Here is a 115,343-nt window from a genome sequence, read left to right on the forward strand (position 1 = left end):
CATCAGTTCATTTTGTGCATTAGAAATGGTTTTTAAACGCGGTGTTCGGTGATAAAGCGCGAGGCAAATCGCATCTAATAAGGTCGTTTTTCCTGCACCGGTGGCACCCGTAATGGCAAACAGGCCATTGCTAGCAAATGGCTCTTCAGTGAAATCAATTTTCCATTCACCTCTAAGAGAGTTAATATTTTTTAAACGTAAACTTAAAATTTTCATATTAACTTTCCTTGCTCAGTTGCAATGCGTCATAAGATTGTTGAAATAGCTGGAATAGACGCTGTTCACGCTCAGGATCTTCTAAAGACTCTTGAGCAAGGCGGCGTAAAAAAACGTCTTCTACGGTGAGTTCACTCAATGTTTCATTGGCCAAGGTTTGGCTTTGTCCCTGTATTTGCTTGCGTGCACGGCGTAGTATTACGACTTCGACTGGGAGGTCTTGTGTCAAAGCTTCAATACGTTGTTGGATATCAGCGAGGTAATCTTGTGAAGCAACTTCAATATCAAGCCAAACCGGTTTATCACCTTGGTAATCTTTCCATATCTCTAATTGCTGTTCTATTTGGTTTAAGGAGCCTTTAATACTTTGTAATGGCTGAATAGTCGGGATTTCCAGTGGTGTGATTTGAGTCAATTCACTTCCGCTGAATTCAACAAGGCAGACACTTTTTTGTTGTGTTGTTTCGTCAAAGCTCAATGCAATAGGTGAACCGCAGTAGCGAATATTTTCTTGTCCTCCAATCACTTGGGACCGGTGAATATGGCCAAGGGCGATATAGTCAGCAGGCGGAAAAGCCCCTGAAGGAAACGCATCTAACGTACCAATATAAATATCTCGTACAGAGTCAGTTAAGGCTGCGCCGACAACAGTTAAATGGCCTGTTGCAATAATTGGAATATCCAGCCCCAAAGCGGTTCGCTGTTCTAGCGCGAGTTGGTAGCTGGCTTGGTAATGATCATGAATAGCTGTTTGCAGCGAGCGTTGTTTCTCTTCAATATTTTGTCCTGCAATACTTAGTTGAATATCTCGAGGGCGTAAAAAAGGAATGGCACAGACTAAACCAATAGGTTGAGCCTGTTTATTGACTAAGGTAACAACATGGGGCTCACTTCCCGACGTAATGACTTGTGTATTTAAGTAACGAAGTAGAGCACTTGATTCATTGAGTACAGAAACTGAGTCGTGATTACCGCTTAAAATGACTAATTGGCAGCCTGTTTTTTGTAAATCAACAATAAATTTGTTGTACAGTTCACGTGCATAGCTAGGCGGAGAGCCTGTATCGAAGATATCACCAGCAACGATGACTGCATCAACGTGATGTAATTCCACTTGTTCAACGAGCCAATTCAAGAAATGTTGGTGCTCAGGCGCACGGCTTTTGGTAAAAAAATACTGACCAAGGTGCCAGTCTGAAGTATGAATAATGCGCATGAGCTATCAATTCCTATCAACAATAATGTGCACGAGCGTTCGATAACTAAGTATACCTGATCCAGATAACTCGTTGAGGGATGTTTGCGGCTTTATTACCATGTTGCGGAAATATTTCACTTAAATGACATTTAACCGCTAAAATAAAGATTAATATGAGTTTTGCTCATTGATATTCATAATTCTGTCATAAAAGTGACGCATAATACTTTCACATTTTAAATGTCTTCTTAATTTTACAGGAACAATCATGGCAAGACGCATTCTAGTTGTTGAAGATGAAGCGCCCATCCGAGAAATGGTTTGTTTTGTATTAGAACAGAATGGTTTTCAGCCTATTGAAGCTGATGATTATGACAGTGCGATTGCACAACTCGTTGACCCTCTACCCGATCTCGTACTACTGGATTGGATGATCCCAGGGGGCTCCGGTATCCAAGTAATTAAGCATATGAAGCGTGATAGCGCAACACGTGACGTTCCTGTCATGATGTTAACCGCACGAGGAGAAGAAGAAGACCGCGTAAAAGGTTTGGAAGTTGGCGCGGATGACTATCTGATTAAGCCGTTTTCACCAAAGGAATTAATCGCTCGGGTAAAGGCAATTTTACGTCGTATTTCACCAATGGCGACGGAAGATATTATTGAAATGAATGGGTTAACGTTAGACCCTACTTCTCATCGTGTGACCAGCAATGAAATCCCTATCGATATGGGGCCAACTGAATATAAATTACTGCATTTCTTCATGACTCACCCTGAACGCGTATATAGTAGAGAACAGCTACTAAATTATGTATGGGGAGCCAATGTGTATGTGGAAGATAGAACCGTTGATGTCCATATTAGGCGGTTAAGAAAGGCACTAGAGACGGAAGGTCATGATAAAATGGTACAAACTGTACGCGGTACAGGTTATCGTTTTTCTATCCGTTACTAAAAACCACAAAGGGAGAGGCATGCGTGCTTGAACGTTTATCGATTAAGCAGCTGATTTGGGGGCTGTTTTTATTTATCTTACCCGCCCTTATCTTATCGGTTTTTATTGGCCACCTAGCGTGGCTATTAGTGATATCGCTACTTGCTGCACTGACATGGCATGGGTATAACCTACTTAAACTTTCTTACTGGTTGTGGCTCGATAAAAGCATGTTACCACCCGAGGGGAAAGGAGGGTGGGAACCGATATTTTATGGCATCTACCAGATGCAACAACGTAATCGTAAACGCCGTCGTGAGCTAGGCCAGTTAATTAAACGGTTTCGTAGTGGTGCAGAATCACTACCTGATGCGGTGGTTATGATGACAACAGAAGGGAATATCTTCTGGTGTAATCGTCATGCGCAGGCTTTACTCGGTTTCCGTTGGCCTGAAGATAATGGCCAACATATTTTTAATTTATTACGTTACCCAGATTTTAGCCGATACTTCACCATTAAGCGTTATGACCAAGCGCTGACTATCGAGCTCAATAGTGGTGAAATTGTTGAATTTCGTATCTTGCCGTATACCGAAGGGCAGTTATTGATGGTAGCTCGAGATGTGACAGAAAAACGCCGTTTGGAAAAGGCCCGTAGGGACTTCTTTGCGAATGTAAGCCATGAATTACGAACTCCTCTTACTGTCATTCAAGGCTACCTTGAGGTCATGGATGACCAAGAAAATGTCACTGCGGCCAATAAAAAAGCACTGCATGTCATGCAAGAGCAAACTCATCGTATGGATAACTTGGTTAAACAGCTTTTGCAGTTATCACGTATAGAAATTGCTCCTCAAATTAACCTTGATGAGCAAGTGAATATCCCTGTCATTCTCAAAATGATTGAGCAAGAAGCGTTAAGTTTAAGCCAAGGGCGCCACCAGTTTGAATTTCATGTTGATGAAAAATTGCGTGTCCATGGTAATGAAGAACAATTACGAAGTGCAGTGGCGAATTTAGTCTATAACGCAATCAGCCATACGCCAGAAGGCACCAAAATTTGGGTTGAATGGCAAAGAAATGGTCAGGGTGCTCGTTTTAGTGTGAGAGATAACGGGCAAGGGATACCTACAGAGCATATTCCTCGTTTGACAGAACGGTTTTATCGGGTAGATAAAGCACGCTCCCGCCAAGGCGGTGGAGGTACCGGCCTTGGGTTGGCTATTGTTAAACATGCATTACAGCACCATAGCAGCCAATTGGTGGTAACAAGTCAATTAGGTAAAGGGAGTGAGTTTTCATTTACTTTACCGCCAGTATTTATTGTTGATGACAAAAAACTTAAAAATGGGTAAATAATTCCACTTTGTTAATATAATCAAAATATTAATAAAGTGGATTATTTCTATTTATCAATCCATACCTGTATTAAATTCAAAACATATATATTTAATGCTGATTATTGCTATCACATTAATTATATATTCTGTTAAATAATCAATTTTAATCACCAGAAAAAGACGAGTTGTTCATTTTTCGAGCAAAGCATATAACGAGTATTGGGATTTTACTGAAAGTAATCACTAGTTCTGAAAATTAGTTTAGTTATTTATTCTTGTTTTTCGGTTTGCTATTGCCTTTTTGCCCTATAAAAGTTCTACTTGTTGTCAGTTATTGGCGAATTTTTCTGTTTTTTGACTTTTCATTTCGTATGATACAAACAAACATGCTTTTTTATATTGTTAACAGTATGTTTATCAGAATTCTATCTCGCTATATATATTTCAAAGGGTTGCTAAGTGTAAACCCATAATTTTCTATTTTGTCACTTAAAAATAACATAATATGGCTCATCGTTTATCATCAAGAGATATCATCGCATTAGGCTTTATGACTTTTGCGTTATTCGTAGGGGCAGGAAACATTATCTTTCCTCCCATGGTTGGCTTGCAGGCAGGGGAACAAGTTTGGACTGCGGCACTAGGGTTTTTGGTTACAGGCGTGGGTTTACCTGTTTTAACCGTTATTGCGCTAGCTAAAGTGGGTGGGGGCATTGAAGCGCTCAGTACACCCGTTGGCAAAACGGCAGGGTTACTATTGGCGGTTGTTGCTTATTTGTCTGTAGGGCCTCTATTTGCAACGCCAAGAACGGCGACTGTATCCTATAAAGTCGGTATCGCACCTTTATTCGGTGGTGAGTCCGATATGCTGTTACTTATCTACAGCGTAGTTTACTTCGTTCTAGTTATCGGTATTTCACTATATCCCGGAAAACTGCTTGATAGCGTTGGGCACATTTTAGCACCTGTAAAAATGTTAGCCTTGGCTATTTTGGGTATTGCGGCTGTCATGTGGCCTGCGGGGGATCCGATCCCTTCTACAATAGAATACCGTGAGATGGCTTTCTCGAATGGCTTTATCAATGGTTATCTAACTATGGATACCCTTGGTGCTATGGTATTTGGTATCGTTATTGTTAATGCGGCGCGTTCAAGGGGTATCGAAAACTCTTCACTATTAACCCGTTACACTATGTGGGCAGGGTTAATTGCAGGGGTATTATTAACTCTGGTCTATTTGTCCTTGTTTAAGCTTGGTGAGAATAGCGGTTCGTTAATTCCAAACCCTGCTGATGGCGCTGATATTTTACATACCTATGTTCAATATACTTTTGGTAATTACGGTAGCTTCTTCCTTGCGGTATTAATCTTTGTTGCCTGTATGGTAACTGCCGTGGGTTTAACTTGTGCCTGTGCCGAGTTCTTTAGCCGCTATGTACCGATTTCTTACCGTAAACTGGTATTGATCTTGGGTGTGTTCTCCATGGTGATCTCAAACTTAGGTTTGAGTAAGTTAATCGCCTTCTCATTACCCGTGCTAGTTTCAATTTATCCACCTTGTATTGTCTTAATTTTATTAAGCTTTACTTTGAAGTGGTGGAAAAACCCAACGATAGTGATTGCGCCGACAATGTTAGTTAGCTTTGTCGTCGGTTTAATCGGTGCCGTAAAAGCGTCAGACCATCTTAAAGGTTATATTCCTGAATGGATGACAGCAATGCCACTGTATAAACAAGACTTAGTCTGGGTATTACCAACTGTTGTTGTGATGGTCGTGGCTATTTTATGCGATAAGTTTGTGTCACCTGCTGCACAGCATAAGCAAGTGTAATTAATTGAAATTACAAAAAAGGAGCTAAATAGCTCCTTTTTCTATTTTATTAGGCCATTAATCAACACCGACAGCACTCCCTGCTGGGCGACGTACATCGTTAGAGCCATAAATGAAACCTTCGCGAACTTTCCCTGAAACAGCGGAATCATTACCCGAAGATTTGGCACTAACACCAGCTCCTTCAGGGATCGCGACCATAATCAGCTCGGCGGCACCCCACGGTGTTTGTTCAACCATCTGGTAACCCATTTTATCGAGTAGTGCTAAGGTGTCTTTAGAAACGCCTCTTTGCTCATAATAAACCTCATCAGGGAGCCACTGGTGGTGAATACGCGGTGCATTAACGGCTTCTTGTGGTGGCATACCATGGTCGATAATATTTAAAGCGGTTTGCAGCGTAATCGAAATAATTCGTGAGCCTCCGGGTGAACCGAGAACTAGAAATACTTTGCCATCTTTCGTTACGATAGTTGGGCTCATGGATGACAGTGGGCGCTTACCTGGTGCAATAGAATTGCGTTCACCTTGTACTAAACCATACAGGTTTTTTTCACCTACTTTGGTGGTGAAGTCATCCATTTCATCGTTTAAGAAAAAGCCAGTTCCGGGCGGGATCACCACAGAGCCAAAGCGACCATTAATCGTGTAAGTAGTTGAAACCGCATTTCCTTTTTCATCGACGACAGAGTAATGCGTGGTCTCCGGTTTTTCGTGAGGCCCTATTCCTGGTTGAACTTGCGTGGATGGCGTTGCTTGGTTGGGTTTGATTTCTTTGCGTAACTCTTCTGCATAGGCTTTGCTGAGTAGCTTTTCCGTTGGGTTATCGACAAACTCAGGATCACCGAGGAAGGTATTTCTGTCCATATAAGCATGGCGCATCGCTTCCGTTAGAGTATGAATATAGTCCGCGGAGTTAAAGCCCATTTCTTTGAGGTCATACCCTTCTAAGATATTAAGCGTTTGGCAGATAGTCACTCCACCTGAACTTGGTGGTGGTGCAGAAATAAATTGATAGCCTCTATAGGTACAGCTAACAGGCGCTGTATCTGTGATAGTAAAATCTGCAAAATCTTTTGCGGTTAAGATGCCGCCATTTTTCTTAGAGGCTTCTTCCACAATTTTGGGGATTTCTCCTTCGTAAAAAGCAGAAGGGCCATTTTGGGCAATTTTTTCTAAGGTGTTAGCTAAATCGGTCTGAACTAACAAGTCACCGGGTTGGAAAGAACGACCATCCGGTTTTAAGAAGATACGTGCGACTTCTGGGTCTTGTTTAAAACGTTCTGTCGTGGTGTCGAGGACATCAGTATCCGCTCTAGTCAGCACAAAGCCTTCTCTTGCTAATTTAATAGCCGGCGCCATTACTTGCTGGCGGCTCATCGTACCGTATTTTTCTAAGGCATAGTCTAGGCCTTTAACGGTACCTGGTACACCTGACGCGAGGTAGCCATATAGGCTCGCATCTTTGATTAACTTACCGTCTTTGTCTAAATACATATCTGCACTAGCGGCACCGGGCGCGGTTTCTCTGAAATTAATAAATAAATCTTTGCCATCGGCTAGATGAATAGTCATAAAGCCACCACCGCCGATATTGCCACAGCAAGGGTTAACTACGGCTTGTGCATATCCTACCGCAACAGCGGCATCAATAGCATTGCCGCCTGATTTTAGAATATCAGCCCCAATTTGTGATGCTAAATGTTGGGAGGAAACAACCATACCTTTTTTTGCTTCAACGGCAGGTTCAGAAGCGGCATACAGCTGATTAGAAACAAGTAAGGAAAGAAATAGAACCGCAGGGCGTAATGATGTTTTTATCATTCGTATCTCCCAGTTAGGGTTAATTGAGTTGTTCTATCGCACAAATATTCAATATGAATAGTTTGTTAATTATTTGTGTTTTTAATGTATAGCACACAATAATACAAAACATTGAGTATTTGAGTTAAGAATTGTTAACTGAGTGGAATAATTGCGAGTAGGAAGAGAAAAGATAGACTTGGTTCACAAAAGTAAAAAGCGGGCTTGATGCCCGCTTTTCTAAAACTCGCGTAACGAATTACAGTTTTGCAGAGTTTTTAGTCAGGTAGTCAGCAACGCCTTTTGGAGATGCATTCATACCTTCTTGGCCTTTTTCCCACTGAGCTGGGCAAACATCACCGTGCTCTTCGTGGAATTGCAGCGCGTCAACCATACGCAGCATTTCGTCGATATTACGGCCTAATGGTAGGTCATTAACCACTTGGTGGCGAACAACACCTTTTTTGTCAACGAGGAAAGAGCCACGCAGTGCAACGCCTGCATCTGGGTGCACGATGCCGTATGCTGCCATGATTTCACGTTTGATATCAGCAACCATTGGGTATTTAACTTCACCAATACCGCCTTTATCTACGGATGTTTGACGCCATGCGTTATGAACAAACTCAGAGTCAAAAGAAACACCGATGATTTCTACACCACGTTTTTGGAATTCTTCATAGCGGCGGTCAAATGCGATCAGCTCTGAAGGGCAAACGAAAGTAAAATCCATTGGCCAGAAGAAGATGACAGCAGGTTTACCAGCAATGTGTTTTTTTAAGTTGAAGTTTTCAACGATTTCACCGTTACCTAAAACAGCTGCTGCAGTAAAGTCAGGGGCTTGACGTGTTACCAGAACCATAATTTACTCCTATGAGTTTGAATTAAAGTTTTTTGTCCTGTCTATTTAATCACTGATAAATAGTGTGGATTTAGACTTCTGAAAGAATAGAAAAAGATCTTTTGACAATAAAGTCATTTAAACCGATTATTGTGATAGGTTTTAACTATCAATAATACTGGTTTATCAAATTAATATCAATAAGATAGTTTTATTCCACTAAAGTGCAAGCTTTAATTTATTCCTTTGTGTTAATTGTGACATTCTGTACAAAAAAATGTTGCAGCGCATTAGCCATCATTTGCGGATAAAATTGAAAGAAAATAGTTTCTAACGCATCATACTGCAATAAAAAATCATCAAATGAACCACTTAGCGCACTGAGCTTGGGGCGTCTTCTTGCCATCCCACTCAGTGATTTTCCAATATAATTTTTATCTGCATAGCGTATTAGCCACTGTTGAGGCCAGAGATATTCATTTAACTCCTGGAATTTTTCAGGGGTATGACAAAGCTGCGGCTCAATTATTTTTCGGCAGTCACGTACAAAGTCTACTAGCGGTATTGATGGCTCAATAGTTGACCAATGCAGCGATAAAAAATGGTCCCAAACTAAATCCAATGTTATGGGGGCAACACGGCGATATTCATCACGAAATAACAATTTAGCTTCTTTGACTAAAGGGTGAGTATCTGTAATGCGGTCGACAGTTCGATGCATAAAGATACCAGAGACAATTTCGGGGGAGTAAAGGCCCACAGGGTTACCGCGGACGTAGTCAGCCATGATGTTGCCGAGTAAGGAGCTGCCAGCGAGATGGGCCAGGTGGAGGTGAGCTAGGTAATTCATCCTCCTATGATATATCCGATGCCTTTCAAATTATAGCTGTGTTAGCTGCACAAATCGACCCTAGTCACATACTGATGTATGCTCCTAGGGATCAATTTGCTTGCTGCCTTGCTCTAATTCGAAATTCATGGGGTATGAACATTGAGAAACAAAAGAAAAAATATTCTTGATAGTTCGAATCTATGTAAGTTGCCTACCTGTGATTCGAAATCCATAGGACATGCAACGCAGCTTAGCTAACTTTTTGATTGCTCAAACTATAGCAGTAATTATGTTGAATTCGAAACTCACAGGACATTACTTGGCAGAGGAATAAAGAATTCCTCTAATTTGAAATTCATGGGTATACCTATCGAGTAGAAAAAAGTCGAAATCAATTTGTTATAAAAGTTTATTGAAATTGAAATAATTCATTCTTTGAATGGATAAATAGTATGCAGAATTTTTTGCTAACAAATTATTTGTTAAAAAATGGTGGTTTTTTGTCCGATCTTGCGCTTATTTCTTGCGCCAAAGTCAGTGCGGCACTAGACTAGTCGCCTGTTTTTTTAGATTGATGTCAATACAATGCGTGTTTCTGATTTTACTTTTGAATTACCTGAAGAACTGATTGCCCATTATCCGCAGGCTGAGCGTAGTGCTTGCCGTTTATTAAGCCTAGATGGCGGCTCAGGGCAGCTCACGCATGGTGTTTTTACCGATATTCTAGAAAAATTGGAGCATGGTGACTTGCTGGTGTTCAATAACACTCGCGTGATCCCCGCACGGTTATTTGGGCGCAAAGTTAGCGGTGGTAAAATTGAAGTTCTGATTGAGCGTATGTTGGATGAACACCGCGTGCTCGCTCATGTTAGGGCATCAAAAGCACCAAAAGAAGGGGCTGAATTACTGCTAGGCGAAGATGAAAGCGTGAATGCGACGATGGTCGCGCGTCATGGTGCATTGTTTGAACTGCGTTTTGACGATGAACGTGATGTATTAAGCATTCTAAACCAAATTGGTCATATGCCTCTCCCGCCTTATATTGATCGTCCTGATGAAGAATCAGATAAAGAACTTTATCAAACCGTATATAGTGAAAAACCAGGGGCTGTTGCAGCACCAACGGCGGGCTTACACTTTGATGAACCGTTACTTGAAGCATTGCGCCAAAAAGGCGTAGAAATGGCGTTTGTAACATTGCATGTGGGAGCCGGTACCTTTCAACCTGTACGAGTTGATACTATCGAAGATCACATTATGCATTCTGAATATGCAGAAGTGCCACAAGAGGTCGTAGACGCTGTTTTAGCCTGTAAAGCACGAGGTAACCGCGTTATCGCTGTTGGAACAACGTCCGTTCGGTCGCTCGAAAGTGCCGCAAAAGCGAGCCAAGATGCTTTAATTGCTCCATTTTTTGATGATACCCAAATCTTTATTTATCCAGGGTATGAATATCAGGTGATAGATGCACTGATCACCAACTTCCACTTACCGGAATCGACATTAATTATGTTGGTTTCTGCGTTTGCTGGATACAAAAACACCATGAATGCATATAAAGAAGCCGTTGAACAAAAATACCGCTTTTTTAGTTATGGTGATGCTATGTTCATTACCCCCAATACAAATGCTCGATTCGAGAAAATTGGTGAGTAATCAGTTTGAAGCGGTGGCATCGGCTGCTTGCTTAGCAAATTAATATTATCAATAGCAACAGACTGTTTTTCTGCTGCTAGGAGGCAAACGTGAAATATGAATTACAAACGACCGATGGCAATGCACGCCGTGGTCGCTTAGTTTTTGAGCGCGGTGTGGTGGAAACCCCTGCATTTATGCCAGTAGGAACCTACGGTACTGTTAAGGGCATGACACCGGAAGAAGTTAAAGAGACTGGTGCTCAAATCTTATTAGGGAACACTTTCCACTTGTGGTTGCGCCCTGGGCAAGAAATTATGAAGTTGCATGGTGACCTCCATGACTTTATGCAATGGCAAGGCCCAATTTTAACCGATTCAGGTGGCTTTCAGGTCTTTAGTCTTGGTGCGATGCGCAAAATTAAAGAAGAAGGTGTGCATTTTCGTAACCCAATCAACGGTGAAAAAGTTTTCCTAAGTCCTGAAAAGTCGATGGAAATTCAGTATGACCTCGGTTCAGATATTGTCATGATTTTTGACGAGTGTACGCCATATCCAGCAGATTGGGACTATGCAAAGACATCAATGGAAATGTCGCTGCGTTGGGCTGCACGTAGCCGCCAACGTTTTGACGAACTTAACAATAAAAATGCCTTATTCGGTATTATTCAAGGTAGTGTTTACGAAGATTTACGTGATATTTCAGTTAAGGGGCTGGTGGAAATCGGCTTTGATGGGTACGCTGTAGGCGGCTTAGCCGTTGGCGAACCGAAAGAAGATATGCACCGAATCTTAGAACATGTCTGCCCGCAAATTCCAGCGGAAAAACCTCGTTATTTAATGGGGGTTGGTAAGCCTGAAGATTTAGTGGAAGGGGTTCGTCGCGGAATCGATATGTTCGATTGTGTGATGCCAACACGAAATGCGCGAAATGGGCATTTATTTGTGACAAATGGCGTGGTAAAAATTCGTAATGCTAAGTATAAATCAGACACATCAACACTGGATGCTGAGTGTGATTGCTATACTTGTCGTCATTATAGCCGCGCTTATCTGCATCATCTTGATAGATGTAATGAAATTCTTGGTGCAAGGCTCAATACCATCCATAATTTACGTTATTACCAGCGCTTGATGGCCGGTATTCGCCAAGCCATTGAAAATGGGAATTTTGAAGAGTTTGCTAAAGATTTTTACCAAAAGATTGGTAAACCTGAACCTTCATTAAATATCGAATGAATTTAAGTGCGAAATGCCATTAATCTGTGTAGCATATCAAACTTAGCTTTTTTGTATGTAAAATTGCTTTCAATAAAACAATGAGGAAAGTTGAATGAGTTTTTTTATTTCTGAAGCAGCGGCGTCAGCAGGTGCACCAGCGCAAGGTAGCCCGTACACTATGGTTATCATGCTTGTTGTTTTCGCGCTGATCTTCTATTTCATGATTTTGCGTCCACAGCAAAAACGTGCGAAAGAACACCGTAAATTGATGGAATCTATCACTAAAGGTGATGAAGTTTTAACAACTGGCGGTTTAATCGGACGTGTAACTAAAGTGTCTGAAACCGGTTATGTGGTTCTTGAGCTGAGTGAGAACACAGAAGTAACCATCAAACGTGATTTCGTTGCTGCTGTTTTACCTAAAGGCACAATGAAAGCAATTTAATTCTGATTCTCCCGAAGGGAACTGCCGTGCTAAACCGTTATCCTTTGTGGAAGTATCTGATGTTGATCTTCGCGATCCTCATCGGTTTGCTTTATGCACTTCCAAACCTATATGGTGAGGATCCGGCTGTTCAGATCACTGGCGTGCGGGGAACCGCCGCCAATGAACAAACGCTGATCCAAGTCCAGAAATCGTTAAAAGACGATAAAATTGAGAGTAAATCTATCTCTCTAGAAAATGGGGCCATTTTAGCCCGATTCAACAACTCTGATGTTCAGTTACGTGCGCGTGAAGTGATCATGAATGCACTGGGTGACCAGTATGTTGTTGCATTAAACCTTGCACCTGCAACGCCTAAGTGGCTCGAAGCTATCGGTGGTGAACCGATGAAGCTTGGTCTTGATCTGCGTGGTGGGGTTCACTTCCTGATGGAAGTTGATATGGACACTGCATTAGGTAAATTGCAGGAACAAAACATGGATGGTTTGCGTAATGACCTGCGTCAAGAAGGCATTGCGTACTCTTCTATTCGTAAAGGCAATGATTATAGCGTGGAAGTTCGTTTCCGTAACGCGGATGATCGTAGCCAAGCTGAAAAAGCATTGTCTCGTAAATACCCAGACTTAGTCTTTAGTGATGGCAGCGATAACACCATGATCGCAGTGATGACCGACGAGCGTTTACGTGAAGCACGTAACTACGCGGTTTCTCAGAACATTACTATTATTCGCAACCGTGTAAACCAATTAGGTGTTGCGGAGCCACTCGTTCAACGCCAAGGCGCTGACCGAATTGTGGTTGAATTACCGGGTATTCAAGATACCGCGCGCGCAAAAGAAATTTTAGGTGCGACTGCGACATTAGAATTCCGTCTAGTGAATACCGCTGTGGATTCTTCTGCAGCGGAAAGTGGCCGTGTACCAGGTGATTCAGAAGTTAAATATGACCGTGAAGGCATGCCTTATGTCTTATATAAGCGTGTGATCTTAACGGGTGACCATATTACCGACTCAACATCTGATGCGGATGAAAACGGTCAACCACAAGTGAGTATCAGTCTTGATAGTTCTGGTGGTTCTATCATGTCTGACTTTACACGTGATAACCAAGACAAGCTGATGGCAACGCTGTTTGTTGAATACAAAGACAGTGGCAAGAAAGATGCAACGGGCCGTTCAATTTTGGTGAAAGATGAAAAAGTCATCAATGCGGCACGTATTTCTGCACGTTTTGGTAGCAAATTCCGTATTACTGGTATTACTAACGGCACTGAAGCTCGCCAGCTTTCATTACTGTTACGTGCAGGTGCGTTGATTGCGCCAATCCAAATTGTTGAAGAACGTACCATTGGTCCAACACTAGGTATGCAAAATATCGAGCAAGGGCTGAAAGCCTGTATCGCAGGTCTGTTAGCTTCTATCCTATTTATGATTATTTACTATCGTAAATTTGGTCTGATTGCGAGTAGCGCGCTGTTGGCAAACTTGGTGTTAATTGTTGGGGTGATGTCCTTATTACCGGGCGCAACACTGACTATGCCTGGTATTGCCGGTATCGTATTAACCCTTGCGGTTGCCGTCGATGCGAACGTTCTAATTAACGAACGGATTAAAGAAGAGCTCAAGAACGGTCGATCTGTTCAGCAAGCAATTCATGAAGGGTATAAAGGCGCCTTCTCAAGTATTACAGACGCAAACTTAACGACACTGATCACTGCGATTATTCTCTATGCAGTGGGTACTGGGTCTATTAAAGGCTTTGCGATTACGACAGCGATTGGTGTCGCAACCTCTATGTTTACAGCTATCGTTGGTACACGTGCTATCGTGAACCTGCTTTACGGCGGTAAACGTATTAACAAGCTGTCAATTTAAGGAGCACGTTGTGGCACAGGATTATACTGTTGAACAATTGAACTATGGCCGTAAAGTTTATGACTTTATGCGCTGGGACAACGTTGCCTTTAGCATTTCTATCGTATTACTGATAGCTTCTTTTGTGATTATTGGCGTCAAAGGTTTTAACTGGGGCTTAGATTTTACCGGTGGTACGGTAATTGAAATCAACTTAAGTCAGCCAGCTGATTTGGATAAAATTCGTGATAGTTTGTCTAACTCGAATCATAAAGATCCATTAATCCAAAACTTTGGTAGCAGCCGCGATATCATGATCCGTATTCCGCCAATTGAAGGCACTGCTGGTCAAGAAGTCGGTAAAGAAATTATCACGATTATCAACCAAAATGTGGATGATAAAGCAACCGTAAAACGCATTGAATTCGTGGGGCCAAGTGTTGGGGCTGAATTAGCGCAAACAGGGGCTTTGGCTCTGTTAACTGCGTTGATTTGTATCCTAGTCTACGTTGGTTTCCGTTTTGAATGGCGTTTGGCCGCGGGTGCCGTGTTATCTCTTGCGCATGATGTGGTGATCACTTTAGGTATTCTGTCTTTGTTCCATATAGAGATAGATATGACTATTGTGGCATCATTGATGTCAGTTATTGGTTACTCACTGAACGACAGTATCGTTGTATCAGACCGTATCCGTGAAAACTTCCGTAAAATACGCCGTGGTACACCGTACGAAATCATGAACGTCTCTTTGACGCAAACATTGAGCCGTACCATCATGACATCAGCCACCACATTATTAGTGGTTCTGATGCTATACCTGTTCGGTGGCGCAATGTTAGAAGGCTTCTCATTGGTTATGTTAATCGGTGTAACTATCGGTACTATCTCATCTATTTATGTGGCTTCTGCATTAGCACTGAAGATGGGTATGAAGCGTGAACACTTGATGCAAGCGAAAGTCGAAAAAGAAGGCGCAGACCAAGAGTCATTACTGCCTTAGTTTTAAAAATGATGAGTAACTAAGCTAATTAGCACTCAAAATAGTTCGTGTTGTAGGTAGGCGGCAAGTGTAATTAATCCCTAGGAGCATACAAAAGTATGTGACTAGGGTTCATAAGCGATGCCAATACCCCTACAACGGGAATAATAAAGAGTTAAGCCAATTAGTGCTCAAAATAGTTCGTGTTGTAGGTAGGCGGCAAGTGTAATTAATCCCTAGGAGCATACAAAAGTATGTGACTAGGGTTAATAAACGATGCCAACACCCCTACAACGCGAAATATGAAGAGCAACGAGAACACCCTAGGAGGCATCTTCTAGGGTGTTTTTTCTCGCACAGTAGGGTAAACTATCTCCCCCTAAATAGATTCAGGAAACGCTATGCACTGCCCATTCTGCTCAGCTGTAGATACGAAAGTTATTGACTCGCGTCTGGTCGGTGAAGGGTCCCAAGTCCGTAGACGCCGCCAGTGCTTACTTTGTCATGAACGCTTCACCACTTTTGAAGTCGCTGAGCTTGTCATGCCTAGAGTCATTAAAAGCGACGATATTCGTGAACCTTTTGATGAAGAAAAGCTTAATCGAGGTATGCAAAAGGCATTAGAAAAACGGCCTGTAAGTTCTGATGACATTGAGCAAGCTATTATTTCTATTAAATCTCAGCTTCGGGCTACGGGGGAACGTGAAGTTCCGTCTAAATTGATTGGTAGTTTGGTTATGGATGAACTGAAAAAGCTCGATAAAGTTGCCTATATCCGTTTTGCTTCTGTTTACCGCAGCTTTGAAGATGTGCGCGAATTTGGCGAAGAAATCGCTAAATTACAGGATTAACGCCAATGATTGAACAAGACAACATGTATATGGCTCGTGCTTTTGAATTGGCACGAAAAGGGCGTTTTACTACATCACCTAATCCAAATGTCGGGTGTGTGATTGTGCGTGATGGTGCCATTGTCGGTGAAGGGTATCATCAGAAAGCAGGGGAACCCCACGCTGAGGTTCACGCATTGCGTATGGCAGGAGAAAAAGCGCAAGGGGCAACGGCCTATGTCACCCTTGAGCCTTGTAGTCATCACGGCCGCACTCCGCCTTGTGCAGAAGCACTGATTAATGCAGGTGTAAGCCGAGTTGTAGCGGCGATGCAAGACCCAAATCCTCAGGTTGCAGGCCGTGGTCTGTATATGTTGTCGCAAGCAGGAATTGAAACACGTAGTAATGTTTTATTAGACGATGCTGAAGCGGCGAACCGTGGCTTTTTAAAACGTATGCGTACCGGGTTTCCCTATATCCAGTTGAAACTTGCTGCTTCGCTTGATGGCAAGACCGCCCTTGAATCTGGGGAAAGCAAATGGATTACCAGCCCGGCAGCTCGCAAAGATGTACAAGCTCTTCGAGCCGAGGCAAGTGCTATTTTAAGTACGAGCAGCACGGTTGTTGCTGATGACCCTTCTTTAACGGTACGTTGGAATGAGCTCCCATCAGATATCCAACAAGTGTATCCAGAAAGCCAAGTACGCCAACCCATTCGTATTGTGCTAGATAATCACAATCGAGTGACTCCTGACCATAAAGTTACTCAATTAGATGGTGAATGTTGGTTAGTGCGCTCAACCGCAGATGAAAATGCGGTATGGCAAGGAAAAATTGAGCAAATCGCTATTCCAGCAGATGAAAACGGCACCGATCTGGTTATTTTGATGATGCAGCTGGCTAAACGTAATGTGAATAGCATTTGGGTTGAGGCGGGAGCAAAACTCGCAGGCTCATTACTTAAGCTAGGTTTAGTTGACGAACTGATTGTCTATATTGCACCTAAATTATTAGGTGACAGCGCTCGAGGTTTGGTGGACTTTCCGCCGCTTAACGCCCTTGTTGATGCGCCAAAATTTGAATTTACAGAAGTGAAGCAAGTCGGGCCAGACCTTCGTGTCAGGCTTCGTCCCGTATGGTAAGTGGTTTTTTTGAAAATCATACGTACGATACACGAAAGAATGTGATAAAATCCGCGCCCCGCGGGTTATAATTAATATTAGAGGAAGGCTATGAACGTAATTAAAGGTGTTGTTGCTGCTCCACAAGCGCGTGTTGCTATCGCTATCGCTCGTTTTAACAACTTTATTAATGATAGTCTGCTGGAAGGTGCTGTTGATGCGTTAGAACGCATTGGTCAGGTTTCAAATGACAATATTACAATTGTGTGGGTTCCAGGCGCTTATGAGCTGCCATTGACCACAAAAGCATTGGTTGAAACGAATAAATATGATGCAGTGATTGCATTAGGTACTGTGATTCGTGGTGGTACTGCTCACTTTGAATACGTTGCAGGTGAATGTAGCTCCGGTTTATCTCATGTTGCGATGAACAGTGAAGTTCCAGTGACTTTTGGTGTGTTAACCACTGAAAATATTGAACAAGCTATTGAACGTGCGGGTACTAAAGCAGGTAATAAAGGTGCTGAAGCTGCACTGACAGCACTTGAAATGATTAATGTAATTAAGGCCATCAAAGGCAAATAATACACAATTTGCTCTATGTTGCTGTTTTTTCGCCACTGCGGTGTAGATTACGCAATGCAACAAGTGTTTATTGTGTACAGTTTTTAAATTTAAGGGGAATCTTGTGAAACCTGCTGCTCGTCGCCGCGCTCGTGAGTGTGCTGTACAAGCCATTTATTCATGGCAATTATCTGGCAATCCAATTGCTGAAGTCGAATATGAGTTTATTGCTGAACAGGACATGTCAGACGTCGACGTAAACTATTTTCGTGAACTGTTATCAGGTGTTGCGACTAACGCAACAAAACTAGATCAACAGATGGCGCCTTATTTATCTCGTCAGCTCGAAGAGTTAGGGCAGGTAGAAAAAGCGATTTTACGCGTCTCCATGTTTGAATTAAGTTTCCGTGAAGATGTACCTTATAAAGTCGCAATCAACGAAGGTATTGAATTAGCGAAAGTTTTTGGCGCAGAAGATAGCCATAAATTCGTTAACGGTGTATTAGACAAAGCTGCACCTGCGGTACGCCGTAAAAAATAATAATATCAGGGTTCCCTCCTGTAGCACTACGGTAATAAATAGGTAGCCTGGGTTCCAGTCTACCTTTGTGTTTATATGCTCGCGATATTTCAATGGCCGGTGAGCGAAGAATAATTGCAGCCAATTAGATAGACTCTTCAGGTTAGCAATTCAGTGCTATTTACCTATTATTGAATTATTAGGGTGTAAATTATTTGCTTCGTCTTAAACGAAAATAGATATAGCGAAAACGGAAAATCTACCATGTCATATGGCGAATTTGACCTCATCGCGCGTTATTTTAACCGTCAAACCACTAACCGACGTGATGTTAATATCGGTATTGGGGATGACTGTGCGTTGATGACCATTCCAGAAAAACAGCAACTTGCTGTAAGCACTGACACTCTCGTTTCTGGTATTCATTTCCTACCAACCATTTCACCAGCTGATCTTGCTTATAAATCATTAGCATCTAATTTAAGTGACCTCGCAGCGATGGGCGCAGACCCTGCATGGGTTTCTTTGGCAATTACATTGCCTTGTGTTGATTGTGATTGGTTACAATCTTTTAGTGATAGTTTGTTTGAACAGCTTAACTATTATGGCATGCAATTAATTGGTGGTGATACAACCCGAGGCCCTATGAGCTTGACCTACACGGTTCATGGCTTAGTGCCAAACGGCAAAGCGATGTCCCGTGCGGGGGCGCGTAATGGCGATTGGATTTATGTAACGGGGACTCTCGGTGATAGCGCTGCTGGCCTTGCTATTTTACAAGATAAACTGAATGTTAAAAATGTAGAACATCAAGAATGGCTAATTGCGCGCCATTTACGTCCACAGCCACGGATTTTACAAGGCCAAGCATTGAGAAACCTGGCTTCTTCTGCGATTGATATTTCTGACGGTTTAGTTTCTGATCTCAACCACATCTTGAAAGCGAGCAGTTGTGGTGCGCGCATTAATTTAGATGCATTGCCTCAATCAGAAGCGTTGAAACAAAGTTGTAGTATCGAACAAGGGCGTTTATGGTCTTTGAGTGGTGGTGAAGACTACGAACTTTGCTTTACCGTTCCTGAAATTAACCGTGGAGCGCTAGAGATGGCACTTGCACACACAGGCTCAGGCTTTACGTGTATTGGGCAAATTAAGCCGCAGTCTGAAGGAATTAGCTACTTTTGCAATAACCAAGAAGTTGATGTAAACCTAAAAGGTTTCGATCATTTTGTTTCGGAAGGTGCATAGAATGGCTAGTCGCCAAGAAAAAGCAGAAGCAAAAAAACGGCTGAATATGCGTAATCCTTGGCACTTATTGGCTACAGGATTTGGTAGCGGCCTTTCACCTATTGTGCCAGGCACAATGGGCTCTCTTGCTGCGATACCTTTCTGGTTATTAATGGCCAACATGCCAATTTGGAGCCTGTGGGTGCTTATTATCGCGGGTTTTTGGATTGGTTGCTTAATTTGTCAGCGCACTTCCGATGATATGAAAATTCATGACCACGGCAGCATTGTTTGGGATGAATTTATCGGGATGTGGATTACTCTCATGGCGATCCCAGTTGTTGATTATGAATGGGTCATCACCGCCTTCTTTATTTTCCGCATATATGACATGTGGAAGCCATGGCCGATACGGATTTTTGACCGAAAAGTCAGTGGCGGTTTTGGCATCATGATTGACGATATTATTGCGGCGATTTTTGCTTATGTGACTATTTGGTTGTTGGTATGGTATGACATCATGCCATTCTCTACCAACTAAATACGCGTCATATTTTGCGCTGTGGCGTTGTTGGCCGCACTTGGTTACCCGAATCACATACTTGTGTATGCTCATCGGGATAACCTCGATTGCCGCCTAGCCACAACACAAACTATTTAGCGTATAAATACGTGTCATATTTCAAATTGTAGGGGTGTTGGCTTCGCTTATTCGCCCTAGTCATATACTTGTGTATGCTCCTAGGGATTAGTTTCTCTTGCTGCCTTGGTGCAGCACGAATTATTTAGTGTATTTGATGTGATTGTTTATCGTAGTAACTTCTTTTACTTCTCTTATGTCTTTTTGCGCCGAATACCCATCACTGAGGTTTGTGCTAGGGTTAAGCCTTTGGTTTCTGGTGCAAATAGGATCGAAACGATCAGTCCGAGTAAAGAAACGCCTGCCCCCATTAATACCACCGAACTGACACCGTATTTAGTGATAAATAGCGGTAATGCCCATGTTGAAAAAATAGTGCCAATACGGCTGATAGACATAATGATCCCAACGGCGGATGCGCGAATATCGGTTGGAAACAGTTCGTTAGGGTAAAGCCATTGTAAAATACCGGGTCCCCCTGAGAAAAAAGCGTAAATCCCAAACATGATAATCACAAGGCAAATACCAAGGTTTGAAAATAGCCCAAGTATGGCAAGTGCGAGGGTCATAATGGCAAAGCTACCAATCAATAATGGTCGCCGTCCCATTTTATTCAGCCAATACATCGCAGGTAAGCAACCTAGCATAAAGAATAAGCTGATAACTACGTTACCGAGTGCAGCGTTTTTTCCTTGATCCCACCCCAACTGCCCAACGATTTGTGGTCCAAAGGTGTAAATTGCAAACATCGGGATTACTTGGCAGGTCCAAATAATGGCGGTAAATAGGACGAAAGAAAAATGCCTCTTAGTGAATAATTGAAGAAAGTGTGTTTTTTGTTGTTCTTCGGCTTCAAATATTACGGGTTGGCCAAATAACTTTTCCATCATTTTTTCACATTCTTTAACGCGCCCTTTGCGAATCAGCCAAAGAGGTGATTCAGGTAAATCAAAACGACCAATCAAAATAATAATACAGGGGATCACTGAGCTACCAAGCATCCAGCGCCAGCCATCTTCCACGTCATATAGCATATAGCCGACGAGATTGGCACAGGTGGCACCGACATACCACATTGCTGCAATAAACCCGACAGCAAATGCACGTTGTTTGGTATTGGAAAATTCGGTGATCATTGACGTTGCAATTGGGTAGTCTGCACCTATTACAATCCCGATTAAGAACCGCATGATAAGCAGCTCCATCGGTGTTGAGACAAACATGGTCGCGACTGAAATGGCACCAATGGCAACAATATCAATTAAAAACATTTTACGACGACCGACTTGGTCACAAATATAGCCAAATAGAGAAGTACCAATGAATAGGCCTGCCAATGTTGCAGCACCCAATAAGCCAATCCATTCACTACTTAAACTTAATACGGGGGTGAGTTGTTCTAATGCAACGCCGATCAGGACTAATACATAACCATCCAGAAAAGGCCCACCGCTACCCCACAGCATGATCCGTCGGTGAACGGAGGAAAATTGAATATCATCAAAACTTTTTGGTTTCATTATGGGTGTGTCCCTGATCAGCGCAAATAAACGCTTGAAAACTCTCGAAGTTATTAGCTTCGAGAGCGATGCTAAATAAATCAGCCGTAACGAAATTCAATACCGAAAGTGCCGCGTGGGTATTCCCACTTTTCTAATGCACTATCTAAGCCAAGAATGCGGCAGGTTCCACATTCGAGACAGCCGGCATAATCGAAACGTACTGAGCCATCTTCTTGTTTTTTATATAATCCCGCAGGGCAAGCTTTAGTTAATGTGTCGAGCACATTCATATCTGGATGCTCTTTTATCACAATATGCGGGTTTTCTTCATCGACATTAAATTTATTAATACCGAGTTTGACATCAACGTTGACTGGATTACTCATATTGCTCTGACTCCTTTAATTCCATCCTTGAGCAAGTTCATAAAGCCCACTTTTTTCGCGTGTTGTAACATGGTCTTACGTAAAGGCACAGGAGCTTCATCTGAAATCGTGAAGAGTTTTTTTGCAATACCAACCGCCATTTCTGGGTAAGCAGAAAACATGCGCGGGTTATCCAAAAACTCAGGCATTTTTTGGTACATTTTCATGTCCCGCAGTGGGCCTTCGTTGAGCAGTGTGAGGTATTGATTTAAATTTTGTTTGCTGAAATCGTCAGTTTTCATTGCGCTAAGTACCGCTTTTGCTGCCGCTTCACCTGAAGCAACGGCTAAGTCCATACCTCGAATAGTAAAACCTAAATTCATACACATACCCGCGGCATCACCAGCAATTAATACACCATCACGAACCAATTCGGATTGCATTTTTAAACCCGCTTCAGGGACGACGTGCGCGGCATATTCGACCATTTTTCCACCTTCAATCAAAGGTGCAACAGCCGGATGTTGTTTAAAGTCTTCAAGCATTTGCGGAACAGATTTTTTAGCATCTTTAATATGGTGTAGGCCGCAAACTAAGCCGAGTGAAACGGTATCTTCATTGGTATAGAGGAACCCACCGCCCATCAAGCCATCGGTTGGTGAGCCAGCAAATAGCCAAGCAACACCTTCTTTGTCTTTAAGGTTAAAACGGTTAGCTAGAACATCTCTTGGTAGTTCAATGAGCTCTTTTACACCAACAGCGACATGTTCTGCATTGACGCGTTTAGTCATGCCAAGTTGTTCAGCCAGCAGTGAGTTGACGCCATCCGCTAAAATGACCACTTTAGCTTCAAGTACATCACCATCAGCCTCAACACCAACTACCTTGCCATCACGTTCAACTAACTTATCAACTCGAATACCCGTAATACACTGTGCACCAGCATTTTCGGCTTGTTCAACTAGCCATGGATCTAATTTACCGCGTAGTACAGACCAAGACGTTTCATCAGGGCTTTGTTCTGAGCCATTTTGGAAATCAACTGTAACAGCGCCAGTTTCGGTCATAAATGACAGTTTTTCGCGTGTGATCATGCGCTCAATAGGCGCTTCTTGGGTAAAGCCTGGAATAATGCGTTCTAAGCTATGGGCATACATTCGCCCACCTGTTACGTTTTTGCCGCCCGCGTAGTTTCCTCTTTCGATTAGGAGAACTTGCGCACCTTCACGGGCAAGCACCAATGCAGCTACAGAGCCAGCTAGACCTGCGCCTACAATGATTGCATCAAAAATATCATCGGACATAGTTTCTCCAAAGGTCACGAAAACAGTGAGGAAAATGCCTCACTGTTATTGAGTTTATTTCGCCAGTTGTTGCGTTAACGCAGGTAAGATTTTGAACAGATCGCCAACGATCCCGTAGTCTGCAAATTGGAAAATAGGGGCGTTTTTATCTTTGTTGATTGCGACGATCGTTTGTGCGCCATTCGCACCGACCATATGTTGAATCTGCCCTGAAATGCCGACGGCAAGATAAAGTTCAGGTTTGAGCATTAAGTTAGAAATACCCACATAGCGCTCATGTTCCATCCATTTTTCATTTTCTGCGACTGGGCGAGAACAAGCGATTTCAGCACCGATGGTATCGGCAAGCGTTTTGGCAATCGCAATGTTTTCTTGGCTACCAATACCTCGCCCGACACTGACAACTAAGCGTGCCTTGTCTAATTCCACTGAGTTACCTGCTTTTTTCTGAATCGAGGTACGTACAATAGATTGTTTTGGTTCGACCCATTGTGTAGCTTGAGCTGTGCCGCTACGTGATGCATCACTCGGTGCCGCTTCAAATGTACCAGAGGTAAGGGTTGCAATTGAAAATGCGCTATCTAGGGTCTCTTGGCCGAAGGCTAAGCCACCATAAACCATATGTTTAATCAGCGGTTTTTCAGATTCAATTGTGATTGCGGCGGCATCATTGGAAACCGCGGCTTGTAGTTTCGCGCCTAAGCGTGCTGCAAGTAATTTTCCTCTGCGGGTATTTGGTAACAACAGTAAACCGTTATCGCTTTGTTGTTTGATGGTGGAAACCATCGTGTCCGCATAGTCTTCAATAATGCGGTCATCGGGTTTACCTGTTAATAGAAAGACTTGCGAAGCGCCAAGTTGGAAAGCTTGTGCGCTTTGTGCTTCATCAAGGGCAAAAACATTCACTTGCTCGCCAAGCGAGAGGGCACCACCGATAAGTTCAGGTAAGCGAGAAGTCATATCACTAAATACCCAAACGGTTGATAATTTGCTCATAACTCCTCCAATTAAATAATTTTTCTTAAATGTTCAGCAAATTGCGCAATTTGGTCATCGCCATCACCTTCAATGATGACCCGCTGGCGGACTTTTTGTTTCGGCGCGGCGATAGATTGAGACGATAATGCGGCAACGTTATCTAAGCCAATATCTGCCATCGTCCAGGCTTGGACGGGTTTTTTAGCGGCACCTAAAATGGCTTTCATTGAAGGAATAACAGGAACGTTAATGTCGGAGGTTACAGCGATAATGGCCGGTAATGGCATGGATAGCGTTTCAATTTCATCTTCTAGCTCACGTTCTACAATGACCGTATCAGCTGTGATGGAAACAATTTTTTTCACACCATTGATGGCAGGAATTTGCAGCGTTTCACCTAATAAAATGCTCACTTGTTGTGCATTGAGATCTGCGGAGCCATCACCACAAATAATTAAATCGAAGCCCACTTTCTGTGCCGCTGCACCAAGGGTAATGGCAGTTTGATGGGGAAGTGCATGCTCAAGTTGGTCATCAATCACAACAACGAGCTCATCTGGGCCACGCGATAGCACATCTTTACGTGCTTTCATATTCGTGAGTGCTTTACCACCAATACTTAACGCAATCACTTTGCTGTCAGCTTGCTGTGCTTTTATTTGATTAGCGGTTTCAATTGCATTTAAATCATATTGACTGATTTTTGTATCGGCACGTGAAAAATCTAAAGAACCATCTGCGCTATTTACAATAATATCTTGTTCATCAGGAACAGATTTATAGCATGTAATAATATTCATTACATCTCCTAAAATAATATTAATAAATATGATCCGTTTCGGTTTCGGATTATATAATTATCATGAACTGGATATTTAAAAATAAAACCTAAGTCACCAATATTGAAAACCTTAAATTAAAGTGGGTTTAAATATTCATACTGATACCCTACTCACCAATACTGTAAAAATCATCTAGTTATCAATGAAATGTTCAATATTGCTACTGGAATCACCAATACTGAAGGTATTTAATAACATTAACGTTACACAATATTTTATCTCTATGTATTTATTGGTGTTTTAATTATTAAAGTTAATAACAATTATTTATCACGAATAATATTGTGACCTTAATAACAGAATTGTTTATGGGGACTAGACATGATTTGGATAGAATTTGAATTAATACTTAATTAGGTTTGTTGGGATTTAATAATAAATATAAGTTTTAAATGCATATAGATATTAGGTAATGAGAATAATATCTATTTTAAAACTTATATATTAAATAATAAATTGGGACCGAACTATGAGCAAAGAAAATAAAAAAGGTGGGATCGAACCGAAGGTTTTTTTTCCACCGTTGATCATTGTTGGACTACTGTGTTGGTTAACTGTTCGTGATTTAGATGCGTCAAATGAAGTTATCAACCAAGTTTTCAGCTATGTCACCAATGTGTGGGGCTGGGCATTTGAGTGGTATATGGTTGTCATGTTTGGTGGCTGGTTTTGGTTGATTTTAGGGCCTTATGCGAAGAAGCGCTTAGGGGAAGAAAAACCTGAGTTTAGCCGAGCAAGCTGGATTTTCATGATGTTCGCATCTTGTACTTCAGCCGCCGTACTTTTCTGGGGTTCGATTGAAATATTCTACTATGTATCTGCGCCTCCATTTGGTTTTGAGCCTTATTCAAATGAAGCGAAAAATATCGGGTTAGCCTATAGCTTATTCCACTGGGGACCGCTCCCATGGGCGACTTATAGCTTCTTATCGGTCGCATTTGGTTACTTTTTCTTCGTTCGTAAAATGGATGTTATTCGCCCAAGTAGTACGCTGGTTCCATTAGTGGGTGAGAAACACGTAAATGGCTGGTTTGGAACCATTATTGATAACTTTTACTTGGTCGCATTGATTTTAGCAATGGGGACGAGTTTAGGGCTAGCGACACCGCTGGTTACCGAATGTATTCAATACTTGTTTGGAATTCCTCATACTCTTGAGCTCGATGCCATCATTATCTTCTGCTGGATCATCCTGAATGCAATTTGTGTGGCTTTTGGTTTGCAAAAAGGGGTGAGAATCGCCAGTGACGTCCGTAGCTACTTGAGTTTCTTGATGCTGGGATGGGTATTTATTGTTGGCGGCGCTAGCTTCATTGTGAACTATTTTACCGATTCTATCGGGGTTCTAATGATGTATATGCCACGCATGTTGTTCTATACAGATGCAGTCGGCAAAGGCGGTTTCCCACAAGGTTGGACCGTGTTCTATTGGGCGTGGTGGGTAATTTATGCCATCCAAATGTGTATTTTCCTCGCACGTATCTCTAAAGGCCGTACCGTCCGTGAGCTGTGTATCGGTATGGTAGCAGGCTTGACGGCAGGAACTACGCTAATTTGGACAATATTAGGTAGTAATACCCTACAACTGGTAGACCAAAACATTATTAACATTCCAAAGCTGATCGAAGAGTTCGGCGTCGCACGCGCCATCATTGAAACATGGGCTGCTTTACCTTTGAGCACTGTAACAATTTGGGGCTTCTTCATCCTCTGCTTTATCGCCACGGTGACACTGATCAACGCGTGTTCTTACACACTTGCGATGTCAACTTGTCGCGCAGTTAAAGATGGCGATGAGCCACCGTTATTAGTGCGCATTGGTTGGTCTGTCTTAGTTGGCGTTATCGGCATTGTCTTGCTGGCTTTAGGCGGATTAAAACCAATTCAAACCGCGATAATTGCCGGAGGATGCCCACTTTTTTTCGTCAACATCATGGTAACGCTCTCCTTTATTAAAGATGCCAAAGTGCATTGGAAAAATGACTAATTTATTCAAAAACAACATGTAAGAGGTTATTGATATGGATTTTAGATTGAATGATGAGCAGGAACTGTTTGTCGCAGGGATCCGTGAACTGATGGCCAGTGAAAACTGGGAAAGCTATTTCGCCGAATGTGACCGAGACAGTAAATATCCTGAACGCTTTGTCAAAGCCTTAGCGGATATGGAAATCGATAACCTGCTGATCCCAGAAGAACATGGCGGCTTAGATGCAGGGTTTATCACCGTTGCTGCGGTATGGATGGAGCTTGGTCGCCTAGGTGCACCAACCTATGTGTTGTATCAATTACCGGGCGGTTTTAATACGGTGCTTAGAGAAGGAACTCAAGAGCAAATTGACAAAATCATGGCGTTCCGTGGTACGGGTAAACAAATGTGGAACTCGGCGATCACTGAACCGGGTGCAGGATCTGATGTTGGTAGCCTACAAACCACCTACCAACGCCGTAATGGCAAAGTGTATTTGAACGGTAGTAAATGTTTTATCACCAGTAGTGCTTACACACCATACATTGTGGTGATGAGTCGCGATGCGGATTCACCAGACAAACCTGTTTTCACCGAATGGTTCTTAGATATGAGCAAACCAGGTATCAAGGTGAATAAACTTGAAAAGCTGGGTTTACGCATGGATAGCTGTTGTGAAATTACTTTTGATAACGTCGAACTGGATGAAAAAGACATGTTTGGCCGCGAAGGTAACGGTTTTAACCGTGTAAAAGAAGAGTTCGACCATGAGCGTTTCTTAGTGGCATTAACTAACTATGGTACCGCGATGTGTGCGTTCGAAGATGCGGCGCGTTACGCTAACCAGCGTGTTCAATTCGGTGAAGCCATTGGTCGTTTTCAGTTAATTCAAGAAAAATTTGCACATATGGCGATCAAGCTCAATTCAATGCGCAACATGTTATATGAAACTGCATGGAAGAGTGACAACGGATTGATCACCTCTGGTGATGCAGCAATGTGTAAATACTTCTGTGCAAATGCGGCATTTGAAGTCGTGGACTCTGCGATGCAAGTACTCGGTGGTGTAGGAATTGCAGGTGAGCACCGAATTGCCCGTTTCTGGCGTGACCTTCGTGTGGATCGCGTATCAGGTGGTTCAGATGAAATGCAAATACTGACATTAGGCCGTAGCGTACTGAAACAATACCGCTAATAACTGAACGTAATGGGATGGTTTTCAAGAGAAGGCCAACCCTGCTTCACAGGAGATAAGAACATGGCAGAGCATCTACCTATGCCAGAATTTGGCCCTCTAGCTGGGGTTAGAGTGGTATTTTCAGGAATTGAAATTGCTGGCCCATTTGCAGGGCAAATGTTTGCAGAATGGGGCGCTGAAGTGATCTGGATAGAAAATGTCGCCTGGGCAGACACTATTCGCGTTCAACCCAACTACCCACAGCTATCACGGCGTAATTTACGTGCGTTATCATTGAATATTTTCAAAGATGAGGGGCGTGACGCGTTTCTAAAACTGATGGAAACAACCGATATCTTCATTGAAGCGAGTAAAGGCCCCGCATTTGCTCGTCGTGGTATCACGGACGAAGTACTTTGGGAACATAACCCTAAACTGGTCATTGCACACTTATCCGGTTTTGGGCAGTACGGTGACCCACAATATACCAACCTCGCAGCGTATAACACCATTGCTCAAGCCTTCAGCGGCTATCTGATTCAAAACGGTGATAAAGACCAGCCAATGCCGGCTTTTCCTTATACCGCAGACTATTTTTCTGGCATGACGGCGACAACTGCCGCACTGGCTGCATTGTATAAAGCACGTGAGACTGGAAAAGGTGAAAGCATTGACGTTGCTATGTATGAAGTGATGTTGCGTATGGGGCAATACTTCATGATGGACTACTTCAATGGTGGAGAGATCTGCCCACGTATGACAAAAGGGAAAGACCCCTATTACGCAGGTTGTGGCCTATATAGTTGTAATGATGGCTATATCGTGATGGAAATTGTTGGTATCACGCAAATTCAGGAAATTTTTAAAGATATTGGGTTGGCGCATCTGTTAGGTACACCAGAAATACCGGAAGGCACACAGTTAATTCACCGTGTGGAATGCCCTTATGGGCCTTTAGTTGAAGAAAAACTCGATGAATGGCTAGGTTCACGTTCGATTGATGAAGTGTTAGCAAGACTCGCGGAATTGAATATTGCTAGCGCCAAAGTCCTTACTATTCCTGAGTTAGAAACCAATCCTCAATACATTGCACGCGAATCTATTACCAGTTGGCAAACAATGGAAGGAAAAACCTGTCGTGGTCCTAACGTCATGCCTAAATTCAAAAATAACCCCGGACAAATTTGGCGAGGCATGCCATCACACGGTATGGACACGACAGATATCTTAAAAAATATTGGATACAGCGAAACTGATATTCGGGGGTTAGTCGATAAAGGGCTAGCCAAAATAGTTGATTAATTGAATGGGTACTCAGGTCAATGATGACTATTGAGCTGAGTATTCATCAGGGAAATGATGGGTAACAATTAATGGATGTAATCGGTAAACAAAATTTGCGTCAAATGTGGGATGATTTAGCGTTAACCCATGGAAACAGCCAGGCGCTTATCTTTGAATCCTGCGATGGAAAAACTAGCAAGTTCAGCTATTTAGAAATGAACCAGCACATTAATCGCACCGCCAATCTCTTTTTAGCCTATGGCATTCAAAAAGGCGATAAAGTGGCTTTACATTTAGATAATTGCCCGGAATTTTTCTTTTGCTGGTTTGGCTTGGCTAAAATTGGGGCGATTATGGTCCCAATTAATGCGCGTTATAAATACAATGAAAGTGCTTGGATCATGCAGAACTGCCAACCCAAAATGGTAGTCACTCGTTCCTCTTTCTTAGATATTTATCAACAAGTATTCGCTGACGTAGCGACAAGTCTAAAACATATTTTTTTGATTACAGACACACAAATTGAACCCGTAGAGCATATTTCTGACTTTTGGTTTGAACAGTCACAACAACATACGCAATTGACTCAGGTTGTTGAATTGAGTGTCGATGATACGGCCGAGATTTTATTTACCTCTGGAACCACCTCGAAGCCTAAAGGGGTAATTATTACCCACTATAACCTCCGCTTTGCCGGTTATTACTCTTCTTGGCAAAACAGCTTACGCTCTGATGATATTTATTTAACAGTCATGCCTGCTTTTCATATTGACTGCCAATGTACAGCTTCTATGGCTGCATTTTCTGTCGGTGCAACGTTTGTGTTATTAGAGAAATACAGCGCACGCCGTTTTTGGCAACAAGTGGTGAAATACAAAGCGACTGTCATCGAACTTATCCCCATGATGATCCGCACATTATTAAGCCAGCCGCTGGCGGATAACGAAAAAGATCATTGTTTACGAGAAGCCATGTTTTACCTCAATTTAAGTGAAGAAGAACGCGACCAGTTTATGGCCCGTTTTGGGGTGAAGCGGTTTTTAACTTCGTATGGAATGACGGAGACTATTGTTGGTTTGATTGGTGACCGGCCTGGCGATATGCGTCGCTGGCCGTCCATTGGTCGCCCGGGTTTTTGTTATCAGGCTCAAATTCGGGACAGAAATAACCAGCGTGTTGGTGCCGGGGTTATTGGTGAGCTCTGTGTGAAAGGTGAGCGTGGTAAAACCCTTTTTAAAGAGTATTACAACAACCCTGAAGCGACCGCAAAAACCTTTGATGAAGCGGGATGGATGCACACGGGGGACTTTGCCTACCAAGACGAAGATGGCTTTTTCTATTTTGTCGATAGAAGCAGCAATATGATCAAACGCGGTGGAGAAAATGTCTCTTGCAGTGAAATTGAAAATATTATTGCCTCACACCCTGCCATTGTGGATGTAGCAGTGATCGGCGTTGCGGATGACATCCGAGATGAAGCGATTAAAGCTTTTATTGTGCTTGAAGAAGGGGAAACCTTAACTCAGGAAGAGTTCTTTGCTTTTTGTGAAAAACAAATGGCGAAATTTAAGGTGCCAACGTGTGTTGAGGTACGTAAAGATTTACCGCGTAACTGCTCTGGAAAAGTATTGAAAAAACATCTGCAATAATCGACAAACGTGATTAATTTTGCATACATTTCGGGCTGCATACCTGCAACCTGAAGCGTCACTGCACGACGAAGAAAGGATTATATTATGAGCGAATCATTAAAAATTACCCGAAATGGCGCTATTTTAGAAATCATACTCGATAGACCTAAAGCTAATGCAATAGATGCAAAAACCAGTTTCAAAATGGGGGAGGTTTTCCTTAATTTTCGCGATGATCCTTCGTTGCGTGTTGCAATTATCACAGGGGCAGGAGAGCGATTTTTCTCTGCAGGCTGGGACTTAAAATCGGCGGCAGAAGGTGAGGCCCCTGATGCTGACTTTGGCCCAGGTGGCTTTGCCGGTTTGACTGAAATTTTTAATTTAAACAAACCTGTTATTGCGGCGGTGAATGGATATGCATTTGGTGGCGGTTTTGAACTGGCTTTAGCGGCAGATATGATAATTTGTTCTGAAAATGCCAGTTTTGCATTACCTGAGGCTCAGCTCGGTATTGTTCCAGATAGCGGGGGGGTTTTACGTTTACCTAAAATTTTACCTGCGCCAATCGTGAATGAAATGGTGATGACTGGCAGAAGAATGGATGCACAAGAAGCTTTACGTTGGGGAATAGCTAACGATGTAGTGCCTATTGAGAGTCTGATGGATAAAGCCCGTGAACTTGCAGAACAAGTTACGCAAAGTGCGCCATTAGCAGTTGCTGCTCTAAAAGAAATTTTCCGCGCGACAGGAGAGCTTACTGTCGAAGAGGGCTATAAATTAATGCGCAGTGGTGTACTGACTCATTATCCTGCGGTTCTTCATTCCGAAGATGCCACAGAGGGGCCATTGGCTTTCTCTGAGAAACGTTCTCCAAACTGGAAAGGTCGCTAATTAATCTAGCAGTGAGGTGAATTTTGAGTTTTTACGCTTTTGAAGGTGTTATCCCGGTTGTTCATCCTACTGCATATGTTCACCCATCAGCGGTAGTGATTGGTGATGTGATTATTGGTGAAGGGGTTTTCGTTGGGCCGAATGCCTCTTTACGTGGGGATTATGGCCGCTTGATCATAGAAAAAGGGGCAAATATTCAGGACTGCTGCATTATGCATGGCTATAGTGATGTCGAAACCATTGTCCATGAATGTGGGCATATAGGCCACGGAGCTATTTTACATGGATGCATTATTGGCCGTGATGCTTTGGTCGGAATGAACAGTGTCGTTATGGATGGCGCAGTGATTGGTGAGGAAAGTATTGTTGCTGCGATGAGTTTTGTTAAGGCCGGTTTTCAAGGCGAAAATCGTCAGATGTTGGTCGGAAGTCCTGCGCGCTTTTTACGCTCAGTGACTGATGAAGAACTGCATTGGAAACGGTTAAATACGAAAGAATATCAAGACTTAGCAGGCCGATATCATCAACAATTACAGGAAACCCAACCGCTGACAGAGCTTGAAGTTAATCGACCCAAATTATTTGGTACAACAGATGTAAAACCTAAGGGCCAGTGATTCACTAAAAGGCCGTAAAATAAAAAACGCAGATGGTGAAGTCTGCGTTTTTTATTGGTATAAAACTGAAAAATAAGTTTAACGACGTTGTGCTTTTGATAGCATCCATTGCCATTTTTGCTCTCGATTTAATTCACTTGGTGGCATAGAGGCCGCTTTCATTGGGGAATCGATAGTGACTTTTTCAGTTTGATGGCTTCTTAAACGAGCATAAAGCTGGTTATCAATTTTCTTAACTTTAATAAGCCGCTGACATTGGCAGCCTCGTCCCGATAATTTATTTGGGATCATTTTTACTTCACACTGAATTTCAGCAACATCAGATAAAATATAAGAAACAATATTGACAGCATTAGGATGCGGAATATCAAAGTGATTAGATATTTCTCTAGCTGTAGTCCAATGGCCTTGTTTCATTACCCAGTTTGCGATAGATAAATACAAGGGTTCATTAATATATTGTCCACACATAAGCGCTCCCAAATCTATTTATTAAAATTGGCTAAATAAAAAGAAACTATATGCAAATTGTAGTTGGAATAGCGTTTATTTGTTTCCTGGTTTGCTAATTAAGAAAACAAAATAATTAATTATTAACTTCTGGTTAAAATTGTTAAAATAATATATTCGTTTTTAATATTAATTATCATTATTTTAATATAAAACTTATATTTCATAATGATAGGTGTCGAATATAATTCAGAGCCTAAATTACGCCGTCATACAGTGACAAACTTCATATTAATGGATTTCAAAATGATTTGCATGCCTTTATTGTGAAAATTTACATTCAAGACAAAAGTTTTGTTTATATTCAGATTCTAGGTAAATAACTGAATATCGTTGTAGATAAACTGATTATATTTGGTTTTATATTTGATTATAATGATCTTGAAATATAATAAAAATGTGACATGGGTGATTTTTTTAATTGAATATTAGCGAGTAAGCAATTACAAAGAGTTAAATAATTTTCTAATATATTAAGAAAGAGAATAAGAGTGATTGGCTTTGTGATTGAATAGGGCATTGCGTGTTGATGCAATGCCCTCCTAGAGATAAAAATTATTTGGCTAAGTAGTTATTAATAGAATTAACAATACCTGTGGAATCTAAGCCCAGTTCAGCAATAAGTTCTTCTTGGGTACCTTGAGAAATAAAATAGTCAGGTAAGCCAAGGTTTAAGGTTGGAATGATTTTTTTCTCATGCATTAAGAATTCATTCACACCGCTACCTGCTCCACCCATGATGGCATTCTCTTCGAGAGTGACAAGTACATCATGAGTATTGGCCATTTCAAGGATAAGCGCTTCGTCTAAAGGCTTCACAAAGCGCATATCAACAACAGTTGCATTAAGTTGCTCAGCAGCGACCAATGCGTGGCTTAATAAGGTACCAAAGCATAAGATAGCGACTTTTTCACCTTTGCGGCGAACAATACTCTTACCAATAGGCAGCGGTGATAGCGGCTGTAACTCAGCGCCTGTTCCTGTGCCTCGAGGGTAACGCACCGCACATGGACCATCTTGATAATGGTAGCCAGTATGTAGCATTTGGCGGCACTCATTTTCATCACTTGGAGCCATAATAACCATGGTTGGTATACAGCGCAGGAATGAAATATCAAAAGAACCTTGGTGAGTTTGCCCATCAGCCCCCACAATACCGGCTCGGTCGATCGCAAACATGACAGGCACCTTTTGGATAGCCACATCATGAATGACTTGGTCGTAACCACGTTGCAAGAAAGTCGAATAGATAGCAACGATAGGCTTATAGCCACCAATAGCAAGGCCAGCGGCAAAGGTGACTGCATGTTGCTCGGCAATCGCGACATCGAAGTATTGATCAGGGAATTCTTTAGAAAACCGAACCATACCAGAGCCTTCACGCATCGCTGGCGTGATAGCCATCAACTTGCCATCATCTTTAGCCTCTTCACACAGCCAATCACCAAAAATTTTAGAGAATGTCGGCCCGGTCTCTTTGCTTTTGGGCAAAGTGAATGTACTTGGGTCAAATTTAGGAACTGCATGCCAGCTAATTGGGTCTTTTTCTGCCGGCTCATAACCGCGACCTTTCTTGGTCATGATATGTAAAAACTGCGGTCCTTTTAAGTCACGCATATTTTTTAACGTTTGAACTAAGGCAACAACATCATGACCGTCAACGGGGCCAATATAGTTAAAACCTAATTCTTCAAACATGGTCCCCGGTACGACCATGCCTTTAATGTGTTCTTCTGTCTTTTTCAATAATTCTTTGATAGGTGGCATGTTAGAAAAAACTTTTTTCCCACCTTCACGTAATGTTGTATAGAGCTTTCCAGAAAGTAAGTGAGCTAAGTGATTGTTTAGTGCGCCAACATTTTCTGAAATAGACATTTCGTTATCGTTTAAGATAACCAACATGTCAGGTGCGGCATCCCCTGCATGATTCATTGCTTCAAATGCCATTCCAGCGGTGATGGCGCCATCACCAATCACACAAACTGTTTTACGGTTTTGTTGCTCTTTTTCTGCAGCAATGGCCATACCTAAACCGGCACTAATGGATGTTGAGGAATGGCCAACGCTTAAAATGTCATATTCACTTTCTTCGCGCCATGGAAAGGGATGTAGACCATTTTTTTGACGGATGGTATCAATACGGTCACGGCGACCCGTTAATATCTTATGTGGGTAGGCTTGGTGGCCGACATCCCAAACAAGATTATCAAATGGAGTTTTATAGACATAATGTAATGCGACGGTGAGTTCAACAGCACCGAGGCCAGAAGCAAAGTGACCGCTAGAGCGACCCACGCTACTCAGCAAGAATTGTCTGAGTTCATCACAAAGCTTAGGCAAACTTTCTTTAGGCAACAGACGAAGCTCATCTGGTGTCTCTGCCAAGGCTAGCGTGGGATATTTAGCGATATCAATACTCATTAGTTGCTCACTTATAATTAATAAAAAACCCAACTTACTTAGCCACAGTAAAATGACTATTCTCAGTATTTAGCAGCATAAAGCTTCTATCTGCTGTTGGGTTGCCTTCGTTTATCGTCTGCCTATAACTCGAGTGATTAAGAAGTAATCCATCTATTTTTTTGGTTATAGGAATGATTCGAAGATGCATTAGGGTAATAAATTGCCGTAATTATCGATCTTCTTGTAGCCAAAAGGCAAAGCATATTGTCAGCTTTTACGTTCAATAATGAAATTAGCTAAAGCGCTTAACATTTCTATATTATATCCATGGGACTGGAGAGTCTCTAAAGCGTCTACCGCATCATGATATAGCTCACGTGCTTTTTTCTGAGCAACTTCAAGCCCTAATAGCGATGGATAGGTACTTTTTTCATGTTCGGCATCCGTTCCTTGGCGTTTACCTGTGACTTCGCTATCACCGATAACATCAAGGATATCGTCCTGTACTTGAAAGGCAAGACCGATGGATTGTGCATATTTGTCTAAAACAGGCAGTAATTTTTGACCTTTTTCACCAGCAGCAAAAGCACCAAGACGGATTGCTGCACGAATTAATGCCCCTGTTTTATGTTGATGAATGCGCTCAAGAGATTCAAGGTCAACTTGCTTTCCTTCTGCATCTAAATCAAGAGCTTGCCCGCCGCACATTCCCGCTAAGCCACTTGCGTATGATAACTCTGCAATCATCGCTATGCGGTCTTTGTCTGTCACATCCGGCATTGGTGCAGATGACAGTAATTGGAATGCCAATGTTTGTAATGCATCTCCAGCAAGCACTGCATTGCCTTCACCATACTTAATGTGGCAAGTCGGTTGGCCACGGCGCAAATCATCATCATCCATTGCAGGTAAATCATCATGGATTAATGAATAAGCATGAATACATTCGACTGCAGCAGCTGGAGCGTCAAGGTTTTCTTGGCTAACACCAAACATAGAACCGACGGCATAAGTTAAAAATGGGCGTAAGCGCTTTCCACCCAATAATGTGCCATAGCGCATCGCTTGAGCAAGTGGGAGGTCTGCAAACGGCAGCGCATTTAAGGCATCTAATAGATATTGATTGACTCTGTCGTAGGCTTGCTTTTGTTGCTGCGTAAAGCTATCTAAATGTTGTTCAGACATAATTTATTCTGTATCAGGTGAAAAATCGGCTAGAGGTTTATTTTCGTCATCGCTTAGCAAAATTTGTACACGTTGCTCTGCTTGCTGTAATACTTTTTGACCTTGTTTAGCAATTTGAACACCACGTTCAAACTCATTAAGGGCATCTTCTAAGGGAAGTTCACCAGATTCTAGGCGAGCGACGATCTGCTCTAGCTCTTGAAGCGAGTTTTCAAAACTAACAGTCGGAACTTGCTGAGTTTTTTCTTTAGCCATAGTCTTTAGCCACTAATGTGAAATCAGTTAATTCGAGGGATTTTAAATATTCAGCAGACTAACGCAGTCTTGCTACGGTTACAATTTATTATTGGGGTTTTTAGATTCAACCCGCAAGATAGTGTTATAATACGCCTCTTTATTGACAATTGGTAACGTGTCATGTGTCTCTGTTAAGGCACATTCGTTTGCCCCCAACCACCATGAACATGCAGCTATTATGAAGTTTATCATTAAGTTATTCCCAGAAATTACCATTAAAAGCCAAACTGTTAGGCTACGTTTTATTAAAATTTTGACCAGTAATATCCGTAACGTGCTTAAACCGCTTGGCGAAGAGATTTCGGTTGTCCGTAATTGGGATAACATTGAAGTGCGTGTGAAGGGAGAAACAAAACACGACGAAATTTGTGACATGCTAGGGCGCATTCCAGGTATTCACCATATTCTCGAAGTGGAAGAAAAACCATTTACCAGTCTACATCATATTTACGAAATGACACACGAAGCCTATGGTGAATCATTAGAAAATAAAACATTCTGTGTGCGGGTAAAACGTCGTGGTAAACATGAATTTTCATCTATCGACGCTGAACGGTATATCGGTGGTGGGTTAAATCAACACATTGCCTCTGCAAAAGTTAAGCTTAAAGACCCTGATACCACGATTCACTTAGAAATCGAAGATGATAAACTTATTTTAGTTAAAGCACGTATTGAAGGTATCGGTGGTTTCCCTATTGGGACTCAAGAAGATGTGTTATCACTCATTTCTGGTGGTTTTGATTCAGGTGTGTCTAGCTATATGTTGATGCGCCGTGGTTGTCGTGTTCACTACTGTTTCTTTAATTTAGGCGGCGCAGCTCATGAAATTGGTGTGAAGCAAATCGCACATTATCTGTGGAACCGTTTTGGTAGCTCCCATAAAGTCCGTTTTATTGCTGTAAATTTTGAGCCTGTTGTCGCTGAAATTTTAGAAAAAGTTGATGATGGCCAAATGGGGGTTGTGCTCAAACGTATGATGGTAAGAGCTGCATCTAAAGTTGCAGAGCGTTATGGCGTGCAGGCGATTGTCACGGGTGAAGCACTTGGTCAAGTTTCCAGCCAAACCCTAACAAACTTACGTTTGATTGATAATGCGTCTGATACCTTAATATTAAGGCCATTAATTTCCCATGATAAAGAACACATTATCAAACTAGCTCGCCAAATTGGCACTGAAGATTTCGCAAAAACCATGCCCGAATATTGCGGTGTGATTTCAAAAAGCCCAACCGTTAAAGCGGTGAAAGCGCGTATTGAAGCAGAAGAAGCCAATTTTGATTTTGGTATTTTAGAGTCTGTTGTTGAGCAAGCGCAAAATATTGATATTCGACAAATTGCACAAGAAAGCCTTGAAAAAGTTCCTGAAATTGAAATGGTGAGTGAGCTTTCAATTGAAAATGAAGTGATTTTAGATATTCGTTCAATTGATGAATTTGAAGACAAGCCACTGAATGTCGATGGAATGGAGGTTAAGCATATTCCATTCTATAAGTTGAGCACGCAATTTGGTGACTTACCAAAAGATAAAACCTATTTATTATATTGTGACCGTGGGGTAATGAGCCGCTTGCAAGCGCTATACTTAAAAGAGCAAGGTTATGAAAATATAAAGGTTTATCGCCCATAGCTTAAAACAGGGTGCTTGTATCACCAATTCACAATCAGAGAGAAATGTGGGGGAATTTCCCCCACAAGACTAGTTATCGCAAGATAACGTAGCTTGAACCAGCGTGCTTCCGCTACTGATACTGAAAGAGCACAGCCTTTCTTGCATCAATAACGAAAAACACAACACCGTAAGACACACGGTAACTAGCCCTAGAAGGGCAATTTTGGCCATTCCTCTTGACTCCTTTTCTAAAAGGAGACAGAATCCAGTTGTGTGAGTTGGAGACTGCCTCGGATTAAGATTAACATCTAAATTCGGGGCTTTCGTCTTTTTGGCTCTGGCAAATGCTTGAACCAAACTGATCCAAGCACCCGCGACAATCATAGCAAAAAATGGCGATAAACAAATCTAATTACAGCTAAATCTCGATAATAAATTGTTTAAATTCATGTAATTAAGATATTTTGATAATCATTGGTATTAATATGATTGTTGATTTAGCTGAGATAGCAATGAAAAAGCGTGTAGAAGAATAACAGGGTGCTTGTACCACCAAATCATCACTAAAGAGAAATGTGGGGGAAAGTTTCCCCCACAAGACTAGTTATCGCAAGATAACGTAGCTTGAACCAGTGTGTTTCCGCTACTGATACTGAAAGAGCACAGCCTTTCTTGCATCAATAACGAAAAACACAACACCGTAAGGCACACGGTAACTAGCCCCAGAAGGGCAATTTTGGCCATTCCTCTTGACTCCTTTTCTAAAAGGAGACAGAATCAAATTGTTGAGATTTGGAAACTGCCTCGGATTAAGATTAACATCTAAATTCGGGGCTTTCGTCTTTTTGGCTCTCACAAATGCTTGAACTAAAATGATCCAAGCACCCGCGACAATCATAGCAAAAAATGGTGATAAACAAAGGTTTTTTGTTGAGGGTTTTTATTTTAATCCTTTATTATTCAAACGATTAAATGATTTTAATCATTCGTTGTTAATAGCGGATTTTTCCGTTAATCCTCTAAATAATCATTAATACCATTAGGTAAAACTAATTGGGCTGCAACTTGGCCTGCAATTTCGCGCCCGACCAATAACTCAATCAATTTTAAGGCAAAATCAAAGGACGTTGCGGGCCCTTGACTTGTTAATAAATTAACGCGTTCATCAAAGTAGACTCGGCGATCGACCCATTTATGGGCTGGAATTTTATCTTTCATTGATGGAAAACCAGTCATATTACCTAGCGGAAACAATTGGTGATATTCAAGTACAAGCGCTGGCGCCGCACAAATAGCCGCCACAATTTTACCATCAAGATGCATTCGGCGAACTTTTTCCACAACCAGTGGGCTATCACGAAATGTTTCCGCTCCAGTCATACCACCAGGCAGTACAATGGCATCAAAAGGTTCATCAGCAACTTTAATCAATGGGGTATCGGCACTAATTTTTAGCCCTCGTGAAGCGGTAATGGTTAAAGAACCATCTTCCGTCACGCTCGCTAAAGTCACATCAATACCTGCTCTAACTAATAAATCAGCAGTAATGGTAAATTCAATTTCTTCACTACCATGAGCGATGCAGATTAGAACGGATGTCGTCATATTGTTGTTCTCTATTTTTGACTAAATGGTAAAGGCGATCGTTTTCAGGTGTACTGATCCCATGAGCTCGTGCTTGTTTGATTAAAAAGCCAGTGATGTAATCAATCTCTGTACGGCGATTGTTTCGTATATCTTGTAACATAGAAGAATAGTTATCAGCGGTATTATTAATAATGCCGTAAATATACTCTGTTAGCTCTGCTTTATCCGTATGCAGCCCTTCTGCCGCCATAACATGACATATTTCATCAATGATCCGAGATATTTGTGCAGAATGTTGGATTAATTCACCATTTTTACAGTCATGTTCTACTGTTAGTGGGTTAATGACACAGTTTACAATCAATTTACGCCAGCAAGTGGTTAAAATATTATTATGCCAAGCCACATCAGGTAAGGCTTCATGCAAGATATCTGCTATTGGGTAGTATGCTTGTGCTTGGGAATTGATAGCGCCAATATGTGTGATCCCATTTGCGACATGAAATACTTGGTTATTTTCTTGCCAAGCCGCATGGGTTGTGACGCCCGCTAAGATAGGATGGCGTAAAGGCGTCAGCTCTTCAACCGTTCCCATGCCATTATGCAGTAATAAAATAGGCGTATTTTCTGGGATAGTATTAATCAAAGGTAATAAAGCATCAGAAACTTGCCATGCTTTTAAACAGACAATGATTAATTCACTGGTTTGTAAGTGGTTAATATTATTAGAAGGAATCAGTTCTCGGAAAGTACGTCCATCAGGTTCATTAACATCGACGAATAAATCAGACTGTGCAACACGTAGCCAACCTTGTATGTCATGCCCTTGTATTGCAAGTGAAGCAAGCCACAGTTTACCTATCGCACCACAACCAATTAGAGTTATTTTCATTGTTTCCCCTTTGAATATGGGACTTTAACGTCTTATAAGGTAAGGCGGAAGTGATTTATCACCAGTATAACCTTTTACCATACGAAGTTGTAGTTAACGAAATATCATAGGCTCCGATAACTTGAAGTAATGTGAGTAAAAACGTTATCATGCGCACAATCTAAAAATTATCAGTGAGGTTCTAGCTATGCCATCATTTGACATTGTATCTGAAGTGGAAATGAATGAAGTACGTAATGCGGTGGAGAATGCGCAGCGTGAGTTAACCAGCCGTTGGGATTTTAAAAATGTTGAAGCCAGTTTTGAGCTCAATGACAAAAATGAATCAGTTAAAATCACTAGTGAATCGGATTTCCAGGTACTTCAGTTAGTTGATATTTTAAGAGAAAAAATGGCAAAACGTGGTATTGATGGTGCGGTATTGAATGTGCCTGAAGATATCATTCATAGTGGAAAAACCTATAGCGTTGAAGTTACGTTCAAACAAGGTATTGATGCTGCAATTGCCAAAAAAATCGTTAAATTGATTAAAGACAGTAAATTGAAAGTCCAAGCACAAGTTCAAGGTGACCAAGTGCGTGTGACAGGCAAAGCCCGTGATGATTTACAATCGGTTATGGCATTAGTACGTGGCGGGAACTTAGGCCAACCTTTTCAGTTTAATAACTTCCGCGACTAGTTATTTTTCAAGTATTCGTTTAAAGCCCGCGCTAGCGGGCTAATTTTTACTGATTTATTAATGCTTCAAGTTGTTCTCGATTGATGATTTTTCTATCAACTTTAACATAAGCACTATATTCTTCGTCAACGACGAGTGCTTCCATCACCCCTTTCTGGGCTTGTAATTTCTTCTCAAGAGCCCTTGTATCTCCAATATGATTGGGTAATTCAATACGAATACTGCTGACATACGGAGGTTGCTGCATAGTTAAGCTAATGATAAACCAGATAATGGTTAATATTAGTCCGCCAATAAAAACCGTATTAGCACCTTCAAAGCTGTACAACCACCCACCGACAATACCGCCAATGGCAACACCTAAAAACTGGCTGGTGGAGTATACGCCCATGGCAGTTCCTTTATAGCCAGCAGGTGCCTCTTTGCTTATGAGTGACGGTAAAATGGCTTCCATAATATTGAAAGCAATAAAAAATAGTTGGATACCTAAGAAAATCACCCATAAGTGATTACCAGAAAACCATAAGGTAATTTCAGCCAATGCCAAAACGACAATACAAAATAAGAAGACCTGCTTCATTTTGCGGTATTTTTCCGCATAAATTATGAAAGGAAGTACGGTAACAAAGGCGATTAACATCGTGACTAAATAGGCTTTCCAATGGTCTTTCGCTAAAAAACCAGAATCAGTCATAATAAGAGGTAGAGCCACAAAACTGGACATCAGTAGGGTATGTAAGCTGAGGATACCTATATTTAATTTGAGTAGCTGAGGGTGCATTAAAACCGTTTTTAAATTACTTTGCACAAATGCAGACTCACGGTTTAGAACATGAGTATTGGTACTAGGAACAATAAAAACAGTCACTGCAATAGCACCAGCTGCAAGTAGTGCAATTCCCCAAAATAGGCCACTTAACCCCACCACGTTGGTGAGTATTGGGCCAAGAACTAGGGCAATGGCAAAAGTTAAACCGAAACTAATACCCAAAAATGCCATGGCTTTAGTCCGATTTTGCTCTCGAGTTAGGTCAGAGAGTAGCGCCATAACAGCAGCAGAAATTGCTCCGGCGCCTTGTAAAGCACGCCCAATAATAATTCCCCAAATAGAATCGCTTAATGCTGCAACGATACTTCCGATAATAAAAATGACTAACCCAATAATAATTAAAGGCTTTCTTCCGATTTTGTCTGACATCAAACCAAAAGGGATTTGGAAAATAGCTTGGCTAAGACCGTAGATACCAATAGCGACACCTACTAAGAACTCGTTAGCTCCCTGTAAATGCATCCCATAGCTGGTCAAAATAGGTAATACCATAAACATTCCAAGCATTCGCAAGGAGAAAACAGAGCCTAATCCCCAAGTGGATCTAAGCTCTGCGGATGTCATTTTGTTATCATTCATTTTTATTCTTCATATTTCGTGCTGTAGCGGTGTTGGCTTCTCTCTGCTACTTAGGTCACATATTAGTAAATACAACAACTTGAACAAATATGCAGTACGTTGTGGTGTTATATTTTTAGTATCAATCTATTAGAATTTTAATAGTGCATTTAATATCTAGCTTATCAATGGCAAGCGGCTATTTAACCATAAAATAGATTCATAAGGATAGGCAGAATAAGTAAAAGTGAGTTGTAAAAGCAGTTAGAGACAAATAAAAACGGCGGGGAAGGCCCGCCGTTTAGACATTGTTATCATCAGTAAACAGATAAGTTATCTGACGAGAGCTATAACAGTATCGCTTGAGACTATAGGATCAACTGACATCATTACACTCAATGAAGTAATTGCTACGATTGAGAAGATGAATAGTTTTCTTGCCCAGACTCGGTCGTCATTTTCGGTTTTGAAACCCGAAATTGCCATACCTAGCCACCATAAGCTGACTGCTGCACCTACGATGAGGTACTTATAGCCCGCGTATCCGCTGATAGCTAACATTAATGTTGCGACCATAAACGCTAGGATATACAGGAAAATGTGCGTCTTCGCGACGGAAATTCCTTTAATAACCGGTAACACAGGAATGTTTGCGGCTTTGTAATCCTTAAAACGGAAGATAGCAATGGCATAAGAATGAGGCATCTGCCACAAACTGAATATCAATAACAGGATAAGAGCACCCATATCGAATTCATTTGTAACAGCGCAGTAACCGATAACCGGTGGTGCTGCGCCTGAAAGGCTGCCAATCAGCGTGCCATAAACGGATTTACGTTTCATATATAGGCTATAAACACCTACATAAACAATGAAACCGATAACTGCAAGCAGCATTGCCAGCGCATTGGCTGCTACAAGTAGCAGCACCATACCAGCAATACCCAATGCAGCAGCGTAAATCAGGCTAACTTTCGGATCAATCAACCCTTTAACTAAAGGGCGATTCTTCGTTCTCTCCATGATACGGTCGATATCACGGTCGATGTAGTTGTTAAAAACACAACCAGAAGCCACGACCAGTGATACACCCAGCAAAGTCGCAACGAACAGTGGGTAATCAATTGACCCTTTTGAAGCCAATAAAAAACCACCGATCACAGAAATCAAGTTTCCGAATATAATTCCTGGTTTGGTCACTTGCAGGTATTGCTTAAACATATCGGCAACTCTTTAGTCGAGCATCATATTGATGTTCAGGTTGTACATAATCCACAGCGAGCCGATGACCACGATACCAACAATTAGCATCGTGAACAGGAAGGCAACTAAATTCCAGCGCTCATCTGATGATGTATTCATATGTAAAAAACAAACCAAATGAACTAGAATTTGCACAACAGCCATACCTACTACAGTCCAAAGGATTGCTGAGGTTGACGCTGTACCTTCCATCACCATCCAGAAAGGAATCACTGTCAGGATAACTGATAGAATAAAGCCAATTAGGTATGTTTTAACGCTACCGTGGCTTGCTCCAGTGTGAGCATCTTTTGCATGACTCATTTAAATAGCCCCCAGAAGATAAACAACGGTAAATACACAAATCCAAACAACGTCTAAGAAGTGCCAGAACAAACTTAGGCAGTTTAAACGTGTTTTATTGACATCAGTTAAGCCACGGCGAGTCACTTGAATCATCATAATGATAATCCAAATCAGACCTGCTGTTACGTGTAGACCGTGTGTTGCAACAAGTGCAAAGAAGCCAGATAAGAAACCGCTACGGTCAGGGCCAAAGCCTTCTGCGATCAGTTCATGGAACTCATAGACTTCCATGATCACGAAGCCAAGGCCTAACAGGAACGTTGCAAACAGCCATAAGTTAACGGCAGCAATCTTACCTTTATGCATCGCGATCATTGCGAAGCCGTAAGTAATACTACTCACTAACAGTAAGAAGGTTTCGCCTAATACGAACTTCAGACTGAAGATATCTTTACCAGCTGGTCCGCCGGCAGTTCCATCGGCCAAAACAACATAGGTAGCAAACAAACAAGCAAACAGAATCAAGTCGCTCATAATATAGAGCCAGAAACCGAATACTTTTGTTCCACCTGTATCGTGGTGCCCATGCTCAGCATGGGCGATATTTTGGTTAGTCATTGTATTAGTTGACATCGTTCACACCTGCCTTACGCAATTCTTCAAAGTGCTTATTCTCGATTTCTTCGATTTCAGCCACAGGTACGTAGTAATCAACATCTTCGTCGAAGCTTTTTGCAATCCAAGTTACGATCATTCCACCGAAACCAATGATTGCGAGCCACCAGATGTGCCAGATCATTGCGAAACCTAAAACCAAGCTAAATGCAGCGATAATAACGCCAGCGCCTGTATTTTTCGGCATATGAATTTCTTCATATGAAGCCGGTTTCTTGTGAGCAAGGCCTTTTTCTTTTAGATCCCACCACGCATCACGAGTTTGAACGTGAGGTTCAATCGCAAAGTTATAGAATGGTGGTGGAGAAGATGTCGCCCACTCAAGTGTACGTCCACCCCATGGGTCACCGGTTAAATCACGGTTTTCATGACGGTCACGGATACTCACGATGATTTGGATAACTTGGCATGCAATACCGATTGCGATTAACGCAGCACCACCCGCAGCAACAACTAGCATTGTGTGGTAAGTCGGGTCAATATTCTGACTTAAACGACGGGTCATACCCATAAAGCCAAGAATATACAGTGGCATAAAGGCCATGAAGAAACCGATGATCCAGAACCAGAAGGCACGAACACCCCATTTCTCATTTAGCGTGAAGCCATATGCTTTCGGGAACCAGTAAGTCATACCCGCGAAGCATCCGAATACAACACCACCAATAATAACGTTATGGAAGTGAGCAATCAGGAATAAACTGTTATGCAGAACGAAGTTTGCACCTGGAACAGCAAGCAGAACACCCGTCATACCACCGACAGAGAAGGTGATGATGAAACCGATAGTCCACAGCATAGGTGATTTAAATTCGATACGACCTTGGTACATGGTAAACAACCAGTTGAAAATCTTAACCCCTGTAGGGATTGCGATAATCATTGTGGCGATACCAAAGAAGGCGTTAACGTTCGCTCCTGAACCCATCGTAAAGAAGTGGTGCAACCAAACGATGAAGGACATAACGGTAATCACGATTGTCGCCCAAACTAATGAGGTATAACCGAATAAACGTTTTTTCGAGAAGGTTGCTGCAACTTCAGAGAATACACCGAACACAGGCAGAACAAGGATATACACCTCAGGGTGACCCCATGCCCAAATCAGGTTGATGTACATCATCATGTTGCCGCCCATATCATTAGTGAAGAAATGGGTGCCTAAATAACGGTCTAACGTCAGAAGCGTTAATGTAACAGTTAAGATAGGGAAAGCAGCAACAATCAATACGTTAGTACATAACGCAGCCCAGCTGAATACAGGCATTTTCATCATCGACATACCCGGCGTACGCATACGGATAATAGTCGCGATGAAGTTAACCCCTGTTAATAGTGTACCAATCCCGGATATCTGGAGACTCCAGAGCCAGTAATCGACCCCGACCCCAGGGTTGTACTCCAAGCCTGATAACGGCGGATAAGCCAACCAACCAGTCTGTGCGAATTCACCTACCCCTAGAGAGATGTTGATTAATACAACACCAACAACAAAGAACCAGAAGCTCAATGAGTTAAGGAATGGGAACGCCACATCTCGTGCACCAATTTGCAGAGGTACAACTAAGTTCATCAGACCAACAACGAATGGAGTTGCCATGAAGAAAATCATGATAACGCCGTGCGCGGTAAAGATTTGGTCATAGTGATGAGGATTTAAGAAACCCTCTTGGCCAGCAGAAGCTAGAACTTGCTGCCCACGCATCATGATTGCATCAGCGAAGCCACGGAATAACATGACCATCGCCACAATGATGTACATGACACCAATTTTCTTATGGTCAACAGAGGTTAACCATTCTTTCCACAGCCATTTCCACTTACCGAAGTAGGAGATCACACCGACTAAGCCAAGCCCACCAAGGACAATAGCAATCAGTGTAACAACGATAATCGGCTCATGGAGCGGAACTGCATCTAGTGTTAATTTTCCGAACATGCCCTTATTCCTCAGCGCCTGCTGCATGAGCACTGTGGCTCATTTGCATTGAATTGCCTGTAGCATCGTTATGGTCAGTCATTGAATGACTTTGATTTTCTACAGGAGCGTGACCTTTATGGTGCTCATGACCAAACTTCAGAACGATATCTTCATAAAGTTTAGGCTTCACGCTAGAGAAGTAGGTAACAGGAACGTTCATGCTTGGCTTAGCGACTTCGTCGAATGCCTGCATGGTGTCCATTGTTTTAGGAGAAGCTTTTACCTTTTGTACCCACTCATCAAAACCTTGACGATCTGGAGTTGCAATAGCATTAAACTTCATATCAGAGAAACCGTGGCCACTGTAGCTTGCAGAGAAGCCTTTATAAGTACCTGGTTCGTTAGCGATTAAGTGAAGCTTTGTTTGCATACCCGCCATCGCGTAGATTTGGCCACCTAAAGATGGAATGAAGAAGGAGTTCATCACCGAATCTGACGTGATTTTGAAGTTAACTGGCACACCTGTAGGGAATGCGATTTCATTAACTGTTGCAATTCCTTGCTCTGGATAAATGAATATCCATTTCCAGTCAGCGGAAATAACTTCAATAGTGACAGGTTCCTGATCACTCACTAATGGCTGATACGGGTCCAGCTCATGTGTCGTCTTCCAAGTGATAGCACCCAGAATAATGATAATGATGATAGGAACAGTCCAGCAGACTAACTCAATTTTATTCGAGTGAGCCCAGTTAGGACGGTAAGTAGCTGACGTGTTGGATTCACGGTATTTTCTTGCGAAGATAATCGTCATGAAAATAACAGGAATAACAACAAGTAGCATTAAGCCAATTGCAATAAGAATTAGCTCTTTTTGTTTAACGCCAACGGCGCCTTTTGGATCCATCAACACCATATCGCAACCACCTAATAGTAAGGTAGCTACAACGAGTGAGATTGCTCCAATGCTTTTTTTGTAGTTCATAAGTCTCATCCACGACCCCAAATGACAAAGATTCTAATTGTCGTTTCATCAGTGCGGGCATTTTACGGTAAGGTTATGCGAGTGTAAATGATTGTAAGGCAAAGAAACGGAATTGTTAGCTCTTTATGTTAATATGATCACATGTAAAGAGCTTATAAAGAAAACGTTAAAATTGATGAGGTTTATAAGTATGCATTGATAAAACTCAATTAATAGTAAATTATCTTAGTAATTTTTCAAAGAAAAATATATACAAAAGAAATGAAAAAACAGTGAAACTGATATAAATGATTAGCAATATGCTAAGGGAAGTTACAGTTTTTATTGCCGATAAAGCTATTTTGGTTGCTTTATCGGCTAAATCATAAAAAAAAATCTTATTTTACTGATAAAAAAAAGAAAACTATTAACTCTGATACAATTCTCTATCGAGCGCTAAAAGGTATACTTTAATGTATAAATGATTGCATCTTGGTAGAAAGTATCGCCTAATTTATTATCAGCATAGCGGTATTGTACCCCAGCAGAAACATGGTTTGTGGCATTCCACCAAAAAGCGAGAGCGCCATTTATGCCATTACTCTTGCCTCCGTTATAGCGTTTGTTCCTAGCAAACTCCATTTCATGCCAGTTCGTTATCATGAAATTTTCGTCAAATACGCTGAAATTATAGCCGGCTACCCAACCCGCGACATATCCATTATTACCTGAATAGAATGTCTGGTCGGTGTAATTAAGGGCAATAAAAGGTTTAAACCATAAGTCACCGAATGCCGTGTTATAGCCAATACCATATAAAGTGTTCACATCATGGAAATTACCACCATATTTGGCACCAGGTAATGACCAAGTACCATAAACATGGCCATATAGGTTGAAACCAGTGTCACCTAAATAAAAGCGGCCTGTTGTTTTAATGGTATAACGTTTATTTCGTCCTGAATCGGTGTGTTGGCTGTGGAATGGGTTTTCGAGATCAAAAAAACCATATAACTCCCCCCAATTAAAATTGGCACCTCCTTCAAGTTCAATATAGGCAAAGTCTTTTTTACGTGTCGTATTTTCTGTTTTATTTTCAGTACGATGTGACCAATCTAAATAGTTTACATTGACATCAGCAAAGCCATTTTTATAGCCAATAATATCGTCAGAATATGCCGTACCTGCTAGAGAAATTAAGGTGGCAATGTAAATGATTTTTTTCATATATAGATTATTTTCACTTATAGATTAATGGGGTTTAGTAAAGCGTTAGTTATTAACATTTTAGCTAACCAATTTATAACTTGTGATATATTAGACTTGAAAGTTGCAATTAAGAAATATTTTGCACGTATGAAGTGATCGCAATCACGATATTTTGACATTATCGCTTTGTTTTGTTATTTGGATCTAATTTATAGGTAAAGATCAAATTACCTAAATAAGTAAACTTTATTTAGGTAATCGTTGGGTTAATGAGAAAAGTATAGAAAGGGTTATTGTTGTACTGTCTTGCGAACGGCGAGGTAGTCTAAACTACCACCAATAACTAGGCTGATAGCACCAATACTAATGCCAGTATTAAAAATAAGATTTTGGTAGTGAGGTAAACTCAGCCAAAATTCAATTTGTGTAGTAAATAGATAAACTTTCATACCACTAAATGAAAATACAAGTAATGAAAGTAACCAAATAGCAAGGAAGCTAACGGCAGTAATAAGTGCATATACGGCAATGCGATAGCCTTTTGCATACAGCTGGCGCCGCTGAAATAACCCTGTTGCTTGTGTGTATATTAGGGATGTCCGGCAAGCTAATAAAAGCAAAACACCCGGAACCGCAACTGCGATTGAAATAAGGTAGAATAGTGGCCAGCCATAATTACTGACGAAAATACTCGCAACTGGGCCAATATAAACACGGCCTACAGCCGAAAGAGCGGAAAGAAGTGCAAATTGCGTTGCGGATAACGATTTATTACATAGTGTCATTAATAGGGCGACAAAAGCAGCGGTTCCCATACCAGAAAAGATATTTTCTAGAAATATAATCGACCCCATGGTTAGGATATGAGGTGGTGTTATCGCTAAGAACCAATAGCCTATATTAGAGCCACCTTGTAGAAGCCCAAAAATAAACAGAGCTTTAAATAAGCTCATGTTTTTCATTAAGTAACCACCAAGTAACGCCCCAATAATGGTTGCGGCCATACCGACAGTTTTATTGACGGTACCCACTTCACTTAAACTAAAACCAAGGGCATTTAATAGAAAATTGGTGTTGAGCGCCATCACAAAGGCGTCACCAAGTTTGTAAAAAACTAACAGTAGTAAGATTAGCCAAGCATTGTTCCGGCTAAAGAATTCAGCGAGTGGTTCGTAAATCGCTTTTTTTAGTGACGTTGGCGCAGCACAACTCTCTTCGGGTTCTTTCGCAAGTAATGTAGCAATAACACCGATAATCATTAGCCCTGCCATGACTAAATAAAGTTGTTTCCACGTTAAAAACTTATCCGCTAACCAAAGTGCAAGGCCGCCTGAGACTAACATACTGATCCGGTAACCCATAACTGAGGTTGCAGCGCCAATTCCACGTTCTTCTGCACTCAGCAAGTCGGTTTTATAAGCATCAAAAACAATGTCTTGCGAGGCTGAACAAAATGCAACAGTGACCGCCAGTGCAGCAAGGTACCACAAATGTTCTGACGGATTCATAAAGCCCATAGCGGCAATGCTGATAATCAACAGAATTTGAGTGGTTAATAGCCATCCTCTTCGACGACCAAGAAAGGGTGGGGTATAGCGGTCCATCATTGGAGACCAAAGAAATTTCAACACATAAGCCTGTCCGACTAATGAAAAGAAACCAATGGTTTTTATATCGACATTTTCAACAGTTAGCCAAGCTTGTAATGTACCTGCAGTTAAAGCTAAAGGTAGACCAGAAACAAAGCCTAAAAGGATTAAAGTGATGTTATTTGGTAGAGTAAAACGAGGCATTATTTCCCTCTAAGCCAGTGTGATATTGCTGCAATACATTGCGCTGCAGAGGTATTGGCTGCGCTATGCTACCCAAGCTCAATCAATGAGAGCTTAGGTAGCATAATACTTAATGATAATGATTGCTCAATTAATAGCGTGAATTTTGTCTGATAAAATCGGTGATTTCTTGGTCTGTTGCCATATCTGCAATTAAATCAGTTAATGCGCTATTGATAGCCGTTTCTATCTTGGCATTATTGGCAGCCAATAATTCTTGTGTATTAAAATTACGGGTAAATGAACGTGTTTTTGTCGAGCCATTTGGCGCTGTTGCAATAATACTGACACTGGAGTTTACAGTAATATTATGGCGCAGGCTGCCTTCACTTACTTTGGTATCGAGTTTATTCAATTGAACGACTAAATTCACATTTGCCGGTGATGTCACCATAAACCCACGTGCAGCCATTTGCTTTTCGACGGCTTCTTGCATCAGATAACGAGGATCGCGTGAAGGGTTCAGTACAACTAAACTACCATTACGATTAACTTCTGCTAAGGATTTATTCGTACGGTTATCGACACTGCTGACACTAATTGAAGTTGCATTCAGTGTAGGGTTTTTCGCAGGTAAAGCTATCTTAGGCTCTAGTGATAATGTATTGCTGCTGGTTGCACAGCCCGCAAGAAGAAATAACCCTAAAAGTGGAAAACACAGTTTTCTTAACATAATTTTTTCCAGTTCATCTTTCCTAATTGAAAATGTTTCGTTATGGTGCGGGTATCCGTCGTTCAATATAAAGCTTAGCGGCTTATTTATCCTGAACTATTAGACAACAATTTTTGAAAAAATTCGCATCAATGTGCCGCTATCATAACATTGGTAAGTTATTATCGGATATTTCTATAATAAGAAGATAGCAATAATCAACGCGTACAATAAAAATAATTGCCTCTGGGCATAATTTTTAATTAAGGAACATTTTATGGTCGCTAATGCAGCTCAAAGTATGCAATCTCTCGTGAACCAAAAGTTACACGTTGCTTTTGAACCTACACATTTGGAGGTCATTAATGAAAGCCACCAACACAATGTGTTACCGGGGTCTGAAAGCCATTTCAAAGTTATTTTAGTGAGTGATAAATTTGAAAATAAACGAATGCTTGCCCGTCACCGCGAAATTTATGCTATTTTAGCGGACGAATTATCGGGAGGGATCCATGCCCTTGCTTTGCATACATATACTCAACAAGAGTGGAATGAGCTTGCTGACACTGCGTTAAAATCACCAGCTTGTCGTGGTGTTGGCGGTGTTAATCGGTAGTTTTTCATTTCAGTTAATACACTGAGACTATGCTTTACATAATCAGCCATGCTCAATGATGAGCTTGGTGAATATTTTTTCTTCACTTTAGGTGAAAAAACAAAAAATTTAGTCAGAAAAGTCACAAATAATGAGGAAAAAACGCTTCTTTTCTCAGCTTTTCTCGACTCAGGGCGCATGCATCGGTATAATGCTGCGTCTAATTTTCAGTAAGGTTTCGGGACGCTTCTGATATCAGGGATTGACCGTTACAAAAGTAACGCCCCCCGGTTCTGGAAGGGAGACAGCCATTATGATTTAATGGCATAACTCTGGAGTAGACCGATCACTAAGATTTATTTTGAGGTAAGAAGATGCAAGTTTCTGTTGAAACGACTCAAGGCCTTGGGCGTCGTGTAACAATCACCGTTCCTGCCACTGATATTGAAAAAGCAGTTAATAGCGAATTAGTTAGTGTTGCTAAAAAAGTACGTGTTGATGGTTTCCGTAAAGGAAAAGTACCAATGAACATCGTTAAACAGCGTTATGGCGCGTCTGTTATGCAAGACGTTCTGGGCGATGTAATGCAACGTAACTTCATCAACGCAATTATTGAACAAAAAATCAATCCAGCGGGTGCGCCTAGCTACAAGCCTGAGCAACTCGAAGATGGTAAAGATTTTGTTTATTCAGTTGAATTCGAAGTTTACCCAGAAATCGAATTAGCAGGTTTAGAAACTATTGAAGTTGAAAAACCAGCAGTTTCTGTAAAAGACGAAGATCTGGAAAATATGTTAGAAACTCTGCGTAAGCAACAAGCGCAGTGGAAAGAAGTTGAAGCGGCAGCAGAAGCTGACTCTCGCATCACTATCAACTTTACCGGTTCTATCGATGGTGAAGAATTCGAAGGCGGCAAAGCAGAAGATTTCGCTCTGGTTATGGGCGAAGGTCGTATGATCCCAGGTTTCGAAGAAGGTGTTGTTGGTCATAAAGCGGGTGAAGAATTCGATATCGAAGTTAACTTCCCAGAAGACTACCATGCTGAAAACCTGAAAGGTAAAGCTGCGAAATTTGCTATCGTTCTGAAGAAAGTAGAACAACGTGAACTGCCTGAATTCACTGAAGAATTTATCAAGCGTTTTGGTATCGCTGATGGTTCTTTAGATGGCCTGCGTGCAGAAGTACGTAAAAACATGGAACGTGAGCTGAAAAATGCCGTGCGTAACCGTGTTAAAGCACAAGTTCTTGATGGCTTAATCAAAGCGAATGACATCGAAGTTCCAGCTGCAGTTGTTGATGGTGAAATTGATGTTCTGCGTCGTCAAGCGGCACAACGCTTTGGTGGCGACGAAAAACAAGCGATGGAATTACCTCGTGAACTGTTTGAAGAACAAGCAAAACGTCGCGTAGTGATTGGTCTGCTGTTAGGCGAAGTGATCAACAAAAACGAACTGAAAGCTGATGAAGATCGTGTTAAAGCGCTGATTGAAGAAATGGCTTCTGCGTATGAAGATCCAGCTGAAGTTATCGAATACTACAGCAAAAACGAAGAGCTGATGAACAGCGTTCGTAATTTAGCTTTAGAAGAACAAGCTGTTGAAACTGTATTGGCAGTTGCTAAAGTGACAGAAAAAGAAACTAACTTCACTGAACTGATGAACCAAGTTCAAGCAGGTTAATTTTTTCTTGCTGTATAAAATAATGAAACCCGTGGTGTACTGCTACGGGTTTTTTGTCAATTAAAGCCTTTAAATTATCACTTTAGCGAATTTAATTAGGATACCCTTGAAAAACACATTTAAACCCTAATTATATTATCTATACTTCAAGTAGTCTAAATGGGATTTTAATTGCAATTTGAACTATTTTGAATAGCTTAACATTGTCGAAAACGGTGATATTAACCAACTGAGTTATTTTGTTTCCCTTGAAAATCAAGTATGGTTTTCTAATGGTATAATTCCATGTAACCCAATAGACTTGTGTTAAACTCTTTTAAAGAGCGTCTTATTTACTGCAGCATACTTAGCTGCATTTTCTTCTTATTTCTGCAGTTATTTGGTTAAATATTAGCTAAACTAGAAAAATAAGAGAATTGAAAGAGCCTGCAGACACAGGAATTTTTTAAAACCGTTGTTTGTGGCATGATCTCTGCTCAAAATAGCAGGCAGACAGCAAATTAGGCGCAAGCACCAGAACGTTTTGAATAGGAGATTTCGATGTCACATTTTGGCAGTCAGGAACAATTAGCATCTCAAATGGCCCTTGTGCCTATGGTCATAGAGCAAACTTCTCGTGGTGAGCGCTCGTATGATATTTACTCACGTCTATTAAAAGAACGTATTATCTTCCTGACCGGTCAAGTGGAAGACCATATGGCGAATTTAATCGTCGCTCAGATGTTATTTCTTGAAGCAGAAAACCCTGAAAAAGATATTCATTTGTATATTAATTCACCAGGTGGCGTTATTACCGCAGGAATGTCAATTTACGATACGATGCAGTTTATCAAGCCTGATGTAAGCACTATTTGTATGGGGCAAGCTTGTTCCATGGGAGCTTTTTTATTGACGGCGGGCACCAAAGGTAAACGTTTCTGCTTACCAAATTCACGCGTGATGATCCACCAACCGTTAGGGGGTTATCAAGGCCAAGCGTCAGATATCGAAATCCATGCCCAAGAGATTCTTAAAGTGAAATCTCGAATGAACGAGTTAATGGCTCTGCATACGGGAAAATCCATTGAAGAAATTACTCGAGACACAGAGCGTGACCGTTTCTTATCTGCAAATGAAGCAAAAGAGTATGGTTTAGTCGACCAAATTTATAGTAGCCGTTAATGGGTTAACTTTTGGTATAATTAGTTCATACCATAAACTATTTTAAAGAAAATCGTTGTTTTGTTTTTTTAATCAACGAAAACGAAACAATATGGATAAAAGTGAGGTCAACTGATGACAGATAAACGCAAAGAGGGGACAGGAAAACTGCTTTACTGCTCTTTCTGCGGAAAAAGTCAGCATGAAGTACGTAAGCTGATTGCCGGTCCGTCAGTCTATATTTGTGATGAATGCGTAGATTTATGTCTCGATATCATCCGTGAAGAAATCAAAGAACTTACGCCGCATCGTGAGCGTAGTGAACTGCCTACACCACATGAAATTCGGCAGCATCTTGACGACTATGTCATCGGTCAAGAAAAAGCGAAAAAAGTTTTAGCTGTTGCGGTATATAACCATTACAAGCGCTTACGTAATGGTGATAAAACCAGTGATGGTGTTGAATTAGGTAAAAGTAATATTTTGCTAATTGGACCAACAGGTAGTGGTAAAACACTTTTAGCTGAAACTTTAGCGCGTTATTTGGATGTACCATTTACAATGGCTGATGCAACGACATTAACTGAAGCTGGTTATGTTGGTGAAGACGTTGAAAATATTATTCAAAAATTACTGCAAAAATGCGATTACGATGTTGAAAAAGCCCAACGTGGTATCGTATACATTGATGAAATTGATAAAATTTCACGTAAATCAGATAACCCATCAATTACCCGTGACGTTTCCGGTGAAGGTGTGCAACAAGCACTTCTGAAACTAATTGAAGGAACTGTTGCGGCAGTACCACCACAAGGGGGACGTAAGCACCCTCAGCAAGAGTTTTTGCAGGTTGATACCTCAAAGATCCTCTTCATTTGTGGCGGGGCATTTGCAGGGCTCGATAAAGTGATCGGTCAGCGTTTAAATACCCGTTCAGGTATCGGTTTTGCTGCAGAAGTGAAAGGTGAATCAGATAAAGCAACGGAAGGCGAATTGTTAACGCAGGCAGAACCAGAAGATTTAATTAAATTTGGTTTAATCCCTGAGTTTATTGGTCGCTTGCCTGTTGTTGCAACATTAACTGAATTAAGTGAAGAAGCATTAATTCAGATTCTGAAAGAACCTAAAAACGCATTAACTAAGCAATACCAAGCCTTATTTAGTCTTGAAAATACAGAGCTTGAGTTCCGTGAGGAAGCATTAAAAGCCATCGCTAAGAAAGCCATGGCACGTAAAACCGGAGCTCGTGGTTTACGTTCTATTGTTGAAGCTGCATTGTTAAATACGATGTATGACCTTCCTTCAATGAGTAATGTTGAAAAAGTTGTCGTTGATGAAAACGTCATTAATGAGCAATCAGAGCCGCTATTGATATATAGCAAACCTGATGCTCAAGCTTCCGGCGATAACTAATCCCATATAAAACGTTCAATAGTTAATCAAACGAAATGAGGGGTTTCCCTCATTTTGTTTTTTATGTTCAACTAGCCATTGAATGCTAAAATCTTGTCCCCATATAGTTTATATTCTGAGGTGTGGTTTCCTTGTTTTAGAAAGCAATTTTAAAGCAAGAGACAGAAACCCTTAAACTAGCGTGAGCTAAACGAAGAGAGAGCTTTATGAATCCTGAGCGTTCCGAACGCATTGAAATACCAGTATTGCCTCTGCGTGATGTAGTGGTATACCCACATATGGTGATCCCACTGTTTGTTGGACGTGAAAAATCCATTCACAGTCTGGAAGCAGCGATGGATCATGACAAGCAGGTAATGCTGGTTGCACAAAAAGAAGCCTCGACTGATGAGCCAGGGGTGAATGATTTATTTGCTGTCGGTACAGTTGCATCCGTTATCCAGATGCTAAAACTGCCTGATGGTACAGTTAAGGTCCTCGTTGAAGGGCTACGACGCGCACGTATTACCAGTTTGACAGATAATGGCGAATATTTCTTAGCGCAAGCAGAGTATTTGGCAACAGAGCAAAATAGTGAATCTGAACACGCACCGTATGATGAAACGGCAGCGGGTTCTCAATCATCAGATGCACTTGATGAAAAAGAAAACGAAGTATTGTATCGCACTATTGTTAGTCAGTTTGAAAGCTATATAAAACTGAATAAAAAGATTCCACCTGAAGTACTAACTGCGTTACATGCAATTGAACAAGATCAGCTAGATAAACTGGCAGATACCATTGCCTCTCATATGCCATTAAAATTAGCAGATAAACAACGCGTTTTAGAAATGGCAAATATTGCTGAACGCGTAGAGTTTTTGATGGCCATGATGGAGTCAGAAACTGAGTTGCTGCAAGTGGAAAAACGCATTCGTAACCGCGTTAAAAAACAGATGGAAAAAAGCCAGCGCGAGTATTATCTGAATGAGCAAATGAAAGCTATTCAGAAAGAGCTGGGTGAAATGGATGATGCGCCAGACGAATATGAATCGCTAAAACGTAAAATCGAAGAAGCGAAAATGCCAAAAGAGGCACAAGAAAAAGCCGAAGCAGAATTGCAGAAGCTGAAAATGATGTCTCCGATGTCAGCAGAAGCTACTGTTGTCCGTAGCTATATTGATTGGATGGTGCAGGTTCCATGGCATAAACGTAGCAAAGTCAAAAAAGACTTAGTTAAAGCACAAGAAGTGTTAGATACCGACCACTACGGTTTAGAGCGTGTGAAAGACCGTATTTTAGAGTATCTGGCAGTGCAAAGCCGCGTCAGTAAAATTAAAGGGCCAATCCTTTGCTTGGTTGGGCCTCCGGGTGTAGGTAAAACCTCTTTGGGGCAATCTATTGCTAAGGCTACGGGTCGCCAATATACACGTATGGCATTAGGTGGGGTGCGCGATGAAGCTGAAATCCGTGGTCACCGTCGTACTTATATTGGTTCAATGCCAGGTAAGCTGATCCAAAAGATGGCAAAAGTAGGCGTCAAAAACCCACTATTTTTACTGGATGAAATTGATAAAATGTCATCTGATATGCGTGGCGACCCAGCCTCTGCATTACTAGAGGTGCTTGATCCAGAACAAAATATTGCCTTTAACGACCACTACTTAGAAGTGGATTACGATTTGTCTGATGTGATGTTCGTTGCAACATCGAACTCAATGAACATCCCTGCACCATTGTTAGATCGTATGGAAGTGATTCGCCTTTCTGGTTATACAGAAGATGAAAAACTGAATATTGCGAAAAGACATTTGCTGTCTAAGCAGATTGAACGTAATGCGTTGAAAAAGAATGAGTTAACTATCGATGATAGTGCTTTAATGAGCATCATTCGTTATTACACTCGTGAGGCTGGAGTTCGTGGTTTAGAGCGCGAAATCTCTAAATTATGCCGTAAAGCGGTTAAAGCGCTACTTATGGACAAAAAGCTCAAGCACATTGAAATCAATGCGGACAACCTGAAAGATTATCTGGGAGTTCGTCGTTTTGATTACGGCCAAGCAGACACAGAAAACCGTGTTGGGCAAGTTACAGGCCTTGCTTGGACTGAAGTTGGTGGTGACTTACTCACGATTGAAACTGCTTGTGTGCCCGGTAAAGGCAAACTAACCTATACCGGTTCTTTAGGTGAAGTGATGCAAGAGTCTATTCAAACCGCATTAACGGTTGTTAGAGCTCGAGCGGAAAAACTGGGTATTAATAGCGATTTTTATGAAAAACGCGATATCCATGTGCACGTACCTGAAGGGGCAACGCCAAAAGATGGTCCAAGTGCAGGTATTGCGATGTCTACAGCATTAGTTTCTTGCCTAACGGGTAATCCGGTGAGAGCAGATGTTGCTATGACGGGTGAAATTACATTAAGAGGGTTAGTTTTCCCAATTGGTGGCTTAAAAGAGAAATTATTGGCGGCACACCGTGGAGGGATTAAAACAGTATTAATTCCTAAAGAAAACGAACGTGATTTAGAAGAAATTCCTCAAAATGTGATCGCAGATCTTGAAATTCACCCTGTGAAAACGATTGAAGAAGTCTTATCTTTGGCTTTAGTTAATCCTCCTTTTGGAGCTGAAGTAGTTAAAAAGAAAGCTAAAAGAGTGAGCTGAATCAAGAAGTTTGTATAAAATTAAGGCTGACAGCTAATTTAGGGCTTGTCAGCCTTTTTTTTCATCGCTAATTTAACGATGATTCTGATAATTGTTTGTATGCAATCTGTTCTCTTGCCATTGGTAATCAGGATTGATATAACGGCTGCATCATTAATTAACTATACTAATAACTGCTATAGTTAATTAAGAGATTTATAGTCCAACTAATATGGGGATGATAAGAGTGAATAAAGCTCAACTGATTGATCAAATCGCTTCTGATGCGAATATTTCTAAAGCTGCAGCAGGTCGTGTTGTTGACGCGTTCGTTGCTACCGTAACGGGTTCTTTGAGTAAAGGGGACGATGTTGCTCTAGTTGGCTTTGGGACTTTCTCTGTTCGTGAGCGTGCAGCACGTACAGGCCGTAACCCTCAAACGGGTAAAGAAATTAAAATAGCTGCGGCGAAAGTTCCTGCTTTCCGTCCAGGTAAGGGTCTTAAAGACGCTGTAAATAGCTAATTAGGTATTTAAGTTTGTCTTTCTCGTATTTTTGCGAAAACTCAAACTGACGGAATGTCTTTAATCAGCTAATATATAAGCGCACCATTGAAATGGTGCGCTTTTTTTTCTTTCTGAGTTAAGATTAGCGTATTATCAGGAAATTGAATTCAACAAAGCGGAGTTAAGCCTTTTTATGATGGAAAATTTACGCACAAAGGCGAATAGTCCTTTGCTCAAAATAATACTGGCGCTGATTATCCTTTCATTCGTGTTGGGTGGCGTTATGATGGGTGGCCTTGGTGGCAACAGTGCAAATAATGCCGCTGAAGTTAACGGGCAGTCAATAAGCCGAGAGCAGCTACAGCAGGCTTTTCAACAAGAGCGCCAATCATTACAAGAGTACCTGGGGGATAAATTTTCAGAAGTCGCTAGTAATGAAGAAAGCATGAATTTACTGCGCCGCCAAGCTCTTGATAACTTGATTAACAATGAATTGATTAATCAGTATGCTAATGAACTACAACTCTCAGCAAGCGATCAGCAAATTGAGCAATATATTTTCTCAATGCCTGTTTTCCAAACAGATGGCCGGTTTGATAGCGAAAAATATCGTGAGATCTTAAGCCGTAACAACATTAATGCAGATAGCCTTGCGGCTCAAATTCGCCAAGATCTTACACGTGCTCAGCTAGCCAAAACTTTTACTGGAACGGATTTCGCTTTACCATCTGAAGTTAAAGCGTATGCTGAATTATTTATGCAAGAGCGTGAAATTCGCACTGCAATTTTAGATTTAGCAGAGGTTCAAGCAAAACAAACAGCCTCTGAAGAAGAATTAAAGTCCTATTATGATGCTAACCAAAATAGCTTTATTTCACCTGAGAAGGTGCAAGTAAGCTATGTTGAAATGGATGCAGCATCGATGGCACCAGCGACAGTGTCTGATGAAGAAGTAAAAACCTATTATGAGCAAAACCTGAAAAATTATACTCAAGCAGAGCAAAAGCAGTACAGTATGATTCAGGTTGCTTCTGAAAAAGAAGCGAATGATATTCTGGATGAATTAAAACAAGGTGCAGACTTTGCAACGTTAGCCGCTGAAAAATCAACGGATAAATTCAGTGCAGGGCAAAAAGGCCTGATTGGTTGGATGGAAGCTGCATCAACGCCAAGCGAAATTGTGGATGCTAAATTAACAGAAAAAGGGCAGCTTTCGGCACCTGTTAAATCACAAAATAGCTATGTTATTTTTCGTTTAGATGATATTAAGCCAGAATCTATTAAACCGTTTGAACAAGTAGAAGAAAGCATTAAAACTAGCTTACTTCAAGATAAAAACATTAAGCAATTCTATGATTTACAGCAAAAAGTCAGTGAAGCGGCCACGAGTGATATGGAATCATTAGTATCAGTTGAATCTGTATCTGGTTTGAAGGCTGTGACAACGGATTGGTTTGATAGAACAAACCCACCTGCTGCGCTTAATTTCCCTAAAGTGGTCAGTGAAGTATTTAGCGATCGTTTAGTGGATAAAAATGGTTCTAAAGGAATCAACTCAGACGTTATTAACGTGGAAGGTGACCGTGCATTTGTTGTGCGTGTTACAGAGTACAAACCTGAAAGTGTTGAACCTTTTGAACAGGTTAAGTCAGAAATTGAAACACTGGTTAAACGCCAAAAAGCCGAAGCAGAGTTGAAAGCTACGGGCGATAAATTACTTACTGAGTTAAAAGCGGGTAAAGGGGCTGAAGCTCTAAGTGCCACGGGTATTAAATTCTCTGATGCTCAAACCGTTTCTCGTTTAATGCCACAAACAGCGGTTATCAATGCGACAATGGAAATGCCACAACCTGTTGATGGTAAACCAAGCTACGCACTTGCGCGTGATGAGTCTGATAACTATGTGGTTATTCAGCTAGATAAAGTAACATTAGGTCAGCCAACGGATGACGAGTTAAAACAACTAACTCGTGAATACCAAGGCGCTATGAGTTCTGCGGTTAACGAAGCTTTGATGCTTAACTTGCGTGAAAATGCAAAAATTGAAGTGCTGAATATTGAATAATTGCGAGCAGCTTCGCAAGTAAAATTGTAACGTTATGAATAGAAGGCCACCTTTGGGTGGCCTTTCGTATTTTTAATTTTATTAAAAAGTGTTCCATATTTTTCTATGGCATCGTTGTGTCTCAACATACACAGGAGAACAAATATGTTATGGAATTCAGTCAATAAATGCAGATTAGGTATTGTTCTGCTCCTTTCTTTATTATGCTCATTTTCTTCTTTTTCTTTGGCTAAGAAAATTGAGCCAGAAAAAGCCACTACGGCTGTCACTCAAGAAAAACAAGTAAGTAATAACTCACCATCAACTAACCATGAGCAGTCTGACAAGGTAAATATTAACTTAGCAGGTGAAGAGGAACTTGCCGAAAAACTTAATGGCATAGGTAGGCAAAAAGCTAAAGCTATCGTTGAATATAGGCAAAAATATGGGGCTTTTAATTCCATTGAGAATATTTTAGAAGTTCAGGGGATAGGTCCTGCATTTTTAGAAAAGAATAAAGATAAGTTAACTTTGTAACTAAAATCCCCCATACAAAGTATGGGGGAATATATTTAAGGTTAATAATTAAGCAGAAAACTAAGCATCTTGTAAATAATTTGGGAGCTAAGTCTTATTCTTGATAATCATTCAGCACATTTTCCGTACATTTGTTATTTTTATGTTATTAAAAAATAAACTGGTCGGAGTAGTTATGACAACACACATTAAAGTTCATGGTTATCATATAGATGTTTTTCAGCACGTTAATAATGCACGTTACTTAGAATTCTATGAAGCAGACCGCTGGGAATGGATGAATAAACGCAATTTTATTAGGTGGGCTATAGAAAACAATTTAACAATAGCTGCGGTGAATATTAATGTAAATTATATACAAGGTGTCTTACTCGGTGATGAGCTGACTGTGGTGACCCGTATGGACAAAATAGGCAGTAAAAGCGCAGTATGTTATCAACAAATTATTCGCACTAAAGCAGGAATTCAAGAGGTTGTTTCAGATGCTTATGTGACATTTGTTTTTATCAATAATATCGAGAATAAAGCAATTATTATCGATGAACAGCTGCGTGAGAAGTTAGAGTCATTCAAGGTGGGTTCTGAAGATTTTATTCAAAACTAGCCTACCATTAGCTTGAATATTACGAATAAGCTAATGATAGGCTGTGTGTTTGACTAATTCATTATGGCTTTTGCTTTAATGAGAGCATGATGGCTTCTTTATCATTTAAATATTCATTTAAGCCCTTGCTCCTTAAATGGCAGGCAGCACATTCACCGCAACCATCACCTTGAATACCATTATAACAAGTCAGTGTTTGCTGCCTGATGGTTTCAAGGTGGCCATAACTGTCGGCAAGAGCCCATGTTTGGGCTTTATTTAACCACATTAATGGGGTTTCAAAGCGAATATTTTTGGCAAGACCGAGGTCTACAGCATGATTGAGGGCTTTGACAAATTCATCTCGGCAATCTGGGTAACCTGAAAAATCAGTTTCACAAACACCGGTTATCACCGCTTCTGCTTTTACTTGGTAAGCATAAATTGCTGCTAATGTGAGGAATAAAATGTTGCGCCCTGGAACAAAAGTGCTGGGTAAAGTACTGGACTCGCTTTCTGAAAAATCAGGAACTGGGATGTTATCTCGAGTTAAGCTGCTGATTGCTAATTCATTGAGTAATGTGACATCTAACACTTTATGTGCTGTAGCACCTAAAGATACGCTCAATTTCTGTGCGACTTCGATTTCAAAACGGTGGCGCTGGCCGTAATCAAAAGTAACACAATGAACTTCATCATAGTTTTGCAAAGCTTGAATAAGACAGGTTGTTGAGTCTTGGCCTCCGCTAAAAACCACAACTGCGCGTTTCATAGGTACTCCTTGGTGATATATCATTATCAAAATGTGATGGAAAGAGAGTAAAGCATGTTAGCGATACTGGGATGTAATTCATAGTTCTATTTTTATCAAATTAGTTTGATTGAAGGACTATTTATATGCTGATTTGGTTATCTGTATAAAAATATTCTATAATCATGGTATTTGGTAACATTTTTATTGTTTTTTAATTATTCAATTTTGCATAATATAGTTATACAGCTAATAAAATAACGATAAAAGCACTTACACCCAAGCCAAGAGAGTAATTATGTTAGATAAAATAGACAAAAAACTGCTTTGTTTATTGCAAAATGACAGCAGCTTATCCTTAAATACCCTTGCGGAAGCTGTTAATTTAACCTCTACTCCGTGCTGGAAAAGATTAAAAAGGCTTGAAGATGAAGGTTATATTCGAGGGCGAGTCACTTTACTCGATGGTGAGAAGTTAGGTTTAGGTTTAACGGTGATTGTGACAATTAAAACACAGCATCATAATAGTGAGTGGTATGAGCAATTTGTTTCTTTTGTTAGTCAACTTCCTGAAGTTCTGATGTTTTATCGTATGGCTGGGGAGTATGATTATCTTATGCAAGTGGAAGTTCATGATATGAAATCATATGACTTGTTTTATAAAAAGTTAGTTAATGGTGTTCATGGTTTAATCGATGTAACTTCAAGCTTTGCAATGGAAAAAATCAAGTATACGACAGTATTGCCTATTCCTGATTAACCCTGTAATAACTTAGATAATTACGGGCTCTCATTCTTAGGCATCAATAAATCAATATATTCAAGGCAGTATTACGTGCGATTATTTTCACAACTAAGTTGGTATTTTTTGAGTGAATGGCGGCGCTATCTCGGCGCTGTTTGCTTTTTAATTATCATTGCTATCTTACAATTAGTTCCCCCACGCATTGTTGGTGTTGTTGTTGATGGAATTAGTAAAGGGGCAATGTCGACAAAGCAATTGATCACTTATGTTTTAGTCATGCTGTTGATTGCATTGGTTGTGTATGGTTTGCGCTATGTCTGGCGTTTATGGTTATTTGGTGCTTCTTATAAGTTAGCCGTACAACTACGACAAAAATTTTATCGGCAACTAAGTCTGCAAAACCAAGCATTTTACCTTAGGTACCGAACGGGAGATTTAATTGCACGCACAACGAATGATGTTGACCGAGTTGTGTTTGCTGCAGGAGAGGGCGTTTTAACATTAGTTGACTCATTAGTGATGGGGTGTGCGGTGCTCATTATGATGAGCGTTGAAATTAGTTGGCAGCTTACTTTACTTGCACTTATTCCAATGCCAATTATGGCATTAGTCATTAAACGTTATGGGGATCAGCTTCATCAGCGTTTCAAGCATGCCCAAGGGGCATTTTCGTCTTTAAATAATCATGCACAAGAAAGTTTAACAAGTATTCGCATGATTAAAGCTTTTGGCCTCGAAGATCATCAATCAAATCAATTTGAACAGGTAGCTACCGAGGCAGGGCGTCGCAATATGCATGTTGCTAAAGTTGATGCTCGTTTTGACCCCACTATTTTTATGGCGATTGGTATGGCCAACTTACTCGCTATTGCAGGGGGAAGCTGGATGGTATTAAACGACACACTGACGCTAGGCGAATTAACGAGCTTTGTGATGTATCTAGGGTTAATGATTTGGCCGATGTTAGCGCTCGCATGGATGTTTAATATCGTTGAACGGGGTAGTGCAGCTTATAGCCGTATTCTTAGTTTACTCAATGAACCGTTAGTCATTCAGGATGGTTCGCATTCATTACAGCCTGAAAAGGGAAATTTGAATGTAAATATCATCAAATTTAGTTATCCAGAAACCTCGAGAACAGCATTACATGATATTAAGTTTGACCTAAAACCTGGGCAATTTTTAGGGATATGTGGGCCAACAGGATCTGGAAAATCAACATTGTTGACGTTATTACAACGTCAATTTGATATTACGGAAGGGGTTATTTTCTATCAAGGTTTACCGTTACCCGAAATTCGTTTAGATGAATGGCGTGCTCGGTTATCTATCGTAAATCAGTCTCCATTTTTGTTTTCAGATACCGTCGCAGGCAATATCGCGCTTGGGCGACCTGATGCCACTCAAGAAGAAATTGAACAGGCTGCACGCATTGCTTGTGTACATGATGATATTTTACGTTTACCTGAAGGCTATTCCACTCAGGTTGGTGAGCGAGGCGTCATGTTATCAGGCGGGCAGAAACAACGAATTTCTATTGCGAGGGCTATCTTGCAGAATGCGGAAATCTTGGTGCTAGATGACGCACTTTCTGCCGTTGATGGGCAGACTGAGTTTACAATTTTACAAAATTTAAGCCATTGGCGACAAGATAGAACCATGATCATCAGCGCCCATCGTCTATCTGCATTGGTAGAGGCGGACAATATTTTAGTGCTATCTCAAGGTGCTATTGTTAGCAGAGGTAGACATGACGCGCTTATTGAGCAATCGGGTTGGTATAAAGATATGTATCAATATCAACAGATTGAAGCAGCTTTGGATGGTGATCTATGAGCCAAAAGAAACCGCTGTGGCCAGCACTTAAGCGTTTACTTGCTTATGGAAAAGCGTACCGAGGAACCATGGCTATTGCCATTGCAATGCTATGGCTAGCTGCTATTGCAGAAGTTAGTGGGCCTCTGCTAATCAGTTATTTTATTGATAACATGATAGCGAAAAAACAAATCATCATACCACTGGCTTTATATATGGCTGTTGGGTTTATATTGCTCCAAGTTATTGCTGCACTATTACATTACTATCAAATTATTTTATTTAATAAAGCTTCTGTGGGGGTAGTGCAAACATTACGAACAGATGTGATGAATGCTGCTCTAAGGCAGCCTCTAAGTGCATTTGATAAGCAGCCAGTTGGTCAGTTAATTTCACGAGTTACAAATGATACTGAGGTTATTAAAGATCTATTTGTGATGGTTGTACCAACCGTGTTTCGTAGCTTAGCACTGATCTGCGCTATGCTGGTTGCCATGTTTTCATTGGAATGGCGTATGGCATCAATTGCAGTGATGATTTTTCCTGCTGTATTTGTGGTAATGCTTGTTTATCAGCGTCTAAGCACACCGATTGTACGTCGTGTGAGATCTTATCTTGCTGATATTAATAACGGTTTTAATGAAGTTATTAATGGAATGACAGTTATTCAGCAATTTATCCAGCAAGCTAGATTTGGCGAAAAAATGCAAAGTCTTAGCCAAGACCATTATTTTGCAAGAATGAAAGCATTAAAGCTTGATGGCTTATTATTAAGGCCATTGTTGAGCTTACTTTCTGCCTCAGTATTATGTGGTTTACTATTGCTATTTGGATTCGAAGGAACGACCACCATTGGTGTTGGTGTTTTATATGCTTTTATTAATTATTTAGGCCGCTTGAATGAACCGCTCATTGAATTAACTTCTCAGCAGTCAATGTTGCAGCAAGCCGTTGTTTCTGGTGAGCGTGTTTTTGAATTAATGGATAGCCCGCAACAAGGCTATGGCGCAAGTATTGAGCCGTTACAAGGTGGTTCAATCTCAATTAACCATTTATCCTTTGCCTATCGTGATAACAACATTGTGCTTAAAGACATTAATTTACAAGTGCCTGATCATAATTTTATTGCGTTGGTCGGCCATACAGGAAGTGGTAAAAGTACCATTGCAAATTTAATTATGGGATATTACCCATGGCAAGAAGGGGATATTTTATTAGATGGGCGTCATTTAAGTTCACTATCTCATCAAGTATTACGTAATGGTATTGCAATGGTGCAACAAGACCCTGTTGTTCTCGCCGCTTCTTTTTTTGATAACGTCGCATTAGGACGTGAAATTAGCCAAGATAAAGTCTGGGAAGTTCTTGAAACTGTTCAGCTTGCTGAGTTGGTTCGTGAGTTACCTGATGGGTTAGATACCGTGCTCGGAGAACAAGGAAATACGTTATCTGTTGGGCAAAGACAATTACTAGCGATGGCTCGAGTTCTTGTGGTGACACCTAAAATTTTAATTTTGGATGAAGCAACCGCGAACATTGACTCAGGAACAGAGCAAGCGATACAAAAAGCATTACGTATGATCCGCCAACATACTACTCTAGTTGTGATAGCTCACCGTTTATCGACGATCGTCGATGCTGATCAAGTCGTTGTGTTACATCGTGGTGCAATTGTTGAGCAAGGTAAGCATTCACAGCTTTTGCAACAAAAAGGACGCTATTATCAAATGTACCAGTTGCAACAAGTTGGGGAATCACTGAATGCCCATAGTGATGCTGAAGTTGAGGCTATACCTAGTTAATTGTTCTGCACTCTTATAATGCATCCTCTAAAGCCACTCATCCGAGTGGTTTTTTATTTTGCCCTTTCTTATTGAATTATATGAATAAATATATTTTGGCACACGGTTTGCTATAACGTCAGTGCTGTTCAAAGCATTGAGCAGTTTATTCACCTGACTTATAGGAGTGAACATGAAATATATCATCGCGATCATTAAGCCATTTAAATTAGATGAAGTCCGAGAAGCGTTATCAGATATTGGAGTTCAAGGGCTTACCATTACTGAAGTTAGAGGGTTTGGGAGGCAAAAAGGGCATGCCGAGTTGTACAGAGGTGCTGAATATACTGTCGACTTTTTACCTAAAGTACGTATGGAAATAGCCGTTTCTGATGAGTTAGTGGAGCAGGTAATTGAAACAATTGAAAAAAAAGCTTATACGGGCCAAGTTGGGGATGGAAAAATATTTATTTTGTCATTAGAACAAGCGGTACGTATTCGTACAGGTGAAAAACAAGACGAAGCACTGTAGGAGAACAACTATGCGCAAAGGGTTCCAATACTTATTCTTATTAATGGGTGGTTTTCCAATAACCGTGTTTGCTGCAGAGGAAGCTCTGGATAAAGCGGATAATGCATTCATGATGATAGCGACTGCTTTAGTTATCTTTATGATACTGCCAGGTATCGCATTATTTTATGGTGGGCTACTAAGAAGCAAAAATGTCCTTTCTTTGATGGCTCAAACTGCAGTTATTTTTGCTTTGGTGTCTGTTATTTGGATTGTTTATGGATACAGTTTAGCTTTTAGTGAGGGAAATGATTTTATCGGTGGTTTTAGCCAGATCATGTTGAAAGATATTACTGTAGAAAGCTTATCTGGACCGATCCCTCAATTTATTCACGTCGTGTTTCAAGGTGCATTTGCATGCTTAACGGTTGCATTAGTGATTGGTGCATTAGGAGAGCGAATTAAATTTTCTGCAATTCTAATTTTTACCCTTATTTGGACTACATTTGCTTATTTGCCAATGGCACATATGGTGTGGGGAGGTGGTATTTTATCGCAAGATGGCGCATTAGATTTTGCTGGAGGTACGGTTGTTCATATCAATGCGGCTGTTGCAGGCTTAGTTGGTGCTTACTTACTGGGGCATCGTACCGGGTTAGGGAAAGAAGCCATTAAACCTCATAACCTACCTATGGTATTTATGGGAACTTCCATATTATTCATTGGCTGGTTTGGTTTCAATGCAGGTTCGGCTGGAAGTGCAAATAGTATTGCTGCACTCGCGTTTGTGAACACTATCGCAGCTGCGGCAGGCGCTATCTTATCGTGGACTTTAGCGGAATGGCTTTTCAGGGAGAAACCTTCATTATTAGGGGCTTGCTCTGGGTGTTTGGCTGGGTTAGTCGGTGTTACGCCTGCTGCGGGTACTGTGGGTGTTGGCGGGGCATTAATCATCGGACTACTTTCTGGATTGGCAGGTTTATGGGGGGTAGTGATTTTAAAACGTCGGTTAAAAGTTGATGATGTTTGCGATGTTTTTGGCGTTCACGGAGTCTGTGGCATTTTAGGGTGTTTACTCACGGGGGTATTTACCTCAACGGTATTAGGCGGAAGTGGCTATGCGGAAGGTATTACGATGATGAAACAAGTAGGAATTCAAGCCGTTAGCATCCTAGTTTGTGTTGTTTGGACTGCAATTGTTGCTTATATCGCATTTAAAATTGCAGAGAAAACGTCAGGCTTACGAATTAATGTTGAAAAAGAAAGGGAAGGCTTAGATATTACTTCTCATGGTGAAAGTGCCTACAATTAACCTTCATGTAAAGATAATTACAGGATAATACTGTGTTTTATGTAAATTGATAATGGCAGCTTATTGCTGGCTGCCATTACCTTTTTAAACTGACTAATATATTTTTCTAAGTAAGTAATCACTTACTTTAAATAGCGGTTATTTACGAGGTTGCCGTTGACGAATTACGCCTTCTTGGACTGCAGTTGCAACAAGATCACCTTGTAAATTATAGATTTGTCCTTTCACAAAACCCCTCCCACCTGATGCCGAAGGGCTTTCTACAGCGTACAGTAACCAGTCATCAATTTTAAATGGGCGATGGAACCACATTGAATGGTCAATAGTTGCAACCTGTAAGTCGCGTTCCATAAATCCTCTACCATGCGGCTGTAATGCGGCAGGAAGGAAATTGTAATCAGAGGCATAACCTAATAAATAGTGGTGTAGTGAAGGTATATCAGGCAGTTGCCCTTTCGCTTTGAACCAAATATAACGAAATGGTTCTTGAGGTGCGGCATCGAATGGGCTGTAAAATTCAACGGGACGAAATTCAAAAGGAGTTGGCCGAAGAGCATACTTTTTAACTGCTTCTGGTAATTTATCAGCCAAACTTTGAACAATATCATCTTGAGAAATTAATTTTGTAGGTGGTGGTACATCTGGCATTAAGTTCTGATGGCTATAACCTTCTTCTTGAGATTGAAATGATGCGGTCATAAAGAAGATAGGTTTACCATTTTGAATGGCACTTACTCGGCGTGCGCTAAAGCTTCCGCCATCGCGTAAAATTTCCACGTCATAAACAATGGGACGTGAGCTATCGCCTGGGCGTAAAAAATAACTATGAAAAGAATTAATCGCTCTTTCTTCAGGTATGGTTTGCTTCGCTGCATACATGGCTTGTCCAACAACTTGTCCACCAAAAACTTGAGGTAAACCAAGGTCTTCGCTTTGTCCACGAAAAATACCTTCTTCAATTTTTTCGAGTTCAATTAGGCTAATTAAATTCTGTAATTCTGGGCTCATAGTCATCTTAGTTCAGTTATACGTAAATGAGATATTGGTATTTTCCCATTATTTACCCTGAATAGGTAGATTAATTACTAGCGAATAAATTGGGGTTACGTATTGTTACATTTGGAAATATAAATGTATTATTCTACCAATATTAGTTATACTTTTTATTATTCCCTCATCAGAAAATGACTTGTCTATTCCGATTATTTTAAAATGTTTTAGTAAACATTGTGTTATAGGTAATAACTATGAAGTTTTTTCGCTATATTGTTAGCTTATTAGTGATTTTAACGTTGGTTAGCTGTGAAGGGAATAGCACCAAGCCCAGCGAAAAAGCACTTAATGCTCAAAATAGTAATAATAACCAGACAGTCGATTCAGGAAAAATCGAGGGCCGTGTGGTGATTTTACAGGATACTGTTTTACCTGAAGACGCAGTTGTTACAATTACGTTGGCAGATACAACGGTTGCGGACTTACCTGCACTGATATTATCTCAAAAATATTACAATTCAGTGAATAATCGTCCAACCATTCCTTTTGAACTAACTTACCAAAAAAATGAAGTTAGGCAGGAAGGCTCGCTAGTTGTTAATGCAACCGTGAACGCGAATGGAAAACTTTTATACATTAGTGATAGCGTTGTAGAGGTTATCAATAATGGCGTCACAAAAAATGTTGAATTGTTGATGGTACCTGCGAACTAGCCAATAAGCGACTTTTTAGTTGAGTCGCTATTTTTATATGAGTTTGTGTAATAAAACGTCACTTGGTCAGGGGTTTCTTGCTATTTCAATGACTATCAAGCATAATGCCCCTGCTTTGAAAGAAGCAATCAATGGGGGCTCTGTTGGTTCTCCCGCAACGCTAACTTGTTAACTTGGTCAGGTCCGGAAGGAAGCAGCCATAGCAGGGGTCGTGTGTGCCGGGATGTCGCTGGCAGGGCTCCCACCCAACTCAGCATCCTTTGCCTTTCCTCTCATCTATATATTCTAATTTATTATAAATATGTTATTTAATTATATTTTATAATTGTTAATTAAACTCTAAATCTCAAATAAATTCTGAAGTTAAAAAAGAAAGGTTAAGAATACAACATTCATTGTTGATTATTGTAATAAGAAAAGTTGATATGCTAAAATTAAAAGCAATAAATTTCCATTAGCATAATTATAATGCCAATAATAAAACGATAATTGCATTGCGTCCAGCCGATAAGGGGATTTACCGGCTACAACCATTCACTATCTGTGCGTGTTAATAAGATATTACCTAACAAATTTCCAAACAGAAGCTGGAATTTTATCATAAAGCTTATTCATTGTGAGCTCAGCTAAGCGGTGATCTGCAGCTGAATAGAATAGCTCTAGCTCATCATCAGATAATTCATACTTATTTTTTTCAATGACACGCTCAAGAGTTTCAATTGTTGTGCATTTTCTTAAACGCATCAGATAATCAGATTTGGTCATAATACCCTTTCTTTTGTGCAAAATTACTTATTTATATACGGTTTTGTAGTTGAGCTAAAGATAAATAATATCTTTAGGTTTTGCTGGTTAGACACTTTAGGTCATCATCCAACACAGTGACAAGACTCTGATTCATTGCTTCCCAGTCTATAATTTCACTGAGCGTGATGACTGGGCTGCCGAATAAATCGTAGGTCTCATCGAGATACTCTTCGATAAGTGATATAACAAGATTTTCTTTTGGATATTTGATTTTAAACCGCCATACAAATGCAGCGATATGTTCAATAAGTTCATTCAAGGCTGCGCTTTGCGGGGAGCTTAAATCATTAATCCAGTGTGTATTTGTTTTTTGTAAGCTTAAAATAGCGTCTCTATTGAGGCTATTACATAAGTATTTTAGTTCTGCTATATCGTGTCTTTTGGGTGAGTATTCATCCATAATCACCTCCGCAGGCGAATCTGACTTTTGCTGTGTGTATTTTTTATCAATAATGTCATGTTAACTAATTAAAGCACCTATGTTCAATATAAAAGGTTGCATGTTAATATATTGAAAAATATAAGATTATTGCTAGTTCGTTAAACTTTCGAAGATTATTAATATAATACATAAGCGATATTCGAATACGGACTGGCAGCTCGGACTAAACTAGCCGCGATATAATAATAGCATTATTATCACATATGTCACCAGCAATAAACTACTTTTTCTAGTTTATTAGCAAGTTGTTGGGGGCTGGGTCGCGTATGTTCTGCTTAAACTCAATTTTATGAAGTATTTAAATTATAGTTTAACCATCAGTTATTCTAGTACAGTGAATATGAAGTGTTTATACAAAAGATGTTATAAAAATTATTTTCCTATTTAATTCATTCAAATAATTTATTTTTACTAATAAGAGAATTAAAAATAAAAAAGCTTTTGCCTGAAATAGACAAAAGCTTTGTTGATGAGAATAACTTAAAGATAGAGGTTTAAGGTTACCCCTGGTTTCAGGTCTGCCATTTTAACACCTGAATTCCAAGTCATTAAATCATTGAGCTTTATGCCATGACGTTTCGCAATGCTATAATAGGAGTCGCCTTTTCTTACTTTATAGGTTTTTGCCTTACGGTTACTTGCAGTAGGCGCTGAGCTCGTAACTTTTAATACTTGTCCTGGTTTGATAACACTCGCAGTTTTTAACCCATTTAGCTTTTGAATATTTTTGGCGGTAGTATTGAATTTTTTTGCAATACTCGCGACAGATTCGCCTTTGCGTACTTTATATGTAGCTATTTTAGCTCGATTTTGACGCGCGCTAGAAATTGCAGTGGGTTGTGCTGTTTTTATCTGTTGGTTTTGTTGTGCGGCTAAACGAATAGTGTTTAAAACATCTTCGTCTGAGAGTGATGTTTTGAATTGTTCAGCTTTTGCTGTAGGTAACATAATATAATGAGGGCCACTTGGCGATGTTATGCCGCGTGTATAACCAGAATTATACGTTTTTACCGATTCAACAGTTAACCCAGCCAACTCAGCGGCTTGAGATAACGTGATTTGTTGACCAACATCGATTTGAGTGAGTGCTCGATTTTTATTACTTGTTGGCAAATTAACTTGGTACTTTTCAGGATTTTTCAATACTTGGCTAAGTGCTAAGATTTTTGGTACGTATTGTTTAGTTTCTTTTGGTAATGAGAGTGACCAAAAATCAGTAGGTAGCCCGGCAGCTTCGTTTTTCTTGATAGCATTTTGAACACAGCCTTCTCCACAGTTATAGGCAGCAAGGGTGAGCTCCCAATCGTGGCCAAACATAACATTTAAGTTTTCGAGAAGATCAAAAGCAGCTTTAGTTGAAGAAACCACATCCCTGCGCTCATCAACCCATTGTGTTTGTTTTAGTCCATATGAGCGTGCAGTGATAGGATCGATTTGCCATAGACCCGCAGCTTGTGCAGGAGAAGTTGCTTTAGGATTAAATGAGCTTTCAATAATAGGAATTAAAGCTAATTCCATAGGTAAATTGCGCTCATTAATTTCGTCTACGATGAGGTACATGTATGGCTCAGCTCTTAATGCCACATCGTAGACAAAACGTTGTTTATTTAAATAACTATTTGCGAGTTCCCTAATTTGAGGTTTATCAGGGATATCCATTTTTAGTTCATCACTAATATAGCCCCATAGGTCATAGTCGACTTTAGGTAATTGTCGGCTGGCTGCTTGGTTGTGTGATGCAACAGTTTCAATAGTATGATTAGTTGGAGTTTTGTTCTGCTTAATTTTTTTCGGGGCAGTTTGGCATCCGGCCAACAGAACAATGGCGATAAGCGTCGCGATTATCTTCATTCTTTTCTATTGTTCTTCATTTTGATGTTTAAAAGTCGAACAATAATACTTATCCCACCCCGATATGACAATCATTAAACTTTAATATTGGTCTTTTAATTGACGCAACAGGGTAAAAACTGCTCTTAAAGGTGGATTTTGTACATTAATATCGAGTTTTTTCTGTAATTGGTGGTTATCGCATTGCAGAAAAATATTTATTTTTTTCTCTGTTTTCAATGTAGTAGGTACTGTTGGTTGATTTTTGTCACGTATTTGCGTTATTTTTTGTAAATATTGTGTAATCGCTTCATTTTCAGGCCATACATGGTGTGCAAATTTTAGATTAGATAAAGTATATTCATGGGCACAGCAAATTAAGGTTTCATCAGGAAGCTCAGCAATTTTTTGGATAGATTCGAACATTTGTTCCGGTGTTCCTTCAAATATCCGCCCGCAACCGGCAGAGAACAGCGTGTCGCCACAGAATAAATAAGGTGCTTGGTAAAAGCCGATGTGCTCAGAAGTATGGCCTGATAATGCAATAACTTGTAGGTTGAACTCGTTAATTATGACCTTATCACCGTTTTCGACTATTTCTGTCGCCCCTTTAGATTGGGTTTCTTTTGGGCCAAAAACAGGAAGAGTTGTAAATTTGCTTAAAATCCCTTTTACACCACCTGTATGGTCATTATGGTGGTGAGTTAATAGGATGGCGACAGGCGTCAACTGTTTAGCTGTAATTATTTCAAGCACAGGCTCTGCCTCTGCGGGGTCAACGATGATACACTGTTGGTGGCCATCGACTAAAACCCAAATGTAGTTATCGTTTAAAGCTGGTACTCGAATTAACTCCATAATGACCTCGATACTTGTTAATAGTTAATAGGGGAATTTCATGAAGCCTGCGCGTATTGATAAAAAAATTCAAATGCCAGTTAGTTGGTCTGACATTCCTTTTGGAGAACAATATCGTCAAGCCATAGAAAATCAACTTAGCCCTTGGTGGCCGAAGATATTTGGCTTTCATTTGCTTAAGTTAGGCCATTTAAGTACTGAAATCCATACCGAAGGCTGCTTAATCTCCCACCAATTTAATGTTGGTACTGGTGATCCTCGTTTTAATCTTATTGCAAAGCCCGAGGCATTACCATTAACCCAAAAATCGATAGATGCCTGTCTAATGACTCACTGTTTGGCATATAGCCATGATCCTCATTGGCTTTTACGGGAGGTTGACCGGGTGTTAATCGACGATGGCTGGCTAATCATCTCAGGTTTTAACCCTTTCAGTCTTGTCGGAATGGCGAAACTCGTACCTGTTTTACGTAAACGGCAGCCTTATTGTAGCCGTTTTTTCCCCTCTGTTAGGGTATTTGATTGGTTAAGCTTATTAAACTATGAAGTTTTGTATCATCGTAATTGCCAAATATTTCCTTGGTTGAGTGCACAAAGACGAGTGAATAAAAACTGTGGGGGAATTGGGGCTTTAAGCGTGATTGTGGCGCGGAAACGGACTTATCCACTGACTCCGACACCACTAAAATTCAAGCAACCGAAGGTTAAGATTGGAACAGCACTCGGTGCGGCGAAGGAGATCAGTAAATCAATGAAGATAGACGACCCTTCTTAGTTTTGTGCAGGCTGGTAACCTGTATCTTCTTTAGTCGGCGCTGACGCGGCAGCTCGAGCCAGTTCATCACATTTCTCATTTTCAGGGTGGCCTGCGTGGCCTTTAACCCAACGCCAATCAATTGTATGTCGTTGGATGGCGTCATCAAGGCGCTTCCATAAATCAACATTGACGACAGGGGATTTATCCGCTTTTCGCCATTGTTTTCGTTTCCAGCCATGGATCCATTGTGTGATTCCTTGTCGTACGTATTGGCTATCAGTGGTTAAAATAATATCACAAGGCCTTGTTAGTGATTCCAATGCAACGATGGCTGCAAGTAGTTCCATGCGGTTATTCGTGGTTAAAAAATATCCATCACTCAATGTTTTTTCATGTTGTTGGTAGCGTAGAACAACGCCATATCCACCCGGGCCAGGATTGCCCAAACAGGAACCATCCGTGAAAATTTCTACCTGCTTTGTCATTTCTGTTACACTCTATATTATTCGTTCCTTTCTAGTTTGACACAAAAAAACATTATGAGCACGGTGATAACCAGACAAATTGTCCTTGATACTGAAACAACCGGTATGAATAAACTCGGTGTTCATTATGAAGGGCACAACATAATTGAGATTGGTGCGGTTGAAGTGATTAACCGCCGACTCACAGGGCGTAATTTTCATGTGTACATTAAACCTGACCGTTTAGTGGATCCTGAGGCATTTGAAGTGCATGGGATAAGTGATGAATTTTTACAAGATAAACCTGTTTTTGCTGACATTGCGGATGAGTTCCTTGAATTTATTCGTGGTGCAGAACTTGTTATTCATAATGCCCCCTTTGATATCGGTTTTATGGACTATGAATTCCGTAAACTCAATAAAGGTATTCCGCCTACGCAAGAATTTTGTACTATCACTGATAGCTTAGTATTGGCTCGCAAACTTTTTCCTGGTAAACGGAATAACTTGGATGCGTTATGTGACCGTTATTTAATTGATAACTCTAAGCGTACACTGCACGGGGCTTTACTCGATGCTGAGATTCTGTCAGATGTCTATTTGGCAATGACGGGCGGGCAAACTTCATTATCATTTTCGATGGATTCAGAATCAGCTAATAATGAGCAAGAGTATGAAATTCAAAGGATTGAACGTCCTCAGAGCGGTCTTAGAGTGATTTTTGCTTCTGATGAAGAAATAATTGCTCATGAAGCTCGGTTGGATATTGTTGATAAGAAAGGCGGCAAACCTTGTCTTTGGCGCCAACCTTCTGATGAAGCTGAAAATTTACACTAATAATTGATTTCATTATTTATACTTGCTTAGGAAAATGGATAGAAAAGCCTCTCAAGGCTAAAAACTGTTCAACTGTGCGATTTAACAAGAAAAAGTGTTGACGGGGTCCTCAAGTATTCGTAATATGCATGGCGTTCCCAGCAGGGAACATCAGGAGCGGTAGTTCAGTTGGTTAGAATACCTGCCTGTCACGCAGGGGGTCGCGGGTTCGAGTCCCGTCCGTTCCGCCATATTGCAACGCCATGCTATTGATTAGCATGGCGTTTTTGTTTTTGAGGTTATTATGGTATGCCATCCAGTATGCCATTTTATTTTGGTTCTCCTTCAATTGCATTAGTGAGTATTGGACGCAATACAGGTATATAGTGAACTCTAATTAAGATGGACAATAATGAAGGTGAGGTTACCCACCTTCAATTATTATTTTATCATGAGTGCTAATTCTTAGTCATGCACTCAAATATCCCCAATGTGTTTATGTTCGTGGTACTAACCCATCCGAGTTTAGCTGATTCAGGTAAATCATCAAAAAGTGTTATGGCATGGTAGAGTTGTACCCATTGTTCATCAGCTGTTCGTTTAGCGACCCAGAATTGTTCTTTTCCTGATGTGGGCTGATAGTTGATAGACTTGGAAGCTCTATCGGGTTGATCATAAACCTGAAGCGTATTGGCAGGAGATGAGCTGAACTCAACACAATCTCGATAGGCTGGCTTAGGTTGTTTGCCGAAATAAATCCCCAATGTGACGATTGCGATAATTCCCACAAAAGGAAGGCTATTTAATGTGCGATTTTTCATTGAAAGATAACCTCCACATGGTCAATGTGTTTTCCTTGACTGTAAGCATCCAGCCACACTTTTTTGTTAATACGGGATAAGCGGTAATAGGTATCGAGAGGGCCGTCTTCACAATCGCCAGTTGATGTACTAAATAGTTGGTTGGTTTGACTATCAATCACTTCGGCAATTACGAAGGCACATTTAGCGCCCAGATTCACTGTGCTCGTGACGACATAACGTCCCTCGAGGTAATCATCAACACGACAATCCTTATCGGCAATCGCTTGGTTATTACACATTGGTGTAAAACCACTTTTATCGATGGCGGTATCAAATACATTCGTGTTAAAGGCGCTCGCGGTAAAATTGAGGCAAAACACCATGAAAATAAATACGTATTTAGTCATGATTTATCCTCATTGTTGAACCGTCTTTCTGATGATTGTTTTTCTGATAGGTGAGTCGACCTAATGTGATTGCAATAGCCAGTTCGATAAAAAATAGCAGGAATAATCCGAACATATTTAATCGGTTAGGCAATAGAACGTTAAGGAGTACCAGTAGCGCTAAGATAACAAGGGAAATGATTGTTGACAGGGTTATCCTGAGTTTCCGAGAACGCGTTGCCGTGTATTGTTGTAGGAAGCCATACCCCCAATACCCCACATAACCTGCGATAGTACCCGCTAGAATCACCATGATATTGAGATTGATTTGGTTGCCAATGCCTATCGCTAAGGCATTCATAATGACAAGGTATAGCGCTAAGAATGTCATTAAACGGAAAATAGGATGCGGGTATTGAAATGGATGGGATACATTTTTAACGGTATGGATATAGACAATAACGCCAGCGCTCAGTCCGATAAGGCAGGCGAAAAGAAGGAAAATAAAAAAGTATTCATAAAGTATAAAAATTAAAGCATGGTCAAAAACCATAAAAGGAATAATCCCTATGAGCAATAAGTAGATAACACATAAAGAGGCGATGAAAGCGAAGACAAATGCCAAAATTTTTCGCGTTAGCATTAAACGGAAAGGGATACCCATAAACCCATAAATGATCCACAACAATATTTGAGAAATCAAGAGTGGAGCTAACATCGCGATAAGGTAATACAGTAGATACATTAAGGGCTTACCAATAAATGGGTCGATATTATAGTGATTGGCGATGATGACTGTAAAACCGAATACTAGCACTAAGCTAATGATGAAAAAAATTCGTTCAACACCTAAACGAATATGATTAATTGAATTCATTTTTACCTCTTTTTATTACAATTTTTTTGTGGTTGAAATTTAACCGTGGTTATTTTTTTGTTTAATCAATAAAATAGCCAACATCAAAAAGGCATGTTGGCTAGGTAAGTTGAGGGTAATCTTTAAGGCTGAATGACAGAGATTAGAAACGGTAAGTCAGACCAAGCATGATATCGTTGGCCTTCACTTTGATTTTTGACGTATTTTCCCCATCACCCACCGCTGTCGTGATGTCGGCTTTTCCGGCATCTAAATAGCGATAACTCAGCCCCATATCCCAATCGTCATTGAGGGCATAGTTCACCCCCGCACCGACACTCCAGGCAAAGTTATTGGCGGTATGCGTGTGAGTATCATGCAAAGAGAGCCCTGGAGTATAAGCATCAGCGCGGGTGGTTTTAAAATCCACGGCCGCATAGCCTAGCCCAACAGAGATATACGGCGTGAAATTTGAGCTATTTTTAATGTCGTAGTACCCATTGACCATTAACGTATTGAGTTTGATTTGGTTTTTAATATCACGAGTTTGATGTACGCCATTACGCACACGGTCGCGGATGTTGTAGGTTGAATTCACTTTATCACGCGCCATAAATTCCAATTCAGCGCGAACAGGGATATCAAACTGATTGGAAAAGTCATAACCCAACGCAAGTCCACCGCCAAATACGCCAGTACGATGGCTATCTCCATTTTTGGTACCATTATCACCGGCATCAGCATAGCCGCTGTAGACAAACTGCTGGCCAGACATTTGCACAATGGATGCGCCCATTTTACCCGTGACATAAATTCCCGTTTTACCGTCATCCGTATTCGCGAATGCCGGTAATGAAATGCACCCCATCAGGGCGGAAACAATAAACGCTTTTTTCATGATTGATTTCCTTTTAATCAATATCACATTAAGTATGGTTGAATCGCGTTATATCAGTGGAAGGCATGAAAGATTTGACTCAATCACCTTAATATCACTGACATAAAGATAATTTAGCGTGAGATAGTTTAACTTAATCGATCTGTTTTACCTATCAATAATTGAAATACGATCGGTAATATCGATCGTATCTATCAATAAACGGTTATCGATCGGCGTAATCGATCAACTGTTGTTTCGGTGCTTAAATAAGAAAAAGAGTTGATGAGAAAGTGAGTCAAAATGGAAGGGAATAAAATGATGTTTAAAGAATGCTCTCCTTTCTTGAATAGGTTGGTATGCTCGATATTATCAAGTACCAAAATACGGGATAAGTCTTTATGTTAGCGCTAACGCTTTATAAGCAACGCCGTTTACTCATGTTATAGATATGAAAACCGAACTCCGTTAAGACCCAATGGTTTGATGTATTCCATTGAATCATTCCTTTTTTCTCCAGCGAGTTGAGTGTCCTTTTGTTGCAGAGTGAGCCATAATTGAGTTTCACATTACTCAAGGTTTTTAGTTGCCGTTCTGATAATTTCATCGCGTTCACCGTAAGATCCAATTATTTAACGTATACTGTGGCTATAGTTGTTCGCGTCCAGCAAAATGAGCATGCATTTGTTCTGTCAGTACCCACAACGCTTTATTGAGCTTAATATCCCCATCAATTCCATTCACTGAACGCGTGCGAGCGCGTTTACCTTTGGCATTCCTGCCTGATAATCCTCCCTTGATTAAATTTTCCTGCAAACGTTGGTACACTGTCCAAAGATCGTCTTTTTTATCTTCAAAGCGGCGAGGTTGTAACACTTGGGCTTCAGTGATCGGTTGATGTTCTTCGCCATAACGATACATGAGAGCGGCTTGGGCGAAGATCTGTTGTGCTGGTGGCGGTAATAGTAAGGACTGCATTTGCTCACGTTTTTCAGCGATAGCATCAAACGTATCTAACACTTCGTAAGCCCCTTCAATCACTTTATCGACGACATTACCTTTATGTGGAACTCTGACCTCCCCAAAGGTATCGCCACAAACCAGCCCATTTTGACAAACATAGCGAAAAAAGCCCGGTAACATTTGATAACTGCTTGAACCATCATGGCTATTAAGTAAGATGATTTCAGGCACTTGGCTACCCGTAATTTGGTCATGACGTCGGAGCCGTAACATATGCTTAGTATGATCACGACGGCTGTCATCTCGCACACGAGTTTGGCATGCAAAGAACGGATAAAAACCTTCTTTTTGCAGGCTATCCAATAAGGTAATCGTAGGAATATAAGTATACTTTTCGCTACGAGATTCATGCTTTTCTTCAGAGAACACACTGGGTACTGTGCGAAATAACTCTTCGAGAGTTAACGGGCGGTCACGGCGAATGCTATTCGCCGTACCAAAGCGGGACGCTAAGCGAGTCATAATGAATTTCCTTTAAAATGAAGTGGATAGGTAATGCGAAGGCGTAAATAAGGACGTGGTTAATCGATTAGATGGAAAATGGCGGAACGTTCTGGGTGTTGCGCCGCATAATCACGCAATTGATAAAAACGATCGACGAGGGTGTCACTTTCCGTTTGAAATGACCATAAACTGTACATCATCAAACACACGGCAATGCCTGCGGCTTCACAACTGACGTTGGCTTCGTTACCGTTATGTGGGTTGAACAGCGTCAGTGTCTCTTGAGGTAAATCGGGATAAATAAAAGCGCCACCATTGGATAAGGTGCAATATTCCCAATATCCACCCTGATAGTCATCACAAAACTGCCCCATAGTGGTAAAGATGACCACTTCAAAGGTGGTCCAGCCTTTCACGCTCCCGAAGTGGTTGATCCAAAAATCCAGGCGTTGCTCATTGGGGACGAGTGTCATTGCAATAGCGGATTCGGTTGAATGATTCATAAGTTGAGACTCCAATAAAAAGAAATAAAAAAGCGCCAATCCCGTTAAGGACTGGCGCTTGATGTCATCAATGTTGTATTAATGTAAGAAGCTAAAAGAATATGCTCCACAGGGATTTAGCAACGGATACGATGCTATTTTTGACTGTATTCATCGTTCCTTTTATTAATGCAGGCAGGGGAAGGATATCTATCAGAGTATCGACGATATCACTGACGCATTGCCCAAAATCGTTACGTGCGGCGTTCTCCACCGATTGCGTCCGGTAAGCGCTGTTCAGTTGCCTAGCTACCCCGCTACTGGCTTGCGCCGGTAACGCCTTTATTAATTGCTCAGCTAATTCAGTGAGTTGAAAACCTTCTGCCGCAGAAACCGTCATCACAGGGTGATGCGGCTTAAATGCTGTTATCACGGCTTTCTGCTTCAATAGTAAGTGAGCTGTTTGTTCAGCGGATGGCTGGTGGTACTGTTCATCCCACTGGCGACAGGGCTCTATCTTGTCGGCTTGGTTCAGCACAAATAGAAATCTCTTAGGTTGATAACCGCATTGCTCAGTGAGAAAGCGATAACACTGTTCATCCGAAGACCATGCTCTGTCATCCGCCTTGAGTACCCAGATGATTAAATCCAGTTCTGGTAATAAGTTACGATATAGCTGGTGGTACTCTTTATCTCGCTCAAGGCTTTCCCCCACACCGGGTAAATCAATAAAGGTGAGTGTATGGTTGTTCACCGTCATACTGAAGCGTTGCGCTTGGCGTGTGCAGCCGGAGACATCACTCACAGGCGATAGTTGGCATTGGAACAGCGCATTTATCAGACTGGATTTTCCAGCCCCTGTTTTACCCATTAGACCAATGGTGGGGGAATAGTTGATTAGGTGATTGAATTGGTTGAAAAAAGAGGTTTGGAATGAAGTCGGTAGAGTCGATAGGAGGATTTTAAAGTGAGCGTTGTGATACATATTACTCCTTGAAATAAAAGAAAATTATAGTTATTCAAGGAGATAATATATATCTGAGATTTTTTATAATACTGAGTAGAGTTTCGAATTAAAGTTAGTACAACCAATGGCTGTAAGCCAACGGTGCTTTATTCAGCAAGTCTTTGCGTTCTTGCCAATCAGGAAGTAGCTTATCCATATAGGCTTTAAATCGTTCATTATGTTTACGTTCAAGTAGGTGAACTAACTCATGAACTAGGATGTATTCTAAACATTCTGGTGGTTTTTTGGCGAGTTCTAAGTTTAACCAAATACGTTTTGCTTGCGTATTGCAACTGCCCCATTTGGTTTTCATTTTTCTCACGCCCCAAGCGTCGACAGTGACACCTATTTTGCTTTCCCAAATAGGTAACAAGTCAGCTATTCGCTTTTTAAGTGCATCACGGTAGTATTCAGTGAGAACTAAAGCCTTTTGCTCAGCAGTTGCAGTATGGCTTACATACAAATGTAATCGCCCACGGCCTAATTTGGCTTCATGCTTTCCTACATGTGTTACAACATTGAGGCGATAGCGCCGACCCCACAAGTAATGGCATTCTCCACTGACCATTTCGCGTTCTGATTGGCGGGGTTGTTTTATAAAATTATTCTGCTGCTGTTTAATCCAAGGGATACGACGGATCACCGCCATACGAATAGCTGTTTCTGTCATAGATACAGGTGCAGATACACGTACACGACCATCTGGTGGTAACACGCTGATATGTAAATTTTTGATTGCTTTACGATTCAACTGTATTGCGATTGAACCAATTTCAATCATCGTCATCATTGATACTCTTTTTGAGCTTTAGCGAGTTCCATTACAGCCTGAATATCCAATTCATAATCAGCTGTTTCCTCTCGAATGGCATTGGCAATTTCCCGTTCTTTAAAACGATCTCCAACCCAGTCGGCCTTCTTCGTATAACGAATTGCACTATCAATTTTGGTGGCAAGCCATTCATCTTTGCCAAAGTTATCATAAAAAGCACGTTTGGGATTAGTATCCATTGATGCAGGGTAATTAGATGCTATTTGTTCAGGACGTACCACTTTAGCAGCGAGTTCGCGAATTTTCTCGAGGTAATCTTGATATTCAATGGCTTTTTGTCGACGAAGTTCGATCAGTTCATTCAGTAATACTGACATCTGTTCATAGTATTTAGGGTTAACCGGATTTTCATCGACAATAATTTTTCGAACGTTATTTTCGATGGTTTCGGCCATGGCTTCCTGATTCTTACGAATACTTTCAGGCAAAGCCTCTACGGCATCAGCACCTTTTTCGACAATGAGCTCAATTAGCCCTAGCTCTTCAAAATCCATCAGTACTTCGCTGTCATCCGCACGAATATACATATCTAACAAATGGCGCATGGCAGGCTCAAAGCGTTTCATTTCTACCAAATCGCCACTGGCCAGTTTTACTTCGTCACGGACTTTTTCAAAATGAGCAACTTCTGCTCTTATCAAGTCTACATCTTGCGCAGAATAGCCTGCATCAGGCATTTCATTGGCGATATTGGCGAACGCACGCAGCAGTTTGGCAACGTTCTGATAAAGCGTTAAACGCAGTGCTTCTTTCTCGGTGAGCTCGTCTTGGTTCAGACCTGACTTACCACAAAAATAATAAATGTAGTCTTCCGTATTGCGTGGCGCTTTTACCGGCTCACACAAGGCGCGCACCATTTCCAGCGCATTATCCAAATCGAGCTTAGCTTGCTCTAAACGATCTTTCAGCAGCCCTGCAACGTCTTCCTTGTCATAACCATCAAATGCGCCTTGAGTATAATCAGAAATCGCTTTATCCAACGAGCGGAACAGATCTTTGTAATCAATGATGTAACCGTATTCTTTATCATCGCCATCCAAGCGGTTCACGCGGCAAATGGCCTGAAACAGGTTGTGATCAGCCATCTGCTTGTCGATATACAAATAGGTAGCCGAAGGGGCGTCGAAGCCAGTCAGCAACTTATCGACCACGATCAATAAGCGCATTTGCCCTGGCTCATCAATAAATTGTTTTTTAACTTCTTTTTCAAACTCTTCAACACGGTTTGCGGCCTTATCTTCCGGTTGCTCGAAGTAATCCGCAAGCATCTTGCGGTAAATATCGTACTTAAAGAGCTTTTCCGTTAAGCCTTCACCGGTTTCTTCCCCTTTAATGCTCGCAGCAGTCGGCTGAAAACTGGTGACAATAGCCACCTTACCGGCTAAATCTGTTTGGCTGAACATTTCATAAGCTTTACAAGCTTGATAGACACTAGAGCAGACCAACATGGCATTGCCGTAGCCATCCATCAGGCGTGGCTTAGTGTCCATATCCAGCAAGATATCGTTCACAATTTGCTGCAAACGCGATTTACTGGACAGCACCTTTTGCATGGTGCCCCATTTCTGTTTCAACTGGGTTTTCGCTAATCGAGATAAGCCGCGAGTTTTGGCTTCAAACCATTCATCGATCTTTTTCTGCGACGTGACATTTTGGTCGATGTCTCGTGCTTCGTAGCGTAAATCGAGCACAACGCCATCGGCCACAGCTTCATCAAACTTATAGGTGTGAATGTAAGGGCCAAATACCTCAACCGATTTTTTCTTGTCTTTCTTCATCAAGGGGGTGCCGGTGAAGCCAACAAACATGGCTTCTGGCAGAATGAACTTCATCGCTTCGTGCAACTTGCCCGATTGAGTACGGTGGCATTCATCAACAAATACGAATAGGTCGCCTTTGGCTTTAAAGTCCGATGGTAGGGATTTCTTTAACTCGGCAATAAACTCATCCGTCGCGGTATCGTTTTCAGAATCAGACTGTCGGCCAAATTTATGGACTAAAGAGCATACCAGCCAAGGGTTGGGCTGATTGAGCGTCGCCACCAAATCAGCACCGCTTTTGGTGCGATAAATATCCTCCTCGACACCGGTGAACACTTTTTCAATCTGTTCGTCCAGCTCAGTACGGTCAGTCACGATCAGCACACGAGCGTCTTTGACATTCTCACGTATCCATTTGGCCAGCCACACCATAGTGAGGCTTTTGCCAGAACCTTGCGTATGCCAAATAATGCCGCCTTCCCGCCTTGCGATATGGCGTTTTGCCGCTTCAATACCAAAGAATTGATTGTGGCGACAGGTCTTTTTTATACCCGCATCGAAAACAATAAAATCATGGATAATTTGCAGCAAGCGCGCTTTGTTACACACGCGACTCAGGTGAAAATCGAGTTTATGTTCGTATGGGTTGGTACAATCTTCCTTCCACTCAAGGTAGTGCTTTTCTGGTGTCTCAATCGTGCCGTAACGCAAGCCTTGCGTATCGTTACCCGCCATCACCAGTTGCATGGTGGTAAAGAAGTTACGGATAAAATCTTTCTTCTGATTATCGAGGTTCTGGCGAATCCCTTCAGAGACAGACACCGAAGAGCGTTTCAGCTCAATCACGCCCAGAGCAATACCGTTAACATACAGCACTATGTCTGGGCGTTTTTTGTTCTCGCCCTTAATGGACACTTCTTCGGCAATGGCAAAATCGTTTGCTTCTGGGTTTTTCCAGTCAATCAGCCACACGGTTTCATTAAGATGGCCAGCACCTTCTTTTTCTTTCACGCCGTAACGCAGCAGGCGATAAACCTCTTTGTTGGCGTAATAGAGCTTTTTGCCTTCGCCCAGTGCCGCTGCCGTATCCAATTGGCGAATAGCACGATTGATCAACGCCTCGCTGACACCGCGTTTTTTTAGCCAATTAACGAGGATATCCACTTCAATATTTTTATTATTAGCGCGATCCTGCCAATCGCCTAAATAGCGATAGCCTAAGTCAGTTTGAAAAAACTGGACGATACGATTTTGGGTAGCACGTTCGCGTTGACCGACATTACTCATAGCTAAAACCCTTATTCGAGTCCTTAAAAAACACCATTAACATGGCTTGTTCATGCGTAGCTATTTGAGTTTTTGTCCATTCTCCATCAGCATTCATCAACTTAATCATTTCATACAGTTTTAGGGTATCAATACTTTTATCTGCGATGGCCGCTTTAAAATGATCACGCTTAGCGGTGGGTTGTAAGTTACTTAATTTTGAATTTTTGCTATGGCTAATCAAGCACAAATTACCAAAGCGATGCAAATCAGCATCCGGCAGTACATGATGCCCATCAAGTGGGTGCTGCGGATAAAAGTGTTCAACAGAGCTTCGGAAGGTAAACTCAAACTGAGTAATCACATCATCCGTTTTGTTTAGTTTTCCCTCACACCACAACAAGTAATCGAGATAGTTAAACACTAAGTTATTTTCAATTACGCCATAACGCAGCTTTACTAATACTTGCTGATTATTTGGATCAAATGCTGAATATTCTTTGTTTTGAAAAATCATTTGGTAGTAATCAGCAGGAGATGCACTTAAAAAACGACCATATACAAATTGACGAGATAAATATTCAAGCTTCTGCAAATAAAGACGAGGCGTAATTTCATCCATAGCAAACAAATGGAACAATGCACCATTTAACCAGTGCTTATAAACCAGTGTCGGTGTGGAAACATGCAAAGCACTTAACAGCATTAAAATCTGACGATTTATCCCTTCAAAGCCATCTTCATTATCCTGTTCTTCGCTGCCACCAAAAGTATTAATGTAGCTCTGATTCTTAGCGTTATAAGAATGCAGCTTTTTCAAGCTCCACCTATCTTTGCCATCACTAAATTCCCGCTTAATGATGTACTGGTCAAAAAGATATTTGCACTTGAGTAGCGCGAATACAAAGTCTTTAACTGCGTTAATTTTGTTACTGCCATTTTCTTTCAAGTAGGCGTCGAACTGCTCTAACAAACGCTTATCGTCCAACGCGATATCCTGTTTTGTTAACACTCGTAAAACATGCAGTAAGAAGTTAGAGAAATTAATGACGCTATTAAAGCGCTCTGGTGTAAACATTATATCAGCGCTAGAAGAGGACTGAGGTGGCTTTGCCAATATCTCATTGAGCGTCAGCGAAATGGTTTGAGTGTTTTCGCTCTTTTGAGTAGTTGCTTCGCAAATGCTTGTAGCTAAATCAGCGTAGCACGTTGGTTTAAATTGTCCCCAATCGTTACCAAAAATATTATGCCTTTCATCGGGGTTAAAGCCGTATTGAACGTAACGTTCCATATTAGCTGTTGCGTCCCACACTTTTCCTAGCAGCTGTATACTCTGCTCACGCTCATAGGGGTCAGTGATTTCATTTAACACCGACATTAACCTTGCTTTAACGACTTCGTGCTTTTCTAGCTGCTCACCGCGATTATTCATTACCTCAAAATAATGATTTAAATCGGTATCTTTGGGCACAGATACTCGGGTTATTTCTACCTTTTCGTAAAGGTATTGGCAAAATCCTTCAAGCTTATCCCCCAAAGCTAATAAGCCCTTTTCTAGCAAAGAGAAACCATTCACCACATCGAGGTTGTAGTCATCGGTTTTTAAGTGTTCTAGTGCAACGCCTTGAATTAGGCAGGCAAAGGTATCCGATGATTTTTGGCGGCTTTCAAAATTGAGATTAGGAGTAGTGTACCAGCCCATATCGACAGTCACTTTGCCTGCAGCATATAAGCGTTTGAGAGCAAAGGTTAATAAGGTAAGTGTGGTAAAACGTTGTTGCCCATCAATCACTTCAAAGCTGCCATCGTTACGCTCAAACACGACCAACGTGCCAATGTAGTAGGTTTGATCTGGTTTACTATGTTGATAATCCAATACGTCTTGGATCAGTTGGTTGATTTCACCCTCACCCCACGCATAGTTCCGTTGATACATAGGGACGACATATTGGCTTGCATCACAAAGTAATTTTTTAACCTTAAAGCTGGCAATTGCTTTACCATCAGCCCCATCATTGTATTTCGTGTATGGCATCCGAACATTACTCATAGTACTTCATTTCCTTAAACAGCTCGGTAATTTCACTAAGATTGGTTCCCTTACAATCAGACTTTTTAAGTGTGGCTAACGGCCAATTTAAAACATCAGCTGGTTGCACCGCTTGCTTTATACGTTCAAAGACATTATGTGTCAGAGCGTGTTTATCCATGCGCTCTATACCGACGACTTGCATTTCTAATCGGCAGCTATATGCCCAAATAAACAGCTTCTCTATCGCTTGCGAAAGCTGATGTGCGCCAAACTTATCTAGATAAAAGATCACCGCACAATCAAACAGTGTGCGCACATAGCCATCCCCTGTGCGGGTTCGAGAGCGGTAGGTATTTATGGTATATAAAATCTTACAAGCTAAGGGCTCTAGCTCATGGCCGAGTATGCGAATGCTCTGTTTTTCTTCACTAACCTTGGCCTTATCTTTTCTACTTCGTTCATCGCTTACGATCTCAGCTATTTTTTGTTGGTAATGGCTGGTCATTTCAAAAAAACGCCTACCATTTATGATCATCTGATCAAGGTGAAAAGGGAAACTCATGTGTTGGTGATCAATATGGCGTTGGTACTGGCCGTTATAGTCATCAACAAAATGGTGAGCGATTCGAAGCGGCTCCACATAAGGGTAAAGCCCTACCTGATCAAGATTGACTCCTTTAAATAAACCCACTTTTGATTTAGTAAAATACTGTGCCGATTTACCTTGTGCCCAGTTGCGAATACGAAACAAATAGTTGGAAAACAGTCGCGCCAACTGTTCACTTTCCAGGCTTTCCCAATGGCGCACCGAGTCAGCTTTAAGTTCAGTTTCGCTTTCTGAAAACTCACGCAGATGAAACGCTTTTAACAAATCATGAGGATCTAAATCTCGGCCTCTGGCGTTTTGCGAGTCAAAAAACTGGAAAGCCTCTGACACATCATCAAGCACAAAGGTAACCACTTCACAGCGGTTTAGTAAAAAATCGATATCGGCATCGGTAAAGTCACTGCGAGCAACAGCACGTTTTGCCGCCATAAAGTTTTGATGCAAATTTCGGTGCGAAATATCACTATTAAAGGTTTGTCGATTTAAAAATGCATCAATCGGCACAGCAAGTGAGGCGAGTGTGTCTTTAACATCTTGCCGCTTTAGGTCATCCAAGCGCTCATCTAACAACGCCTTAACCAGAAGTACTAAGGTTAAAGTGCGCTGTTGTCCGTCAACAATATCGAGCGTTTTTAGTTTACTTTCTGAGTCTGAGTGCCTATGAAACACCACAGAACCCAAGCGATAAGCCGATTTATCCCGATATACTTTTAAGTCGCTCAACAAGTCAACTAGATTTGCATGTGTCCATTTATAAGGCCGTTGATAGGCTGGAATAGAGATGTTCGGTAAAGAAACTAACGTCTTCACCTGTATTACTTGTTTATCCAGCGTATTTTTTTGTTTTAGTTGCTCCGCAACAAAGGCCATAGCAGCCACTCCTTATTCCTTGTCATAAGGCAGCCGAGTCTTACCCGTCAGCAGCTCTTGCATCATGCCTTGTTTGATTTGGCGGGTTTTGCCAAGGCGTTGTTCCAGTGCCTGAATCTCGTCGTCCATATCAGAGAGAATGGTGGCGATGGCGGTTTGCTCTTCTTTTGGTGGAACTGGAATTGTATATTTTGCTATTGCTGACAGTGGTACTCTTCGGTGGCCTGCACTACCAACCATCTCCGATTCAAGGGATTTCCTGAATACATTTCTGTTACTCCAGTAATAAATGAATCTCGAATCCGAGTTATCAGTAGCTCGCAGAACATGAAATTCGGTACTACCAAAACCAATGTCAGTACTCAGAGTCTCAGTATGGCAGCCTTTACCATTTTCAAAGCAGGGAGTTATCTTCGCAACCAGAACATCTCCGCGCTCAAAGTAAGTGAACCCGCTTTTTACATTTTCAATTGCCAATAAGTGTTGAGTCGATAATTGGGCTTGTTCTGTGACATCTTGCATTCCTACAAAAGACACTAAACTCTTTGGTTTGATAGGCTTCTTCGACACCGACGGCTGAAATAGCGCTCCTAACCCAAGAATCTCCCAATCCTCCGGTATTTCTCCCAATTCACTTGGCTTGGTGCCTTTTGGCGTACCGTCTTCGCGCAAGGCAAACTGCGGCAGGCGGGTGCGGCCTGTGAGGAGCTGCTGCATAGTGGCAGTTTTGATAGCTTGTTTTTTTGCGATCAGTTTTTCTAATTCGCTAATCAGCGCATCAACATCGGATAGTGCAGTGGCTATGGCGATTTGTTCGTTAATTTTAGGTAGAGCAATTATTGATGCACGAATGATTCCATTGTATAACCGAGCGATAGTACTGCCTTCTGATGACGCCCATTTGATTATCTTGTAGTAATGATATAAGTATTCATTAAGTAATTTATATTTATTAACTTCGAGCCAAACGATGTTCGAATCTTGGAAATATGCAGGCTTCCCATCATAAACTACAGATTTCCCGAGCGTTCCTGCTGCAGAAACTAAGATGTCACCTTTATTTGGAAATGAGTATTTAGCTTTAAATTCTTTATAAAGAAAGTGTGTAATATAAGCATCAGGCTCACCTCCAAATGTACCTATTTTGAAAAATGGTATAGCGCCTATCTTTTTAGTTTGTCCTGAAAGTATGCGTTTACACATGCGAACTTCTGAAATATCTCCGAGACATACAGCATCCCAATCCTCAGGGATCACCCCAACTTCCGTCTGCTTATAGCCAGCCGGAATAAGATTTAAACCCGTTTCTGTTACTTCAACGCTCATAGTGACCACTCCAAACCCATCGCTTTTAAATGGCCTGCGACTTTCTCACTCAGCTCTTCTACCGATTTAGTAATATCCGGCAATGGTTCACTGTAGCGTTCTTCCAACTCTTTAACGCGATTAGCCAGTTGCTGAGTCACGCGCTCAATTTCAGCCTCAATATTGCTTTGCAACGTTGCCAGCCATTTATCTTTTATAATCAATGTTTTAATTTCGTCGATACTCAGTTTCGGGTATTGTTTAAACACCGCTAAATCGAGGGCATCTTGGGCTTTTTTTAGCGCTTTTTTAGCATCGGCTTCATTATCAAACAGCTTTTGAGCTTGTTTTAATGCTGATTTTTCATCAGGGTCAGTGGCAACTTTCAAACGTGCCGTGACTGTGGCTTTGGTGATCTTGTCTTGATCATTCAATGCCTCATTAAGTAGGCCGTCGTCACCGCTATTTTCCTCAAGATAGGTTTCTAACTCTTGACTGGCACTATCAAGTTTGCTTTGCAAGGTATCGATTTTAGTTTGTTCATCGGCAAAATAGCGTGCCACGATAAGTGCAGGGGGGATCAACTCAGCTTTATACTTGGTTTTACCAATCACTAAGTCAGGCGTTTCTCTCAGTTTTTCACCTTTTTTGACTTCTAACTCACGCAATACCTTACCTGTAGACCAACCATCTTGTACCAGTACGTACACATCGTCTTGCATCGTATCACTCCAGTAATCCATCAGGATCTGGTAGATATCGTATTTGCTCAGCAATGGTGTTTGTGAATAGCTTTGCAACAAACTTTCGCCAATTTCAGCGATTAACGCTTTAGGCTGATCACCTACACTGATCTCAGCTAAATTAGATGCGCGAGCCCAAGCGTGATAATGCTGCAAGCTATTCGTCGCAAACTGTTTAAATTCATCATGGTTTAGAATGGTATTCTTCACTTCAGAGGCTTTAACTAAAGCTTCGCTATAACCTTCACGTGCTGGTTTGAATAAGGTCGCACGAATACTTGGGAATATCTGCCAGTAGTGTTCTAAGGCATCGATATCACGATTGGGAATACCACCTTGTAGATGGGCACTGAGGTCGTGCAAGTCTTCTGGTTCACTGGAATCAATATAACGCGGTATATTTAGATTGTAGTCATTAGCCACTATTTCGCTTAATGGCACCATCCGGCTAAAGCGAGGTTGTTCTAATTGCTTGGTAAATACCTCAACAATTTTATAAATATCCTGACTACGCAGGCGGTTTTTATTGCCATCTTTGATAAAGCCTTTGCTGGCATCGACCATAAAAATACTTTCTCTCGCCTGTGCGTGTTCTTTGTCGATCACGATAATACAGGCAGGAATACCCGTGCCGTAGAATAGGTTGGCAGGTAAACCGATAATTCCTTTGATAAAACCTTGCTTAATCAGATTTTCACGAATACGCGCTTCGGCGTTGCCCCGGAACAATACACCGTGGGGGAGAATGACGGCGCCTTTACCCGTGCTTTTTAAGCTTTTGATAATATGCAACAAGAAGGCGTAGTCACCATTTTTTTCTGGGGGAATTCCCCAGCTAAAGCGATCAAATTCATCCTCTTTAGGATTAATGCCGTTAGTCCAGTTTTTGTTGGAGAAAGGGGGGTTAGCGACAGCAAAATCGAAGGTTTTCAGTTGCCCGTTGGCTTCTTTCCACTGTGGATCTGAAATGGTGTTGCCTTTCCAGATTTTCGCGGTGGCGTTGTTGTGTAGGATCATATTCATACGAGCCAAGGCGCTGGTGGCGTTGTCCATTTCTTGGCCAAAAATACTCAAGCCACGCGGTGCTTCATCACTCGCTTTTAATAATAATGAACCTGAACCGCAAGTTGGATCATAAACGGTAGCGTCTTGCGGGGTATTACTATCAATACCAATCACTTTCGAAAGAATGCGTGAAACTTCGGATGGGGTGTAAAACTGGCCTTTGGACTTACCTGACTCAGTCGCAAAGTGACGCATTAGGTATTCGTAAGCATCACCCAATAAATCGTCACCATCCGCGCGGTTGGAAGAGAGATCTAGCCCTTCAAATATGCCTATCAGCTTGGAAAGGCGGTCAATCATCTCTTTGCCTTTTCCTAGTTTATCTTCGTCGTTAAAATCGGCGACATCGATGACACTTTTGAGATCGTTTTCTTCGGCTAACGCACTGATGATTTTGTTTATTTTATCGCCGATTTCTTTATCGCCTTTAAGCGCAACCATATCATCAAAGCTGGCACCTTGGGGTACGACAATCATACCGTATGGGTCGCCTTTATACTTATCAGATACATACTTCATAAACAGCATGGTCAGTACATAGTCTTTGTACTGGCTGGCATCCATCCCACCGCGTAATTCGTCGCAACTGGCCCATAGTGAGGAGTATAGTTCGTTTTTCTTAATGGCCATTTGGGTCCCTTAACCTTTAGATGATAGATTTGTTGCCTATAACATTATAATGATTGATTCAGCGCGTAACTAAATAATTCACATAGCTTATCTAGCGTTTTAAAGTATTCATAGCGTGTTTTTGTACAAAAACATAATCTAGTCCGATTTTCCACGTTATGTCGCTGATACGTATTTAATATTCACTTATTAAACGGGCTATAATGATTAGCTAGTAGTCGCTAGTGTTCTTTCCATGTGATTTTTATTATTAATGAATTGATTTTCATTGTTTTTTTACTGTTTAGTTTGATGTGTCAATGTTGCTTATACTATCATTGTAATGATTTTTCCTCAAAATATTCAAATCGAAGTGGATTAGAAAGAAGTGAGTCCAATTGTTTTCTTCGGTATTGGATAGTAACGTTCGTTGAGTGTGATATTAGTTTGTTATAACGATAGATTACGCAGTACTGCCAGTGTGAATATTACCTAATTGCATAGGTGGCCCTAAGGCCACCATATGTATTATTAATACTGACTATAGCCTATCGTACGGTAATTTGAACTGTAGTGTTTAGAATATTCTTTAGCTAGGTAATTTAATCGTTCTATTACGGTATTATAGTCATCGCTAAAGGATAAGGCTTCTCGATTTAAACAGTACCGACAGTTCTCAGGGTAGTGAACTAATGGACCAGTATCAATAATAGGGTCTAATTCGAGCTGTAACGCACTGTACCACGCTGTGGTAATCATCGTCCGTAAACTAGGTATATTTAAGTCATAGTCTCCTAGATGATAGTAGGCGTCTTTATTGAAGATTAATGCACAGTGGTAGTGAGGGAGGTATCCATCTACGAGTTCTTTTACCCAGATGTAACGTAAACGGTTAGGGTAAACGCGTATCCCTTGACCTATTTTACGGTGTTGATCGTGTTTAAGCTTTGCATTTAAGGAGTTCATAAAACGGGTGATAGGAGAGCCTTCTGTGTTAGGAAAACAGTTTGGCATATCCCCATATTCATCCATCATAGGGAAATGGAGATCTACTCGTATCACAGTAATACGAGGGTAGGCTTGTAAGGCACAATCTAAAGTTTCTGCAATCGCACCTTGGTAACCCGGGTTGTATTCTTTTTTAGACATAATGATCCCTTAGGGTCATTTGGAATGACCCTTTCGTATGAATGTTGGTAGTGATAAAGGACAGATAATGTGGTTATCTGATCCCTTATGGTTTATTGAGTATTGTGTTATTCCTGTTTAACAGGCATAGATTTATTAATCTATAGATTAATAATGACGTATTTATTTAGATATTGACCTCTGGCTAAGCTGATATTATTGATATTAGGTTACAGTCAGTATTGGATTATATTGATATCTACGGTGTAAGTTATATTAGTTAGTTATTCAGGTTGTGTTATTGGTAATATATATTACCTTTCCAACATCAATAATATCGATAATCCCCCACCAATACTGAATTGGTTGATAAATAATCACTCTGTAGTTAGTGCTATTCGAATAGTCTTTTTTTCCAATATCGTTTCACGGTAGAAAGGCTAATATTAAAATGATTAGCGACTTCTCGTTGTTTATATCCTTTGCACCTCATTTCATAAATAGCTTGTTTATAAACACTTCCTTCGGGGCGTCCTAATATTTTTCCTTGTTGTAATGCAATCGCATGTCGTCTATCGAGTTTCATTTTTTCATAATTATCCTCAATGTTTTTTAATTGATTGAGTATTTCGGCTAAAGGGACATTTAGCGAAAATACATTTTGGCCTAAGTCGTTGAGGAAGAGTAATTTCATCCCCAGAGATTGGCAGCGTTGTATAACATAAGCGATTTGTTGTGTGTTATTCCCCAAATCATGGAGTGTTCTTGTAATTAAGGTATCATCAGGTGTAAATACCCTATCAATATAATACATCAATTGACTTGGTAGCTCATTGACATCCGTTATTGATTGATGTTCTAAAATAATATGTTCTCTTTTTATTGGATGGATGCCAGCGATATCGTTTAGGCATTGCTCAACCTCTTGTAGACTAAAATTGCTATTTTGAACGATTCTAAAATATGCATAATGGCTCATTTTGTCACCTTAAGGGTCATAAAACGAATTAATGAACGGTTAGATTGGATTTATGATAATCGTATCTGGACTGCTCTCTATTTTTCTATTTACTTGCGTTTTATCTATCACACCAATTAAAACACACTGATTGTTTGAGTGATAAATAGGAATAAAAGCGACATAACTTTCTTTTAATATTATTTGGTTTTTTTTGAATGCTGCCTCTATTCCATGGAAAACAATATCCTTTATCGGGATGTGAATAATTGCGTTAAAATCGAATAGGTAATTTTTGTATTCAGTATTTCTAATTAATATTGTATTTGAAAACCCACCTGCTTTATGTAATTTATAGTGAACATGCCTGTCTGTATAAATAAAAATGGCCTTTTTAATATATGGTGAATCTATATAGCTATTCAATGTTTCTTGAATGGTTTTCTTTTCCTTTAAACCTATTTTGGGGCTTTTATAAGCATGAGGGTAAGCATGTTTGTCAATAATGATCCCTTTTTCTATTACGTGGGTTTGCCAAATATCCAATAAGTATTCAGGTAGTGAAAATACGGGGGTGTCTCCCCATAATTTTTGTGAGTTTTTTTTAGGATTAAATAGCTGGTTTTCCAATTCATTAACTATCTGTGTATGTTGATTTATTTCATTCAACAGCGGGCAAGCACTCGCTAATATGTTCGCTATTACAGCGGAGCGTGTTAAATTATTTTTATGACAGTATTCATCAATAGCTTTTAGGCTTGATTCATTTTTTATGGTAATAGAAATCCGTTGGGACATGATAATTATCCTTTTCTCTGGGTTATATATAAATGAAGACAGTCATGGTTGAATCATCAAAATTCAATAAATTAACTGTTTAGTTTTTTATTTTTTTGTGTAATCACAGAAAATAACATGAAGATTTTTAATCTATTCTCCTTATTTGCTATAGTGAATTAAATTAAACTGATTGTCTGTTAAGTAGCCAATCATTTATTTCTGATTCAACCCAGCCAACGGATTGGCGTCCCAAGCGCTTTTGCTTTGGAAACGTTGGGTCATAGCGTGGTGATTTTGGGTTTATCCAGTCATATAGCGTTGATCGTGCAATACCAATGCGTTGTAACACTATCGGTAAGCGCAATATTTTAATATTGGATGTGTTTATCATGGGTTAATACCTCTTGGTGTGCTTTGGATGATCAAAAGCATAACGAAATATAATGAGCATGAACATGCAGGAGCTAGGAAGTTTTTTTTTTAAAATGAAATTGCATTTATTTTATTGAAAAATAAGTTTTTTTATTGGCTTTTTGCTCGGAAAAATGTTTTTTTAGGCAAGAGGTACTCCATTTTTAAAACAAGGCTAATGAATAGGGGAGTTACTGTTATGGGGTCATTCGATTATTTTCTTTTGAAGAAGTATTTAAGGGATTTTCGTCATGCTAGAAAGCGCTTATCTTCATTTCCTAACTTAGAGTATGAGGCTGGCGAGCTATACAGGGATGTATTGGCTCAAAAGGATCACGAGTTAACCCAAAATACCGTCACTGCAATTCTTAGTCAGTATACGGACAGTCGAGAAGATTTAACGCTTTTGTTGCAGAGGGCTTCTATTTTTGTGCTTGAAGAACAGTTGAGGTCGTGGCGTGAGCCACATGATATTTTCCAAGATAAAATTCTTTGGTCTTCTGTTTTTTATTGGTTAGGTCGTCATTGTTGGGGAAAACATAATGATATTTCATTAATTTTTTTAGAACGTGCTGTTATTTTAATTCATGAATGCATCGGCTCGATGGGTTATGTTAATCAGATGGTGAGAACTGTATCGGAAAGAGAGCAGCGCACGACCGCAGCAATAAAAGGCGGGAGCGTTAAATCTGATTTACACACTAAGATCCGCTCGGAAGCAATACGCATTTTAAATGAAAAGGTTCTCTTAGGCTTTTCATGGAAAAGTAAAAAAGAAGCTGCAGATGCGATTGCTGGTGAGCTATGGGGTTGTGTACAGCAAATTGATCCTAAAAATAGTATGAATTTTTCTGAAACTGAGTTCAGTTATTCTATTACACGTTGGAATCAGCCTGATATTAAAAGAGCCTTTAGTCACGCAGTAAAAAAAGAAAATAGCAAAAGAAGGAAAAAATCAAAAAAAACGAATAAAAAATAGTGTATTTATTTGATGTGCTGTAGGCACAACACCTACAGCATTTAGAGTTAATGTTGAGCCAACAAGTAATCAGCCCACGCTTGCATCATGGGTCTTCGTTGCTCTAATAAATCAGTGCGGTGGTACGCCGCTTCTACTTTATTTTTAACGGTATGTGCAAGTGCCCGTTCAGCTAAATCCCGCGAATAGCCATGTTCTGAACACCAATCCCGAAAGGTAGAGCGAAAACCATGTGCTGTTGCAACGCGACCATTGGTGTCACTGGGGGCTTTGGTTCGTCTAAGAAATGAGGTGACAACCATATCGGAGAGCACAATTTGTTTTCTAGGTGATGGAAAAACTAGTGTGTCATGTACGCCTTTTAGATTGTTCAATAGCGCTAAAGTTTGCTCAGATAATGGCACTCGGTGTTGCAACCCTGATTTCATACGTTCTGCGGGTATTGTCCATACCGCTCGTTTAAAATCAATTTCCTGCCATTGCATCGCTCTAGCCTCGCCAGAACGACAGGCTGTTAACATGATAAATAGCAGTATTGCTCGGGTAACATTGTAACGTTCGGGTTGGTATATATGTGTGCGAATATATAAAGGTAGCCTTTTCCAAGGCATCGCAGGTTGATGCTCGGTACGTACATGAGCGCTGATTTGTTGCGGTAATAAATGGTTAACGACATCAGTAGGGTTGGCTGCGCAATAGCCATGAGCCCATCCCCACTGCATAACTGCGTGGATACGTTGTTTTATGCGGGATGCTGTTTCTGAGCGAGTTAGCCAGATAGGGCGTAATGCATCTGCAATATTGGCTGGAGTTATGATATCCAACTTTAATAAACCTATGGTAGGAAATACATATTGTTCCAGTGTAGTGATCCATTGTTTACCGTGTTTTTTATTTTTCCAACCAGGTAGTAACTCTGCATGGAGTTTACGGGCAGCCACCTCAAAAGTAGGGATTGAAGGTTCATCGGAGATTGATTTTTTGAGCTCAAGAGGATCAATGCCTTTAATAATTTGTTCTCGCATTGTTGATGCGATATTTGTAACTTCGGAAATAGATATTTCGGGAAAACTACCTAATCCAGCATTTCTTCGTTTTTGTGTTACAGGACTCATATAACGAAGAACCCACTTACCTCTACCCTTTGTTGATGATGGATGAAGAGTAAGACCGGTAATACCACCATGAGACAATGGTTTATCCCCTGGTTGAATATGTTTTGCTTTAGAATGAGTTAATACCGCCATGATGAATCGATCCTCAAAGTTGGGTATGCCATTTGGTATGCCATTTATGTTAAGTTTTCAATGGAGTTAATTATATGTGTTTGGAAGTGATGTTTGAATAAATTATTGAAAATAAAGTATAATTTGGATTTTTTTGTACTGGATTGGAATTGTTTTAGGCAGACGTCCGTTCCGCCAAATTATAACGCCACGCTAATTTATTAGCGTGGCGTTTTCTTTTTGAATGACTGTATTCAACTGCACTGAGAGTTCCTTTCTATAGATATCATTTGCTGCTTCTAATAACTTCTTCGAGTTAAGTTTTGATATAATGAGATTTGTAAATAGTAAACTTGCGAGAATAATTCGCATTTTTTTCAATCATATTAACTACTTTAAAATTTTTCATGTTGTTATTGATATGTGATTTTGAGCACTTATCTTAAAATTAATTTCTTATTTAAAATAATTAATTTAAATTTTGTATTGCTTGTATTAATAGTAATTCGCATGAACTCTAACTAAGATAACAGATCTAAAGTAATCTAACCAATCTTTTCCTAATACTTTAAGATATGTATGAAGGCTATCAATAGAAATAGCAGATTGGCCATTCTCATATCTTGATATTTGTTGTTGGCTCAAATTTAATAGATTTCCTACCTCTGTACCCGTTAATGATCTTTCAATACGTGCAGATTTTAAGTATTTTGCGGTGGCCATAACAATATCTAGGTCGTTATTTATATTCAATTCTTTAGTATTGATATGTTTCATTTTATATTCTCTCTATTATAAATTTATTATCTAAAAGTTAGCTATTAATGATAGCACTATTTTAAATTTTTTGGCTTTCTCAATGAAGGGTAGATTATATTTTTTAGTTACTAATGTGAAATTGTTTTAATGAATCAAAAATAGTTTATTTAATAGGTCCTGACTATCAATATAGATATTAATAATGACTATAAGCTATTAAACTAAAGTATAGGTTTTTATAATTCAATAAAAACAATGCGTTATGTTAACTTGAAGGGGGGCTTAAAAGTAGAAATATAATAAATAATAAATAATAAATGAAAAAAATGCATTTATAGTCATATAAAAGTAATTATTTATATTTTTACATAAAATTACAGAAAGTATTTATAGATTAAGTTGAAATGGTGACTTATTAAGGGTTGAGTTAGTACTTATCGATAGGTAGCATACAAATTTAATTCTAGATAAAAGTATAATCAAACCTAATTAGTTGGAGATAAATAGAAATGATAATAAGAAGCAAAGATACAATACTTGCTATTATCTAAACTTTATAAGTGGAACGCTATATATTAAATTGTATTTAATTTGGCTTGTCTGCTACAGACAAAATAAGGGCCAAACGAACTTGAAAAAAGGTACCAATCAGGAGTTATCTCATCAATTTCTACATATGCAATTGAATTTAGGTTGAATGCTTTAAAATATTTTTCGAATATATCATCAGGGACATTATCATTTGTAGATTTTCTGTCATAACTTATGGTTAATTTTAAATCTTTTATATACTGTCTTGATGATTGATTGAAATGAACAACTCGATTGACAGTATATGTCTTATCAGTTGTAATTGTTCCTAATAATTTAATATACCCACTGTTATCATTGTTTTTTACTAATTTCATATTTAGTGCATATGATGATTTATTATTAGCCAATATGAAATTAGAGGAAACAGTTGCTTCGCAATATTGCGCTTTATTTTTTTCTAAATTCAAGTTAAACAACAAGAAAACGATGATTAATGAAAATGTTAGTATCAATGAGTATAGTGTTTTATTAGTCATTTTTTTCCTGCCAGTTTATTCTTGTTGAAATGCAATCTTTGTTTTTTTTGCATTTTACTAATAAGCTATGTTTGTTTTTTCCTAAGTTTTGTATGTTGTTGTAATAATAAAAGATATCAGAATCTTCACAGGTTAAGTTAAAATCAATTGCTTGTTTGCCTATTGTATCACTTATGTTTTTTTCATAGTTATCTTTGAATCCATAAACAGGGCAATCACCAATTGTGCTAATTTTGTATGATTGTATTGATGTATATGGGTATTTTACTGCGTAAATTTGATTTACAAGGTAAATAATCACCAAAAGTAAAAAAACACTAATTATCAATAATATTTTTTTAATAATATGATTTTTATTACTAAGTAATAGTGATTTGGCAGATTTTTTGCTTGAAATGGGAGGGTTAGCTAGGCTTTTCTCTATTTTGTTATTGAACTTAGCAATCGATTCTTCAATTTGAATTTCAGAAGAGATAACAAGGCCTTTTTTTGATATGCTTAGAATTGCATTTTCAACTAAAAGCTGTTGATGTAATACTTTTCTTAATGTACTAATGTATTGGTTAAGCGTGTTTATCGAAACTTTTAAGTCATATTTATTTAGTATTTTTTTTAGTATCTCTTCACGAGTGATAGTCGTTTTGTTATTTTGAATTAGTATTATAAAAATATAATTCAATACGGGGGTTAATTTCATTACACTGAGTTCTGTATCCACCCTAAATATTTCACCTAAGTCAGAGTTATATTTTATTATGTTATTCAGTATATATATCATACATGACTCTTATTTAGTTATTAAAATATGTGCTTAGTTTGGTTACTTTTAGCTAACATGATAGTCATTGATTTTAAAGTAATTATATCAGTGTAATATACTACTCTTTTTTTGAGAAGAAAATATGAAAATAAATTTTTGTTTATAATGATTGGTTATATATGTAATGATGAAAAATTTCAGTGTATCGTATTAATGAAACTGACATTTTTTGTTTTGATGTTTTATATTTGGGCAAAAAACAGTATTAATCACTATTTCAAGTCATAGATGCTTAAATTAATTTATTTTTAAATTGTCTGAAGCAATTTTATATAACTGAGTTTTATGAATTTGTAATGCTTTTAGGTAATTATAGATACAGAGTATCTATCGAATTATGATTAGATAATTAAATTTTTTTAAACAATAGCATAGTCAAATTTGTCATTTTATTTTATAACAAATTGATATTATTGGTTTTTTATTCACAGTTGCCAATTGGGTAATATTTATCAAAGATTACAATATATTTACGGCTCTTCTTTTTAAGACGCTCATCTTTAGATTCTTGGCCAGGTAATAAGTAAAATACATAAGGCTCGGAATCATCATTAGCATCACAGTTTTCATGTAAGAGCACTCTAAAATAGGTATTTCCCGTATTTTTTAGAATACGAGTACTGGGATTAAGCTCATATTTGAAATCTGGTTTTTTGGGTCTTACAACGAAATAGGTTTCTAGGCTAACCGTTGGGTAAAATAAAGGTCGCTTTTTTTGTTCATCATCATTACGCATATCAAGAGGCGTTTCGCTAATGATGATTTTATAATAGCGCTCAGTCTCATCGGTTTCTCCTCGATAAAAAATCTTAAAAAACTCTTGTTCTCCAGGTAATAAAATTTTCTTCAATGGAGTAAAAATAATCTCGCCATTATGGAGAGATGTTCCATGTTCTTGGTTACCTGGTTTATCAATTTTGTAAGCACTAAAATTATATAAATTAGTTTTATTTGTGTCATTGATGTATGGCTTAGAAAAAAACTCTTGTCCTGACTCCATCGAAGAAATATCTGCATTGATATATAAAGCAACAGCACTATTGCAAAGCATTGATAGCACAATCAAGAATAGGATTTTAAGTAAATAAAATGGTTTCATATTAAAAATCCAAGCCAAAGTTTAAGTATATATGAGGTTCAATAAAAGGGCCATTTGAGCTTTTACAAGTAGCCCTATAAGTCGTCATTAGATATTATTGAATATCGGGTCCAGTCCAAATTGCTTTGACAGTTATTGTGCCACTTGCAGAAACGGTTCCTAACCAATCAATGCCATCTAATGTAAAAAATGATTCAGAGTCATTCATTGGGAATGATAAATCTAAGTTAGTCCGATAAAAAGATCCTAAATCCTCATTAGGCCTATCCCATGGTGTTTCAGACCATAATGCATTTTTTAATGAAACTTCATTGCTATCACAACTTGCTCGGTGTGATTCTCTAGCGCCATTTTCATTTTTAAATGAAAGATAAGCGGAAAAAGGGACATTAAGTTTATTATCACTCGAGGTAAATAAACAGTATGATTGTCCTTTTAATGTTGTGTTTGGTCCTTCAACTTTTGCCGTAATAGAATCCGCTTGTCTTGGCCCGCTAGTTGTGACGATATAATTAAATTCTATTGGTGGTTCATCATTGCCGACTTTGCCCGTTTTCGATTGGTTTGGGTTAAAATCTGCAGGAATAATGCTGATTCCATAATCCCTCGGTTTAATTATTAAGAAATTTGAAGGCGTAAATTCATAAAATCCCGATTGAGGAAGTGGTGATTGAAAACCAAAAGTATACACGCTATCAGCGAGTGTGACGGTTGAATTAGGTGAAGCATCAACAATTGACTTTAAATACTCATTTGAGAGGAAAACCTCAATATTTTGTGAGCCATTATTAAAGATCTCTGACATGTTGGTTGTTGAGGACCAATTCGTCCAGCGTGTGCTGTTACTCCCTTTATACTGAATAAGTGCAGCCCGGGGGTCCCTAGCTAAGCCTAATTTTGCGCTATCAATATACATACGAACTGTAAATGTACCGCCGATAGATTGCCCTTGGGTTTCTAATTCAACTAACTTACAAATAATTCCAGATGTATTTCCAACAATTCCTGTTGAGCAAAAGTTAGAACCAAGTCCAATAGTTGGATTGCCATTGCTATCCACAAAAACTTCTTGTAAGGCTCCCGTTCCTTTTAGAATAATATTGCCTTTTTTATTGGTTGGAATGTAATGTTGTTGTGTTGTTGTTCTTCCGCCACTCGTCATACAGGTTGCGTTACTTAAATCATAATCATCGCGGCTTGTACAGGTTCTTAAATCAAAAGTATATTCTGTTCCTGGTGGTATTTCGGCTAACCAGCGATAAAAAGATTCAGAAAATATCGGTCTTGAATATCCAGACTCACCCGGTGTTCCTGTTTGTTGGATTTTATACGCACCATTATCTCGTAACTGCTGAGCTGACCAATAAGACGTCGCCGGGCAATTTCGGTTATTTGTCATACAACGATTCCCGATAAAAGGTTGGCTTACGGGAGAATTTTCTAACCAAATATCACCTGTATTATAAGTTGAGCTAAAAGGTGTTCCTGTATATCCCATATAACCTAAGCTGTATTGCCTATTGCGCTGGTATTTTGTGAATACATTTGAGCCCGAGAAGCGTGGGTCAACTCTATTAGCAACAATAAAGAATTCGTTATCAACTTGGTTTTCGACAATGACATACTCTTGTAATGGTGCTGTTGCAGAAAACGAATTCGGTATTAGAGCCGAAAATGAAATAAAAAGTGCTGTTATCGATAATAATCGCATATTAAATTAGCCTTTAAAGTGATAATTAACGTTTAGCAAATGCTTCTTGAGGTTCACATGTCACCTCACCGACCCACAATGCACCACGTGCACCTTGAAGGTTTAAATCTGCTTCACAAATTGTTTGCTGATCATCTTGTAATAGCGATATCACTGGATATCGGACGTCAACATCCATGGAAAATTCACCATTTTGATCTGTTTTTGTGCGACCAATATGATTTCGAATTGAGGCATATTTTATGTATTCACCATTTGGTGATTTCAGACGGCCAAATACCGTGACTAATTGCCTTACCTCTGGTTGATAAAGAGCAATGTTTCCTGGGTATAATGTGACGGATTTATTTCGCCCTGAGACAATATCAAAGCTGTCTTTTGATTTTCCGTCATTCATTAACTGAATGTCATAATCCGAATAAGGGGATAATGGAATAAAGGTATTTTTTCCGCTAATTGGGTAATTTTGCCCATTTACTTTTGCGACCATACTACCGCTACCTTTTATATCGGAATTAATAATAACGCCTGATTTGCCTTGCTGCCCACTTGGCATGATCATGCCGTCGCTATATGCCACTGAGCCACGAGATGTTAAGTTGCCATTAAGCCTGTTATTATCGGGGCGATTAATCGTCACTGTACCTGAATTATATTTAGTATCATAAGAAGCATAGCCTAATGTTGAAAAATTGGATTCACCATTATCTTTATCTCGGACTAATTTGGAGACAGAAACCCCTGCATTGGTAATCACCGAATTTTCAAAATTTTTATTCGCATAAATATTCGCTTTCACATTACCATTTGTTGAGGAAACACCTGTACTCAACCATGTTGATAAGGGTAAGGAAAAATCGAGGTTAATATATTTTTCGTTGGTACTATTTTGATTATCATAATGATAACGCTGTACACCTGCTCTTAGCCCCACGGTTCCATAACGGCCAGAGAATAATGTATTCGCATATTCATAGTTAATTGAATCACTGCCAATACGACGATCTTTAGTATTACTAATAGTCAGTGACCCAGTTCTATCAATTATTTTGTCAAAATTAATGGTTCCGCCATAAGAATAACTGTCAGCATCATAAAGTGGTAAATCACCAGTCACTACAGTTTTTTCTTTAGATGCCCATAAAGAACCGTAACCTTCCGGTATATTGACAGAAAGAGTCGCAATATTACGATAACTGCCATGGTTTTCTAGCATGCCTTGCCAGTTAACTGAGATATAGTTATTTAAAGCTGCATTGATACTCGTTTCTTGTACAACAAATTTATCAAACCCATAATTTGACATTTGAAAACGCACGCCAGACAACACAGGGAAGTTATAAGCGAAAGAGGCTCCGATTAAATGGCTTTTACCAGGAGTTTGGCTCGTTGAGCCTTCATTTCTTACATAATGGCGCTTATCAAAGTCAATATAACCACCATAAATTTCCCAATTGAGTTTATCAAAACCGCCTGTTATCGCTCCGAAGGATTTATTAATTGTTTGGTGCTGTGTTGTGACAATTTTGCCATCGATTACCGTCTCAATAGTGACGTCGTAAATGCCATAAGGCAGTATACTTGTATCAATTTCAAAATTACCCATGGGAAAATTTTGAATATTTAATAATTTACCTTGTCGATAAATACGTACTTCACCTGGGCTATTTAAAAAAGCATAAATCGGCGTGAGTGATTGCTGCTTATTTGTCACCATACTTGAGGAATTGTTTCCTATTGATGCCGCATAAATTTTACTGCTGCTAAGGGCAGTTAAGCTGGCAATAGATTGCAAATTCCATGTACTCATTAGCCCAAGTGCAAAACGGAATCCGTTGAAATCACGCTCATACATTGCACGATACAGTTCAACATTAGAATTAGATTTTCCAATGCTATATGCTGATGCATTTACATTAAAGTGATGTTCCGCAGCTGCGAATAATGTATCTAAATTGAAATAGCTACTGGATGTATCTTTTGAATCTTTAACACGGCTCTGAAATACCCCTAAATCATAGTTAGCTACTGCTGAAAATGAATTGACTGAAGAATTTCCTAGTACAGATTGCCGCGCATGTTCTTTTGGCGAAAAAGCAGCTTTATCAACATCTAATGATAAATTAAATGAAGAGATGTTTAATTGAAGGGTTGCATTATTATCAATAACAATGCCATTACTTTCATTAAAAATGGCATCCTTTTTTTCTTCAAGTTTATCGACTAGTAAATTATTTAGTTTCGCACCGTGCTCATTTTCAATGAGATGAATACTTGATAATTTAATATTATCATGGTCGATTACAATAACTGCATCTGCAATTTTGCTTTCGCTCTGATTGGTTACCGTATCATCATTTAGTCGTAAAAAAACAGGTACAGACATTCCTTCTTCCAATGCACTAACAAATGCAGGAGGAATAATATATCCACCGATCTTAACGCTTTTCATTTCATTGGCATTAATCGTATTCGAAAAAATAATACTTAATATTGATAAAGCAATAGCACTTTTACGCATAATTTAAGTCCATTCTTAATTATTTGACAACAATGAACTCTCCTTTGTGCCAAATACCTACGCTTGATTTTTTATTTGTGACATCGACAAATTGTAATTTGACAGCTAAATTTGGCATGAGGTAATAACGCTCGCGACAAATACCATCCGCTCCGTATTTTTGTTTTTCTGCTAAACAAGGGCCTGAAGCCACTACACGGAAGGTGCTGTTTCCAGTATTTGAAACTTGGGAATTAGAATATTTATAATTAAAGTTTTCAATTCTTGGTGCGACAACGAGAATTGTGCTAATTGTTGCCGATGTTGTTGCTGATGCCGATTTCGCACTTTGTGTAACACCACTCTCGCCAATAGGATCATCTTTCCAATTTAATCGATAGTAACGTTCTTTATTATCTTTTGGGCCTTGATAAATTATCTTAAATATATCTTTTGCATGCCCCGGAAGAATTAAGTTAGCGGGGGTTGATAATATTTCATTGGGATCAGTAACTGGAATTACTTTTCCAGTATCAAGTGGTGAATCTATTTTTTCTATCGTTAAATTTACCAATCTTGCCGTATCTACTGTATTTTCAATTTCTTTAGATAAGGTGTCTTCATCCGATGATATTATTTCAGTGATATTTCCCACATTGACAGCAAAACTGCTTTTTAATGGTAACCATGATAATAAAATTAATGCTAATGTTATCTTTTTCATAATCATAAATTTATAAAATGAATGACGATAAAGATATTATTTCCCTATAGTATCTTTATCGTAATATTTAGTTATCTAATAAGGGGATATTGAATTAAGGAGCTGGAGTAAACTCACCGTCCCAAGTTGCAGTAAACTGAACTTTCACATCACCATCCCATGTACCGTCAGTCAGTGCTTTAAAGTCAGTCGCTGCGCCATCAGCTTCAGCGCCAGCAATAACAAAGGTGAATTCGCCGCGATCTGCTGCACGCTCTGAGCCATTATAGATACCATCAGCCGCTAAATTATCTAAACCAGAAGTTAAACCGGTTGATGTATCAATTAATACTAAATCATTATTTTTAGTCAGATCTTCACCATTCCATTTAACACCAACAGTTAATTTAGAATCGTCGGTAGTTCTTGCTAATGTATTAGCAATAATTTTTGACGCTAATTTAAAGTCAGTTGCACCAGCTTGGCCTTGAATAGCGATATCAAATGCGCCATTTTGTTGGTTAAAGCTTTTTTGGCCTTCGGCATAATTAAAGGTTAAACTTCTTAATGGAGTCACAACTAACATACTTGTCGTGTCTTTAATTGCAGTTGCTTGCCATGTAGCTGTTGCTTGAGCGGTACGTGTATCTGCATTTGCAACGGTAGCAAAAGAAGCTGCAATAATTGTTGATAACAATACAGAAGCCATTTTTTTATTTAACATACTAATCTCTCTTTTTATATTGATAGAAAACAATAGTAAAAATAGTTATTTAATTTTTACATATTGATATGGTTTTATTGAATTTAAAATGAAAGGTTTAAATATCTTTCATGCTATTTAGTAATATTGCGATTGTTTTTTTACTTAAATTTATATTGTTTCTTTTATTTTCTTCAGAGAAACAATCAATATAGCAAATCATTTCAATCCATCTTTTGTCTAAAACAGTTAAGATTTCATTTAATTGATCTAGCGATAATGAACTGGTACCAGTTTCATAGCGAGATACCTGTTGTTGGCTAATATTAATTAATTCTGCCAACTGTTTTCCTGTCATGTTTTTTTCTTTGCGTGATTTTCGTAAATAATTTCCTACATGACTACTAATTATATTAGCTTTCATTTTTTCAGCCTCTAATATTAATAGATCTATTTATGTGATATTCGTTAGCTCACTCGCTTGCTTAATTGAGTGTTATAATAAATACATTAAAAAAAGAGTAAATGGCAGGGTTTCTATTAAAGATTTACTTTCAATAGGTTTTTTCTATTAAATCTGTTTTTTTTAGCATTATTCAATTAAAAAATATCTCTTCACCAGTTTAATTGGTTAAAAATACACATTCATAATGTTGAAAACAGGGTATTCAATAAAAAAATACACCAAATAAGTGTAAAATTATTATAATTTTTAACAAATGTATATTTAATTAAGAAGCATAAAGAATCCACATTGAAAGTTACAATTTATTACAATTAAAGAGAGGGAAGAATTGAGAATAAAGGTAGGAAACCAGTTATATTGGTAGAATTGTAATTTTAAATGTGTATTTAACTCTCTTATCTATTAATAACTCAGTTAACTAATTTAATGTGTATGATGTTAAAGTCCCACTTTGATAATTAGATATATGATATAATATCAATGTCTATTAGGTGAATAAATGTAAGATAAAACAAATAGTTGATTTGCTTTATCCACTATAGTATCAACTTTCTATATCATGAACCTATTGTGGTACATAGGGAGTAGGAGCTAATACTTCGTCCTACAGACCTGTTTATCTTCTATAATTTCATAAAGTACTTTACCAGTGATAGTTGAATCAGGGGGGGGTTATGTCCTCCATTGCCTTTCATTTTAATTTTGGTGATATCCAATGGATGCCTTATTGATGTATGTAGTGAGTTATCGAAATAGTCAGTGCTAAGACTTCTTCCTTACAATTAAACAGCTCAATGTATACCGATTTTGCAGTACCTAATACTATGCGCGTTTGTTCCAAACCCAATTCATCACCTAAAGCTACTCTAAATATTACTTATAAATTAGATATAACTATCTACATAGCAGCTAATCTAGATTTTAATCCTTTCTTTTACACTTAGCTTTCCACTAGAGATTATACTTTTGGGTATAGTAACAGAGCATAGGAATGTCTGTTAGTAAAAACGTTGGTTGTTAGAAGTCCATAAGCTATCTATACATGATGAGTAATATCGATAAGCTATCCTGGGATAGCTAGCCAGATTGTTTTTTGAACGATTTTCTTTTTCTTCTTGGTAAGTGTGAATTATAATTTATAAACGTTACTATTTTTCTTTGGTATAAATAGAGCAAAATAGATGGTTTTTTGTGCTTTATTTGAAGGGTTGAAATGATGTTTTTTTTATATCATTGATGAACTGTTTCAGTAGGGATAGTTATTATAGTCATTGTTTTTATTTTTTTAATTCTTTAAAAAAATAAAAATGAATGAGTATATTTTGATATGAATCAATAAAAATAGCATACTCGATCTTAACGCTAATCAATGAGTATTTTATAGAGCAAAATCCTTAATACTCATATTAAGTGTTATTTTAAATTACAAGTAATACATTGCATTCCAAATTGTAACAAAATGAAACTTAGCATTAATTGGCGTGTCACTGTAATCTATATTGTTTTATAAGTAATAATACTTGCAACATATTATAGCAATAACAGCAACAATATCATCACATTTAAAATTAATCTATTAATCACATAGTTACTTATCATTTTTCTACTCCAATTGCGTGTTTTATTCGGTTGTATATCTCAAAATATGGGTACAAAAAAACATTAAAAAGCTCAGGCCTATTGATTTTAATTCTATTGATAGGTTTAAACATTTTTACACGTTTTTTAATCAATTTATATTATTAAGCATAAATTAGTAGTTAATGAATTATCACTAGAATAATTTAGCCTATTAAATAAATATATTAATGATTATCATTTAATAAAAATTAAATTTGGTTTATACATCGGGAAAATTTTGGAAATGCTTATGGAAGTAAATAGGTTGAGTTATTATGCGGGAATATTTTTAAGAAAATCTCGAAAGGAAAAAAATTTAACGGGAAAGCAATTGGCAAAGCTAATGCATGTTAGCCAGCAACAAATATCTCGTTATGAAACAGGGAAAACATCATTAACAATAGACCAATTAAGTCATCTTTTACGCCTATTAGATAAGAATTGGGTTGAGCTTATTTTATTTGTTCAAAGCGAATGTGATATCGATATAAAATTGGAGAAAGAAAAAAGTAAAAAAAGTTATTTATTAAGCAATTACTTGATTGATAGTTTCATAAATAAAAAGCAGTAATATTATTTTAAATTGTTCTAGCTCTATTCTCATAGTGCTCAAGATTATGTTTTATAAAAAACACAGTTAAAAGTGTTTTTTATACTAAGTAATTTTTCATTTGTTGTATATTGAATTTAAATTAGAGAGAATAAAATGTTTAATAAGAAAATATCATCTGTATTATTATCTGGGGTTATTGCTGCTTCTTTTGCTACCGTTGCAAATGCAGATACACGTACCGCTCAAGCAACAGCAACATGGCAAGCGACTGCAATTAAAGACACGACAAGCATGTTAGTTGTGACTCCACTAAAAAGCTTAACTTTTAATTACGCCGAAGGCCAAAAAAGCTTTAATCAGCAAAATGGTGCATTTGATGTCGCTATTCAAGGACAATCCGGCGCAACTGACTTTAAATTAACATCTAAAATTATTGCTAATACATTAGCAAGAACTACCGACGATTCTACATTAGAAGTTGGCGTTAAATGGAATGGTACTGATTTAAACACTGCTACGGATACTACGTTAATCAGCGTTGCTGACGGTATTACTTCAGGTTTAGATAATTTAGCGGCTGATGGTGTTTATAATAGCTCAGACCGTGCAACAGATCGCGGTGAGTTCACCTTTGTTATTGCTAAAGCTAAAGCAGCAGGCGCAGTCGCTGAGTTTAAAGACTTAGATGATGGTGTTTGGGATGGTGATGTGAAAGTCCAGTTTACTGCAAACTGGGAAGGAACTTTTGTTACTCCATAAGTTTTTTATTAATTAAATAAAAAATCCTTTGTTACGATAAAGATAATATAAGGATATAGAGTCTTTATCGTTTTTTATTTTGAGTTCTATTATGAAAAAAACAACAATAGCAGTTATTCTATTATCAATTCTCCCACTAAAAAATACCTTGGCTGTTAATGTTGGTAATATCACAGAAATTATTTCATCTGATGAAAATTCACTTTCTAAGGAAATTGAAAACACAGTTGATGCGGCTAGATTAGTAAACTTAACGATAGAAAAAATAGATACACCATTAGAACATGGAAAGGTAATTTCAACTAACGATCCTAACGAAATATTGTCAACACCAGCGAATATTATTCTTCCGGGAAATGCACGTGATGTATTTAAAGTTATCTACAATGGCCCGAAAGACGATAAGGAACGTTATTATCGACTAAATTGGAAAGATGACCCAATTAGTGAAAGTGGGATTACGAAAAGTTCAAAATCAGCATCAGCAACAACATCTGCAACGATTAGTACAATACTTGTTGTTGCACCTAGAATAGAAAACTTTCAATACAAATATGAAAATCAGAAAGTTGCTAATTTAGGGAACAGTTCTTTTCGTGTTGTTGCTTCAGGACCTTGTTTACCTGATAAAATAAATCTTGGTTCCGATGGGATCTGTAAAGAACGTTATTACTTGATGCCAAATTTAGCTGTAAAACTTCAGTTGGTCGATATAAATAATAAAAAAACAAGTGTTGGTATTTGGCACAAAGGTAATTTTATTGTGGTCAAATAGCTAATATTGGATCTTAACTATGCATAAAAGTATTATTGCATTATCAATAATGAGCTTTATTTTTTCAAATGTTGTTTATGCTAAAGATAACAAGCGTATTAAAATTGGTGGGTATATTATTCCGCCAGCTTTTGTTATGGCACTGGAAGAGGGAATGTCAGTACCTGTTTTTTTACGATTAAATACCTCTAGAGAAAAAAATCAAAGTGAAGATAAAATTGCTGATGCCATCATTATTGTTGAACAAGGAAAAATTAAACTTGCGAATATTAATTTTATTGATAATAGCCAAGGACCAAAGTTAAGCTCATTATTGATAGATGAATTAGAAAACAGTAAGGATAACTTTTTCAATGAATCAAATAACATTAAGATTGATAAAGATGCATTACTTCAGTTAGATATTTCTTCATTTAATCTGTCACTCGATGTTGACCAAGATGCTTTTGTGCCTAAAGAAAAAGTTAGGCAATTTTCTCTAGGTGACTCATCGGTAAATGATTTTTCTGCAGTAGCTAATTATGATTTAGGTGTTTTTGGAAGTCAGGTAAAAAAAGGGAAAAATTCGTCGAGTAGCTATTTTAATTTAGATACTTTGTTGGCTATAGCCGAACACCACATTAACATTAATGCATCAGTTTACAGCATTGGTAAATCAAACTCTGATATTGAATTATATCGTGCTATGTATGAACGCGATTTTAATGGAATACGTTATGCGATTGGGTTAATGAGTACGTGGAATTTACAGTCTATTGCGAGCCTAACTACACTAAATAGCAGTAAAATTTATGCAGTTACACTAGGAAATAATGCATCTAGTGTCGTGGTGAACTCAAAATATTCGTTAACACCAATCTATGTATTTTTAAATAGCCCAGGTGAAATTCGTATTTACCGTGATGGAAAGTTATTAAATATTCAAAATTTTCCGATGGGTAGCTTTGAAGTCGACACGAGTATTCTTCCATTTGGTATCTATGATGTCACGATTGAGACCGTTGTAGATGGTAAAATTGTGACGACTCAACATCAAACAATTAATAAATCTTTTGGAACTAGCGGCGCTAATTTTGAAAAGTTAAATTGGGAAGTCTATGGGGGATATGTTGATTTTGATAAGAAACGTTATGTAAGAGGAAAATATTCTAAACGTGAGCCACTGAAGCAAAGTTATTTAGTCGGTGCGTCCGTGGCAAAAGGTTTTCCTGTTTTATCTGGATTAAATATTCAGATGTCTAATTATGGCTATGACAATTTTTTAATTAATGAAAGCAGTATTAACTTTTCTTTAAATCAGTATGTATCACTGTCTTGGCAGGGAATGATTGAAAACCATGGAAGCCATAGAAATATTGCTACGCTATCGACAAATATACCTGATGGCTATGGATCTGTTTGGGCTTCGAAAGAAAAGGCCGTAGTAAAAGGTGAATTACCCATTTATGACTCTGATAGTTATTCTTATGGCGCGACTTTAAATTTTGACAAGGTATTTGAGCGAGCGGGAACATTCACTATTAGTAGTACAAAAGATAAACGTATTGGTAGTGATTCAATTAACTATGAGTATTCAAATACATTGTTTTCAGGTCGTTACGGCACGATTGGGTTAAGAACAGGCGTTCAGCGTTATCACTATGATGACCAAAAAAGTATGAATGAAAAATTTATTAGCCTCGATTTTTCATTACCGT

Annotated in this window: 105 protein-coding genes, 1 tRNA gene and 1 other RNA gene (2 of these 107 cut by a window edge); 46 read left to right on the plus strand and 61 right to left on the minus strand. The window is 39.6% G+C overall.

The window, feature by feature from the left end:
• Both FVA69_RS03480 and sbcD read right to left on the minus strand, forming a co-directional pair.
• On the minus strand, window positions 1-216 hold the start of the coding sequence (locus FVA69_RS03480) for an AAA family ATPase (RefSeq protein WP_164528428.1). 3,468 nt of this gene lie to the left of the window's left edge; only the first 216 of its 3,684 coding nucleotides appear in the window; its start codon is at window positions 214-216; its stop codon lies off the left edge, out of view.
• A gap of 1 nt (window position 217) precedes the next feature.
• Entirely contained in the window at window positions 218-1,432 is a 1,215-nt protein-coding gene (gene sbcD / locus FVA69_RS03485; RefSeq protein WP_164528429.1) for an exonuclease subunit SbcD, read from the minus strand.
• 250 nt (window positions 1,433-1,682) lie between these two features.
• Here sbcD and phoB point away from each other — a divergent pair, with 250 nt between their 5' ends.
• The 3 genes from phoB (at window position 1,683) to brnQ (ending at window position 5,522) form a co-directional block, all read left to right on the plus strand.
• Window positions 1,683-2,372 (plus strand): phosphate regulon transcriptional regulator PhoB, encoded by a 690-nt coding sequence (gene phoB, locus FVA69_RS03490; RefSeq protein ID WP_004914638.1) that lies wholly within the window; start codon window positions 1,683-1,685, stop codon window positions 2,370-2,372.
• Between the two features lie 23 nt (window positions 2,373-2,395).
• Window positions 2,396-3,706: a phosphate regulon sensor histidine kinase PhoR gene (gene phoR, locus FVA69_RS03495; RefSeq protein WP_004914637.1), complete on the plus strand. Its 1,311-nt coding sequence runs from the start codon at window positions 2,396-2,398 to the stop codon at window positions 3,704-3,706.
• A 490-nt stretch (window positions 3,707-4,196) separates the two neighbouring features.
• Window positions 4,197-5,522, plus strand: a complete 1,326-nt coding sequence (brnQ, locus tag FVA69_RS03500) for a branched-chain amino acid transport system II carrier protein (RefSeq protein WP_004914636.1) — start codon at window positions 4,197-4,199, stop codon at window positions 5,520-5,522.
• Between the two features lie 57 nt (window positions 5,523-5,579).
• Here the strand turns inward: brnQ and ggt are convergent, their stop codons facing one another.
• The 3 genes from ggt to FVA69_RS03515 form a co-directional block, all read right to left on the minus strand.
• Complete coding sequence (ggt, locus tag FVA69_RS03505) at window positions 5,580-7,346, minus strand: gamma-glutamyltransferase (protein WP_164528430.1); 1,767 nt, start codon at window positions 7,344-7,346, stop codon at window positions 5,580-5,582.
• Between the two features lie 238 nt (window positions 7,347-7,584).
• Window positions 7,585-8,187 carry a peroxiredoxin C gene (locus FVA69_RS03510; RefSeq protein WP_164528431.1) on the minus strand — a complete coding sequence of 201 codons (603 nt, stop codon included), beginning with the start codon at window positions 8,185-8,187 and terminating at the stop codon, window positions 7,585-7,587.
• 217 nt (window positions 8,188-8,404) lie between these two features.
• Entirely contained in the window at window positions 8,405-9,016 is a 612-nt protein-coding gene (locus FVA69_RS03515) for an ACP phosphodiesterase (protein WP_164528432.1), read from the minus strand.
• Between the two features lie 567 nt (window positions 9,017-9,583).
• Here FVA69_RS03515 and queA point away from each other — a divergent pair.
• The 11 genes from queA (at window position 9,584) to pgpA (ending at window position 19,933) form a co-directional block, all read left to right on the plus strand.
• A complete protein-coding gene (gene queA / locus FVA69_RS03520) occupies window positions 9,584-10,654 on the plus strand; it encodes a tRNA preQ1(34) S-adenosylmethionine ribosyltransferase-isomerase QueA (RefSeq protein WP_109911878.1) in 1,071 nt (356 codons plus the stop codon).
• 89 nt (window positions 10,655-10,743) lie between these two features.
• Window positions 10,744-11,871, plus strand: coding sequence for a tRNA guanosine(34) transglycosylase Tgt (gene tgt, locus FVA69_RS03525; protein ID WP_004914630.1), 1,128 nt, complete (start codon window positions 10,744-10,746; stop codon window positions 11,869-11,871).
• Between the two features lie 94 nt (window positions 11,872-11,965).
• Window positions 11,966-12,298 carry a preprotein translocase subunit YajC gene (gene yajC, locus FVA69_RS03530; RefSeq protein WP_004905542.1) on the plus strand — a complete coding sequence of 111 codons (333 nt, stop codon included), beginning with the start codon at window positions 11,966-11,968 and terminating at the stop codon, window positions 12,296-12,298.
• Window positions 12,299-12,324: 26 nt separating this feature from the next.
• Window positions 12,325-14,172 (plus strand): protein translocase subunit SecD, encoded by a 1,848-nt coding sequence (gene secD / locus FVA69_RS03535; protein ID WP_004914628.1) that lies wholly within the window; start codon window positions 12,325-12,327, stop codon window positions 14,170-14,172.
• A gap of 10 nt (window positions 14,173-14,182) precedes the next feature.
• Entirely contained in the window at window positions 14,183-15,151 is a 969-nt protein-coding gene (gene secF, locus FVA69_RS03540) for a protein translocase subunit SecF (RefSeq protein WP_004914625.1), read from the plus strand.
• 380 nt (window positions 15,152-15,531) lie between these two features.
• Entirely contained in the window at window positions 15,532-15,981 is a 450-nt protein-coding gene (nrdR, locus tag FVA69_RS03545) for a transcriptional regulator NrdR (RefSeq protein WP_004914623.1), read from the plus strand.
• A 5-nt stretch (window positions 15,982-15,986) separates the two neighbouring features.
• A complete protein-coding gene (gene ribD / locus FVA69_RS03550) occupies window positions 15,987-17,102 on the plus strand; it encodes a bifunctional diaminohydroxyphosphoribosylaminopyrimidine deaminase/5-amino-6-(5-phosphoribosylamino)uracil reductase RibD (protein ID WP_164528433.1) in 1,116 nt (371 codons plus the stop codon).
• A 90-nt stretch (window positions 17,103-17,192) separates the two neighbouring features.
• Window positions 17,193-17,666 carry a 6,7-dimethyl-8-ribityllumazine synthase gene (gene ribH, locus FVA69_RS03555; protein ID WP_004905531.1) on the plus strand — a complete coding sequence of 158 codons (474 nt, stop codon included), beginning with the start codon at window positions 17,193-17,195 and terminating at the stop codon, window positions 17,664-17,666.
• A gap of 103 nt (window positions 17,667-17,769) precedes the next feature.
• Window positions 17,770-18,186, plus strand: a complete 417-nt coding sequence (gene nusB / locus FVA69_RS03560) for a transcription antitermination factor NusB (protein WP_004914619.1) — start codon at window positions 17,770-17,772, stop codon at window positions 18,184-18,186.
• A 243-nt stretch (window positions 18,187-18,429) separates the two neighbouring features.
• Window positions 18,430-19,413 carry a thiamine-phosphate kinase gene (thiL, locus tag FVA69_RS03565; protein WP_004914616.1) on the plus strand — a complete coding sequence of 328 codons (984 nt, stop codon included), beginning with the start codon at window positions 18,430-18,432 and terminating at the stop codon, window positions 19,411-19,413.
• A 1-nt stretch (window position 19,414) separates the two neighbouring features.
• A complete protein-coding gene (pgpA, locus tag FVA69_RS03570) occupies window positions 19,415-19,933 on the plus strand; it encodes a phosphatidylglycerophosphatase A (RefSeq protein ID WP_109911879.1) in 519 nt (172 codons plus the stop codon).
• A gap of 293 nt (window positions 19,934-20,226) precedes the next feature.
• On the opposite strand, the gene FVA69_RS03575 is transcribed toward pgpA, so the two are convergent.
• From FVA69_RS03575 to fixA, 5 genes are all read right to left on the minus strand, one after another.
• Window positions 20,227-21,552 carry an MFS transporter gene (locus tag FVA69_RS03575; protein WP_249743592.1) on the minus strand — a complete coding sequence of 442 codons (1,326 nt, stop codon included), beginning with the start codon at window positions 21,550-21,552 and terminating at the stop codon, window positions 20,227-20,229.
• An 80-nt stretch (window positions 21,553-21,632) separates the two neighbouring features.
• Window positions 21,633-21,920, minus strand: coding sequence for a ferredoxin-like protein FixX (gene fixX / locus FVA69_RS03580; protein ID WP_004914610.1), 288 nt, complete (start codon window positions 21,918-21,920; stop codon window positions 21,633-21,635).
• Window positions 21,917-23,203 carry an FAD-dependent oxidoreductase FixC gene (gene fixC, locus FVA69_RS03585; protein ID WP_117162858.1) on the minus strand — a complete coding sequence of 429 codons (1,287 nt, stop codon included), beginning with the start codon at window positions 23,201-23,203 and terminating at the stop codon, window positions 21,917-21,919. Before fixC ends, fixX begins: the two co-directional genes overlap by 4 nt.
• A 54-nt stretch (window positions 23,204-23,257) precedes the next feature.
• Window positions 23,258-24,199, minus strand: a complete 942-nt coding sequence (locus tag FVA69_RS03590) for an FAD-binding protein (protein ID WP_123382494.1) — start codon at window positions 24,197-24,199, stop codon at window positions 23,258-23,260.
• Window positions 24,200-24,210: 11 nt separating this feature from the next.
• Window positions 24,211-24,981 (minus strand): putative electron transfer flavoprotein FixA, encoded by a 771-nt coding sequence (gene fixA, locus FVA69_RS03595; protein ID WP_109911882.1) that lies wholly within the window; start codon window positions 24,979-24,981, stop codon window positions 24,211-24,213.
• Between the two features lie 511 nt (window positions 24,982-25,492).
• Here fixA and caiT point away from each other — a divergent pair.
• From caiT to caiE, 6 genes are all read left to right on the plus strand, one after another.
• Window positions 25,493-27,010 (plus strand): L-carnitine/gamma-butyrobetaine antiporter, encoded by a 1,518-nt coding sequence (gene caiT / locus FVA69_RS03600; protein ID WP_117162857.1) that lies wholly within the window; start codon window positions 25,493-25,495, stop codon window positions 27,008-27,010.
• 34 nt (window positions 27,011-27,044) lie between these two features.
• The gene (gene caiA, locus FVA69_RS03605) at window positions 27,045-28,187 is read left to right on the plus strand and encodes a crotonobetainyl-CoA dehydrogenase (RefSeq protein ID WP_004905499.1); all 1,143 of its coding nucleotides are present in this window, start codon (window positions 27,045-27,047) and stop codon (window positions 28,185-28,187) included.
• 63 nt (window positions 28,188-28,250) lie between these two features.
• Window positions 28,251-29,471: an L-carnitine CoA-transferase gene (gene caiB, locus FVA69_RS03610; RefSeq protein ID WP_004914591.1), complete on the plus strand. Its 1,221-nt coding sequence runs from the start codon at window positions 28,251-28,253 to the stop codon at window positions 29,469-29,471.
• Between the two features lie 71 nt (window positions 29,472-29,542).
• Window positions 29,543-31,102 (plus strand): crotonobetaine/carnitine-CoA ligase, encoded by a 1,560-nt coding sequence (caiC, locus tag FVA69_RS03615; protein ID WP_004914587.1) that lies wholly within the window; start codon window positions 29,543-29,545, stop codon window positions 31,100-31,102.
• Window positions 31,103-31,189: 87 nt separating this feature from the next.
• Window positions 31,190-31,975 (plus strand): crotonobetainyl-CoA hydratase, encoded by a 786-nt coding sequence (caiD, locus tag FVA69_RS03620; RefSeq protein ID WP_115166640.1) that lies wholly within the window; start codon window positions 31,190-31,192, stop codon window positions 31,973-31,975.
• Between the two features lie 23 nt (window positions 31,976-31,998).
• Entirely contained in the window at window positions 31,999-32,592 is a 594-nt protein-coding gene (caiE, locus tag FVA69_RS03625; protein ID WP_109911885.1) for a carnitine operon protein CaiE, read from the plus strand.
• Window positions 32,593-32,670: 78 nt separating this feature from the next.
• Here caiE and caiF read toward each other — a convergent pair whose 3' ends face one another.
• The 4 genes from caiF to xseB form a co-directional block, all read right to left on the minus strand.
• Entirely contained in the window at window positions 32,671-33,063 is a 393-nt protein-coding gene (caiF, locus tag FVA69_RS03630) for a carnitine metabolism transcriptional regulator CaiF (protein WP_004914580.1), read from the minus strand.
• Between the two features lie 594 nt (window positions 33,064-33,657).
• A complete protein-coding gene (gene dxs / locus FVA69_RS03635) occupies window positions 33,658-35,523 on the minus strand; it encodes a 1-deoxy-D-xylulose-5-phosphate synthase (protein WP_164528434.1) in 1,866 nt (621 codons plus the stop codon).
• 249 nt (window positions 35,524-35,772) lie between these two features.
• Entirely contained in the window at window positions 35,773-36,690 is a 918-nt protein-coding gene (ispA, locus tag FVA69_RS03640; protein WP_004914574.1) for a (2E,6E)-farnesyl diphosphate synthase, read from the minus strand.
• Between the two features lie 3 nt (window positions 36,691-36,693).
• On the minus strand, window positions 36,694-36,945 hold the full coding sequence (gene xseB, locus FVA69_RS03645) for an exodeoxyribonuclease VII small subunit (RefSeq protein ID WP_004914571.1): 252 nt from the start codon (window positions 36,943-36,945) through the stop codon (window positions 36,694-36,696).
• Between the two features lie 220 nt (window positions 36,946-37,165).
• Between xseB and thiI the strand changes: the two genes are divergently transcribed.
• The gene (gene thiI, locus FVA69_RS03650) at window positions 37,166-38,617 is read left to right on the plus strand and encodes a tRNA uracil 4-sulfurtransferase ThiI (RefSeq protein WP_004914568.1); all 1,452 of its coding nucleotides are present in this window, start codon (window positions 37,166-37,168) and stop codon (window positions 38,615-38,617) included.
• A 69-nt stretch (window positions 38,618-38,686) separates the two neighbouring features.
• Here the strand turns inward: thiI and FVA69_RS03655 are convergent, their stop codons facing one another.
• The 4 genes from FVA69_RS03655 to panE all read right to left on the minus strand — a co-directional run bounded on the left by FVA69_RS03655 (window position 38,687) and on the right by panE (window position 41,078).
• The gene (locus FVA69_RS03655) at window positions 38,687-38,830 is read right to left on the minus strand and encodes a Hok/Gef family protein (protein WP_004914564.1); all 144 of its coding nucleotides are present in this window, start codon (window positions 38,828-38,830) and stop codon (window positions 38,687-38,689) included.
• A gap of 369 nt (window positions 38,831-39,199) precedes the next feature.
• Window positions 39,200-39,343, minus strand: a complete 144-nt coding sequence (locus tag FVA69_RS03660) for a Hok/Gef family protein (protein WP_004905468.1) — start codon at window positions 39,341-39,343, stop codon at window positions 39,200-39,202.
• Between the two features lie 267 nt (window positions 39,344-39,610).
• On the minus strand, window positions 39,611-40,204 hold the full coding sequence (gene yajL / locus FVA69_RS03665; RefSeq protein ID WP_004914556.1) for a protein deglycase YajL: 594 nt from the start codon (window positions 40,202-40,204) through the stop codon (window positions 39,611-39,613).
• Entirely contained in the window at window positions 40,167-41,078 is a 912-nt protein-coding gene (gene panE, locus FVA69_RS03670) for a 2-dehydropantoate 2-reductase (protein ID WP_109911887.1), read from the minus strand. The genes yajL and panE overlap by 38 nt, the downstream gene beginning before the upstream one ends.
• Window positions 41,079-41,265: 187 nt before the next feature.
• Between panE and FVA69_RS03675 the strand changes: the two genes are divergently transcribed.
• Window positions 41,266-41,757: a YajQ family cyclic di-GMP-binding protein gene (locus FVA69_RS03675; protein ID WP_109911888.1), complete on the plus strand. Its 492-nt coding sequence runs from the start codon at window positions 41,266-41,268 to the stop codon at window positions 41,755-41,757.
• A gap of 46 nt (window positions 41,758-41,803) precedes the next feature.
• Here the strand turns inward: FVA69_RS03675 and FVA69_RS03680 are convergent, their stop codons facing one another.
• The 9 genes from FVA69_RS03680 to FVA69_RS03720 all read right to left on the minus strand — a co-directional run bounded on the left by FVA69_RS03680 (window position 41,804) and on the right by FVA69_RS03720 (window position 51,966).
• Window positions 41,804-43,165: an MFS transporter gene (locus tag FVA69_RS03680; RefSeq protein WP_117162855.1), complete on the minus strand. Its 1,362-nt coding sequence runs from the start codon at window positions 43,163-43,165 to the stop codon at window positions 41,804-41,806.
• A gap of 312 nt (window positions 43,166-43,477) precedes the next feature.
• Window positions 43,478-44,365 (minus strand): heme o synthase, encoded by an 888-nt coding sequence (gene cyoE / locus FVA69_RS03685; protein ID WP_004914545.1) that lies wholly within the window; start codon window positions 44,363-44,365, stop codon window positions 43,478-43,480.
• Window positions 44,366-44,377: 12 nt separating this feature from the next.
• Complete coding sequence (locus FVA69_RS03690; RefSeq protein WP_004905459.1) at window positions 44,378-44,710, minus strand: cytochrome o ubiquinol oxidase subunit IV; 333 nt, start codon at window positions 44,708-44,710, stop codon at window positions 44,378-44,380.
• A complete protein-coding gene (locus FVA69_RS03695) occupies window positions 44,711-45,325 on the minus strand; it encodes a cytochrome o ubiquinol oxidase subunit III (protein WP_109911890.1) in 615 nt (204 codons plus the stop codon). It abuts the gene before it with no gap.
• Complete coding sequence (gene cyoB, locus FVA69_RS03700) at window positions 45,315-47,306, minus strand: cytochrome o ubiquinol oxidase subunit I (protein ID WP_004914540.1); 1,992 nt, start codon at window positions 47,304-47,306, stop codon at window positions 45,315-45,317. Before cyoB ends, FVA69_RS03695 begins: the two co-directional genes overlap by 11 nt.
• 4 nt (window positions 47,307-47,310) lie before the next feature.
• Window positions 47,311-48,282, minus strand: coding sequence for a cytochrome o ubiquinol oxidase subunit II (gene cyoA, locus FVA69_RS03705; protein WP_042851662.1), 972 nt, complete (start codon window positions 48,280-48,282; stop codon window positions 47,311-47,313).
• Window positions 48,283-48,708: 426 nt separating this feature from the next.
• Window positions 48,709-49,479 carry an outer membrane protein OmpK gene (locus tag FVA69_RS03710; protein WP_004914534.1) on the minus strand — a complete coding sequence of 257 codons (771 nt, stop codon included), beginning with the start codon at window positions 49,477-49,479 and terminating at the stop codon, window positions 48,709-48,711.
• Between the two features lie 272 nt (window positions 49,480-49,751).
• The gene (gene ampG, locus FVA69_RS03715; RefSeq protein ID WP_004914530.1) at window positions 49,752-51,254 is read right to left on the minus strand and encodes a muropeptide MFS transporter AmpG; all 1,503 of its coding nucleotides are present in this window, start codon (window positions 51,252-51,254) and stop codon (window positions 49,752-49,754) included.
• Window positions 51,255-51,384: 130 nt separating this feature from the next.
• Complete coding sequence (locus FVA69_RS03720) at window positions 51,385-51,966, minus strand: YajG family lipoprotein (RefSeq protein ID WP_004914528.1); 582 nt, start codon at window positions 51,964-51,966, stop codon at window positions 51,385-51,387.
• Between the two features lie 256 nt (window positions 51,967-52,222).
• Here FVA69_RS03720 and bolA point away from each other — a divergent pair, with 256 nt between their 5' ends.
• The 9 genes from bolA (at window position 52,223) to FVA69_RS03765 (ending at window position 63,086) form a co-directional block, all read left to right on the plus strand.
• On the plus strand, window positions 52,223-52,561 hold the full coding sequence (gene bolA, locus FVA69_RS03725; RefSeq protein WP_004914525.1) for a transcriptional regulator BolA: 339 nt from the start codon (window positions 52,223-52,225) through the stop codon (window positions 52,559-52,561).
• Window positions 52,562-52,914: 353 nt separating this feature from the next.
• Window positions 52,915-54,219 (plus strand): trigger factor, encoded by a 1,305-nt coding sequence (gene tig, locus FVA69_RS03730; protein ID WP_004914522.1) that lies wholly within the window; start codon window positions 52,915-52,917, stop codon window positions 54,217-54,219.
• 540 nt (window positions 54,220-54,759) lie between these two features.
• A complete protein-coding gene (gene clpP, locus FVA69_RS03735) occupies window positions 54,760-55,380 on the plus strand; it encodes an ATP-dependent Clp endopeptidase proteolytic subunit ClpP (protein ID WP_004905443.1) in 621 nt (206 codons plus the stop codon).
• Window positions 55,381-55,494: 114 nt separating this feature from the next.
• Window positions 55,495-56,772, plus strand: coding sequence for an ATP-dependent protease ATP-binding subunit ClpX (clpX, locus tag FVA69_RS03740; RefSeq protein ID WP_004914518.1), 1,278 nt, complete (start codon window positions 55,495-55,497; stop codon window positions 56,770-56,772).
• 206 nt (window positions 56,773-56,978) lie between these two features.
• Window positions 56,979-59,417 (plus strand): endopeptidase La, encoded by a 2,439-nt coding sequence (gene lon / locus FVA69_RS03745; RefSeq protein ID WP_004914515.1) that lies wholly within the window; start codon window positions 56,979-56,981, stop codon window positions 59,415-59,417.
• 226 nt (window positions 59,418-59,643) lie between these two features.
• Window positions 59,644-59,919: a nucleoid-associated protein HU-beta gene (hupB, locus tag FVA69_RS03750; protein WP_004914513.1), complete on the plus strand. Its 276-nt coding sequence runs from the start codon at window positions 59,644-59,646 to the stop codon at window positions 59,917-59,919.
• A 175-nt stretch (window positions 59,920-60,094) separates the two neighbouring features.
• A complete protein-coding gene (gene ppiD / locus FVA69_RS03755; RefSeq protein WP_164528435.1) occupies window positions 60,095-61,966 on the plus strand; it encodes a peptidylprolyl isomerase in 1,872 nt (623 codons plus the stop codon).
• Window positions 61,967-62,110: 144 nt separating this feature from the next.
• The gene (locus FVA69_RS03760; protein WP_109911895.1) at window positions 62,111-62,482 is read left to right on the plus strand and encodes a ComEA family DNA-binding protein; all 372 of its coding nucleotides are present in this window, start codon (window positions 62,111-62,113) and stop codon (window positions 62,480-62,482) included.
• 175 nt (window positions 62,483-62,657) lie between these two features.
• Window positions 62,658-63,086, plus strand: a complete 429-nt coding sequence (locus FVA69_RS03765; protein WP_109911896.1) for an acyl-CoA thioesterase — start codon at window positions 62,658-62,660, stop codon at window positions 63,084-63,086.
• 61 nt (window positions 63,087-63,147) lie between these two features.
• Here the strand turns inward: FVA69_RS03765 and queC are convergent, their stop codons facing one another.
• Entirely contained in the window at window positions 63,148-63,837 is a 690-nt protein-coding gene (gene queC / locus FVA69_RS03770; protein WP_109911897.1) for a 7-cyano-7-deazaguanine synthase QueC, read from the minus strand.
• Between the two features lie 277 nt (window positions 63,838-64,114).
• On the opposite strand from queC, the gene FVA69_RS03775 reads away from it, so the two are divergent.
• The 5 genes from FVA69_RS03775 to amtB all read left to right on the plus strand — a co-directional run bounded on the left by FVA69_RS03775 (window position 64,115) and on the right by amtB (window position 69,980).
• The gene (locus FVA69_RS03775; protein WP_004905429.1) at window positions 64,115-64,576 is read left to right on the plus strand and encodes an Lrp/AsnC family transcriptional regulator; all 462 of its coding nucleotides are present in this window, start codon (window positions 64,115-64,117) and stop codon (window positions 64,574-64,576) included.
• Window positions 64,577-64,651: 75 nt separating this feature from the next.
• The gene (locus FVA69_RS03780) at window positions 64,652-66,397 is read left to right on the plus strand and encodes a SmdA family multidrug ABC transporter permease/ATP-binding protein (protein ID WP_109911898.1); all 1,746 of its coding nucleotides are present in this window, start codon (window positions 64,652-64,654) and stop codon (window positions 66,395-66,397) included.
• On the plus strand, window positions 66,394-68,178 hold the full coding sequence (locus tag FVA69_RS03785) for a SmdB family multidrug efflux ABC transporter permease/ATP-binding protein (RefSeq protein ID WP_164528436.1): 1,785 nt from the start codon (window positions 66,394-66,396) through the stop codon (window positions 68,176-68,178). The genes FVA69_RS03780 and FVA69_RS03785 overlap by 4 nt, the downstream gene beginning before the upstream one ends.
• A gap of 172 nt (window positions 68,179-68,350) precedes the next feature.
• Window positions 68,351-68,689 carry a P-II family nitrogen regulator gene (gene glnK, locus FVA69_RS03790; protein WP_004905421.1) on the plus strand — a complete coding sequence of 113 codons (339 nt, stop codon included), beginning with the start codon at window positions 68,351-68,353 and terminating at the stop codon, window positions 68,687-68,689.
• Window positions 68,690-68,699: 10 nt separating this feature from the next.
• Window positions 68,700-69,980, plus strand: coding sequence for an ammonium transporter AmtB (gene amtB / locus FVA69_RS03795; protein ID WP_109911900.1), 1,281 nt, complete (start codon window positions 68,700-68,702; stop codon window positions 69,978-69,980).
• Between the two features lie 138 nt (window positions 69,981-70,118).
• Here amtB and tesB read toward each other — a convergent pair whose 3' ends face one another.
• On the minus strand, window positions 70,119-70,988 hold the full coding sequence (tesB, locus tag FVA69_RS03800; protein ID WP_109911901.1) for an acyl-CoA thioesterase II: 870 nt from the start codon (window positions 70,986-70,988) through the stop codon (window positions 70,119-70,121).
• Window positions 70,989-71,227: 239 nt separating this feature from the next.
• Here tesB and FVA69_RS03805 point away from each other — a divergent pair, with 239 nt between their 5' ends.
• Both FVA69_RS03805 and ffs read left to right on the plus strand, forming a co-directional pair.
• On the plus strand, window positions 71,228-71,686 hold the full coding sequence (locus FVA69_RS03805) for a YbaY family lipoprotein (protein WP_004914482.1): 459 nt from the start codon (window positions 71,228-71,230) through the stop codon (window positions 71,684-71,686).
• A gap of 141 nt (window positions 71,687-71,827) precedes the next feature.
• An RNA gene (ffs, locus tag FVA69_RS03810) (signal recognition particle sRNA small type) lies at window positions 71,828-71,924 on the plus strand.
• A 323-nt stretch (window positions 71,925-72,247) separates the two neighbouring features.
• Here the strand turns inward: ffs and FVA69_RS03815 are convergent.
• From FVA69_RS03815 to gloB, 4 genes are all read right to left on the minus strand, one after another.
• Window positions 72,248-72,451, minus strand: coding sequence for an HHA domain-containing protein (locus tag FVA69_RS03815; protein WP_004905417.1), 204 nt, complete (start codon window positions 72,449-72,451; stop codon window positions 72,248-72,250).
• Between the two features lie 73 nt (window positions 72,452-72,524).
• Window positions 72,525-72,893 (minus strand): Hha toxicity modulator TomB, encoded by a 369-nt coding sequence (gene tomB / locus FVA69_RS03820; RefSeq protein WP_004914480.1) that lies wholly within the window; start codon window positions 72,891-72,893, stop codon window positions 72,525-72,527.
• Between the two features lie 522 nt (window positions 72,894-73,415).
• Window positions 73,416-74,786 carry a murein transglycosylase D gene (gene mltD / locus FVA69_RS03825; protein ID WP_164528437.1) on the minus strand — a complete coding sequence of 457 codons (1,371 nt, stop codon included), beginning with the start codon at window positions 74,784-74,786 and terminating at the stop codon, window positions 73,416-73,418.
• 81 nt (window positions 74,787-74,867) lie between these two features.
• On the minus strand, window positions 74,868-75,623 hold the full coding sequence (gloB, locus tag FVA69_RS03830) for a hydroxyacylglutathione hydrolase (RefSeq protein ID WP_117162848.1): 756 nt from the start codon (window positions 75,621-75,623) through the stop codon (window positions 74,868-74,870).
• Between the two features lie 40 nt (window positions 75,624-75,663).
• On the opposite strand from gloB, the gene FVA69_RS03835 reads away from it, so the two are divergent.
• Window positions 75,664-76,398, plus strand: coding sequence for a class I SAM-dependent methyltransferase (locus FVA69_RS03835; RefSeq protein WP_004914475.1), 735 nt, complete (start codon window positions 75,664-75,666; stop codon window positions 76,396-76,398).
• Here FVA69_RS03835 and rnhA read toward each other — a convergent pair.
• Window positions 76,395-76,865 (minus strand): ribonuclease HI, encoded by a 471-nt coding sequence (gene rnhA / locus FVA69_RS03840; RefSeq protein WP_004914473.1) that lies wholly within the window; start codon window positions 76,863-76,865, stop codon window positions 76,395-76,397. The genes FVA69_RS03835 and rnhA overlap by 4 nt on opposite strands.
• 54 nt (window positions 76,866-76,919) lie before the next feature.
• On the opposite strand from rnhA, the gene dnaQ reads away from it, so the two are divergent.
• Window positions 76,920-77,681 (plus strand): DNA polymerase III subunit epsilon, encoded by a 762-nt coding sequence (gene dnaQ / locus FVA69_RS03845; RefSeq protein WP_004914471.1) that lies wholly within the window; start codon window positions 76,920-76,922, stop codon window positions 77,679-77,681.
• A gap of 153 nt (window positions 77,682-77,834) precedes the next feature.
• Window positions 77,835-77,911: transfer RNA gene (locus FVA69_RS03850), tRNA-Asp, on the plus strand.
• Window positions 77,912-78,118: 207 nt separating this feature from the next.
• On the opposite strand, the gene FVA69_RS03855 is transcribed toward FVA69_RS03850, so the two are convergent.
• The 17 genes from FVA69_RS03855 to FVA69_RS03935 all read right to left on the minus strand — a co-directional run bounded on the left by FVA69_RS03855 (window position 78,119) and on the right by FVA69_RS03935 (window position 97,883).
• Window positions 78,119-78,481 (minus strand): hypothetical protein, encoded by a 363-nt coding sequence (locus FVA69_RS03855; protein ID WP_140187803.1) that lies wholly within the window; start codon window positions 78,479-78,481, stop codon window positions 78,119-78,121.
• Window positions 78,478-78,870, minus strand: coding sequence for a hypothetical protein (locus tag FVA69_RS03860; RefSeq protein ID WP_036967295.1), 393 nt, complete (start codon window positions 78,868-78,870; stop codon window positions 78,478-78,480). The genes FVA69_RS03855 and FVA69_RS03860 overlap by 4 nt, the downstream gene beginning before the upstream one ends.
• Window positions 78,863-79,726, minus strand: coding sequence for a hypothetical protein (locus FVA69_RS03865; protein WP_164528438.1), 864 nt, complete (start codon window positions 79,724-79,726; stop codon window positions 78,863-78,865). Before FVA69_RS03865 ends, FVA69_RS03860 begins: the two co-directional genes overlap by 8 nt.
• A gap of 142 nt (window positions 79,727-79,868) precedes the next feature.
• Complete coding sequence (locus FVA69_RS03870) at window positions 79,869-80,603, minus strand: outer membrane protein (RefSeq protein WP_164528439.1); 735 nt, start codon at window positions 80,601-80,603, stop codon at window positions 79,869-79,871.
• Window positions 80,604-81,230: 627 nt separating this feature from the next.
• Window positions 81,231-82,067 (minus strand): DUF932 domain-containing protein, encoded by an 837-nt coding sequence (locus FVA69_RS03875; protein WP_140187041.1) that lies wholly within the window; start codon window positions 82,065-82,067, stop codon window positions 81,231-81,233.
• A gap of 59 nt (window positions 82,068-82,126) precedes the next feature.
• Entirely contained in the window at window positions 82,127-82,552 is a 426-nt protein-coding gene (locus tag FVA69_RS03880; protein WP_140187043.1) for an antirestriction protein, read from the minus strand.
• Window positions 82,553-82,643: 91 nt separating this feature from the next.
• Entirely contained in the window at window positions 82,644-83,516 is an 873-nt protein-coding gene (locus FVA69_RS03885; protein WP_164528440.1) for a GTPase family protein, read from the minus strand.
• Window positions 83,517-83,610: 94 nt separating this feature from the next.
• A complete protein-coding gene (locus FVA69_RS03890) occupies window positions 83,611-84,324 on the minus strand; it encodes a M48 family metallopeptidase (protein WP_154639983.1) in 714 nt (237 codons plus the stop codon).
• A complete protein-coding gene (locus tag FVA69_RS03895; protein ID WP_164528441.1) occupies window positions 84,324-87,416 on the minus strand; it encodes a type I restriction endonuclease subunit R in 3,093 nt (1,030 codons plus the stop codon). Before FVA69_RS03895 ends, FVA69_RS03890 begins: the two co-directional genes overlap by 1 nt.
• A complete protein-coding gene (locus FVA69_RS03900; RefSeq protein ID WP_164528442.1) occupies window positions 87,409-89,445 on the minus strand; it encodes a DUF262 domain-containing protein in 2,037 nt (678 codons plus the stop codon). The genes FVA69_RS03895 and FVA69_RS03900 overlap by 8 nt, the downstream gene beginning before the upstream one ends.
• Complete coding sequence (locus FVA69_RS03905) at window positions 89,438-90,904, minus strand: DUF262 domain-containing protein (protein WP_164528443.1); 1,467 nt, start codon at window positions 90,902-90,904, stop codon at window positions 89,438-89,440. The genes FVA69_RS03900 and FVA69_RS03905 overlap by 8 nt, the downstream gene beginning before the upstream one ends.
• Before the next feature lie 12 nt (window positions 90,905-90,916).
• Complete coding sequence (locus FVA69_RS03910; RefSeq protein WP_164528444.1) at window positions 90,917-92,230, minus strand: restriction endonuclease subunit S; 1,314 nt, start codon at window positions 92,228-92,230, stop codon at window positions 90,917-90,919.
• Complete coding sequence (locus FVA69_RS03915; protein ID WP_164528445.1) at window positions 92,227-94,647, minus strand: type I restriction-modification system subunit M; 2,421 nt, start codon at window positions 94,645-94,647, stop codon at window positions 92,227-92,229. Before FVA69_RS03915 ends, FVA69_RS03910 begins: the two co-directional genes overlap by 4 nt.
• Window positions 94,648-95,157: 510 nt before the next feature.
• Window positions 95,158-95,775 carry an inovirus Gp2 family protein gene (locus tag FVA69_RS03920; protein ID WP_154628735.1) on the minus strand — a complete coding sequence of 206 codons (618 nt, stop codon included), beginning with the start codon at window positions 95,773-95,775 and terminating at the stop codon, window positions 95,158-95,160.
• 373 nt (window positions 95,776-96,148) lie between these two features.
• A complete protein-coding gene (locus FVA69_RS03925) occupies window positions 96,149-96,733 on the minus strand; it encodes a helix-turn-helix domain-containing protein (protein WP_238789282.1) in 585 nt (194 codons plus the stop codon).
• Window positions 96,734-96,772: 39 nt separating this feature from the next.
• A complete protein-coding gene (locus tag FVA69_RS03930) occupies window positions 96,773-97,510 on the minus strand; it encodes a hypothetical protein (protein WP_036967273.1) in 738 nt (245 codons plus the stop codon).
• Window positions 97,511-97,673: 163 nt separating this feature from the next.
• Window positions 97,674-97,883 carry a helix-turn-helix transcriptional regulator gene (locus FVA69_RS03935; RefSeq protein ID WP_036967264.1) on the minus strand — a complete coding sequence of 70 codons (210 nt, stop codon included), beginning with the start codon at window positions 97,881-97,883 and terminating at the stop codon, window positions 97,674-97,676.
• A 219-nt stretch (window positions 97,884-98,102) separates the two neighbouring features.
• On the opposite strand from FVA69_RS03935, the gene FVA69_RS03940 reads away from it, so the two are divergent.
• Complete coding sequence (locus FVA69_RS03940) at window positions 98,103-98,882, plus strand: hypothetical protein (RefSeq protein ID WP_164528446.1); 780 nt, start codon at window positions 98,103-98,105, stop codon at window positions 98,880-98,882.
• A gap of 47 nt (window positions 98,883-98,929) precedes the next feature.
• Here FVA69_RS03940 and FVA69_RS03945 read toward each other — a convergent pair whose 3' ends face one another.
• The 10 genes from FVA69_RS03945 to FVA69_RS03990 all read right to left on the minus strand — a co-directional run bounded on the left by FVA69_RS03945 (window position 98,930) and on the right by FVA69_RS03990 (window position 109,897).
• A complete protein-coding gene (locus FVA69_RS03945) occupies window positions 98,930-100,129 on the minus strand; it encodes a tyrosine-type recombinase/integrase (protein WP_164528447.1) in 1,200 nt (399 codons plus the stop codon).
• Window positions 100,130-100,603: 474 nt separating this feature from the next.
• The gene (locus tag FVA69_RS03950) at window positions 100,604-100,885 is read right to left on the minus strand and encodes a helix-turn-helix domain-containing protein (RefSeq protein WP_004914468.1); all 282 of its coding nucleotides are present in this window, start codon (window positions 100,883-100,885) and stop codon (window positions 100,604-100,606) included.
• A 557-nt stretch (window positions 100,886-101,442) separates the two neighbouring features.
• Window positions 101,443-101,937 (minus strand): FidL-like protein, encoded by a 495-nt coding sequence (locus FVA69_RS03955; RefSeq protein WP_164528448.1) that lies wholly within the window; start codon window positions 101,935-101,937, stop codon window positions 101,443-101,445.
• The gene (locus tag FVA69_RS03960; protein WP_162598834.1) at window positions 101,930-102,655 is read right to left on the minus strand and encodes a winged helix-turn-helix domain-containing protein; all 726 of its coding nucleotides are present in this window, start codon (window positions 102,653-102,655) and stop codon (window positions 101,930-101,932) included. The genes FVA69_RS03955 and FVA69_RS03960 overlap by 8 nt, the downstream gene beginning before the upstream one ends.
• A 523-nt stretch (window positions 102,656-103,178) precedes the next feature.
• Window positions 103,179-103,808, minus strand: coding sequence for a fimbrial protein (locus tag FVA69_RS03965; protein WP_371021399.1), 630 nt, complete (start codon window positions 103,806-103,808; stop codon window positions 103,179-103,181).
• 142 nt (window positions 103,809-103,950) lie between these two features.
• A complete protein-coding gene (locus tag FVA69_RS03970) occupies window positions 103,951-105,567 on the minus strand; it encodes a hypothetical protein (protein ID WP_004914456.1) in 1,617 nt (538 codons plus the stop codon).
• A 25-nt stretch (window positions 105,568-105,592) separates the two neighbouring features.
• Window positions 105,593-108,088, minus strand: a complete 2,496-nt coding sequence (locus FVA69_RS03975; protein ID WP_109911905.1) for a TcfC E-set like domain-containing protein — start codon at window positions 108,086-108,088, stop codon at window positions 105,593-105,595.
• A 19-nt stretch (window positions 108,089-108,107) separates the two neighbouring features.
• Complete coding sequence (locus FVA69_RS03980; protein ID WP_004914450.1) at window positions 108,108-108,791, minus strand: hypothetical protein; 684 nt, start codon at window positions 108,789-108,791, stop codon at window positions 108,108-108,110.
• 94 nt (window positions 108,792-108,885) lie between these two features.
• Window positions 108,886-109,494 carry a common pilus major fimbrillin subunit EcpA gene (ecpA, locus tag FVA69_RS03985; RefSeq protein WP_004914448.1) on the minus strand — a complete coding sequence of 203 codons (609 nt, stop codon included), beginning with the start codon at window positions 109,492-109,494 and terminating at the stop codon, window positions 108,886-108,888.
• A 97-nt stretch (window positions 109,495-109,591) separates the two neighbouring features.
• Window positions 109,592-109,897 (minus strand): helix-turn-helix domain-containing protein, encoded by a 306-nt coding sequence (locus tag FVA69_RS03990; RefSeq protein ID WP_164528449.1) that lies wholly within the window; start codon window positions 109,895-109,897, stop codon window positions 109,592-109,594.
• Window positions 109,898-111,809: 1,912 nt separating this feature from the next.
• Between FVA69_RS03990 and FVA69_RS03995 the strand changes: the two genes are divergently transcribed.
• The 4 genes from FVA69_RS03995 to FVA69_RS04010 all read left to right on the plus strand — a co-directional run.
• A complete protein-coding gene (locus tag FVA69_RS03995) occupies window positions 111,810-112,130 on the plus strand; it encodes a helix-turn-helix domain-containing protein (protein WP_109911906.1) in 321 nt (106 codons plus the stop codon).
• Between the two features lie 135 nt (window positions 112,131-112,265).
• A complete protein-coding gene (gene ecpA, locus FVA69_RS04000) occupies window positions 112,266-112,871 on the plus strand; it encodes a common pilus major fimbrillin subunit EcpA (RefSeq protein ID WP_004914437.1) in 606 nt (201 codons plus the stop codon).
• Window positions 112,872-112,962: 91 nt separating this feature from the next.
• Window positions 112,963-113,646, plus strand: coding sequence for a hypothetical protein (locus FVA69_RS04005; protein ID WP_004914433.1), 684 nt, complete (start codon window positions 112,963-112,965; stop codon window positions 113,644-113,646).
• 19 nt (window positions 113,647-113,665) lie between these two features.
• On the plus strand, window positions 113,666-115,343 hold the 5' portion of the coding sequence (locus FVA69_RS04010) for a TcfC E-set like domain-containing protein (RefSeq protein WP_164528450.1). The gene runs 821 nt beyond the window's last position; the window shows 1,678 of its 2,499 coding nt (coding positions 1-1,678); the start codon lies at window positions 113,666-113,668; its stop codon lies off the right edge, out of view.

The organism is Providencia sp. PROV004 (assembly GCF_011045615.1).
GTDB classification, from domain to species: Bacteria; Pseudomonadota; Gammaproteobacteria; order Enterobacterales; family Enterobacteriaceae; genus Providencia; species Providencia rettgeri.

What these genes read in the sequence shown, in the direction of transcription:
- FVA69_RS03515 (WP_164528432.1), bottom strand. Translation starts at nt 9,016, where the DNA reads ATGAATTACCTAGCTCACCTCCACCTGGCCCATCTCGCTGGCAGCTCC.
- FVA69_RS03805 (WP_004914482.1), top strand. Translation starts at nt 71,228, where the DNA reads ATGAAGTTTTTTCGCTATATTGTTAGCTTATTAGTGATTTTAACGTTG.
- nrdR (WP_004914623.1), top strand. Translation starts at nt 15,532, where the DNA reads ATGCACTGCCCATTCTGCTCAGCTGTAGATACGAAAGTTATTGACTCG.
- FVA69_RS03990 (WP_164528449.1), bottom strand. Translation starts at nt 109,897, where the DNA reads ATGAAAGCTAATATAATTAGTAGTCATGTAGGAAATTATTTACGAAAA.
- queA (WP_109911878.1), top strand. Translation starts at nt 9,584, where the DNA reads ATGCGTGTTTCTGATTTTACTTTTGAATTACCTGAAGAACTGATTGCC.
- FVA69_RS03875 (WP_140187041.1), bottom strand. Translation starts at nt 82,067, where the DNA reads ATGACTCGCTTAGCGTCCCGCTTTGGTACGGCGAATAGCATTCGCCGT.
- FVA69_RS04005 (WP_004914433.1), top strand. Translation starts at nt 112,963, where the DNA reads ATGAAAAAAACAACAATAGCAGTTATTCTATTATCAATTCTCCCACTA.
- caiT (WP_117162857.1), top strand. Translation starts at nt 25,493, where the DNA reads ATGAGCAAAGAAAATAAAAAAGGTGGGATCGAACCGAAGGTTTTTTTT.
- FVA69_RS03655 (WP_004914564.1), bottom strand. Translation starts at nt 38,830, where the DNA reads ATGGCCAAAATTGCCCTTCTAGGGCTAGTTACCGTGTGTCTTACGGTG.
- FVA69_RS03910 (WP_164528444.1), bottom strand. Translation starts at nt 92,230, where the DNA reads ATGAGCGTTGAAGTAACAGAAACGGGTTTAAATCTTATTCCGGCTGGC.
- dxs (WP_164528434.1), bottom strand. Translation starts at nt 35,523, where the DNA reads ATGAGTATTGATATCGCTAAATATCCCACGCTAGCCTTGGCAGAGACA.
- FVA69_RS03930 (WP_036967273.1), bottom strand. Translation starts at nt 97,510, where the DNA reads ATGTCCCAACGGATTTCTATTACCATAAAAAATGAATCAAGCCTAAAA.
- lon (WP_004914515.1), top strand. Translation starts at nt 56,979, where the DNA reads ATGAATCCTGAGCGTTCCGAACGCATTGAAATACCAGTATTGCCTCTG.
- tomB (WP_004914480.1), bottom strand. Translation starts at nt 72,893, where the DNA reads ATGGATGAATACTCACCCAAAAGACACGATATAGCAGAACTAAAATAC.
- mltD (WP_164528437.1), bottom strand. Translation starts at nt 74,786, where the DNA reads ATGAAGATAATCGCGACGCTTATCGCCATTGTTCTGTTGGCCGGATGC.
- bolA (WP_004914525.1), top strand. Translation starts at nt 52,223, where the DNA reads ATGGTCGCTAATGCAGCTCAAAGTATGCAATCTCTCGTGAACCAAAAG.
- clpP (WP_004905443.1), top strand. Translation starts at nt 54,760, where the DNA reads ATGTCACATTTTGGCAGTCAGGAACAATTAGCATCTCAAATGGCCCTT.
- yajC (WP_004905542.1), top strand. Translation starts at nt 11,966, where the DNA reads ATGAGTTTTTTTATTTCTGAAGCAGCGGCGTCAGCAGGTGCACCAGCG.
- FVA69_RS03660 (WP_004905468.1), bottom strand. Translation starts at nt 39,343, where the DNA reads ATGGCCAAAATTGCCCTTCTGGGGCTAGTTACCGTGTGCCTTACGGTG.
- rnhA (WP_004914473.1), bottom strand. Translation starts at nt 76,865, where the DNA reads ATGACAAAGCAGGTAGAAATTTTCACGGATGGTTCCTGTTTGGGCAAT.
- FVA69_RS03945 (WP_164528447.1), bottom strand. Translation starts at nt 100,129, where the DNA reads ATGGCGGTATTAACTCATTCTAAAGCAAAACATATTCAACCAGGGGAT.
- cyoE (WP_004914545.1), bottom strand. Translation starts at nt 44,365, where the DNA reads ATGTTTAAGCAATACCTGCAAGTGACCAAACCAGGAATTATATTCGGA.
- FVA69_RS03510 (WP_164528431.1), bottom strand. Translation starts at nt 8,187, where the DNA reads ATGGTTCTGGTAACACGTCAAGCCCCTGACTTTACTGCAGCAGCTGTT.
- FVA69_RS03895 (WP_164528441.1), bottom strand. Translation starts at nt 87,416, where the DNA reads ATGAGTAATGTCGGTCAACGCGAACGTGCTACCCAAAATCGTATCGTC.
- yajL (WP_004914556.1), bottom strand. Translation starts at nt 40,204, where the DNA reads ATGACGACATCCGTTCTAATCTGCATCGCTCATGGTAGTGAAGAAATT.
- tig (WP_004914522.1), top strand. Translation starts at nt 52,915, where the DNA reads ATGCAAGTTTCTGTTGAAACGACTCAAGGCCTTGGGCGTCGTGTAACA.
- ecpA (WP_004914437.1), top strand. Translation starts at nt 112,266, where the DNA reads ATGTTTAATAAGAAAATATCATCTGTATTATTATCTGGGGTTATTGCT.
- FVA69_RS03975 (WP_109911905.1), bottom strand. Translation starts at nt 108,088, where the DNA reads ATGCGTAAAAGTGCTATTGCTTTATCAATATTAAGTATTATTTTTTCG.
- FVA69_RS03675 (WP_109911888.1), top strand. Translation starts at nt 41,266, where the DNA reads ATGCCATCATTTGACATTGTATCTGAAGTGGAAATGAATGAAGTACGT.
- FVA69_RS03765 (WP_109911896.1), top strand. Translation starts at nt 62,658, where the DNA reads ATGACAACACACATTAAAGTTCATGGTTATCATATAGATGTTTTTCAG.
- FVA69_RS03925 (WP_238789282.1), bottom strand. Translation starts at nt 96,733, where the DNA reads ATGAGCCATTATGCATATTTTAGAATCGTTCAAAATAGCAATTTTAGT.
- FVA69_RS03870 (WP_164528439.1), bottom strand. Translation starts at nt 80,603, where the DNA reads ATGAAAAAAGCGTTTATTGTTTCCGCCCTGATGGGGTGCATTTCATTA.
- FVA69_RS03885 (WP_164528440.1), bottom strand. Translation starts at nt 83,516, where the DNA reads ATGTATCACAACGCTCACTTTAAAATCCTCCTATCGACTCTACCGACT.
- ampG (WP_004914530.1), bottom strand. Translation starts at nt 51,254, where the DNA reads ATGCCTCGTTTTACTCTACCAAATAACATCACTTTAATCCTTTTAGGC.
- FVA69_RS03965 (WP_371021399.1), bottom strand. Translation starts at nt 103,808, where the DNA reads ATGCTTTGCAATAGTGCTGTTGCTTTATATATCAATGCAGATATTTCT.
- FVA69_RS03855 (WP_140187803.1), bottom strand. Translation starts at nt 78,481, where the DNA reads ATGAAAAATCGCACATTAAATAGCCTTCCTTTTGTGGGAATTATCGCA.
- FVA69_RS03835 (WP_004914475.1), top strand. Translation starts at nt 75,664, where the DNA reads ATGAAGCCTGCGCGTATTGATAAAAAAATTCAAATGCCAGTTAGTTGG.
- cyoB (WP_004914540.1), bottom strand. Translation starts at nt 47,306, where the DNA reads ATGTTCGGAAAATTAACACTAGATGCAGTTCCGCTCCATGAGCCGATT.
- FVA69_RS03760 (WP_109911895.1), top strand. Translation starts at nt 62,111, where the DNA reads ATGTTATGGAATTCAGTCAATAAATGCAGATTAGGTATTGTTCTGCTC.
- FVA69_RS03815 (WP_004905417.1), bottom strand. Translation starts at nt 72,451, where the DNA reads ATGACCAAATCTGATTATCTGATGCGTTTAAGAAAATGCACAACAATT.
- tesB (WP_109911901.1), bottom strand. Translation starts at nt 70,988, where the DNA reads ATGAGCCCAGAATTACAGAATTTAATTAGCCTAATTGAACTCGAAAAA.
- caiA (WP_004905499.1), top strand. Translation starts at nt 27,045, where the DNA reads ATGGATTTTAGATTGAATGATGAGCAGGAACTGTTTGTCGCAGGGATC.
- FVA69_RS03890 (WP_154639983.1), bottom strand. Translation starts at nt 84,324, where the DNA reads ATGACGATGATTGAAATTGGTTCAATCGCAATACAGTTGAATCGTAAA.
- FVA69_RS03980 (WP_004914450.1), bottom strand. Translation starts at nt 108,791, where the DNA reads ATGAAAAAGATAACATTAGCATTAATTTTATTATCATGGTTACCATTA.
- FVA69_RS03880 (WP_140187043.1), bottom strand. Translation starts at nt 82,552, where the DNA reads ATGAATCATTCAACCGAATCCGCTATTGCAATGACACTCGTCCCCAAT.
- fixA (WP_109911882.1), bottom strand. Translation starts at nt 24,981, where the DNA reads ATGAATATTATTACATGCTATAAATCTGTTCCTGATGAACAAGATATT.
- caiC (WP_004914587.1), top strand. Translation starts at nt 29,543, where the DNA reads ATGGATGTAATCGGTAAACAAAATTTGCGTCAAATGTGGGATGATTTA.
- FVA69_RS03920 (WP_154628735.1), bottom strand. Translation starts at nt 95,775, where the DNA reads ATGTCTAAAAAAGAATACAACCCGGGTTACCAAGGTGCGATTGCAGAA.
- cyoA (WP_042851662.1), bottom strand. Translation starts at nt 48,282, where the DNA reads ATGAGACTTATGAACTACAAAAAAAGCATTGGAGCAATCTCACTCGTT.
- ribH (WP_004905531.1), top strand. Translation starts at nt 17,193, where the DNA reads ATGAACGTAATTAAAGGTGTTGTTGCTGCTCCACAAGCGCGTGTTGCT.
- queC (WP_109911897.1), bottom strand. Translation starts at nt 63,837, where the DNA reads ATGAAACGCGCAGTTGTGGTTTTTAGCGGAGGCCAAGACTCAACAACC.
- gloB (WP_117162848.1), bottom strand. Translation starts at nt 75,623, where the DNA reads ATGGAGTTAATTCGAGTACCAGCTTTAAACGATAACTACATTTGGGTT.
- ggt (WP_164528430.1), bottom strand. Translation starts at nt 7,346, where the DNA reads ATGATAAAAACATCATTACGCCCTGCGGTTCTATTTCTTTCCTTACTT.
- caiF (WP_004914580.1), bottom strand. Translation starts at nt 33,063, where the DNA reads ATGTGTGGACAATATATTAATGAACCCTTGTATTTATCTATCGCAAAC.
- clpX (WP_004914518.1), top strand. Translation starts at nt 55,495, where the DNA reads ATGACAGATAAACGCAAAGAGGGGACAGGAAAACTGCTTTACTGCTCT.
- FVA69_RS03935 (WP_036967264.1), bottom strand. Translation starts at nt 97,883, where the DNA reads ATGATAAACACATCCAATATTAAAATATTGCGCTTACCGATAGTGTTA.
- caiD (WP_115166640.1), top strand. Translation starts at nt 31,190, where the DNA reads ATGAGCGAATCATTAAAAATTACCCGAAATGGCGCTATTTTAGAAATC.
- fixC (WP_117162858.1), bottom strand. Translation starts at nt 23,203, where the DNA reads ATGTCCGATGATATTTTTGATGCAATCATTGTAGGCGCAGGTCTAGCT.
- FVA69_RS03785 (WP_164528436.1), top strand. Translation starts at nt 66,394, where the DNA reads ATGAGCCAAAAGAAACCGCTGTGGCCAGCACTTAAGCGTTTACTTGCT.
- FVA69_RS03865 (WP_164528438.1), bottom strand. Translation starts at nt 79,726, where the DNA reads ATGAATTCAATTAATCATATTCGTTTAGGTGTTGAACGAATTTTTTTC.
- glnK (WP_004905421.1), top strand. Translation starts at nt 68,351, where the DNA reads ATGAAATATATCATCGCGATCATTAAGCCATTTAAATTAGATGAAGTC.
- amtB (WP_109911900.1), top strand. Translation starts at nt 68,700, where the DNA reads ATGCGCAAAGGGTTCCAATACTTATTCTTATTAATGGGTGGTTTTCCA.
- FVA69_RS03900 (WP_164528442.1), bottom strand. Translation starts at nt 89,445, where the DNA reads ATGAGTAATGTTCGGATGCCATACACGAAATACAATGATGGGGCTGAT.
- thiL (WP_004914616.1), top strand. Translation starts at nt 18,430, where the DNA reads ATGTCATATGGCGAATTTGACCTCATCGCGCGTTATTTTAACCGTCAA.
- ribD (WP_164528433.1), top strand. Translation starts at nt 15,987, where the DNA reads ATGATTGAACAAGACAACATGTATATGGCTCGTGCTTTTGAATTGGCA.
- brnQ (WP_004914636.1), top strand. Translation starts at nt 4,197, where the DNA reads ATGGCTCATCGTTTATCATCAAGAGATATCATCGCATTAGGCTTTATG.
- ispA (WP_004914574.1), bottom strand. Translation starts at nt 36,690, where the DNA reads ATGTCTGAACAACATTTAGATAGCTTTACGCAGCAACAAAAGCAAGCC.
- pgpA (WP_109911879.1), top strand. Translation starts at nt 19,415, where the DNA reads ATGGCTAGTCGCCAAGAAAAAGCAGAAGCAAAAAAACGGCTGAATATG.
- FVA69_RS03695 (WP_109911890.1), bottom strand. Translation starts at nt 45,325, where the DNA reads ATGTCAACTAATACAATGACTAACCAAAATATCGCCCATGCTGAGCAT.
- FVA69_RS03995 (WP_109911906.1), top strand. Translation starts at nt 111,810, where the DNA reads ATGGAAGTAAATAGGTTGAGTTATTATGCGGGAATATTTTTAAGAAAA.
- FVA69_RS03680 (WP_117162855.1), bottom strand. Translation starts at nt 43,165, where the DNA reads ATGAATGATAACAAAATGACATCCGCAGAGCTTAGATCCACTTGGGGA.
- FVA69_RS03955 (WP_164528448.1), bottom strand. Translation starts at nt 101,937, where the DNA reads ATGACTAATAAAACACTATACTCATTGATACTAACATTTTCATTAATC.
- ppiD (WP_164528435.1), top strand. Translation starts at nt 60,095, where the DNA reads ATGATGGAAAATTTACGCACAAAGGCGAATAGTCCTTTGCTCAAAATA.
- panE (WP_109911887.1), bottom strand. Translation starts at nt 41,078, where the DNA reads ATGAAAATAACTCTAATTGGTTGTGGTGCGATAGGTAAACTGTGGCTT.
- FVA69_RS03775 (WP_004905429.1), top strand. Translation starts at nt 64,115, where the DNA reads ATGTTAGATAAAATAGACAAAAAACTGCTTTGTTTATTGCAAAATGAC.
- ecpA (WP_004914448.1), bottom strand. Translation starts at nt 109,494, where the DNA reads ATGTTAAATAAAAAAATGGCTTCTGTATTGTTATCAACAATTATTGCA.
- FVA69_RS03950 (WP_004914468.1), bottom strand. Translation starts at nt 100,885, where the DNA reads ATGAAACATATCAATACTAAAGAATTGAATATAAATAACGACCTAGAT.
- thiI (WP_004914568.1), top strand. Translation starts at nt 37,166, where the DNA reads ATGAAGTTTATCATTAAGTTATTCCCAGAAATTACCATTAAAAGCCAA.
- FVA69_RS03970 (WP_004914456.1), bottom strand. Translation starts at nt 105,567, where the DNA reads ATGCGATTATTATCGATAACAGCACTTTTTATTTCATTTTCGGCTCTA.
- FVA69_RS03710 (WP_004914534.1), bottom strand. Translation starts at nt 49,479, where the DNA reads ATGAAAAAAATCATTTACATTGCCACCTTAATTTCTCTAGCAGGTACG.
- phoB (WP_004914638.1), top strand. Translation starts at nt 1,683, where the DNA reads ATGGCAAGACGCATTCTAGTTGTTGAAGATGAAGCGCCCATCCGAGAA.
- fixX (WP_004914610.1), bottom strand. Translation starts at nt 21,920, where the DNA reads ATGAGTAATCCAGTCAACGTTGATGTCAAACTCGGTATTAATAAATTT.
- FVA69_RS03690 (WP_004905459.1), bottom strand. Translation starts at nt 44,710, where the DNA reads ATGAGTCATGCAAAAGATGCTCACACTGGAGCAAGCCACGGTAGCGTT.
- FVA69_RS03575 (WP_249743592.1), bottom strand. Translation starts at nt 21,552, where the DNA reads ATGAAACCAAAAAGTTTTGATGATATTCAATTTTCCTCCGTTCACCGA.
- FVA69_RS03905 (WP_164528443.1), bottom strand. Translation starts at nt 90,904, where the DNA reads ATGGCCTTTGTTGCGGAGCAACTAAAACAAAAAAATACGCTGGATAAA.
- xseB (WP_004914571.1), bottom strand. Translation starts at nt 36,945, where the DNA reads ATGGCTAAAGAAAAAACTCAGCAAGTTCCGACTGTTAGTTTTGAAAAC.
- sbcD (WP_164528429.1), bottom strand. Translation starts at nt 1,432, where the DNA reads ATGCGCATTATTCATACTTCAGACTGGCACCTTGGTCAGTATTTTTTT.
- FVA69_RS03590 (WP_123382494.1), bottom strand. Translation starts at nt 24,199, where the DNA reads ATGAGCAAATTATCAACCGTTTGGGTATTTAGTGATATGACTTCTCGC.
- FVA69_RS03860 (WP_036967295.1), bottom strand. Translation starts at nt 78,870, where the DNA reads ATGACTAAATACGTATTTATTTTCATGGTGTTTTGCCTCAATTTTACC.
- dnaQ (WP_004914471.1), top strand. Translation starts at nt 76,920, where the DNA reads ATGAGCACGGTGATAACCAGACAAATTGTCCTTGATACTGAAACAACC.
- FVA69_RS03720 (WP_004914528.1), bottom strand. Translation starts at nt 51,966, where the DNA reads ATGTTAAGAAAACTGTGTTTTCCACTTTTAGGGTTATTTCTTCTTGCG.
- caiB (WP_004914591.1), top strand. Translation starts at nt 28,251, where the DNA reads ATGGCAGAGCATCTACCTATGCCAGAATTTGGCCCTCTAGCTGGGGTT.
- FVA69_RS03915 (WP_164528445.1), bottom strand. Translation starts at nt 94,647, where the DNA reads ATGGCCATTAAGAAAAACGAACTATACTCCTCACTATGGGCCAGTTGC.
- FVA69_RS03940 (WP_164528446.1), top strand. Translation starts at nt 98,103, where the DNA reads ATGGGGTCATTCGATTATTTTCTTTTGAAGAAGTATTTAAGGGATTTT.